The organism is Actinoplanes sp. G11-F43 (genome assembly GCF_050589265.1).
Lineage (GTDB): Bacteria > Actinomycetota > Actinomycetes > Mycobacteriales > Micromonosporaceae > Actinoplanes.
In genome coordinates, this window is record NZ_JBNZCE010000007.1 from 58,776 (window position 1) to 154,904 (window position 96,129).

Annotated in this window: 85 protein-coding genes, 1 tRNA gene and 1 pseudogene (1 of these 87 cut by a window edge); 56 read left to right on the forward strand and 31 right to left on the reverse strand. The window is 70.9% G+C overall.

Annotated elements, in window-relative coordinates:
* Both mycP and eccCa read right to left on the reverse strand, forming a co-directional pair.
* A protein-coding gene (gene mycP, locus ACQ0O7_RS08630; RefSeq protein ID WP_430781280.1) for a type VII secretion-associated serine protease mycosin crosses the window boundary here: on the reverse strand, positions 1-86 show its 5' end (the start). The gene continues 1,255 nt to the left of window position 1, outside the view; only the first 86 of its 1,341 coding nucleotides appear in the window; its start codon is at positions 84-86; its stop codon lies beyond the left edge, outside the window.
* Positions 87-285: 199 nt separating this feature from the next.
* On the reverse strand, positions 286-4,233 hold the full coding sequence (gene eccCa / locus ACQ0O7_RS08635; protein WP_430781281.1) for a type VII secretion protein EccCa: 3,948 nt from the start codon (positions 4,231-4,233) through the stop codon (positions 286-288).
* A gap of 153 nt (positions 4,234-4,386) precedes the next feature.
* Here eccCa and eccD point away from each other — a divergent pair, with 153 nt between their 5' ends.
* Positions 4,387-5,814 carry a type VII secretion integral membrane protein EccD gene (eccD, locus tag ACQ0O7_RS08640; RefSeq protein WP_430781282.1) on the forward strand — a complete coding sequence of 476 codons (1,428 nt, stop codon included), beginning with the start codon at positions 4,387-4,389 and terminating at the stop codon, positions 5,812-5,814.
* A gap of 99 nt (positions 5,815-5,913) precedes the next feature.
* Here the strand turns inward: eccD and ACQ0O7_RS08645 are convergent, their stop codons facing one another.
* Together ACQ0O7_RS08645 and ACQ0O7_RS08650 are read right to left on the reverse strand one after the other, a co-directional pair.
* Positions 5,914-6,417: an inorganic diphosphatase gene (locus ACQ0O7_RS08645; protein ID WP_430781283.1), complete on the reverse strand. Its 504-nt coding sequence runs from the start codon at positions 6,415-6,417 to the stop codon at positions 5,914-5,916.
* 1,797 nt (positions 6,418-8,214) lie between these two features.
* Positions 8,215-8,505, reverse strand: coding sequence for a hypothetical protein (locus ACQ0O7_RS08650; protein WP_430781284.1), 291 nt, complete (start codon positions 8,503-8,505; stop codon positions 8,215-8,217).
* A gap of 1,210 nt (positions 8,506-9,715) precedes the next feature.
* Here ACQ0O7_RS08650 and dacB point away from each other — a divergent pair.
* The 6 genes from dacB to folE all read left to right on the forward strand — a co-directional run bounded on the left by dacB (position 9,716) and on the right by folE (position 16,792).
* The gene (gene dacB / locus ACQ0O7_RS08655; protein WP_430781285.1) at positions 9,716-11,137 is read left to right on the forward strand and encodes a D-alanyl-D-alanine carboxypeptidase/D-alanyl-D-alanine endopeptidase; all 1,422 of its coding nucleotides are present in this window, start codon (positions 9,716-9,718) and stop codon (positions 11,135-11,137) included.
* Between the two features lie 60 nt (positions 11,138-11,197).
* A complete protein-coding gene (locus ACQ0O7_RS08660; RefSeq protein ID WP_430781286.1) occupies positions 11,198-12,238 on the forward strand; it encodes a zinc-dependent metalloprotease in 1,041 nt (346 codons plus the stop codon).
* Positions 12,239-12,240: 2 nt separating this feature from the next.
* On the forward strand, positions 12,241-13,215 hold the full coding sequence (gene tilS / locus ACQ0O7_RS08665) for a tRNA lysidine(34) synthetase TilS (protein ID WP_430781287.1): 975 nt from the start codon (positions 12,241-12,243) through the stop codon (positions 13,213-13,215).
* A 64-nt stretch (positions 13,216-13,279) separates the two neighbouring features.
* Entirely contained in the window at positions 13,280-13,855 is a 576-nt protein-coding gene (hpt, locus tag ACQ0O7_RS08670) for a hypoxanthine phosphoribosyltransferase (protein ID WP_430781288.1), read from the forward strand.
* 283 nt (positions 13,856-14,138) lie between these two features.
* Entirely contained in the window at positions 14,139-16,148 is a 2,010-nt protein-coding gene (ftsH, locus tag ACQ0O7_RS08675) for an ATP-dependent zinc metalloprotease FtsH (RefSeq protein WP_430781289.1), read from the forward strand.
* 5 nt (positions 16,149-16,153) lie between these two features.
* Positions 16,154-16,792, forward strand: coding sequence for a GTP cyclohydrolase I FolE (gene folE / locus ACQ0O7_RS08680; RefSeq protein WP_430781290.1), 639 nt, complete (start codon positions 16,154-16,156; stop codon positions 16,790-16,792).
* Positions 16,793-16,841: 49 nt separating this feature from the next.
* Here the strand turns inward: folE and ACQ0O7_RS08685 are convergent, their stop codons facing one another.
* Genes ACQ0O7_RS08685 through ACQ0O7_RS08695 form a run of 3 tightly spaced genes read right to left on the reverse strand, consistent with a single transcriptional unit; the run spans position 16,842 to position 20,406 of the window.
* A complete protein-coding gene (locus tag ACQ0O7_RS08685) occupies positions 16,842-17,102 on the reverse strand; it encodes a hypothetical protein (protein WP_430781291.1) in 261 nt (86 codons plus the stop codon).
* 11 nt (positions 17,103-17,113) lie between these two features.
* On the reverse strand, positions 17,114-17,797 hold the full coding sequence (locus ACQ0O7_RS08690; protein WP_430781292.1) for a hypothetical protein: 684 nt from the start codon (positions 17,795-17,797) through the stop codon (positions 17,114-17,116).
* The gene (locus tag ACQ0O7_RS08695) at positions 17,794-20,406 is read right to left on the reverse strand and encodes an FtsK/SpoIIIE domain-containing protein (protein ID WP_430781293.1); all 2,613 of its coding nucleotides are present in this window, start codon (positions 20,404-20,406) and stop codon (positions 17,794-17,796) included. Before ACQ0O7_RS08695 ends, ACQ0O7_RS08690 begins: the two co-directional genes overlap by 4 nt.
* Positions 20,407-20,619: 213 nt before the next feature.
* On the opposite strand from ACQ0O7_RS08695, the gene ACQ0O7_RS08700 reads away from it, so the two are divergent.
* The 5 genes from ACQ0O7_RS08700 to ACQ0O7_RS08720 are packed head-to-tail and all read left to right on the forward strand — an operon-like array spanning position 20,620 to position 23,035.
* Positions 20,620-20,907 carry a hypothetical protein gene (locus ACQ0O7_RS08700; protein ID WP_430781294.1) on the forward strand — a complete coding sequence of 96 codons (288 nt, stop codon included), beginning with the start codon at positions 20,620-20,622 and terminating at the stop codon, positions 20,905-20,907.
* Positions 20,904-21,185 (forward strand): hypothetical protein, encoded by a 282-nt coding sequence (locus ACQ0O7_RS08705; RefSeq protein ID WP_430781295.1) that lies wholly within the window; start codon positions 20,904-20,906, stop codon positions 21,183-21,185. Before ACQ0O7_RS08700 ends, ACQ0O7_RS08705 begins: the two co-directional genes overlap by 4 nt.
* Positions 21,182-22,177, forward strand: coding sequence for a hypothetical protein (locus tag ACQ0O7_RS08710; protein WP_430781296.1), 996 nt, complete (start codon positions 21,182-21,184; stop codon positions 22,175-22,177). Before ACQ0O7_RS08705 ends, ACQ0O7_RS08710 begins: the two co-directional genes overlap by 4 nt.
* A gap of 18 nt (positions 22,178-22,195) precedes the next feature.
* Complete coding sequence (locus ACQ0O7_RS08715; RefSeq protein ID WP_430781297.1) at positions 22,196-22,477, forward strand: hypothetical protein; 282 nt, start codon at positions 22,196-22,198, stop codon at positions 22,475-22,477.
* Positions 22,478-22,501: 24 nt separating this feature from the next.
* On the forward strand, positions 22,502-23,035 hold the full coding sequence (locus ACQ0O7_RS08720; RefSeq protein WP_430781299.1) for a hypothetical protein: 534 nt from the start codon (positions 22,502-22,504) through the stop codon (positions 23,033-23,035).
* Between the two features lie 2 nt (positions 23,036-23,037).
* On the opposite strand, the gene ACQ0O7_RS08725 is transcribed toward ACQ0O7_RS08720, so the two are convergent.
* Genes ACQ0O7_RS08725 through ACQ0O7_RS08755 form a run of 7 tightly spaced genes read right to left on the reverse strand, consistent with a single transcriptional unit; the run spans position 23,038 to position 31,384 of the window.
* Positions 23,038-23,625 (reverse strand): hypothetical protein, encoded by a 588-nt coding sequence (locus ACQ0O7_RS08725; RefSeq protein ID WP_430781300.1) that lies wholly within the window; start codon positions 23,623-23,625, stop codon positions 23,038-23,040.
* Positions 23,625-24,743, reverse strand: coding sequence for a M23 family metallopeptidase (locus ACQ0O7_RS08730; protein WP_430781301.1), 1,119 nt, complete (start codon positions 24,741-24,743; stop codon positions 23,625-23,627). The genes ACQ0O7_RS08725 and ACQ0O7_RS08730 overlap by 1 nt, the downstream gene beginning before the upstream one ends.
* Positions 24,740-25,282, reverse strand: coding sequence for a hypothetical protein (locus ACQ0O7_RS08735; protein WP_430781302.1), 543 nt, complete (start codon positions 25,280-25,282; stop codon positions 24,740-24,742). The genes ACQ0O7_RS08730 and ACQ0O7_RS08735 overlap by 4 nt, the downstream gene beginning before the upstream one ends.
* 3 nt (positions 25,283-25,285) lie before the next feature.
* Complete coding sequence (locus tag ACQ0O7_RS08740; RefSeq protein WP_430781303.1) at positions 25,286-27,253, reverse strand: MFS transporter; 1,968 nt, start codon at positions 27,251-27,253, stop codon at positions 25,286-25,288.
* Between the two features lies 1 nt (position 27,254).
* On the reverse strand, positions 27,255-30,719 hold the full coding sequence (locus ACQ0O7_RS08745; protein ID WP_430781304.1) for an ATP-binding protein: 3,465 nt from the start codon (positions 30,717-30,719) through the stop codon (positions 27,255-27,257).
* Between the two features lie 37 nt (positions 30,720-30,756).
* Positions 30,757-31,119 carry a hypothetical protein gene (locus ACQ0O7_RS08750; protein WP_430781305.1) on the reverse strand — a complete coding sequence of 121 codons (363 nt, stop codon included), beginning with the start codon at positions 31,117-31,119 and terminating at the stop codon, positions 30,757-30,759.
* Position 31,120: 1 nt separating this feature from the next.
* Positions 31,121-31,384 carry a hypothetical protein gene (locus tag ACQ0O7_RS08755; protein ID WP_430781306.1) on the reverse strand — a complete coding sequence of 88 codons (264 nt, stop codon included), beginning with the start codon at positions 31,382-31,384 and terminating at the stop codon, positions 31,121-31,123.
* Positions 31,385-31,749: 365 nt separating this feature from the next.
* Here ACQ0O7_RS08755 and folP point away from each other — a divergent pair.
* The 8 genes and pseudogenes from folP to ACQ0O7_RS08795 all read left to right on the forward strand — a co-directional run.
* A pseudogene (gene folP, locus ACQ0O7_RS08760) lies at positions 31,750-32,562 on the forward strand (dihydropteroate synthase); the annotation flags it as partial.
* Between the two features lie 176 nt (positions 32,563-32,738).
* Positions 32,739-33,110 (forward strand): dihydroneopterin aldolase, encoded by a 372-nt coding sequence (folB, locus tag ACQ0O7_RS08765; RefSeq protein WP_430781308.1) that lies wholly within the window; start codon positions 32,739-32,741, stop codon positions 33,108-33,110.
* A complete protein-coding gene (folK, locus tag ACQ0O7_RS08770) occupies positions 33,107-33,631 on the forward strand; it encodes a 2-amino-4-hydroxy-6-hydroxymethyldihydropteridine diphosphokinase (RefSeq protein WP_430781309.1) in 525 nt (174 codons plus the stop codon). The genes folB and folK overlap by 4 nt, the downstream gene beginning before the upstream one ends.
* Entirely contained in the window at positions 33,628-34,146 is a 519-nt protein-coding gene (locus ACQ0O7_RS08775) for a DUF3180 domain-containing protein (protein ID WP_430781310.1), read from the forward strand. Before folK ends, ACQ0O7_RS08775 begins: the two co-directional genes overlap by 4 nt.
* A 142-nt stretch (positions 34,147-34,288) precedes the next feature.
* Complete coding sequence (locus tag ACQ0O7_RS08780) at positions 34,289-35,509, forward strand: ABC transporter permease (RefSeq protein ID WP_430781312.1); 1,221 nt, start codon at positions 34,289-34,291, stop codon at positions 35,507-35,509.
* A 14-nt stretch (positions 35,510-35,523) separates the two neighbouring features.
* A complete protein-coding gene (locus tag ACQ0O7_RS08785) occupies positions 35,524-35,805 on the forward strand; it encodes a hypothetical protein (protein ID WP_430781313.1) in 282 nt (93 codons plus the stop codon).
* 59 nt (positions 35,806-35,864) lie between these two features.
* The gene (locus tag ACQ0O7_RS08790; RefSeq protein WP_430781314.1) at positions 35,865-36,356 is read left to right on the forward strand and encodes a hypothetical protein; all 492 of its coding nucleotides are present in this window, start codon (positions 35,865-35,867) and stop codon (positions 36,354-36,356) included.
* Between the two features lie 303 nt (positions 36,357-36,659).
* The gene (locus tag ACQ0O7_RS08795; RefSeq protein ID WP_430781315.1) at positions 36,660-38,627 is read left to right on the forward strand and encodes a hypothetical protein; all 1,968 of its coding nucleotides are present in this window, start codon (positions 36,660-36,662) and stop codon (positions 38,625-38,627) included.
* A gap of 4 nt (positions 38,628-38,631) precedes the next feature.
* Here ACQ0O7_RS08795 and ACQ0O7_RS08800 read toward each other — a convergent pair whose 3' ends face one another.
* Both ACQ0O7_RS08800 and ACQ0O7_RS08805 read right to left on the reverse strand, forming a co-directional pair.
* Positions 38,632-39,717: an NADH-quinone oxidoreductase subunit D gene (locus ACQ0O7_RS08800; protein WP_430781384.1), complete on the reverse strand. Its 1,086-nt coding sequence runs from the start codon at positions 39,715-39,717 to the stop codon at positions 38,632-38,634.
* Between the two features lie 56 nt (positions 39,718-39,773).
* Positions 39,774-40,754, reverse strand: a complete 981-nt coding sequence (locus ACQ0O7_RS08805) for an SAM-dependent methyltransferase (protein WP_430781316.1) — start codon at positions 40,752-40,754, stop codon at positions 39,774-39,776.
* Between the two features lie 208 nt (positions 40,755-40,962).
* Between ACQ0O7_RS08805 and ACQ0O7_RS08810 the strand changes: the two genes are divergently transcribed.
* From ACQ0O7_RS08810 to ACQ0O7_RS08860, 11 genes are all read left to right on the forward strand, one after another.
* Positions 40,963-41,823: a Rossmann-like and DUF2520 domain-containing protein gene (locus ACQ0O7_RS08810; protein WP_430781317.1), complete on the forward strand. Its 861-nt coding sequence runs from the start codon at positions 40,963-40,965 to the stop codon at positions 41,821-41,823.
* Complete coding sequence (gene panC / locus ACQ0O7_RS08815) at positions 41,820-42,653, forward strand: pantoate--beta-alanine ligase (protein ID WP_430781318.1); 834 nt, start codon at positions 41,820-41,822, stop codon at positions 42,651-42,653. Before ACQ0O7_RS08810 ends, panC begins: the two co-directional genes overlap by 4 nt.
* Positions 42,653-43,069, forward strand: coding sequence for an aspartate 1-decarboxylase (panD, locus tag ACQ0O7_RS08820; RefSeq protein WP_430781319.1), 417 nt, complete (start codon positions 42,653-42,655; stop codon positions 43,067-43,069). The genes panC and panD overlap by 1 nt, the downstream gene beginning before the upstream one ends.
* Before the next feature lie 138 nt (positions 43,070-43,207).
* Positions 43,208-44,128, forward strand: a complete 921-nt coding sequence (locus tag ACQ0O7_RS08825) for a septum formation family protein (RefSeq protein ID WP_430781320.1) — start codon at positions 43,208-43,210, stop codon at positions 44,126-44,128.
* Between the two features lie 62 nt (positions 44,129-44,190).
* Complete coding sequence (locus ACQ0O7_RS08830) at positions 44,191-45,894, forward strand: L-aspartate oxidase (protein WP_430781322.1); 1,704 nt, start codon at positions 44,191-44,193, stop codon at positions 45,892-45,894.
* Between the two features lie 89 nt (positions 45,895-45,983).
* Positions 45,984-46,841: a carboxylating nicotinate-nucleotide diphosphorylase gene (gene nadC, locus ACQ0O7_RS08835; protein ID WP_430781385.1), complete on the forward strand. Its 858-nt coding sequence runs from the start codon at positions 45,984-45,986 to the stop codon at positions 46,839-46,841.
* A 55-nt stretch (positions 46,842-46,896) separates the two neighbouring features.
* The gene (locus ACQ0O7_RS08840; RefSeq protein WP_430781323.1) at positions 46,897-47,655 is read left to right on the forward strand and encodes a type III pantothenate kinase; all 759 of its coding nucleotides are present in this window, start codon (positions 46,897-46,899) and stop codon (positions 47,653-47,655) included.
* A 51-nt stretch (positions 47,656-47,706) separates the two neighbouring features.
* Positions 47,707-49,212, forward strand: coding sequence for a lysine--tRNA ligase (gene lysS, locus ACQ0O7_RS08845; RefSeq protein ID WP_430781325.1), 1,506 nt, complete (start codon positions 47,707-47,709; stop codon positions 49,210-49,212).
* 121 nt (positions 49,213-49,333) lie between these two features.
* On the forward strand, positions 49,334-49,690 hold the full coding sequence (locus ACQ0O7_RS08850; RefSeq protein ID WP_430781326.1) for a histone-like nucleoid-structuring protein Lsr2: 357 nt from the start codon (positions 49,334-49,336) through the stop codon (positions 49,688-49,690).
* A 392-nt stretch (positions 49,691-50,082) separates the two neighbouring features.
* A complete protein-coding gene (locus ACQ0O7_RS08855) occupies positions 50,083-52,605 on the forward strand; it encodes an ATP-dependent Clp protease ATP-binding subunit (protein WP_203796836.1) in 2,523 nt (840 codons plus the stop codon).
* Positions 52,606-52,716: 111 nt separating this feature from the next.
* Positions 52,717-53,307 (forward strand): DUF4291 domain-containing protein, encoded by a 591-nt coding sequence (locus ACQ0O7_RS08860; protein ID WP_430781327.1) that lies wholly within the window; start codon positions 52,717-52,719, stop codon positions 53,305-53,307.
* Positions 53,308-53,673: 366 nt separating this feature from the next.
* Here the strand turns inward: ACQ0O7_RS08860 and ACQ0O7_RS08865 are convergent, their stop codons facing one another.
* Positions 53,674-54,570 carry an A/G-specific adenine glycosylase gene (locus ACQ0O7_RS08865; RefSeq protein WP_430781329.1) on the reverse strand — a complete coding sequence of 299 codons (897 nt, stop codon included), beginning with the start codon at positions 54,568-54,570 and terminating at the stop codon, positions 53,674-53,676.
* A 20-nt stretch (positions 54,571-54,590) separates the two neighbouring features.
* Between ACQ0O7_RS08865 and ACQ0O7_RS08870 the strand changes: the two genes are divergently transcribed.
* The 3 genes from ACQ0O7_RS08870 (at position 54,591) to ACQ0O7_RS08880 (ending at position 56,501) form a co-directional block, all read left to right on the forward strand.
* Positions 54,591-55,106 (forward strand): glycine cleavage system protein R, encoded by a 516-nt coding sequence (locus ACQ0O7_RS08870; RefSeq protein WP_430781330.1) that lies wholly within the window; start codon positions 54,591-54,593, stop codon positions 55,104-55,106.
* 128 nt (positions 55,107-55,234) lie between these two features.
* Positions 55,235-55,987, forward strand: coding sequence for an adhesin (locus ACQ0O7_RS08875; RefSeq protein ID WP_430781331.1), 753 nt, complete (start codon positions 55,235-55,237; stop codon positions 55,985-55,987).
* 4 nt (positions 55,988-55,991) lie between these two features.
* Positions 55,992-56,501, forward strand: a complete 510-nt coding sequence (locus tag ACQ0O7_RS08880; RefSeq protein ID WP_430781333.1) for a 2'-5' RNA ligase family protein — start codon at positions 55,992-55,994, stop codon at positions 56,499-56,501.
* Between the two features lie 93 nt (positions 56,502-56,594).
* Here the strand turns inward: ACQ0O7_RS08880 and ACQ0O7_RS08885 are convergent, their stop codons facing one another.
* Positions 56,595-57,146, reverse strand: coding sequence for a helix-turn-helix domain-containing protein (locus ACQ0O7_RS08885; protein ID WP_430781334.1), 552 nt, complete (start codon positions 57,144-57,146; stop codon positions 56,595-56,597).
* Positions 57,147-57,211: 65 nt separating this feature from the next.
* Between ACQ0O7_RS08885 and ACQ0O7_RS08890 the strand changes: the two genes are divergently transcribed.
* Both ACQ0O7_RS08890 and ACQ0O7_RS08895 read left to right on the forward strand, forming a co-directional pair.
* On the forward strand, positions 57,212-57,829 hold the full coding sequence (locus ACQ0O7_RS08890; protein ID WP_430781335.1) for a class I SAM-dependent methyltransferase: 618 nt from the start codon (positions 57,212-57,214) through the stop codon (positions 57,827-57,829).
* A complete protein-coding gene (locus tag ACQ0O7_RS08895) occupies positions 57,826-58,314 on the forward strand; it encodes a DinB family protein (RefSeq protein ID WP_430781336.1) in 489 nt (162 codons plus the stop codon). Before ACQ0O7_RS08890 ends, ACQ0O7_RS08895 begins: the two co-directional genes overlap by 4 nt.
* Here ACQ0O7_RS08895 and disA read toward each other — a convergent pair.
* From disA to ACQ0O7_RS08915, 4 genes are all read right to left on the reverse strand, one after another.
* A complete protein-coding gene (gene disA / locus ACQ0O7_RS08900; protein WP_430781337.1) occupies positions 58,311-59,495 on the reverse strand; it encodes a DNA integrity scanning diadenylate cyclase DisA in 1,185 nt (394 codons plus the stop codon). The two genes, ACQ0O7_RS08895 and disA, sit on opposite strands and share 4 nt — an antisense overlap.
* An 87-nt stretch (positions 59,496-59,582) precedes the next feature.
* Complete coding sequence (radA, locus tag ACQ0O7_RS08905; RefSeq protein WP_430781338.1) at positions 59,583-61,001, reverse strand: DNA repair protein RadA; 1,419 nt, start codon at positions 60,999-61,001, stop codon at positions 59,583-59,585.
* A 35-nt stretch (positions 61,002-61,036) separates the two neighbouring features.
* Positions 61,037-61,696: a hypothetical protein gene (locus ACQ0O7_RS08910; RefSeq protein ID WP_430781339.1), complete on the reverse strand. Its 660-nt coding sequence runs from the start codon at positions 61,694-61,696 to the stop codon at positions 61,037-61,039.
* 92 nt (positions 61,697-61,788) lie between these two features.
* Positions 61,789-62,616 carry a UbiA family prenyltransferase gene (locus ACQ0O7_RS08915; RefSeq protein WP_430781340.1) on the reverse strand — a complete coding sequence of 276 codons (828 nt, stop codon included), beginning with the start codon at positions 62,614-62,616 and terminating at the stop codon, positions 61,789-61,791.
* Between the two features lie 48 nt (positions 62,617-62,664).
* On the opposite strand from ACQ0O7_RS08915, the gene ACQ0O7_RS08920 reads away from it, so the two are divergent.
* The 4 genes from ACQ0O7_RS08920 to ACQ0O7_RS08935 are packed head-to-tail and all read left to right on the forward strand — an operon-like array spanning position 62,665 to position 66,026.
* Positions 62,665-63,372, forward strand: coding sequence for a methyltransferase domain-containing protein (locus ACQ0O7_RS08920; protein ID WP_430781342.1), 708 nt, complete (start codon positions 62,665-62,667; stop codon positions 63,370-63,372).
* Positions 63,362-64,516 (forward strand): acyl-CoA dehydrogenase family protein, encoded by a 1,155-nt coding sequence (locus ACQ0O7_RS08925; protein ID WP_430781343.1) that lies wholly within the window; start codon positions 63,362-63,364, stop codon positions 64,514-64,516. Before ACQ0O7_RS08920 ends, ACQ0O7_RS08925 begins: the two co-directional genes overlap by 11 nt.
* A 35-nt stretch (positions 64,517-64,551) precedes the next feature.
* Entirely contained in the window at positions 64,552-65,577 is a 1,026-nt protein-coding gene (locus ACQ0O7_RS08930; RefSeq protein ID WP_430781386.1) for a type III polyketide synthase, read from the forward strand.
* Complete coding sequence (locus ACQ0O7_RS08935; RefSeq protein ID WP_430781344.1) at positions 65,574-66,026, forward strand: DUF6023 family protein; 453 nt, start codon at positions 65,574-65,576, stop codon at positions 66,024-66,026. The genes ACQ0O7_RS08930 and ACQ0O7_RS08935 overlap by 4 nt, the downstream gene beginning before the upstream one ends.
* A gap of 952 nt (positions 66,027-66,978) precedes the next feature.
* On the opposite strand, the gene ACQ0O7_RS08940 is transcribed toward ACQ0O7_RS08935, so the two are convergent.
* Entirely contained in the window at positions 66,979-67,767 is a 789-nt protein-coding gene (locus tag ACQ0O7_RS08940; RefSeq protein WP_430781346.1) for a hypothetical protein, read from the reverse strand.
* Positions 67,768-68,117: 350 nt separating this feature from the next.
* Between ACQ0O7_RS08940 and ACQ0O7_RS08945 the strand changes: the two genes are divergently transcribed.
* From ACQ0O7_RS08945 to ACQ0O7_RS08970, 6 genes are all read left to right on the forward strand, one after another.
* Positions 68,118-68,603: a CarD family transcriptional regulator gene (locus ACQ0O7_RS08945; RefSeq protein WP_014447856.1), complete on the forward strand. Its 486-nt coding sequence runs from the start codon at positions 68,118-68,120 to the stop codon at positions 68,601-68,603.
* A 404-nt stretch (positions 68,604-69,007) separates the two neighbouring features.
* Positions 69,008-69,703: a 2-C-methyl-D-erythritol 4-phosphate cytidylyltransferase gene (gene ispD / locus ACQ0O7_RS08950; RefSeq protein WP_430781348.1), complete on the forward strand. Its 696-nt coding sequence runs from the start codon at positions 69,008-69,010 to the stop codon at positions 69,701-69,703.
* 412 nt (positions 69,704-70,115) lie between these two features.
* On the forward strand, positions 70,116-70,604 hold the full coding sequence (gene ispF / locus ACQ0O7_RS08955) for a 2-C-methyl-D-erythritol 2,4-cyclodiphosphate synthase (protein ID WP_430781349.1): 489 nt from the start codon (positions 70,116-70,118) through the stop codon (positions 70,602-70,604).
* Positions 70,605-70,622: 18 nt separating this feature from the next.
* Positions 70,623-71,978 carry a hypothetical protein gene (locus ACQ0O7_RS08960; RefSeq protein WP_430781350.1) on the forward strand — a complete coding sequence of 452 codons (1,356 nt, stop codon included), beginning with the start codon at positions 70,623-70,625 and terminating at the stop codon, positions 71,976-71,978.
* A 98-nt stretch (positions 71,979-72,076) separates the two neighbouring features.
* Positions 72,077-72,919, forward strand: a complete 843-nt coding sequence (locus tag ACQ0O7_RS08965; RefSeq protein ID WP_430781351.1) for a hypothetical protein — start codon at positions 72,077-72,079, stop codon at positions 72,917-72,919.
* Positions 72,920-73,076: 157 nt separating this feature from the next.
* Positions 73,077-74,483 (forward strand): PQQ-binding-like beta-propeller repeat protein, encoded by a 1,407-nt coding sequence (locus tag ACQ0O7_RS08970; RefSeq protein ID WP_430781352.1) that lies wholly within the window; start codon positions 73,077-73,079, stop codon positions 74,481-74,483.
* Positions 74,484-74,725: 242 nt separating this feature from the next.
* Here the strand turns inward: ACQ0O7_RS08970 and ACQ0O7_RS08975 are convergent, their stop codons facing one another.
* Positions 74,726-76,426 carry an ROK family protein gene (locus ACQ0O7_RS08975; protein WP_430781353.1) on the reverse strand — a complete coding sequence of 567 codons (1,701 nt, stop codon included), beginning with the start codon at positions 76,424-76,426 and terminating at the stop codon, positions 74,726-74,728.
* A gap of 48 nt (positions 76,427-76,474) precedes the next feature.
* Between ACQ0O7_RS08975 and ACQ0O7_RS08980 the strand changes: the two genes are divergently transcribed.
* On the forward strand, positions 76,475-77,692 hold the full coding sequence (locus ACQ0O7_RS08980) for an MFS transporter (RefSeq protein ID WP_430781354.1): 1,218 nt from the start codon (positions 76,475-76,477) through the stop codon (positions 77,690-77,692).
* A gap of 180 nt (positions 77,693-77,872) precedes the next feature.
* Here the strand turns inward: ACQ0O7_RS08980 and hisC are convergent, their stop codons facing one another.
* Positions 77,873-78,952 (reverse strand): histidinol-phosphate transaminase, encoded by a 1,080-nt coding sequence (gene hisC / locus ACQ0O7_RS08985; protein ID WP_430781355.1) that lies wholly within the window; start codon positions 78,950-78,952, stop codon positions 77,873-77,875.
* A complete protein-coding gene (locus ACQ0O7_RS08990) occupies positions 78,952-79,917 on the reverse strand; it encodes an RDD family protein (RefSeq protein WP_430781356.1) in 966 nt (321 codons plus the stop codon). Before ACQ0O7_RS08990 ends, hisC begins: the two co-directional genes overlap by 1 nt.
* Before the next feature lie 181 nt (positions 79,918-80,098).
* Between ACQ0O7_RS08990 and ACQ0O7_RS08995 the strand changes: the two genes are divergently transcribed.
* From ACQ0O7_RS08995 to ACQ0O7_RS09005, 3 genes are all read left to right on the forward strand, one after another.
* Positions 80,099-80,584: an Lrp/AsnC family transcriptional regulator gene (locus ACQ0O7_RS08995; protein ID WP_430781358.1), complete on the forward strand. Its 486-nt coding sequence runs from the start codon at positions 80,099-80,101 to the stop codon at positions 80,582-80,584.
* A gap of 62 nt (positions 80,585-80,646) precedes the next feature.
* Positions 80,647-81,948, forward strand: coding sequence for a hypothetical protein (locus tag ACQ0O7_RS09000; RefSeq protein WP_430781359.1), 1,302 nt, complete (start codon positions 80,647-80,649; stop codon positions 81,946-81,948).
* Positions 81,949-82,001: 53 nt separating this feature from the next.
* Positions 82,002-83,666: a fumarate hydratase gene (locus ACQ0O7_RS09005; protein ID WP_430781361.1), complete on the forward strand. Its 1,665-nt coding sequence runs from the start codon at positions 82,002-82,004 to the stop codon at positions 83,664-83,666.
* Here ACQ0O7_RS09005 and ACQ0O7_RS09010 read toward each other — a convergent pair.
* The gene (locus ACQ0O7_RS09010) at positions 83,663-84,223 is read right to left on the reverse strand and encodes a hypothetical protein (RefSeq protein ID WP_430781362.1); all 561 of its coding nucleotides are present in this window, start codon (positions 84,221-84,223) and stop codon (positions 83,663-83,665) included. The genes ACQ0O7_RS09005 and ACQ0O7_RS09010 overlap by 4 nt on opposite strands.
* Positions 84,224-84,351: 128 nt before the next feature.
* On the opposite strand from ACQ0O7_RS09010, the gene ACQ0O7_RS09015 reads away from it, so the two are divergent.
* Genes ACQ0O7_RS09015 through rlmB form a run of 3 tightly spaced genes read left to right on the forward strand, consistent with a single transcriptional unit; the run spans position 84,352 to position 88,306 of the window.
* Positions 84,352-85,737 (forward strand): class II fumarate hydratase, encoded by a 1,386-nt coding sequence (locus tag ACQ0O7_RS09015; protein ID WP_430781363.1) that lies wholly within the window; start codon positions 84,352-84,354, stop codon positions 85,735-85,737.
* Positions 85,738-85,760: 23 nt separating this feature from the next.
* Positions 85,761-87,176 carry a cysteine--tRNA ligase gene (gene cysS / locus ACQ0O7_RS09020; protein WP_430781364.1) on the forward strand — a complete coding sequence of 472 codons (1,416 nt, stop codon included), beginning with the start codon at positions 85,761-85,763 and terminating at the stop codon, positions 87,174-87,176.
* Positions 87,176-88,306 (forward strand): 23S rRNA (guanosine(2251)-2'-O)-methyltransferase RlmB, encoded by a 1,131-nt coding sequence (gene rlmB / locus ACQ0O7_RS09025; RefSeq protein WP_430781365.1) that lies wholly within the window; start codon positions 87,176-87,178, stop codon positions 88,304-88,306. The genes cysS and rlmB overlap by 1 nt, the downstream gene beginning before the upstream one ends.
* Before the next feature lie 6 nt (positions 88,307-88,312).
* Here the strand turns inward: rlmB and ACQ0O7_RS09030 are convergent, their stop codons facing one another.
* Both ACQ0O7_RS09030 and ACQ0O7_RS09035 read right to left on the reverse strand, forming a co-directional pair.
* A complete protein-coding gene (locus ACQ0O7_RS09030; RefSeq protein ID WP_430781366.1) occupies positions 88,313-89,443 on the reverse strand; it encodes a PQQ-binding-like beta-propeller repeat protein in 1,131 nt (376 codons plus the stop codon).
* Between the two features lie 14 nt (positions 89,444-89,457).
* Positions 89,458-89,534: transfer RNA gene (locus ACQ0O7_RS09035), tRNA-Thr, on the reverse strand.
* A 138-nt stretch (positions 89,535-89,672) separates the two neighbouring features.
* On the opposite strand from ACQ0O7_RS09035, the gene ACQ0O7_RS09040 reads away from it, so the two are divergent.
* Positions 89,673-90,761, forward strand: coding sequence for an ABC transporter ATP-binding protein (locus ACQ0O7_RS09040; protein ID WP_430781368.1), 1,089 nt, complete (start codon positions 89,673-89,675; stop codon positions 90,759-90,761).
* A gap of 60 nt (positions 90,762-90,821) precedes the next feature.
* Here the strand turns inward: ACQ0O7_RS09040 and ACQ0O7_RS09045 are convergent, their stop codons facing one another.
* Entirely contained in the window at positions 90,822-92,363 is a 1,542-nt protein-coding gene (locus tag ACQ0O7_RS09045; protein ID WP_430781369.1) for a PQQ-binding-like beta-propeller repeat protein, read from the reverse strand.
* Between the two features lie 76 nt (positions 92,364-92,439).
* Here ACQ0O7_RS09045 and ACQ0O7_RS09050 point away from each other — a divergent pair, with 76 nt between their 5' ends.
* Positions 92,440-92,865, forward strand: coding sequence for a GNAT family N-acetyltransferase (locus tag ACQ0O7_RS09050; RefSeq protein WP_430781370.1), 426 nt, complete (start codon positions 92,440-92,442; stop codon positions 92,863-92,865).
* Between the two features lie 366 nt (positions 92,866-93,231).
* Here ACQ0O7_RS09050 and ACQ0O7_RS09055 read toward each other — a convergent pair whose 3' ends face one another.
* Positions 93,232-94,212: a hypothetical protein gene (locus tag ACQ0O7_RS09055; RefSeq protein WP_430781371.1), complete on the reverse strand. Its 981-nt coding sequence runs from the start codon at positions 94,210-94,212 to the stop codon at positions 93,232-93,234.
* A 154-nt stretch (positions 94,213-94,366) separates the two neighbouring features.
* Between ACQ0O7_RS09055 and ACQ0O7_RS09060 the strand changes: the two genes are divergently transcribed.
* Positions 94,367-96,118, forward strand: a complete 1,752-nt coding sequence (locus ACQ0O7_RS09060; RefSeq protein ID WP_430781372.1) for an NAD-binding protein — start codon at positions 94,367-94,369, stop codon at positions 96,116-96,118.
* Positions 96,119-96,129 lie beyond the last annotated feature (11 nt).

The window sequence follows — 96,129 nt, forward strand, 5'->3', positions numbered from 1 at the left end:
ACCGCGAGGCGCCTGCCCCGGTGGACCGGTGACGGGCTCCGGACATCGCGCCTCAGCACCGGACACCGCCGACGGGCTGCACCCATCGCGGCCGGTCCGGCCGGGCCTCGCTGCTCACACTGCTCACGGGTCGGCGTCGCCCATTCTGAGACGGTCGGCCGATCGAGACGGTTCGTCGATCGGAGTCGAGTCGGTCAATCGAGCGGTCTGTCGATGGAGGGAGATTACTCTCCCACGGCACTGTGTGGCTGCGATCCTTTGCGCCCAATCGCACCGGGTGTCTGTTCATTTTCCGGAATCCTGGAACGGCGGCTGGTGTGCGAGCTGGATCAGCCGGGTCCCCTCACGGCGGGTGATGAGACGGCCACGGCCCGGTGGTAGTGGCAGCGGTTTCACGTTGCCGATGAGCGCGCCCTCCTCGGGGGAACCGGACATCACCAGGCCGGGCATGGACAGCTCCCGGAGTTTCTGGATGACCGGCTCGTAGAGGGAGCGGCCGGCGCCACCGGATCGCCGGGTGAGCACCAGGTGCAGCCCGATGTCCCGGGCCTGGGCCAGATAGTTGACCAGTGGGGTGAGCGGGTTGGTCGGCCCGGAGACGACCAGGTCGTAGTCGTCGACCAGCACGAACAGTTCCGGCCCGGTCCACCAGGAGCGGTCGCGCAGCTGACGGGCGGTGACGTCTTCGCCGGGCAGGCGGCGCTCCATGTAGGCGGCCGCCGACTGGATCAGCTGGAGGGTCGGCTCGGCCTGCATCCCGTACCCGATGCGGTGTTCGGTCTGTGGGATGTCGATCAGGCTGCGCCGGTAGTCGACCAGGATGATCCGGCACTCCTCCGGCCGGAACCGGTTGGTCAGTGTGGTGGCCAGCGACCGCAGGAACGACGACTTGCCGGCCTCGGCGTCGCCGAAGAGCAGGAAGTGTGGATCGGTGGCGAAGTCGATCTCGACCGGCTGGAGGTTCGCCTCGGCGATGCCGATCGGGATGCGCAGCCCACTGCCGCGTTCGGCGTTGAGCGCGCTGTACGGCACCGACGGCGGCAGCAGCCGCACCCGCGGGGCCGGTGCGCCCTCCCAGGCCGCCGCGATCGCCTTGACCAGGCCCGCGGTGTCGCCGATCGAGGCGACCTCGGGCCGGACGGTCAGCAGGTGCAGGCCCTTGGCCCGGTTGGTCGGGTGCACGATCATGCCCCGGCCCGGGGTGTCCTCGGGCACGTCCTTCGCCGCCCGGTGGTTGATCACCGAGTCGGTCGGGTCGCCGAGCCGCAGTTCGAGCCGGGAGCCGAAGAGGTCCCGGACGCCGGCCCGGAAGTCCATCCAGCGAGAGGATGCGGCCACCAGGTGAATCCCGTACGACAGGCCGCGGGTGGCCAGGTCGGTCAGCACCGGCTCCAGCTCGTCGAACTCCTTGCGGATCGTGCTCCACCCGTCGATCACCAGGAACACGTCACCGAACGGGTCGTTGCCCCCCGCGCGACGGCTCCGGTACGACGCCATCGAGTCCACCCCGAGCTCGGCGAACCGTTTCTCCCGCTCGGCCAGCAGGGTGATCATCTCGCCGGCGGTCCGCCGGATGCCCTCGGTGTCCAGCCGGGAGAACACCCCACCCACGTGCGGCAGATCGCGTAGCGTGCCGAGCGAGCCACCACCGAAGTCCATGCAGTAGATCTGCACCTCGGCCGGGGTGTGGGTGAGCGCCAGCCCGCAGATCAGCGTCCGCAGCGCTGTCGACTTGCCACTGAGCGTGCCACCGACCACCGCCAGGTGCCCGGCCGCGCCGGCCAGCTGCAGCCACATCACATCCCGCAGCTGCTCACGCGGTTTGTCGACGATCGCGATCGGCACCTGGAGCCGGTTGTGCACCGACGGGTTGGTGAAGGTCAGGCCCCGGCCGGGCATCACCCCGACCGGCCCGAGCAGCTCGTCGAGCGTCGACGACTCCTCCAGCGGCGGCAGCCACACCTGGTGGGCCGGCGGTCCCTGCCCGACGATCCGGTCCACCACCATGTCGGCGAGTATCGGCCCCTCCTCCTGCTGGGCCGACGGTTTCGGCTCGGGCGCCGTGACCGGCGCCGCCACGAACTGGGTGGACCAGGGCAGCACCCGCGGGCCGTGGTGCGGCACCCGGCCGCCGGAGCGCCCGGACCGGCGGACCGGCCCGCTCACATACGCCGCCTTGAACCGGGTCATCGGCTCGGTGCCGAACTTCAGATAGCCGTTGCCCGGGGCCTTGGGCAGCTCATACGCGTCGGGCACGCCGAGCACCGCCCGCGACTCCAGGGCGGAGAAGGTGCGCAGGCCGATCCGGTATGACAGATGGGTGTCCAGCCCGCGCAGCCGCCCGTCCTCCAGGCGCTGGCTGGCCAGCAGCAGGTGCACGCCGAGGGACCGGCCGAGCCGCCCGATCTGCAGGAAGATCTCGATGAAGTCCTGCTTCTTCTGCAGCATCTCGGTGAACTCGTCACAGACGATGAACAGCGTCGGCAGCGGTGCCAGCGGGGCGCCACCGGCACGGGCACGCTCGTAGTCGAACAGGCTGGCGTAGTTGCCGGCCTTGGAGAGCACCTCCTGGCGCCGGGCCATCTCGCCCTCCAGCGCGTCGAACATCCGGTCCACCAGGGGCAGCGCGTGCTCCAGGTTGGTGACCACGGCGGCGGTGTGCGGCAGCCGGTCCATCGCGGAGAACGCCGCGCCACCCTTGAAGTCGATCAGGATGAAGTTGAGCACCTCCGACGAGTGGGTCGCCGCGAGCGCCAGCACCAGCGTCTTGAGCAGCTCCGACTTGCCGGAACCGGTGGCGCCGATGAGCAGGCCGTGCGGGCCCATGCCGTCCTGCGCGGACTCTTTGATGTCCAGCTCGACCGGCATCCCGTCGGCGCTGACCCCGATCGGCACCCGCAGCATGTCCCGTGCGGCCCGGGCCGGCCAGCCGTTGGCGACACTGAAATTCTCCGGATCGGCGACCCCGAGCAGATCGGGCAGGCCGGTCTCGACGGCCGTCGCCGACCCGCCGGGATCGGCCGCGACGGCCAGCCGCAGCGGGGCCAGCCGCCGGGCCACCGCCTCGGCCTCGGCGACGGTCAGCCCGTCGGCCCGGCCCACCTCGCTCTCCTGGTCCATCGTCCAGGTGCCGAGCACCCCGTCGGTGCGCACCTCCAGCACCAGCGCCGACCGGTCCAGCAGCCGGGGCGGCGCGGTGTCCAGGTCCAGCACGGTCAAACCGTCCAGGGCGTCGTCCAGCCGGGTGGTGGCCGGCTCCGCGCCGTCGATCACGACCAGCACGTGCGGTGTGCTGCCGGCGCTCTCCCCGGGATGGAACCGGGGCCGGTTGCCCAGCACGTCCTCCAGCATCTCGGCCAGCTCCGGCTCGGCCCCCGCGACCAGCCGGATCGGGCCCAGCGCGTCGTTGCGGCCGGGATGCCCGGCGTGCGGCAGCCACTTCACCCACTCCCAGTGCGAGCGGGCACCCTGCCCGGCGCAGACCGCGATCACCAGATCGTCCGGCGCGTGGAACACCGCCAGCTGGGTCAGCACCGCCCGGACCAGCGCTCGCGGGCCCTCCGCGCCGGGCGCGTCACCGCGCACGTAGATCCGGGAGAAGCCGCGCAGCGACATCGCCACCGGCAGGTCCGGCACCACCGAATAGGCGTCCAGGAAGCGGCGCAGCGCACCGGCGGTCATCGGCTCCAGCTCGTCCAGCGGCCGGGTCACCGGCGGCACCAGCGGGGTGGCCAGCGTCTGCGGCCCGACACCCACCCGCACCACGCCGAAGTCCGGGTCACCGGCCCGGCGCTCCCACACCCGGTGGCTGCCGACCGTCGACCACAGCCGCTCCGGATCGGGATGGCGGTAGAGCAGACCGACCCGCTGCAGGCGCGCCGTCTCCCGGACCCGCTTGCGCAGCGAGGCGAGATGCCGCAGGTACTCCCGGCGGGCCGACATCATCTCGGCCTTGCGGGGTGCGCCGGACGCCCCGAACGAGGTCATCATCATGGCCAGCGAGGACACCCCGAAGAGGCCACCGATGACATACGAGTAAGCGCCGCCCCGCCCCTGGCCCATCATCATCGCCATGGCCAGCGTGCCGCCCAGCATCGGTAGCGCCATCAGCCACTGCTGCCAGCGGGCCGCCACCGCCTCCGGAATCTCCGGTGGCGGCTCGACCACCAACTGCTCGCCCGGGATCTCGGGCGCCGGCCGCCGGGCCGCCCGCTTGACCACCACGGTGCCCATGACGCCTCCTGAATTCCGGTCCGTCGGCCCCGAATGTCTCGGGCCCTCACGACCGGCTCATGCTAGGTAAAGTTCCGTCGATCCCGCAGCCTCGGGCCCGGTGCTGTGGATAAACCCGCTTTCGCGGCTGTGGACAACCGGAAGGATTACCTGGTGAGCGTCGGTCTGGCCCGGGTGACGATCAGTGCGCCGCAACGTCGGGTCGACGTGGCCCTCCCCGAGCAGGTCCCGCTGGCCGAGTTGCTGCCGGAGGTGCTGCGCTACGCCGGTGAAGGGCTCGCCGACGAGGGCGAACGGCACGGCGGCTGGGTGCTGCGCCGAGGCGACGGCGAGGTCCTCGCCGCCGGGCAGGGCCTGCATCCCCAGGGTGTGCGCGACGGCGAGGTCCTGCACCTGGTCCCGGCCGGGGAGTCGTGGCCGGAGCTGGAGTACGACGATGTGGTCGAGGCGATCGCCGAGGGCGCGCGCCGCCGGGGCGGGGTCTGGACGGCCGACTCCAGCCGGACCGCGACTCTGGTGGCCGCCGCCGTGCCGTTGGCGCTGGGCCTGCCCGCCCTGCTCGCGACCACCGGCCAGGGCCGCTGGCCGGGGATCGCCGGGCTGGCGGTGGCGGTGCTGCTGGCCCTGGTGGCGACGGTGGCGTCCCGGGCGTTCGGGGACGGCCGGGCCGGCGTGGCCCTGGGTGCCTACGCCCTGCCGTACGCGTTCGCCGGTGGCGCCGCCCTGATCACCTCGTACGACCGCGGCGGGGTGTTCTCCCCGGTCTCCTGGCTGGGCGGCCCGGAGTTGCTGGCCGGCTCGATCTCGGTGCTGCTGATCTCCGCGCTGGCCGGGGCGGGGGTGGCGGCCGGCGCCCGGTTCTTCACCGCCGGTGTGACGGCCGGCCTGCTCGGCGCGCTCACCGCCACCACCGGGCTGTTCACCGACGCGGCCGGTGGCGCCGCCGTGCTGATCTCGGTGCTGGTCTGCGGGATCGGGGTGTTGCCGCTGCTCGCGGTCCGGTTCGGGCGCACCCCGCTGCCGCCGGTCAGCCTGCCGGCCGGCACCGACGCGCCGTCGACCGTCGAGGACCCGTTCCGTCAGGGCCTGAGCGACTCGGTGCGCCGCCTGCCGGAGCGGGGTGCGGTGTTCGCCGCGGTCACCCGTACCGACGAACTGCTGGCCGGCATGCTCCTGGGGCACGCGGTCCTGGCGGTCGGCGCTTTCGCGGTGCTCGCCACCGACGGCGGCTGGGCAGCCCGGGTCCTGATCGGGGTCGCCGGGGTCGCGCTGTTGCTGCGCTCGCGCCTGTTCGTGTCCCGGCGGCACCGGGTCCCGGTGCTCGCCGCGGGTCTGGCCGGTGGTGCGGCGCTCGGTGTCGACGTGCTCGCCGACGCCGGTGGGATGTTGCCCGCGGTGCTCGCCGGGGCGGTGCTGATCGCGCTGATCACGGTCGCGGCCGGCGCGCGGTACGCCGACCAGCCCCCGTCGCCCTACCTGGGGCGGGCCGCCGACATCGTGGACGCCCTGGTGGTCGTCTCGGTCATCCCGGTGGCCTGCGCGGTGCTCGGCCTCTATTCGGCGGTCTCCGGCATCGGCTGAGCCCGGTGTGACATATGTCTCTTGCGCAATACGACCGCACCTGCGAGGCCGATAGGGCCCCGCAGGTGCGGTCGTCAGCGGTTTCGCGGGAGCGTGCGGTCAGTGCTCTCCCTCTTCGGCCTCGGCCACCTCGGCGCGCTTGAACGAGGCGCGGATCTCGTTCTCCGCCTCGATCCGGCCGACCCAGGTCGCGCCCTCGACCGACTTGCCCGGCTCCAGGTCCTTGTAGACCGTGAAGAAGTGCTGGATCTCCATCCGGTCGAACTCGCCCAGGTGGTGGATGTCGCGCAGGTGCTCCTGACGCGGGTCCTCGAAGGGGACGCAGAGAACCTTGTCGTCGCGGCCCTTCTCGTCGGTCATCCGGTACATCCCGATGGCGCGCGCCCGGACCAGGCAACCGGGGAACGTCGGCTCCTGGATCAGCACCAGCGCGTCCAGCGGGTCGCCGTCCTGGCCCAGGGTGCCCTCGATGTAGCCGTAGTCCGCGGGATACTGTGTCGCGGTGAAGAGGGTCCGGTCCAGCCGGATACGACCGGTCTTGTGGTCCACCTCGTACTTGTTGCGCTGCCCCTTGGGGATCTCAACCAAGACGTCGAAATCCATTATTCGCTCCCCTTTTGCTTGCCCGCTTGAATAGTCCGGTCCGCCGGGCGGGAGCGGGGCGTGGAAGCAGGGCCCGCAGGATCCGCGCGCAACGGTGTGCCGGATGTCGCTAGTCTCCCCTAAGTCTGACGCCACGGGCGAGGAGGGGCGTGTGACGAGGCAAGATTCACATGACGGTCCGGAAAATCACGGCGTGTCGGGTTCGCAACCCGGCCCCGGAGGAGGTAAGGCGGTTACCGGCTCGACGCCGGGATCTCCTACCTATCCCGACAATTCGGACAATATGCAGCCGTCCGGGTCGAACGCCGACCCATCGGCCGATCCAGCCGCGGTTTCCCCACCATCGGGTGAGGGACGCCGCCCGTTCCCCTGGCAAGAAGAAGATCAAGGACCGCTTGCCGGTACGCCCGGGAGCAGCCCCGCCCCGCACCCCACCACTCAGCCACCGTCCGCGGCTCCCGGACAGGCCGCCGTTCCACCCGGACTGGCGCACTCCCTGTCCGCGCAGTCCTCGGGCCAGGCGGCTATCCCGCCGGAGCTGGCCCGATCGCTGGGCGCCGCCGCGGGCCAGACATCGGCGCCGCCCGCCCCCGCCGGCCAACCACCGGCAGCCGTCACATCCCCGGGTCAGACATCCCAGGAGCAGGCACCTTCGGGACAGGCATCCACCGGTCAGGTGCAGGCAGGCCAAACACCGGCAGGACACGCGTCGACGGCGCCTCCCGCATCCGCTGGGCAGCAGTCCTCGGCCGCCGGGACGCCCGATCGAGTATCCGCATCCGCATCCGCATCCGCCACCTCCACCGGCCAGCCGTCCGCGCCTCCGGCATCGGCCGGTCAGGTTCCTCCGGTTCCTCAAGCGCCGGCGGGACCCCAGCCGTCACCGGCCACGAAAAGCCCGTCGTCACCCGCCACCGGAGATCCGCAGCCGCAGGCCACCGGAAACCCGCAGCCGCAGGCCACGGGAAACCCGTTGTCACAGGCTGCGGGATCTCCGGCTGCTGGACGGCCGGCGGGCGACGGCGCCCCGACGAGTTCGGCTGCTTCGGCCCCGGGACCGATGACGGCGCCTACCTCGCCGTCCGGCGGCGTGAGCGTCCCTGGAACCGCTGCTCAGCCCGCTCCCTCCAGCCAGGATCCCGGGCAGCCGGGAGTGCCGTCCTCCGGGAGCGGCCCGGCATCCGCGTCAGATCTTCCGTCTGCCGGTGGTCGGCCGTCATCGGCGTCGGGTTTCCCGTCCGCGGGTGTCCGGCCGTCGGCTGACCCGGGCTTTCCCTCGGTGGGAGGCCGCCCCGCCGGGTCGGACCTTCCGGCGGCGGGAGGCCCGTTCTCCGGTCCGCACGGTCCGGCCAGCGTGCAGTTCTCCGCGTCGCCGAGCGTTGCCGAATCGCCAGGCGCGTCTGCTTCACCGGCTACGTCCGTTCCACCGTCGGTTCCGGGTGCACCGCCCGCGTCCGTTGCACCGTCCGCGTCCGCGCCGGGCTCGCCGTCCGCATCCACTTCGGCGTGGGCGGCCTCGGCGCAGGCCGCCGCTCCGCCAGCCGGCTCCACCGCGTCGTCCGGTGCGGCAGATGCTTCTCCTGCTGTTCCGCAGTCGTCGGTGCCCACGGCGCCGGGGCAGGCCGGCGGCCCGAGCGTCAGCCCTTGGGCGGCGTCTCCGGTGCGGCCCGGTCAGGTTCCGAATTCGGGGCCGGCCGAGGTTCCGGAGGCGGGCCGGGGCGCCGGGTCGACGGCGGCCGTTCCGGAACCCGGCACGATGGCGTATCCGCAGGTCCCGGGTCAGGGGCGACCGGCCAGTCAGGCGGACCGGGCCGGTCGGGAGCCGTCCGTTCCGCAGCAGGGGACACCGCAGCAGGGGACACCGGGGCAGGGGTACGCCGCGGCTACTCCGCCGTCGCCTGCCGCATCGGCATCGTCGGCGGCATCGGCATCGGCATCGCCTGTCGCACCGGCGTCGGTTCCTGCCACACCGACCTCCGGCACTTCTACTTCTGCCACGCCGCCCTCCGGCACGTCGACGTCCGCTACGCCGACCTCCGCCACGTCGACGTCCACTACGCCGATCTCCGGCATGCCGACCTCCGCCATGCCGGGCTCTGCCACGCCGGCGTCGCCCGCTGCGGGTGGTTCGGAGGCCGCGGGTTCGGTGGCCGGTGGGTGGAACCCGTTCGTCAGTGACCAGCAGCCGGGGCGGGCGAGTGTCCCGCAGAGCCCGGCACCCGGTCGGGCCACCGGTTCGCCGGTGGACGCCCAGCGCTCCGGGCCGGTCAGCTCGTTCGGGCTGGGTGGTCGGCCGGGAGCGGGGACTGGTGGCGAGCCTGCCGGCCGTTCCCCGGGTGCCGACTATCCGCCGAGCGGTCCGGGGCCGAGCGGGAACTGGCCGGGAACACAGCCCGGCCAGGCCACCGTGCGTGGCGCCTGGGCGTCGGGCCCGGCGGACACCGTCGCCGGTGATCCCGGTGGCCGGGCCTGGGCCTCGGAGCGGGCTCAGCCCGCCGATCCGGACCGGACCACGGCGTTCGGCCGGTTCAGCGGCCCGGGTGGGGCTTCCGGCTTCGGCCCGGCGGTGGATCCGGGACGGACCTCGACCTATGGCCGGAGCGCCGAGGCCGGGCGCACCCCCGGTTCCGGGCCGGATCTCGATTCCGGGCGGACCGCGAGTTTCGGGCAGAGCGCGGATTCCGGGCGTTCTACTACATATGGGCAGAGCGCTGAATCCGGTCGTTCCGCTACCTACGGACAGAGTGCCGACACCGGGTGGGCCGGGGGATTCGGGGCGGGTGCTGATCCTGAGCGGACCGCGAGTCTCGGGCACGATCCCGGGCGGACCGCGAACTTCGGGCTGGGGATGGACCCGGACCGGACCGCCAACCTCGGGCTGACCGGTGGTTCACGGCCCGGTGGGGCGACGCCCGGTGGCACGAATCCCGCGGGTTCGGGAAGTGCGAATGCCGGTGGCCCGGGTTCCGGAGACACCGGACCGGGCGGCACCGTCCCGGGAACTTCCAGCGCCGGGCCGAGCAACAGCGGGACGTCCGGGGCCGGGGCGGCCAACGGCGGGACCGCCGGCGCCGGGACCGGCCACGGAGGGGCGAACAGCGGCGGGACCAGCTACGGAGGGGCGAACAGCGGCGGAACCTATGGGCGGCCCGCGATCGCGTCGGGGGCCGCTCGGGCGGCGGTTCCGCCGGCGTCTCCACCGCATTCGCCCGGAACCGGCGCTACGGCCGGGACCAGCGACGGCGCGGGCTCGGTGGAGACGGGGGCGCGGCGTAAACCCCGTACCAAATCGGTGTTGGTGTTGATCGTCCTGGTTCTGGCCGCGGCGGGCGGGATCGTCGTGACGCGGCCGGGACCGGTCGGCGGGTGGGTCGACGCGCTCACCGGGAAGCCGGGTGGGACGCCCTCGCCGACCGTGACCACGCCGGAGCCCACGCCGACGCCGGTGCTGGTGGCCGCCGCGGCTGGTGGGTCCGCGCCCGATCCGGCGACCGTCAAGGAGGCGCTGGATCCGCTGGTCGAGGCGGGTGCGCTCGGTTCGACGGTGCACATCCAGGTGGTGGACGTGTCGACGAAGACGCTGCTCTACGAGCGGAACGCCGACGCGAAGACCACCCCGGCCTCGACCACGAAGGTGCTGACCGCGGCGACCGTGCTGGCCGCGCGCGGGGCGGCGCACCGGCTGGAGACGCGGGTGGTGGCCGGGGACGCGCCGGGCGAAGTGGTGATCATCGGTGGCGGTGACGCGACGCTGGCGGTGGCGGAGGACGACAAGGACCTGTTCCCCGGCGCGGCGCTGCTGGATGATCTGGCCGCCCAGGTCAAGAAGGCTCTCGGCGGTACCAAGCCGACCCGGGTGCTGGTGGACACGACGCTGTTCGAGGGGCCGGAGACGGCTGCCGGATGGAGTAGTTCGGATATCTCGCCGGGCGGTCAGGTGGCCCGGATCCAGTCGCTGATGACCAACGCGGGCCGGATCGAGCCGGTGCACAACGAGTTCGGCGGGGATCCGCGCTACGCGGATCCGGCGCTGTCGGTGGGCCGGCTGTTCGCCGAGATGATCGGTGCCCCGACGTCGTCGGTGAAGCGCGGGGAGGCCCCGGAGGAGGGTGGCGGCACGCCGGCCTCGGCCGGACCGGTCCTGGCCCCGGGCACCGAGATGGGCAAGGTCGAGTCGCCGCCGCTGGTGCAGATCGTCGACTGGATGCTGCAGCAGAGTGACAACGTGCTGGCCGAGGTGCTCGGGCGGCAGGTGGCGCTGGCGGCCGGCGAGGAGGCCAGTTTCGCGGGTACGGCCCGGGCGATGGGCGCCAAGCTGACCGAGCTGGGCCTGCCCGCCGAGCAGGCCAGCCTGAAGGACGCCAGTGGGCTCTCCAACCGCAACGGCATCACCCCGGACCTGCTGGTCCAGACGTTGCAGCTGGCCGCCGCGGGCACCCGGCCGGAGTTGAGCAACATCTTCAACGGGCTGCCGGTGGCGGGCTGGTCGGGGACGTTGGAGACCCGGTTCGCGACGCCGAGCGACAACGCCACCGCGCAGGGCATCGTCCGGGCGAAGACCGGGTCGCTGAGCGGGGTGAGCACCCTGGCCGGGGTGCTGGTCACCAGGGAGCGGCAGATCCTGGCGTTCGCGATCATGGCGAAGGGTGGGGCGAACGCGATCACCGCCCGGCAGGCGATCGACAAGATCGCCGCGCGGCTGGTCGATTGCGGCTGCTGAGCGAGGTTTCGGGGGTTTCACCTGAGTGCGGTCTGGAACCGCGCGGGTACGGTGGGCTGCATGGCGCAGTTCGTTGACTGGGATCTGGCGGCCGCCACCGCGGGCGCCCTGGCCAAGACCGGGCCCGCGGTCTCCTACGAGGAGGCTACTCAGGTGGTGTCCGAGCTGCGGGCACTCACCGATGAGGCGGCCGGGCACGTCGCGGCTTATACGGGTTTGACCTTGCAGGTCGAGGTGCCACCGGTGCGGGTGGTGGACCGGCGGGACTGGGCGAAGGTGAATGTCGCCGGGTTGCAGCGGGTGATCGGCCCGCTGGTGGCCCGGATGTCGGACGGCAAGGAGCCGGGCCCGCTGGCCGACGCGATCGGGTCACGGGTGACCGGTGTGCAGGCCGGCACGGTGCTGGCCTATCTGTCCGGCCGTGTGCTCGGGCAGTATGAGGTGTTCTCCGGCGAGCCCGGTCAGCTGCTGCTGAACGCGCCGAACATCGTCGAGGTGGAACGCAAGATCGACGCGGATCCCCGTGACTTCCGTCTCTGGGTGTGCCTGCACGAGGTCACCCACCGCACCCAGTTCACCGCCGTCCCGTGGATGCGGGGCTACTTCCTCGGTGAGGTGCAGGCGTTCGTCGACGCCTCGCAGGGTGGCGAGCACATGCTGGAGCGGATGCGGCGTGGCGTCGCGACGCTCTCCGACGCGCTGAGCAACCCGGACAGCCGGGCCTCGGTGCTCGACGTCGTGCAGACCCCCGGTCAGCGGGCCGTGCTGGACCGGCTGACCGCCCTGATGACGCTGCTGGAGGGGCACGCCGAGTTCGTGATGGACGGGGTGGGCCCCGAGGTGATCCCGTCGGTCGACTCGATCCGCGCCAAGTTCAACAGGCGCCGCGAGAGCGGCAACCCGCTGGAGAAGGCGATGCGCCGGGTGCTCGGCATCGAGGTCAAGATGCGGCAGTACGCGGAGGGGCGCAAGTTCGTCCACGGCGTGCACGAGCGGGTCGGGATGGACGGCTTCAACAAGATCTTCGAGTCCCCGCTGACCCTGCCCCGGATCGAGGAGCTGGGCGACCCCGACGCCTGGGTGACGCGGGTGCATCACTAACCATGGCCAGGATCCCGCCGCCGGTGGCGGCAGTGCGCATGGCGGTGCGCCGGGGTCTGGCCGATCTTCCCGGGGACGCCCTGATCCTGGTGGCGTGTTCGGGTGGAGCCGATTCTCTGGCACTCGCCTCGGCGGCCCGGTTCGCCGGCCGCCGGACCGGCCTGGTCACCGTCGACCACGGCCTTCAGGAGGGCTCCGACCGGCGGGCCCGGTCGGTGGCCGCGTGGGCGCGTGACTCCGGGTTCGACCCGGTCCGCATCGAGACCGTCTCGGTCGCCGGGCTCGCCGGTGGCCCGGAGGCGGCCGCCCGCACCGCGCGATACGAGGCTCTGACCTCGGCCGCCGGCGAGCTGGGCGCGGCCGCCGTGCTGCTCGGGCACACCCGCGACGACCAGGCCGAGACGGTGTTGCTGGCGCTGGCCCGGGGGGCCGGGCCGCGCGGGCTGTCCGGGATGCCGGGCCGGCGCGGGCTGTTCCGCCGGCCGCTGCTGGACGTGGCCCGGGCCGACACCCGCAAGGCCTGTGCCGCGCTGGGCCTGGCACCCTGGGAGGACCCGCACAACACCGATCCGGCGTACGCCCGGTCCCGGGTCCGCGCTTCCGTCCTGCCCGCGCTGGTCGACGCGCTCGGCCCGGGTGTGCTGGGCAACCTGGCCCGGACCGCGGCCCTGGTGGCCGCGGACAACGCGGCGCTGGACGAGTTGTCCGCGGCGGCGCTGGAGTCGGCGCGGTCGGCGGGTGGCCTGTCGGTGCCGGATCTGGCCGCGATGTCACCGGCGATCCGGGGCCGGGTGCTGCACCGGTGGGCCCGGGAGCTGGGTGCGGCCGGGGGCGCCCTGGCGTTCGGTCATGTCACCGCGATGGACGCTCTGGTGACCGATTGGCATGGTCAGGGACCGGTGCATCTGCCCGCCGGAATCGGGGTGGCACGCCGTTCGGATGACCTCGTTCGGGTGGTTCCGGCTCATAGCAGTTGAGGGATCCGGTTCGGAATCCGGCCCCGTTCGCCGATCGGTAACCTCCATGCGGCAGGCTAGGGCCATGGCTGATGGCACTTGGTACGACGCCGACATCGACCACGTGATCATCTCGGAGCAACAGATCCGGGACAAGATCGACGAGCTCGCTAAGCAGGTCTCGGTGGACCACACCGACGCCGACGGTGGCATCCTGCTGGTCTGTGTGCTGAAGGGTGCGGTCATGTTCATGGCCGATTTCGCCCGCTCGCTGGCCAAGCACGGTCCGTCGACCGAGATGGAGTTCATGGCCGTCTCGTCGTACGGGCAGGGCACCACCTCCTCGGGTGTGGTGCGCATCCTCAAGGACCTGGACCGCGACATCGCCGGCCGGCACGTGCTCGTGGTCGAGGACATCGTGGATTCCGGTCTGACCCTCTCCTGGCTGATGAAGTACCTGGAGTCGCGGCAGCCGGCCAGCGTCGAGGTGGTGGCCCTGTTCCGCAAGCCGGACGCGGTCAAGGTGCAGGTCCCGGTGCGTTACGTGGGCTTCGACATCCCGAACGAGTTCGTGGTCGGCTACGGCCTGGACTTCGCCGAGCGGTATCGGGAGCTGCCCTACGTCGGCGTTCTCAAGCCCGAGGTGTACGCCCGTAGCTGAACCGCTTTCTCAGCGTGTTCTCAGTAATGGTTCATTATGGGCGTTTTTGCACGTATACCGCCCTGATTTCACGAGCCGTACACGTAGTTCGCCCTGCGGGCTCACGGGTTCGCAAACGGCACCTACGGTGTACCGTCGAGTGACCGATGGCGTGGTGTCACGAGCGCTGGAGGAGCTAGGGACCGGCAGCCGCCGGTCCTTGGCAGCCGCCGGTGAGCGGCTGTCGTTGAGGTGACCAGGACGCCGATCAGGAGGGTCCGGGCGCTTGGCGCCCGACAACAGTATGGAACGTACGCGTTTCTTCCGCCGCCCGGTGGTCTGGATCATTCTGGTGATCATCGGCGTAGTGGCGTTGAGCTCTGTTTTCACCAGTGGTCCGAGCTACCAGCGGGTGGACACTTCGGTCGCTCTCGACCGTCTGAACCAGCCGGGCATCAAGAAGGTCGTCCAGAAGGACAAAGAGCAGACGCTCGAGATCGATCTTGAGAAGTCCGAGGAGTTCGCGGGCAAGCAGACCGACAAGATCGAGACTCAGTATCCGTATGAGCTGACCGACGAGATCTGGAACCAGGTCCTCCAGGCGAAGGCGCAGAACCGGATCTCCGGCAACGTCAACGCCACGGTCTCCGGCGACAACATCCTGCTGAGCATTCTGATCAACCTGCTGCCGATCGCGATCCTCGTGGTCCTGCTGCTGCTGTTCATGTCGCAGATGCAGGGCGGCGGCTCGCGGGTGCTCAACTTCGGCAAGTCCAAGGCGAAGATGATCACCAAGGACACGCCGAAGACGACGTTCGCCGACGTGGCGGGCTCGGACGAGGCGGTCGAGGAGCTCCAGGAGATCAAGGACTTCCTGCAGAACCCGACGAAGTACCAGGCACTCGGCGCGAAGATCCCGAAGGGCGTGCTGCTCTTCGGCTCCCCGGGTACCGGTAAGACGCTGCTCGCCCGCGCCGTCGCCGGCGAGGCCGGAGTGCCGTTCTACTCGATCTCCGGCTCGGACTTCGTCGAGATGTTCGTCGGTGTCGGCGCCAGCCGGGTCCGCGACCTGTTCGAGCAGGCCAAGTCGAACGCCCCGGCGATCGTCTTCGTCGACGAGATCGACGCCGTCGGCCGGCACCGCGGCGCCGGCATGGGCGGCGGTCACGACGAGCGCGAGCAGACGCTCAACCAGCTGCTCGTCGAGATGGACGGCTTCGACACCAAGGGCGGCGTGATCCTGATCGCGGCCACCAACCGGCCCGACATCCTGGACCCGGCCCTGCTGCGTCCCGGCCGGTTCGACAGGCAGATCCCGGTCGACAACCCGGACATGGAGGGCCGCAAGGCGATCCTGCGGGTGCACGCCAAGGGCAAGCCGTTCACGCCCGACGTCGACCTCGACTCGGTGGCCCGCCGCACCCCCGGCTTCTCCGGCGCCGACCTGGCCAACGTGATCAACGAGGCCGCGCTGCTGACCGCCCGGCACGAGAAGCGGGCGATCTCCAACGAGTACCTCGAGGAGGCGATCGACCGGGTCATCGCCGGCCCCGAGCGCCGCACCCGGGCGATGAGCGACAAGGAAAAGAAGATCACCGCGTACCACGAGGGTGGACACGCGCTGGTCGCCTACGCTCTGCCGCACTCCGCCCCGGTGCACAAGGTGACGATCCTGCCGCGTGGCCGCTCGCTCGGTCACACGCTGGTCCTGCCGACCGAGGACAAGTACACCCAGACCCGCGCCGAGATGATCGACACCCTGGCGTACGCGCTGGGTGGCCGGGCCGCCGAGGAACTCGTCTTCCACGAGCCCACCACCGGCGCCGGCAACGACATCGAGAAGGCCACCAACCTGGCCAAGGCGATGGTCACCCAGTACGGCATGAGCTCCAAGCTGGGCGCCGTGAAGTACGGCACCACCGGCGACGAGCCGTTCATGGGCCGCAGCATGGGGCACGAGAAGGCGTACTCGGACGCGGTCGCCGCCGACATCGACGGCGAGGTCCGGGCACTGATCGAACTGGCCCACGACGAGGCCTGGGAGATCCTGGTCGAGTACCGCGACGTCCTCGACAACATGGTCCTCGAGCTGATGGAGAAGGAGACCATCACGCAGGAGGACATGAACCGGATCTGTGCCCGGGTGGCGAAGCGCCCGCCGATGTCGCCGTTCAACGGCTTCGGCAAGCGCCTGCCCTCCGAGGCGCCCCCGGTGCTCACCCCCTCCGAGCGCGACAAGCTCAAGGCGCAGGCCGAGGCGGACGGGCAGATCGCGGTCGGCAACCACCCGAACGGCTCCGAGAGCAGCAACTGATCAACTTGCCCGACGAACTGGATTACCTCGCCGCCCGTCTGGTCGACGGCAAGCTCACCGGAACCCCGGTCGAGCAGGCCGTCGACCTCGGGCGGATCGAGAAAGCGGTCCGGGAGATCCTCATCGCCGTCGGTGAGGACCCGGACCGTGACGGTCTCCAGCGGACCCCGGCCCGGGTGGCCCGCGCCTACGCCGAACTCTTCGCCGGCCTGCGCGTCGACCCGGCCAGCGTGCTCACCACCACGTTCGAGGCCGACCACGAGGAACTCGTCCTGGTCCGCGACATCGAACTGCACAGCATGTGCGAGCACCACCTGCTGCCGTTCAAAGGCGTAGCGCACATCGGCTACATCCCCGGCACCGACGGGCGCATCACCGGCCTGTCCAAGCTGGCCCGCCTGGTCGAGGTCTTCGCCCGCCGGCCCCAGGTGCAGGAACGCCTCACCTCACAGATCGCCGACCTGCTGATGAAACAGCTCGGCGCGCGCGGCGTCATCGTCGTCCTGGAGTGCGAGCACCTGTGCATGGAGATGCGGGGCATCCGCAAGGCCGGGGCACGCACCGTCACCTCCGCGGTTCGCGGCGGCTTCCAGACCGACGGCAAGGTCCGCGCCGAGGTCATGGCGTTGATAAACGCCCGCTGATCGTCTGCATGAGGACGGTACGCGTCGCGGGCCGCCCTGATGCACAGCGTCAGATCATGCTGCGGAACTGGTTGGCCGAGTCCACCGCCGCGTGGGTGAGCTGAACCGCCTCGTCCAACCGGGTCCGCGCCTGCTCCAGATGTGCGATCGCGGCCGCCGCCGCCGGATGGAACGACCCCACCGCGGCCAGCCGCAGCCGGGTCAGCGCCTCGTCCAGCTCCGCCGACACCGCCTGGGTGCCGGCCACCGCGCGCTGGGCCACATCCACCGACGCGGCCACACTCAGTTTGACCTCTTCGACGTTCGCCACCAGAACCCCCGTCAGTTGAAAAGCGCCTGCAGGCCGGTCCCCGCGCAGGTCAACAGGACCGGGGTCAGACACGCGACAACACCCAGCACCGGGGTACGGTCCACCTTCGCCCCGTCGCCGCCATAGACGAAACCGATCGTCGCCCAGCCCAGCCCGAACGCCAGCAGCGGCATGCTCAACCCGCACAGCAACATGTACGTCGAGGGTGAGCCGGGCGGCGCCACCAGGAACAACAACACCTGCACCAGCAGCACCACGGCGGCGAACGGCCCGTACACCACCAGGTTGCGCGTCCACGGCCGGCCGTCCCCGATCGGGCCCGGCCCGACGAACGCGGCGTCCGCGGCGTCCGCGGTGGCCCTGGCCTCCCGCAACGTCGCCAGCACCGCCGGCGGCCCACCGGCCACCCGCTCCATCGCGGCCGCCTGCTCCGACGGCTGCGGCGACAGATCGACCTCCGGCACCCGGAAGTCGCGGGCCAGCCGCGCCTTCTGCGGAGACAGCCGGGCCCGGACCGAGATCAGCTCCTGACGGGCGGCCGCCACCGTCGCCGCGTGCTCACCCGCCTCCATGCTCGCCGCCCGGCGGATCGCGTCCAGCTCCCGGGCCGCGGCCAGATAGTCCTCCCACGGGCTCGGCTCCGCACGCCCCGGCTGCACCGGGATCAACCCGTGCTGTTCCGCCTGATCGGTCACGGCTCGTCACCCTCCGCCGGGTCCACGAAGGGAACCACGGTCACCGTACGGTCGGCGTGCCGGTCGTGCAGCAGCGCCCGGTTCGCCCGCGGCTGCCAGTCCACCGGCCGGCCCAGCATCAGTGACACATCGGACTGCGGCACGTTCAGGAACATCAGGCCGGCCACATCCTCCCGGCCCATGCTGCCGCCGGTCTCCTCACCGAACCGGCGCATCCCCCGCCACCACGACAACAGATGCGCGTTACGGCTCGGGCCCTCGCGCAGCAGCTGCCGTAGCCCGCTCAGGCTGCCCGGAGGCGCCGCGTCCATGCCGAACACCACCCGATAGCCGGAGCGGTCCGGATCGAGCGCAGCGGCCAGCTCAGCGGCCCCGAGGACCTCCACGTCCTGCCGGTGCCCGATCTCAGCGGCCAGCGCGGCCGCCGGGGCGTCACCCTCGGCCACCAGCGACACGATCACGAACCGGGCCGTCCGCGGCGGATGACAGGCCGCCAGGCTGCGGGCCGCCGCGTCCAGCACCGCCGCGCCGGCGGTCTGCGACCCCAGGATCGCCAGATGCCGGCCCGGCGACGAATCCAGCGGGAACGCCGCCGTCGACAGTGCCACGTCGATCACCCGGCCCAGCATCGCCGCCGGGCGGGCCACCCGGCCGGCCAGCGCCGCACGGTAGGTCGGGTCGTCGGCCAGGTGCTGCTCGGCGTACCCGGCGAAGATCTTCGGGGGTTGCGACTCCGGATCGCGGGCACCCCACAACCGGTGCCGCAGATCGCTCAACAGCCGCTGATCGGCGTGCGGGTCGGGGAAACGCACCACCCGCTCGTGCCCCCGGGTCGCGCCGCGCGGGCCACCCAGGCCACCCGCCGTGTTCACCACCGCACTGCCCATCGGCAGGCCGGCCGCCGAATCGTTCGTCGGCTCCAGCACGTCACCGCCACCCGGCAGCGCGATCCGCACCGGGAACTGGCCGAAGATCGAATCGCGTTTGGCGTACAACGCCTCGACCCCGAGCACCGTCTGACTGGCCAGAACCAGATGGATGCCGTACGACCGGCCCTTGCGCGCCAGTGACTCCAGCAGCGCCACCGCCTCGGCCGCCATCGGGTCGTTCCCGGCCAGCAGCACCTGAAACTCGTCGATCACACACAGCACGCGAGGCAGCGGCCGGCCCCGGCCCTCCTCCGCGGCGATCGCCCGCAGATCCGCGAAACGCGACACCCCGGCCCTTTTGTACGCCAGCGAGCGCCGCCCCATCTCGGCGTCCAGCTCGCGCAGGACGGCCAGGCCGTACTCCCGATCGGACTCCACGCCGACCGCCCGCGCGTGCGGCAGCCACGTCCGGTCCCGCTGCGTCGGGACGAACTCGGCGAACGACACGCCCTCCTTGAAATCCAGCAGGTAGAGCGCAAGCTCGTCGGGGCTGTACCGGGCGCCGAGCGAGTAGAGCACGTTGATCAGGAACGCGGTCTTGCCGCCACCGGACCGGCCACCCACCATCCAGTGCGGGGTCAGATCGTTGAACCGCAGCACCAGCGGCACGTCACCGTGATGCCCGACCACCGTCTCCACCCCGGCCGCCGCGTCCTGCGACCACAACTCCTCAGCCGGCTCCGGCAGCAGATCGGCAAGCGTCACCCGGGACGCCTCCACCGAATCGGCGGCCAGATCACGGCAGACCGCGTCGATCAGGCGCGGCGGCGGATCCTCGTCCAGGAACACCGGCGCGTTCAGCCACGACGTCGCCGGACTCGACCCGAACGTGGCGCCCGGCGGATCACCGACGATCGCATACGGATTGCGGACCGACAGGGCCGTGGTCCGGGGCAGCGGCGCCTGCGTGGTCTCCGCGGTCAGCGGCGGTGGCGGCCAGCCCGCCACGATCAGATGCAGCCCGGAATCCGGGCCCTGCTGGGCCAGCGCCGCGATCCGCCGCAACTCCTCGCCCTCGGTCATCTCCGGCAGGCTCGCGATCACCACCAGCAGGCTGCGATCCCGCTGCGCCCGCCGCGTCACCTTCGCCGGGGAACCCGTGCGCGCCGGGCGCAACCACTTCTCCGCCTCCGACAACACGTCCCGCAGACCCTGCCGGTCGGTGGCCGGCGGAGCCATCAGACCCGCGTCCGACAACTCCTCGAACGGGGCGAACACCGCGCCCCCACCGAGCCCGTCCACCGCGCGGACCAGCAGCGAACCCGGCGGCGACGCCGCCAGCAGCCGCAACAGCAGCGAACGCAGCAACCCGAACACCCGCGGGTCGGTGGCCGCCGCGTCGACCGTCAGATGACCGGTGCCCAGTAACGGCACCACCGCCGGGAACCGCACGTCATCGGTCGGCTGCGCCAGCCCCACCCGGACGAACCGCGGAATCTCCGCCCCGCCCAGCGGCGCGACCGGGGACAACGCGTCAAGCGTCGCACCCAGCCAGCCCGGAACCAGCCGCTCCGCCGCCGCCCTCAACCGCTCGGCGAGACGATGCTGCTCACGCGGGTCGGCGCCGGCCGGGGCGAACGCCTCCAGCGCGACCGCGGCGGCATCCGCCGCGGCCACCGCCTGCCGGTGCAGAGCAGCGGCCTGCCGGACCCGCAGAGTCGAATCAGCCACTGCCGTCACCTCCTGTCCGCGCCTAAAACTTATCCCAGACCCGTCCGGTAGCCGCGTTGCGTCCCCGGTGCGACTTTCGTGCCGGACCCGGTCGCATCAGTCCAATCTCGACCCACCCCCGATCCGATTCCGGCCGTCGGCGAAACGGATCGTGCCCGATTGAACTCGGAGCGTGTAACAGCGGTATTCGATCGCACAGGAACCGTGCGAGAGGAGACCGGGATGGGCGTCACCCAGGAGACGGACATCGCCTCGGCCGGCGAAGGCGCCGACGGGCTCGTCCGGATCGAACTCGACAGCGCCGGACAGCTCTGGGACGTCGTCCTCCACCCCGACGTCACCCAACTCACCGTCGACGAACTCCGCACCGCCCTGTTCGACGCGATCACCCAAGCGCAGGCCGGCCTGCCCGGGCTCGACGAGACCATCGCCGACGCCACCAGCGTGGCCGACCGGCGGTTCGCGGAGATCTCCGAGGCGCTGCACGCCATATCCCGGAGGCGGCGATGAGCGTACGACTCAGCATCGACCCCGACTCGCTGGCCGGCTCCGGCCGCACCCTGGCCGCGGTGGCCCAGCGGATGGCCGACGACCTGGCCCTCCTCGAAACCACGGTGCACCGGCCCGCCCTCCCCGGCGACAGCCTGTTCGGCGTCGCCTACCAGGCGGTACTCGGGCACGCGCTCCAGACACTCGGAACGTACGTCCAGGAGATGGGCGAAGCGGCGATCACGCTCACCGAGACCGCCCGCGCCGTCGTCGCCAACGACACCCTGGACCCGTCATGACCATCGAACTGCCCGGCGCCCTCACCGAACCCCTCGAATGGATCGGCTTCACCTGGCCGGAAGCCGACGAGGACCAGCTGTACGCCGACGGCCAGGCCTGGATCGAACACGGCACCCGCCTCCGCCGGCACCTGGCCGAAGCCGACGCCGCCGCCCGCCGCGTCTGGCTGGAAAACGAAGGCGCCACCGTCGAGGCCTTCGAACAGTGGTGGACCGGCGCCGACGGCCCCGGCCGCCACCTCGACGACGCGGCCACCGCCGTCGAACTCATCGGCGCCGGCCTCATCGCGATGGCCGCGGTCACCGTCACCGTCAAAACCGCCTACATCGCCCAGCTCACGCTGTTGGCCTTCCAGGTCGGCCAGGCCGTCGCCACCTCGGTCGCCACCGCCGGCGCCACCCTCGGCGAAATCCCGATCTTCATCGCCGCCAGCCGGATCGCCTGCCGCCAGATCCTGCACCGCGCCCTGCAGTCGGTCGAGGGCGAGATCGCCCAGATGTTCACCCAGGCCGCCGGGTTGCTCCGCACCGCCGGCACCAGGGCGGCCGCCCAGCAGGCCGGCCAGCTGGCCCGCCACTTCGGCCAGAACTCCGAATTCCACCGCCTGATGCGAGAAGTCGAAAAAGCCGACGTCCGAAGCCCCACCAACGGAGCCAACTTCTACTCCGGTAAGGACGCCACCGGCACGCCCATGCGTGTCTACGCCGAGAAACACACCGACGGCCTCACCCGGGTGACCCTGGAACAGACACCCGGCGGCTCCCGCTTCGACGACCTGCTCCTCTTCGAGGACGGCTCACCGATCCGCCGCGGCCAGGCGGTGGACATCTGGGCGCGGCTCTCCGAACGGTACGCCGAGGGCGCACAGGGAGCGGTGACGGCGTGGTCGCACAATCCGCGTACCGACGGGATCTGGAACACGGTGGAGAAGCCGGCCTTGGAGCGCAACCCATCAGTGACGAAGATAGATGTGATCGACCCCGAGGCGTGATATCGGATGGAGAGCGGGATGGGCGTTCACGAGCTGGGCAGCCAGTCGGCGCGGACCGACACCGGAGTGGTGGTGCGGAGCGTCGACCGGGAAACCCTGCGCACTGAATATCGTGGGCGCAGCATGCCCCTCCCCGTCGATCAAGGGCTCGGAAGCCTCGGTGTCTACCTGCCGCGGACACCACTCTGGGACGACGGGCAGCCAGTCGCCGCGGAGGATCTCGTGGTGGTGCGTGAGGCGGTCACCGAGGTGCTGCGGCATTGGGGATTCGACACCGAGTTCCTCGAGCTGGGCCGGTGAGCGGATGGGATTACTGTCGTACACATGCGACCCAGTGAGCCCGCTGCCGGGAACGAGGGCGATCCCGTGACGCCGGTCGGAGCGCCTCCGCAGAAGCGGCGCGGACGCCTGCAAAACCGCCGTGTCCGCCTTGTCCTGGCCTTGGCCGGGGGCATGATGGCCTTGTTCTGCCTGGGAGGCGTGGGCTTGTTCGTGGCCCTCTACGACGAGGCCACCAAGATCGAGCGCGTCGAGCCGGACGCTGTGGTTGACAATTTTCTTGCCGCCTATTTGGTCGAGCGGGACGATTCGAAGGCCGCTCTGTACTCCTGCGAGAGTGGCGCGGACCTGATCGAGATCGCGGCGTACCGGACCGACATCGTCGAGCGTGAAGCCAAGTACTCGATCGATATTCGGGTCTCTTGGGAAGGATTAGTAGTCGCCACCGCAGGTGACCAGGGCACAGTCCAGGTTGATCTGACCCGCGCGATTATCGGCAGCGAACAGCTCACCGATAGCTGGACGATCCGAATCGCGGATCAGGACGGATGGCGCGTCTGCGGTGCTACAAGGATTTAGGACTACTCGACCCAGACGAGGTGTGCTGATACCTCGAGGGTGCGGGGCAGTTTGCCGGACCAGCCCCACCGGTACCAGTCGAGTTCCTGCGCGACCCGCACGGTCACGGTGCCGTCTTCGCTGACATGGGACTCGGTGACGGCGCGCAGATCGCGCTGTTCCTCGCCGTCGTCCAGGATCTGGGTGACCCGGCGTCCGGTCAGCGAATCGGCGTCCACCGCCGACACCGGTGGCCGCCGGGGCGGTTCGTCGAGCGATACCAGTCGATTCACTTTGGCGCCGGGATTGCTGGTACCGGCGAAACCAAGCTCCTCGACCCAGACGCGCTCCACCGGAACGAGCGCGGCGAACACCTCTGTCCGTTCGGCCTCGGCTCGGTACCACTCGGCCTCCGGCATCACCGGGACGTACGTCCGGCTGCCCTGCACCACTTTCTCATCGGCCCGGAGATCGCCACGCCAGCCATAGCCGGGCAGGCCGACCAGAACCCGACGGCCACGCAGATCACCGGCCATCATCGCGGGCGTCGGCACAATCGGGCGGGGTGACTCCAGTGCGCTCTCCCGGCCGCCGCTGAACGGGTCCGGCATCATCCCTCGTTGCCCAACGGTGCACCCTGCTGTTGCATGAACCGCACCGGGTCGACCGCGCCGGCGCTGGACCGGTCGTTGTTCATGTGCACCTCGAAGTGCAGGTGCGGGCCGGAGGAGTTGCCGCTGCTGCCGACTCGGCCGAGGACTTCACCTGCGGTGACCTGCTGGTTCTCTCGCACGAAGGGCCGTTGCACCAGGTGACAGTAACGCGTCATCACATCGCCCGCATGGATGATCTCCACCATCCACCCACAGCCGCCCTTACCGGGGTAGCCGTCCACATTGCAGGTCTTGCGTCCGCGGAAGTCCTCGTCGCACTTGACCAGCGAGACCACCCCGCTGGCCACCGCGAGGATCGGCCGGTACTTCTCCACACTCAGATCCACACCCTGGTGGGTGGGCCGGTGCGGGGTCCGGAACCCGGATCCGACCGGTGCCTTCAACGGGATCGTCCAGCCGGACGCCGCGACCTGCCCGGCAGCCGCGCACTCCAGGTTCACCGAGTCGCCGACCGCCTGAGCGGCACCGTCCGCCAGGCTGTTCACGATCTCGGTGGCCAGCGGCTCGTGCTTGGCATAGGCGTCCGGATAGGCGCTGATCTGCACCGACTGTGCGGCCCGGGTCAGCGGCATCTTCTCCCAGCCGTCGATCGTCTTGAGCTTCTGGTAGAACTTCTTGGCCGCGTACACCGGGTCCCGTACCTGCCGCGGGGTGCCCCAGCCGGTGCTCGGTCGCTGCTGGAACAGTCCCAGTGAGTCATGGTCGTTGCGCGAACCGAGGTGCCCCAGGTTGCTCAGCCGTGACTCCTGCATCGCGGTGGCCACCGCGATCACCCAGGCACGAGGTGGGAGTTTCAACTCCGCGCCGACGTCGATGATGATCGCCGCGTTGCGGATCTGCTCCGCACCATAGGGGCGGATCCGCGGCAGTTTGGAGTCCGGGTCCACGATGCCGCCCTTCCCGCAACCGTAAGAGGCGTTGAGGAGCTGGTTGTCATCGCTGCTGTTGAGGCCGCTGAGCAGCAACGCTGTGACGGATCCGCCACAGCACAGCACCGTGAGCGTGACGACGAGAGCGACCAGCAGGACGACTTTGCGAGGGCGTCGTAACGTCACGCCGGCTCCCAGTCGATGCCGTCGACCAGCCAGGCGCCGTCCGGCGATACGAGCCGGAGACCGAGCTTGCCGGTGTCCATCGTGACGGTTGCGTTGACCATGGTCTCGGTGACCGCGATCAGGCTGGGCCTCCCGATCACCCGGTCGGCGGGGACCCCGGCCGGATCCACGTCGCGCAGTTGATCAGCGAGATTCTTGGTGGAGTTCGGTTGTAGGCGGTTGAGCCACTTGTTCGCGGTGACGTCCTGATGCGCTACCCAGGCCGACGCGAACGCGTAGGCCACCGCCTCCGGCTGTGCCCGGCCCGGGCTGGTCCTCGGCGTGGGCGGTGGCTCGGGGGAGACCACGCTGTCGTCGTCCAGGGGGTCGATGCTGATCGCCGGTGCCGGGCTGTGGTTTCCGAACGAGGAGGACTGCTGACCATCGGAGAAGAGCCGTCCGACGCCTACGACCGCCAGGATGATGGCGGCGAGAACGATGGCGACACCCCAACGGGACCGGAAGATCCCGTTGAGGCCGCGTTCGATCAGTCGGGGCATCCGTCACCTCGCCTCGGAACGCACCCGTGGACTGGCCGCCGGCTCCTCGGTGGTCGCCCGGGTCTCCGGGCGGTAGATCGCATACGAGGAGGGCCGCTCCGAGACGTCGGGCTCGGTCCAGTCCGCAGTGGTTGATGACCGTCGCAGACCACGCCGTGCCGGAGTCTTCTTCGACGGTGCAGCAGCGGCCGGCTCGTCCTCGGCCCGGACGGTCGTCTCCCGGCCGTCGGGTCTGGTCGGTGCGCCCGTGGTCACAACATCGGTGCGTTCGCCCCGCGATCCCGGAGCGTGCGCGGGGTCCTCCAGACGTGCCTCCGGCCGGAGGTTGCGCTGCTCGAAGGGGCCCTTGCCGATGGCGTCTCGGCCGTTGCGGCCGTCTCTTCCATCGCTACCCTCAGCCGCGTCGATCTTGGCAGCTTCGCGAGCGTCCCGGAAGAACCGGCGCTGCCACGAGCCGCCGGTAGCGATGTCCCTGGCCCCGTCTTTGCCGCCGAGTTGGGTGATCCGGCGATAAGGCCGCAGAAGCAGCCAGCCTGCAACGCCACATAGTCCGACTAGGACCACCTGGAGCCAACCTGGCAGGCCTGACGTGTTCATGATCAGATCCACGGCGAACAGGTAGATCGCGGCGCCGGTACCGAAGATGGCGATATTGAAGACTGCGGCGACTACGGCGTTACCGAGGCGTCGAATGCCGCCACTCGCCGGCCGCAGCAAGCCGACGGTTCCTAGGAGCGGCGCAGCGATGACGGCCCAGCGGAAGATCAGGAAGCCGAGAAGTACCAGGATCGAGGCAGTGATATCGAACAGCGCGTACATGAATGCGGCCAGCATGGCGATGAAGCCGGCCCCGATGCGGTCTATTCCGTTGACACCCTGGAGGTACTGATATGCCTCCGGGTCCTCGATTTTGATCTGTGCGGCGACCTTGTGCCACTGGTTGTTCTTTCGCTGAATCTCGGCGTCGCGAGTATTCGGGTTGGCGCGGAACTTTTCCGCCTCGCTCCAGGACAGGGCGCGGGCATTGTAGAGCGCCAAACCGTACTTCTGAGCGGTTACGCTGTCCGCCGAGCCGAGAATGCCGCGGATCCAGTTACGGTATAGGATGGTTTCGGTACCCGTGTCACTGGCTCGAACAGCTGGCGAACGTTGGTCTTTACAAGCTTCCGGATCGCCGAGTCTGCATTCGGTCGGCACATCGTTTCGCGGACGTGGTCCTACTGTGTCATGAACCGCGCTGAGTCCGGTCACCAGTGTCTGATCAGCGATACTCGCCGACTTCACCGGCCATGCGACGATTGCGGTAACAGCGACCATCACCAGAAGGGCCCATCCGACCGTGGTGGTGGCGGCGCCCATCTCAGCTTGCCGGGAACGCCAGATCAAATAGATTCCGATAACGGCGAGAGTGATGGTTCCGAAGACGGTGAAGACCTTCTCGTAAATTGCCTTCGTGGTCTGCTCCACGAGGGGGTCGGCCCAGCTCCACATCGACTGCGGATCCCAAGCCCTTTCGCGGAGAGCATTCGAGGCTCCGATGATTGCGGAAGCAATCATGAACTCGCCGTTGGCAATGGTGGTCTCGACCTTGAAGTCGGGATCCACCAGGGTGGACGCACAACCACTGTCCAAATCGTATGTGGTGTAGCTGTACCCTGCGTATCCGTATGTGCTGTAAAAGCCCTGCGGCCCGTTTCGTGCTGATGTCGGCGGGCGCTCGGCGAACCAGCCGGCGAATCCGGAGTCCGGTGCGTTCGGAGACGGTGCCTTCAGGCAGTTCGCGACGGAGTCGGCTACATCAGGCAGGGCTTTGACGCATCCGAGCATGTCCTTCTGCCACTCCTCGACGGAGCAGAGTTGGCCGGGGGGTGGGGCCGCGGAGGCTGGGGTCGGTGTTGCGACGGCCCAGGCTATCGATGCGACGACCAGGACGAACAACGTTGTGAGAAACGCCAACCCCCGCCGCACCATGTCACACCTCCAGGTCGGACGGCAGTGGCACTACCTGCGGCGGCGCCACGCCCGGTGTCGTATCCAGGTGTTCGAGCAGACCGTCGACGTACGACACGTCGACGCGCACTTTCTGGACCCGTCCGTCCACGTCCCGCATCACGAACTCGCGGAAGCCGAGTCGGTGCTGGGACGCCGAGTCGACCTGGGACAGGGATGCCAGGGTCGCCTCGTAGCCGTCGTGAACGGGCACTCGGAGCAGGCGCAGCGCCTCGGAGGCGATCTCCTGGTCCTCGGCGATCCGGCCGACGAAGACGGTGGAGACCAGGTTCTGGACGTCCAGGCCGAGGATGTCGCGCGGGTTCTGGGAGGCGACCAGCGCCGCCAGGTTCCACTTGCGGGAGTCGCGGGCGAGGCGGACCAGGAAGGAGCGGCCGGACCGCCAGCCTTCCATGAAGTGGGCTTCGTCCAGGCCGACCATTTTGCGGGACGACATCGAGCCGCCGTAGCAGCGGCGGACGGCGAGCCGGTGGGCGGTGTGCAGCATCGGCAGGGCGAGGGATTCCTCAGCCGACCAGTACTCCCGTTCGATCTTCAGGTCGGGTAGCCGCAGACCGGCCATGGTGATCACGGTGAGGGCGGAGTCGGCGCCGAGCAGGTGCGCGGGTGGGTGGCCGAAGAAGAGCATCGCGAGTGGCATCTCGGCGGTGTCGAGAAGCAGGTTGGCGAGTTCCTGGCCGTCGGCGTCGAGGCCCTGCAGGGTACGGACCACGTCGTCGAGTGTCGACGTCTCCTCGGCGGGCACCTGCCGGACGGCGTGCCGGAGCAGGGTGGCGGTGGACGCCTCCTTGGCGACCTGGGGTGGCACCAGCATGGAGCAGATGTCCTGCACGAGCATGCGGCGTTCGGCCCGGGCGTTGGAGACGGCGATCTCGTACTCCCGGTCGCCGGCCGGCCCGGTGGTGAACTCGGAGCGCACCGGGGTCGGGATCAGCGAGTACGGCGCCAGCGTGCCCTGTTCGGAACCGGTCAGGTTGAGCACCCGCGAGTACGGCCGCAGCTCGGGCATCTGGCACAGCCGGGCGAGCGGCCCGGACGGGTCGAGCAGGGTCACCTGCACACCGCGGCGGGCGTTGAGGTAGCCGAGCGCGCCCATCAGGGTCGACTTGCCACCGCCGGGTTCGGCCACGAACACGCCGAGGCCGGAGCGTTCCCGGACTTCCATCGGGAAGTGCAGGTCGAGGAAGACCGGGCGACGGCAGGTTCCCGCGGTACGCCCGATCAGGTCGCCACGCCGGTCACCGACGGTGGAGGCGGCCTGTGGCAGGGCGGCGGCGAGCAGTTTGACGGGCATCCGGCGGACGTACCCGGTGTTGGCGATCGGCTCGCCGGGGATGAATTCGCGGGCCAGCTGGTCCTGGTTCTTCGGGTGCTGGAGGGAGATCCGCAGTTCGCGGGAGTAGAGCTGGATGAGCCGCCGGGCCCGTTCCAGGCACTCTTCCCGGGTGGCGCCGCCGACCGCGATCCGGTGCCAGCCGTGGGCCCGCGCCGAGTCGGTGGGCAGGCCGGTGGTCATCTCGTCGCCGATCACCAGCGCGCGTTTGGCGAGCCGTTCGAGTTCGGGCGGGGCGTCGATGCCGTGCTCGGCGTAGTCGAGCTGCTGTGACCGGATCATCCGGAGCCGGTGTTCGAGGTTTTTGAACGAGCCGGTGGCGCCGAGGATGTCGATCCGGGAGGAGAGTTCCATCGGCCATGGGAGCCGTTCGTGGAAGTGCATCCACGGCTCGTGTTTCTCCGGGATCTCCAGTGGTTCCATCCGGCCGACGGAGAGCACCGCGACGTGCCGTTCCTCGCCGGTCATCCGGTTGACCAGTTTGACGGTCGAGCCGTACGGCGTCCGGTACCGTTCGACCGCCTCGGTGAGCGCGAGTAGGTCGCCGGTCTCCCAGTGCCCGTTGGAGACCGGGGAGAGCAGTCCGGGTGGGGCCATGCCGAGCGCCACCGACCGGTAGAGCAGCCATTCCAGCTCTTGCGGGGTGACCCGCCGGCCGCGCATGCCGAACGCGTTGAGCACCTCGTCGAACTGTTCGACGGTCCGGCCCAGTTTGCGCCGTTCGCTGTCGGAGGTGCCTTTGCCGAACGTACGCATGATCCGCTCGGAGAGGGTGTCGCCGAGCGAGCGCCGGGCGAAGGTGACGCCCAGGAATGTCTGTCCTTCGGCGTGGTTGACCGAGAGCAGGTGCCGTTGGGCCGAGACCAGGTGGTCGGACCAGGAGGTGGCGCCCTGCACGTCGGGCAGTGGCCGGGCGGTGAACGAGTCGACGGTGCGGGCCCACTCGTCGGCCGGGAACGGGCGGGTGGTCCGGCGCAGGTGCAGCCGGAAACCGGCGAGGCCCGCGTACTGCTCGGAGATGGCGCTGAGCAGCGCCTCCCGCTCGGCGTCCGGGCGGAAGGCCCAGCGCACCTCGGGCAGGTGGTACCAGGCCGTGACGGTGCTCTGGGTGAAGGTCAGGTGCCCGGCGATCTCGCTGATCGCCAGTTCGACGCTCGGGTCCCGGTCGTTGAATTTGAGCTTCTGCGGCCGGAGGGGCTTCGGCTCCTTCTTCGGCTTCCGTTCGGCGGGCGCCTTCTCCCGGCGACGAGCGGGGGCCTTTTCCGGTACGGGTACCGGCAGCGCTGTGGCAGCCGGTGCCGGTGCCGGTGCGGGCGCGGGTGCGGCGGCCAGCGGCGTGGGCCGGTCGTCCCAGAGCGGGGCCGACGTGGTCCGTCCGGCCTGCGGCGGCCAGTCCTCGAAGTCGGTCCAGTCGTCGTCCGGAGGCGGCGCGGGCGGCCCGTCCAGTGGCAGGGCGTGCCCGTTCTCCCGGAAGAAGTCCGGCTCGGGCCCGGCCGGCGCGCGCGAGAGATCAGCGGCGGGGGCCGCCGGCGAGAAGTCGGCGGGTGGCGCGGAGACCGGCCGGCTGACGGCGGGAGGTGGGTAGGCCGACGGTGGCGCGGAGACCGGCTGGGCGGTGACGGGAGGTGAATAGGCGGCCGGAGGAGGCGACACCGGCGCGGCCGAGACCGGACGTGGCGGGTCGGGCGGCATGACGACCGGACGCCGGGTCTCGGTGGGTGCCGGGACGACCGGGCGCAATGGATCGACGGGCGGCGGCGCGACCGGAGGTGTGGAGACCGCGGTGCGGGGCACATCCGGGAAAGGATCACTCGTCCGGGTGGTGCGGGGCGGCCGGGCCGGCGGCGCTCCACCGAACAGATCCAGGAACGGCGAGTCGATGTCCAGGTCGGCGTCCATGCCGGAGGGACGCGGCCGCACCGGCTGTGGCGCCTGGAAAACGCCCACTCCACCGTGGCCGGGCGCGGTGACGAGCTCGTCGGCGTCGTCGAGCGAACCGGGCGATGAGTAGTTGTCCGAACGCACACCGTTACTCTGCCTGTCCCGGGACGAGGCGTCCGCCCGGGGATGCCCGTGCGGATGGGGTCCGGTCATGCGTGGACCTCGAGCGCGCGGACGACCTGGAACCTGGTCATACCAACTCCTCCCGAACCCGGATGCGAGTGGCGACAAGTCTCGGATCGCGTTGCTCCACGGCCGGCTCGCGGGTGCGGCGCCAGTCGGTGAGCGCGGTGCGGATGACGACACGGGCCGGACGGTCCGGGTCGACATGGCGGAACACGTACGACGTGGTGACCATGGCCAGGGAGATCTCCCAGGCCGGGAACGGGTCGAAGTCGAGCGTGAGCGCGTAGTGGATCAGCATGAAGAGCGGCACCAGGACCACGAACATCCCGTACTGCGCATAGGGCAGGTGGACGGGCAGGGTGTAGCCGGGCGGGCCGAGGTAGACCAGGCGCGCCCGGTAGATGTCGTCGTCGGTCCGGAGCCGCATCTCAGTTGAAGATCAGGTCGATGATCGACTCGCCGACGAAGAAGAGCGTGGCCGCACCGGCGATGAACGCCAGGCCCACGATCGCGATCGCCGAGCTGGTGAGGACCTTGGAGATCTCGCCGCGGCTGGCGCGGCCGATGAAGATCACGCCGAGGACCGCCAGCAGGATCGGAGCGATGTTGCTCGCGAAGAAGGTGACGATTCCTTCGGTGTTGATGCTGCCTGATGGCTCGGCCGCCAGGATGAAGAGCTCGGTGGCGATCATCGGTAAACCTCCCCGTGTCCGGTATGGGGGGTACGGACACGCTGCAGTTGTGAAGCCGTACGGCAACGCCCATATGGTGCTACCTCTGACTCACCGCGTCGAGTGAGTCGTTCGGGCACTGCCATGCTCGTCTCTGCTCTCTTCGGTCACTTCATGATGCCCAGATCCGAAGAGTACGGCCCGTACTTGCGAGCAACAAGCTTCCGTTTCGTTACCCAAGGTGAAGGAGTGCGTGAATCTGAGTCACGTGGCATCGTACGCGTGTTCGAATCACTGCTGCCCCGTACCCTTCACGTGTGTCCACTTCGCCGACAGAGTCGCAGCTCACAGGGGCTGAACTGCTTCGCCGAGATCACCCGGTAGTGATGGGTGTCCTCAACGTCACGCCGGACTCCTTCTCTGACGGTGGGAGATACACCGACCTCGACGCCGCGGTTCAACATGGCATCGCACTTTTTCGGGAAGGCGCGCACGTCATCGATGTGGGTGGCGAGTCGACACGGCCCGGCGCGGGGCGGGTGGACGCGCGAACCGAGATCGACAGGGTCGTTCCGGTGATCGAGCGCTTGTTCGCCCAGGGCGTACCGGTCAGCATCGACACCACCCGTGCGGCTGTCGCCGAAGCCGCCCTCGGTGCCGGCGCCGTGGTGATCAACGACGTCTCCGGCGGCCTCGCCGACCCGGACATGGCCTCGGTCGCCGCGGCCGCCGGCTGCCCCTGGATCCTGATGCACTGGCGTGGGCACTCCCGCGACATGCAGAAGCTCGCGGTCTACCACGATGTGGTCGCCGAGGTCCGGGACGAACTGCGGGCCCGCGCCGACGAGGCGATCGCCGCCGGTGTCGATCCGTCGATGATCGTGCTCGATCCCGGGCTCGGCTTCGCCAAACTGCCCGAACACAACTGGGCGCTCAGCGCCGGCCTGGGCGCGCTGATCGATCTGGGGTTCCCGGTGCTCTTCGCGGCCAGCCGCAAGACCTACCTGGGCCGGTTGCTGGCCGGTCCGGACGGCACGCCGCGCCCGGTGGACGGCCGGGAGGCGGCCACCCTCGCCACCTCTCTACTGGCGGTCGCCGCCGGCGCCTGGGGCGTCCGGGTCCACGAGGTGCGGGCGACGGCCGACGCGCTCGCGGTCTGGCGGGCCACCGGGTCACCCCGATTGCGCGGTACGCCCGGAGGGCCGGACAAGAGCAGTGCGGCCGGTACGTCCGGAGGGCCGGACAAGAGCAGTGCGGCCGGTACGTCCGGAGGGCCGGACAAGAGCAGTGCGGCCGGTACGTCCGGAGAGCCGGACAAGAGAAGTGCGGCCGGTACGTCCGGAGAGCCGGACAAGAGCAGCGACGGGGAGAACCGATGACCGGACGGATCACGCTGAGCGGACTGCGGGCCCGGGGCAACCACGGTGTCTACGACTTCGAACGCGAGCAGGGCCAGGACTTCATCGTCGACGTGACCCTCGATCTCGACCTGGGCCCGGCCGCCGCCAGTGACGACGTCACCGACACCGTCCACTACGGCGAGCTGGCCACCGCCCTGGTCGGGGTGCTCACCGGCGAACCGGTAAACCTCCTGGAACGGCTCGCCGACCGGCTGCTCGACGTCTGCCTGGCCGATCCCCGGGTGACCGCCGCCGAGGTGACCGTGCACAAGCCGCAGGCCCCGATCCCGCACGAGTTCGCCGACGTCGCGGTCACCCTGCGCCGGAGCGCGGGGGAGAAGAGGTGAGCCGGGCGGTCCTGTCGATCGGCGGCAACCTGGGCGACCGGCCGGCGAACCTGCGGGCCGCGGTCGCCGGACTCGGCCCTGGTGTGATCCGCGTCTCCGGGCTCTACGAGACGCCGCCGTGGGGAGACAGCGCTCAACCCCCGTACCTCAATGCCGTGGTCGTGATCGACGATCCCACCGCGACCGCGCGGGACTGGCTGACCCGCGCCCATGCCCGGGAGACCGCCGCGGGCCGCGTCCGGGACCCGGACCGCCGCTTCGGGCCGCGGACCCTCGACGTGGACGTGATCGCCGTCTGGGCGGACGGACGGCCGGTGATCGACGACGATCCCGAGTTGACCCTGCCGCATCCGCGCGCGCATCTGCGGGCCTTCGTCCTGGTGCCGTGGCACGCCATCGAACCGGACGCCGAACTGCCCGGCCACGGCCCGATCGCGGCCCTGCTGGACACGCCCGAGGTGGCCGCCGACGTCGCCGGGGTGAGCCTCCGGCCGGACCTCTCGATAGAGTCGACGGGGTGAGCGCCAACCCGGACGGCCGGCCCGATCCCTCGCTGCGACCGACCAGTGCGTCGACGCTGGTGGTGGCCGCGCTGGCGGCTGCCGCCACCGCCTGGCTGCTGATCTCCACGAGTGACCTCTTCTACCGGATCTCGCCGCTGCCGTGGACCGGTGCCGGCGTGCTGGCGGTGCTCGCGATCGCCGAGGCCTACCTCGCGCAGAACACCAGCGCCCGGATCCAGCGCCGGCCCGGCTCCCCGCCGGTGCAGCCGCTGGCCGTCGCCCGGTACGCCGCTTTGGCCAAGGCGTCCTCTCTGGTCGGTGCGCTCTCCGCCGGCTTCTCCAGCGGACTGCTGGTCTGGCTGGTGCTGGAGCCGACCGACGAGGCCGCCTCCGGAGTGCCGGTCGCGGCCACCACTCTGGTCACCGCGGTCGCCTTGATCGTGGCCGCGCTGTGGCTGGAGCGCGCCTGCCGGGTGCCGGACCGGCCGGACCACGAGGACGACGACTCGGACCGCCCGACCGGCCGCCGCTGAGACTCTCATCTGTCGACGTTTGTCGAAGAGTTCTAGGCTCTGAACTGAGGACCTCTCGAATCCGTATGCTTTGCGGCGGGCAGGCCACAGCGAAGTAGCGTGCGCCTTCAACCGCTCGTGGAGGCGTTAGGAGGCGCGGACCATGGCGTACGACGACACCACCTTCCGCCGGTCCGGAAGCGACCCGACCGACACCGACCCGGCCGCCTACCGGCGTCGTGTGCAGTACGACGACACCACCGCCAGCACCCTCGACCAGTCCCTGCGCGCCCCGGTCGGCCCGGCCCCCGAGGACGACGGGCGGGACCGGCTCGGCATCCATCTCGGCTGGGAGGTCATGCTCCTGGTCGCCGCCGGGGTGATCGGCTTCCTGCTGTGGCGTGAGGACTCCGCCGCCCTGCAACGCCCGGCCCTGGACACCCTGCTCGTCACCGGCGCCGCGATCGGCGCGCTGACCATCGCCGCCGGCCTCACCCTGCGGGCCGGCGTGCCCAATCTGGCGATCGGCCCGATCGCGCTGGCCTCGGCCCTGCAGTACGCGGAGAACGGCGACGACGGCGTACTCCAGGCTCTCGTCCCGGCCCTGATCATCGCCGCGGCCGGCGGCCTGGCCCTGGCCCTGCTGGTGGTGGTGCTGCACGTGCCCGGCTGGACCGCCTCGCTGGCCGCCGCCCTCGGTGTCATCGTCTTCGTGCAGCTGCGCACCGGCCCGGTCGACGTGCAGGGCGACTGGGACCCGACCGCCCAGGCGTTCGTGCTGTTCGGCGCGTTCGCGCTGCTGGCCGTGCTGGGTGCGGCGATCGGCGCGATCGGCCCGGTGCGCCGGTTCGTCGGCCGGATGCGGCCGGTCGCCGACCCGGCCCGCCGCCGGGGCGCCGCGGCCGCGGTCCCGGCGGTGTTCGCCCTGGTCATCTCGGCGCTGCTGGCGACCGGCGCCGGGGTGCTGATCGCGGCCCAGTCGGCCGGCCCGATCCAGCCGGCCACCGGCCTGGAGTGGACCGGCGTCGGCTTCGGCCTGGCGCTGCTGGCCGGCACCAGCGCCTACGGGCGGCGCGGCGGCATCTTCGGCACACTGTTCGCGGTCACCGCGCTGACCCTCTTCCTGCGGTACGAGGAGCTCCGCGACCTCGACATCGCTCTGTTCGCCATCGCGGCGAGCCTCCTCACCGCCGGTCTGGTGGTGACCCGGTTCGTCGAGTCGTACGGTGCGCCGTACCTCCCCGGCTCCGGTGAGGAGTGGAACGCCGCACCGTCCGGCGGCCCCGCCTGGTCGCCGACCCTGCCAGAGACGTGGAGCACCCCGGCCACCCCGGCGCCGCGCAGCGACCGCTGGGACGACGGCCCGTGGGGTACGAATCGTTGATCTATGCTTTTGATATGACTACGCCCAGCTTCGCCGAACTGGACGCCCTTTCCACCGACGCACTGCGCGAGCAGGCCTTCGCCAAGGCCCGGGAGAAGCGTGACGTGGCGTTCTTCTGGTCGGTGTTCAAGCACCTGCCGGACGCCGCCGACGCCGCCTCACTGGACGGCGCGCCGCACTCGATCGGCCCGACCGTGGACGAGGCGGTCGCCCTGTGGCGCGAGTTCGAGGGCCATGATCTGGGCGAGCAGGAGCCGCTGCTGCGGGCCGCGTTCATCGACTATCTGAGCAGGTAGCCGCCGGGGTAGCGAGGATCATCGTTTGAGAGCCGTACCCGGCTGGGAATTCGCTGGGTATGGCTCTCGGTAACCGTTACAAATCCGCACCCGGTGCGGGCACGCTTGCCGCACTGATACTCGTCCTGGTCTTCGGCAGCCCCTGGTACGCCGAATGGTCCCAAGAGAACACCAACCCGGGCACCGCGGGCGGATGGTGGCTGCGGCTGCTGTCCTGGCCGCGCTGGAGTTTCGACACCAGCGACTCGATCCGGGACGTCATCGTCGGCGACCTCAAGGCGATCCTGGTGGTCGTGCTGACCGCACTCTTCCTCTATCTGCTGCCCGGCTCACAGCTGGCCCGGGCCCGCGGCACGATCAGCCAGTTCCTGGCCGGCTGGGCCGCGTACGTCTTCGCCGGCGCGTTCGCCGCCCTGCTCGCCACGCTCTTCTTCGACAACCCGTCCCTGCTCGGCGCGTTCAACGCGGCCGGTTCCGGCGCCCAGTACGGCTTCTTCGTCGGCTGGATCATCGGCCTGGCCTCGCTGGGCGGCTATCGCGGCACCCGCTGAGCGGCGTCATCGCTGAGCGGCGTCCCTGCTGAGCGGCGTCATCGCTGAGCGGCGTCCCTGCTGAGCGACGCCACCGATCGGAGCGCCGGTTCAAGCTGAACGCCGCCACCGATCTGAGTGCCGCGACCGATCTGAGTGCCGCCTCCGGGCCGCACGCCCGATGAGACGAAGGCCGGTCCGCTGCCCCGGACCGGCCTTCCCGGTCAGGTTTCGCGGACCGCGAAACCGCTTTACCTGGTATGAACGTGCCGTACCACGATCGACGGTTTTGCCGGAGACGCACTCTCGGTAACATCTGCGCCCATGCCGGAACGGGACTCCCAAGCGGGACACAGCGCTCTCCTGCTGCGCGGCCTCGTCTGGGCGGGCGTCGTGCTCGCTCCGATCGCGGCCGCCGTGGCGCTGATCGGTTCCACCGCGTTCGCCGTGGTGCTGGTCGCCGTGAGCGTGGTGCTGATCGGGGCGTCGATGCTGATCCGCGCCGATCCGGTGCTGCTCCGGATGGACGTGGAGGACCGCGTCGCCGAAGAGGTCGAGACGCTGCGCCGTGAGCTGCGCGCCGAGTTCGCGGCCGCCACGCCGGCCGCCGAGCCGGACGCGTCCCGGCCGCCGCTGCCGGTGCGCAATCCGGGCCGGGCCCAGGTCGGCGCGCCCCCGCCGCAGGTGTACGGCGGTGATCCGGCCTTCGCCGAGCAGCCGGACTTCCCGTCCCAGGCGATCCCGCAGCCGGACTTCCCGTCGCAGGCCATCCCGCAGCCGGAGTACCCGCAGCAGCCCAACACCAAGTTCGTCACCCAGCCGGCCCCGCCCGCGCCGGCGGTCTACGGCGGCGGCCAGCCTGATGCCCAGGGGTACGGCGAAGGTTATGACGGCCAGAGCTTCGACGGGCAGGGCTACGACGGCCAGGGCTACGACAACGGCCAGGGCTACGAGGACGCGGTGCCGGGATACGGCTACGTCGACTCCGGTTACGGCTACCAGGACGAGAACAACGGCTACCAGGGCCAGGGCGCCGGTTACCCGGATCAGGCCAGCGGCTACCCGGATCAGGCCAATGGGTACCAGGACCAGGGCAACGGCTACCCGGATCAGAACGGCGGATACCAGGAGCACGGCGACGGATACCAGGACCAGACCGGCGGCGGGTACGACGACCAGGGCGACGGATACGGCGACGGTTTCCAGCCGGACGCTCAGCCCGCCGGTCCCGGTGGCGGCCGTGCCTCGGTGCCCGCGGGCGGAGGACGCGCCTCGGTCCCCGGAATGGCCCACCCGGTCTCCCCGGCCCGCACGGCGAGTGCCGGCGCGGCCCAGGTGAACGGCCCGGGACTGCCGACCGGTCCGGGAATGACGACCGGCCCGGCTTCCGGAACGGCCACTCCCGGTCGTGCGAGCGCCCCGATCCCGGCGGCCGCCGGTTCGGCCGGGGTGGCCCGTGCCTCCGCCGGCACGATGATGCCACCCGGCCCGGTGCCGCGTCCCCGAGCCGCCGCGTCGGTCCCGGGCTCGGTGCCCCCGAGCGGTCCCGGCGGTCCCGGCCCGAACGGTCCCGGCGGAAACGGTCCGGGTCCGAACGGCCCCGGTGTCCGCCCCGGCTCCGGCGGCGCGTCCTCGGGCAACAGGCACGGAGGCCCCAGCGGCCCCGGTCCACACGGTCCCGGTCCCGGCGGCCGCTCCGGCGGCCCCGGCCCCGGTTCTGGCGGCCCCGGTATCGGTAGCGCTGGCACTGGTACCCACGGTCCGAGCGGTCGGTCCGGCAACCACGGTGGCCCCGGCCCGAACGGCCGTCCCGGCGCGAACGGCATGGCACCCGGTCCGAACGGGATGATCGCGCCTCCCGGTGCCCGCGCCGCTGTCCGGCCCGGCCCGCAGTACGGCCGCCCGGATGCCCCGGACGGCGACTTCGGCGCTGTCGACGGCTATGCCGGAGCGAACGAGCCCGTCGACGGCTACGCGGCAGCGAACGAGCCGGCCAACGGCTATGCCGGCAACGACTACGGGGCGAACGAGTACGGCTCGTCCGATTACCCGTCGACCGACTATGCCGCGAACGACTACGAGTCGAAGGACTACGACCAGGGCGACTACGACCAGGGCGACTACGACCAGGGCGACTACGACCAGGGCGACTACGACCAGAAGCGCCCGAGCGAGAGCACCGCCCAGTACAAGGCCCGCCGGCACCGTCCGTCCGCGAACGACACCAACGTCGGCTCGCTGGCCGACTTCGCGAACATGCCGGGCTACGACAGCAGCCAGAACAACTGGTAGGACGCTACTTGTCGATGTCTCCGACGACGAAGAACATCGACCCGAGGATGGCGATCAGATCCGGCACCAGGCAGCCCGGGATGAGGGTGGCCAGGGCCTGCACGTTGGCGTACGACGCGGTCCGCAGTTTGAGTCGCCACGGTGTCTTCTCGCCGCGGGAGACCAGGTAGTACCCGTTGACACCGAGCGGGTTCTCGGTCCAGGCGTAGGTGTGCCCCTCCGGCGCCTTGACCACCTTGGGCAGTCGCACGTTGACCGGCCCGCCGACGCGTTCCACCCGGTCCAGGCACTGGTCGATCAGGTCGAGGGAGACGGTGACCTGTTCCAGCAGGACGGCGAACCGGGCATGGCAGTCGCCGGTGGTCCGGGTCACCACGGGCAGGTCGAGCTGGTCGTAGAACAGGTAGGGCTCGTCCCGGCGTACGTCGAAATCCAGACCGCTCGCCCGGGCCACCGGTCCGGAGGCGCCGTAGGCGGCGGCGTCCTCGGCGCTCAGCACGCCCACCCCGACCGTGCGGGCCATGAAGATGTCGTTGCGGTGGATGATCGCGTCCAGGTCGGGCATCCGCCGCCGGACCGCCGCGACCGCCTGCCGGGCCCGTTTCGTCCACCCGGCCGGGATCTCCTCCTTGAGCCCGCCGACCCGGTTGAACATGTAGTGGATCCGGCCGCCGGAGACCTCCTCCATCACCGCCTGGAGGGTTTCGCGCTCCCGGAACGCGTAGAACATCGGGGTGATCGCGCCGATCTCCAGCGGGTACGAGCCGAGGAACATCAGGTGGTTGAGCACCCGGTTCAGTTCGGCCAGGGCCATCCGCAGCCAGGTGGCGCGCTCCGGCACCTCGATGCCCATCAGCCGTTCGACGGCGAGGACCACGCCGAGTTCGTTGGAGAACGCGGACAGCCAGTCGTGCCGGTTGGCCAGCATGATGATCTGCCGGTAGTCGCGGACCTCGAACAGTTTCTCGGCGCCCCGGTGCATGTAGCCGACGATGGGCTCGCACTCGACGACGCGTTCGCCGTCCAGCTTGAGTTTGAGCCGGAGCACCCCGTGGGTGGACGGGTGCTGCGGCCCGATGTTGAGCACCATGTCGGCCGTGTCCAGGCCGGTTCCGGTGCCGACGGTGATCTCTCGCAGGGCGTCGGTCACCCCAGCATGGTGTCACGGCCGCCGGTGCCGATGTGGTGCCAGAGCCACCAGTGGCCGCCGAGGCCGGCCGGATCGGTGAGTTCGGCGGCGGCGCCGGCGGTGGAGAGCCGGCGCAGATAGCCGGCCGGGTCGGTGCGGGCGAGGTCGAGCGGCGGCCGGGAACCGTCCACTCCGAGCGATCGCAGTGCCTCCCGCTGGCGGATCATCCGATGCGGGATCCCGGTCGCCGCGGCCACCGAGTCCATCGCCACGTGTGCGGTGACGTCGCAGGTGCCGTCCGGCACCGGGTGGACCTGCCGCCCGCCGCGGAATCCGGTCAGGGTGCCGAACGCCGGCCGCCCGGCCCGCACGTGCCCGTAGTCGACGCAGAGCGCGACGCCGTGCCGCACCGAGTCGACGGCGGCGGCCCAGGCCCGGTCGCGGGGCCAGCCGACCTCGATCCGGCCCGCGCCCGGCCACCACCGGCTGGTCCAGAACAGATCAGCCGGATCGGCGGGTTCGCCGAGCGTCTCGGTGCCGGTGGCCGGGTCCACCAGCACTTTTCGCAGCCGTCCCCGCCCGTCGGTCTCCAGCACGTCCAGTGGCACGTTGTCCAGCCATTCGGTGGCCAGCAGCAGCCCGGTGGTCCCGGCCGGCGGTTCCGGCCGCCAGCGCACTGCCGGATCCAGCCCGGCCGGACGTGGCGCGACCTCGACGGCGGTGGCCCGGACCCGCCCGGCCAGGTCGGCCGGCAGGTGCGCCAGCAGGGTGGTGAGCAGTTCGCCGCGCCCGGCCCCGACGTCCACCAGATCGAACACGGCCGGATGCCCCAGCGCCGCGTCGACCCGTTCGGCGAACCGGGCCAGCGCTCCGGCGAACAACGGCGACGCGTGCACGCTCGTCCGGAAATGATCGGCCGGCCCCTCCCTCTCCCGCACGAAGAACCCGTCAGCGCCGTACAGCGCCGTCTGCATGGCCGAACGCCACCCCGAACCCATAACCCCGCATTTTGTACGCCACACGGCCCCACAGGCGCACCGGAGGCGCCCTGTGTCGTCCGCGCGAGGTCCGTCGGCACACCGGACCGTCCGGCGACCGCCGGGCGGATGCGGTGGTGCGGTTCTTCACACGCCGTTGTCACAGGCGTGTTACACCGGCGCATACTGGCGGCCGACCGGTACCCCACTTCGAGGACTGGATCCGAGGATGAGATCTCTGACCGTCGGCGTCATCGGCGCCGGGCGGGTCGGTGCCGTGCTGGGCGCGGCACTGGACCGGGCCGGCCACCGGGTGGTCGCCGCCGCCGCGGTGTCCACCGCCTCCCGCGAGCGCGCGGCCCGGCTGCTTCCGGGCGCCGCCGTGCTCCCCGCCGACGAGGTGGCCCACGCGGCCACCGATCTGCTGCTGCTGGCCGTGCCGGACGACCACCTCGCGGCGGTGGCCGCGGGCCTGGACCGGACCGGGGCGCTGCGTCCCGGCCAGGTGGTCGCGCACACCTCCGGGGCTCATGGACTGGCGGTTCTGGGCGATGTGAACGGCATGGCGCTGCACCCCGCGATGACCTTCACCGGCGCGGACACCGACCTGGACCGGCTGCCCGGCATCGCCTGGGGGGTGACCGCGCCGGACCGGGCCTTCGCCACCCGGCTGGTCGCCGACCTGGGCGGTGTCCCGGAGTGGATCGCCGAGGAGTCCCGGCCGGTCTACCACGCGGCCCTGGCACACGGCGCGAACCACCTGGTCACCCTGGTCAACGAGGCCGCCGACGTGCTGCGGGCGGCGGGTGTCGGGGAGCCCGGCCGGGTGCTGGCCCCGCTGCTTACCGCGGCGCTGGACAACGCGCTGCGGATGGGCGACGCCGCACTGACCGGCCCGGTCTCCCGGGGAGACGCCGGCACCGTCGGCAAGCACCTGGACCGGATGCCCGCTGAAGCGGTGCCGGCCTACCTGGCGATGGCCCGGCGCACCGCGGACCGGGCGATCGCCTCCGGCCGGCTGCGCCCGCGGGACGCCACCGCGCTGCTGGACGTGCTGGCCGCCCGCGCCGAGTCGAGGAGTCACACATGACCACCCTGGTGCACACCCGCGACGATCTGGCGAGCGTGCTGGACGAGGCGGCCGGAGAGATCGCCGTCGTGATGACCATGGGGGCCCTGCACGAGGGGCACCGGCAGCTGATGCGCGTGGCCCGGGAGCGGTCCGCCTTCGTGGTCGTGACGATCTTCGTGAACCCGCTCCAGTTCGGGCCGGGCGAGGACTACGAGAAGTACCCGCGCACCCTCGACGAGGATCTGGCGGCCTGCCGGGCCGAGGGGGTGCCGGTGGTCTTCGCGCCGAGCCGGGACGACGTCTACCCGCACGGCGCGCCGTCGATCACCATGCAGCCGGGGCCGCTCGGCGACATCCTGGAGGGCGCCAGCCGTCCCGGCCACTTCTCCGGGATGCTCACCGTGGTGGAGAAGCTGCTGCTGCTCACCCGCGCCGGCGTGGCCTATTTCGGCGAGAAGGACTACCAGCAGCTGGCCCTGATCCGGCGGATGGCCCGTGATCTGGAGCTGCCGGTGGAGATCCGGGGCGTCCCGACCGTACGGGAACCGGATGGTCTGGCCCTGTCCAGCCGCAACCGGTACCTCTCCGCGGACCAGCGCCGGTCCGCTCTGGCCCTGTCCCGGGCGCTGCGGGAGGGCGCCACCCACACCGACCCGGAATCGGTCCTGGCCACCGCCCACAAGATCCTGGCCGGGGAGCCCGAGGTGCGGGTGGACTACCTGGCGCTGACCGGCGCCGACCTGGCCGCCGCCCCGGTGGAGGGCCCGGCCCGCCTGCTGGTGGCCGCCCGGGTCGGCACCACCCGACTGATCGACAACGTGCCACTGACGCTGCGGAAGGGCGCCTGATGCTCCGGACCATGCTCAAGTCGAAGATCCACCGGGCCACCGTGACGCAGGCCGACCTGCACTACGTCGGCTCGGTCACCGTCGACCTTGATCTGCTGGACGCGGCCGACCTGCTGCCCGGCGAGTTGGTGGCGATCGTCGACGTGACGAACGGCGCCCGCCTGGAGACGTACGTGATCCCCGGGGCGCGGGGCAGCGGCGTGATCGGCATCAACGGCGCCGCCGCCCATCTGGTGCACCCGGGCGACCTGGTCATCCTGATCTCCTACGGGCAGATGGACGACGCCGAGGCCCGCGCCTACCAGCCCCGGATCGTGCACGTGGACGCCGCGAACCGGGTGATCGAACTGGGCGCCGATCCGGCCGAGGCGGTCGACGGAATGGCCGGTGACCCGGTCCGCGCCGCCTTCGCCTGACCCGAGCTCAGCCCGCGTGGTCACTTCCGGTCCGATCCGCGCCGGACGGCGCCACGCTTTGCCGAATCGACCTCCCCAGCAGGCCGTATCCCCATACAGTGGGCGAATCGGATAGGGCTTGCTCGGGAGGCACGGCTCATGGGTTTCCGCCTGCGTGCCCGATGGGCGATGACGGCCGCCACCGCGGCGCTGCTGGCCGTCGCCGGCTGCGGCAACAGCAACGACGTGGACGGCGATCTGACCAACGACTGGGGCGCGATGGCCCCGGCCACCGGCTTCGTACCGGTCGCGGAGACCTGCCACCTCTCCAACTTCGCCGTCTCCGGGCCGCGCGCCACCTACGAGGAGGTGGACTGCGCCGTCGCGCACCGTACCGAGACGGTCTTCGTCGGCGAGCACACCGCACCGGCCGCGGAGGCCGCCGAACCGCCCACCGGCGCAGCCGCCGGAGCCCGAGCCGCCTACCGGATCTGCGACGAGCGGACCACCCAGTTCGTCGGCGGTCCGTGGCGTGACGCCCGGCTCTGGATCGGCGTCACCCACCCGTCACCGGCGGCGTGGACCGGCGGCGCCCGCTGGTTCCGCTGCGAGGTGGTGGAACTGGACTCGATCGAGGACGACGGCGCCCTGCTCCAGCGGGCCGGCAGCCTGCGCGGCGCGCTGCTGGCCGCCGGGAACCCGCTCGCGCTCGGCTGTTACGCCATCACCCTGGACAGCGCCGGGGCGATCGCCACGATGCCGCCGGCCGACTGCGCCACCAAGCACAACGCCGAGTACGCCGGGGTGTGGGAGGCACCGGCCAAGGCGGCCTACCCGAAGGGCGACGTGGCCTGGGAGAGGTTCCACGCCGGCTGCCGGGAACGGGTCGCCGGGTTCGCCGGGGTGCCGAACGACGCCGACCTGCAGTACCGCACCGGCGTGGTGTCGCTGCCCGGCAACGCCGACGTCTGGGCGCAGGGCGACCACAGCGTCCGCTGCTATCTGTGGCTGGACAAGGCCGAGTTGACCGGCTCGCTGAAAGGCAAGGGGACGAAAGCCCTTCCCGTCCAGTACAAGTAATGATGAACACTGACCGCGCCCCCGCTGTGACGGGGGCGCGGGCGCGGAGTGTACTGAAACACATGTCACCTCTCGCGGATCTCCCGGCGCTGCCCCGCCGGCTCGCCGCCGCCGAGCCGGGCTGGACCGAGACCACCGACGTCGTCGTGGTGGGTTCCGGCATCGCGGGCCTGACCGCCGCCCTCTACCTGCGCGAGCAGGGCCTGCACGTCACCGTCGTCACCAAGGTCAACATCGATGACGGGTCGACCCGCTGGGCCCAGGGTGGCATCGCCGCGGTGCTCGATCCGCTGGACACCCCGCAGGCCCACGCGTACGACACGGAGATCGCCGGGGTCGGCCTCTGCGACCCGGCGGCGGTGCGGGTGCTGGTCGAGGAGGGCCCGGCCCGGATCCGGGAGCTGATCCGCCGGGGCGCCGAGTTCGACCGCAACCCGGACGGCTCGCTGATGCTGACCCGCGAGGGCGGGCACCGCGCCGACCGGATCGTGCACGCCGGCGGCGACGCGACCGGCGCCGAGGTGCAGCGCGCCCTGCACGAGGCGGTCCGCCGTGACCCGTGGATCCGTCTGGTCGAGCACGCGCTGGTGCTGGACCTGCTGCGCGCCGCCGACGGCCGGGCCTGCGGCATCACCCTGCACGTGCTCGGCGAGGGCTCGGCGGACGGGGTGGGCGCGGTGCTGGCCCGGGCGGTGGTGCTGGCCACCGGCGGGATGGGCCAGATCTTCTCGTCCACCACCAACCCGTCGGTCTCCACCGGCGACGGTGTGGCGCTGGCGCTGCGGGCCGGCGCCGAGGTGACCGACGTCGAGTTCGTCCAGTTCCACCCCACCTCGTTCGTCACGTCCAGGGCGGACCGAGGCGGCACGGGAGCGCTCTTCTCCCGTGCCGCCTCGGATTCTTCTCCGGTGGATCCCGTGCAGCGGCCGCTGATCTCCGAGGCGCTGCGGGGCGAGGGCGCGCACCTGGTCGACGAGGCGGGCAAGCGGTTCATGGTCGGGCAGCACGAGCTGGCCGAGCTGGCGCCCCGCGACGTGGTCGCCAAGGGCATCTACCGGGTGCTGCGCGCCACCGGCGCCGACCACGTCTACCTGGACGCGCGGCACCTCGGCCGGGAGTTCCTGGAGGCCCGCTTCCCGACCATCATGGCCTCCACCCGGTCCGCCGGGGTCGACCCGGCCACCGACCTGATCCCGGTCGCGCCGGCCGCCCACTACGCCTCCGGCGGTGTCCGCACCGACCTGCGCGGGCGCACCAGCATCGACGGGCTGTACGCCTGCGGTGAGGTCGCCTGCACCGGTGTGCACGGCGCCAACCGGCTGGCCAGCAACTCGCTGCTGGAGGGCCTGGTCTTCGCCCGCCGGATCGCCGACGACATCGCCCGTGAGCTGCCCCCGCAGGCCGAGCCGGCCCGGACCCCGGCGGTCCAGGCCTGGGTGGCCGACCCGGCGATCCGCGCCGACCTGCAGCGCGCCATGACCCGGGGTGCCGGGGTGCTGCGCACCGCCGACTCGCTCGCCACCGCCGCCAAGGAGCTGACCCGGCTGGCCGAGCAGCGGTCCACGCCGGACAACGCCGCCTGGGAGGTCACCAATCTGCTCACCGTCGCGACCACTCTGGTGGCGTCGGCGAGCAGTCGCCGGGAGACTCGGGGGTGCCACTGGCGCGAGGACCACCCGACAGCGGCCGACGAGTGGCGCGGCCACCTGCTGAACGCCCTCGCCCCGAACGGCGCCCACACCCAGGACTTCCAGGAGATGTCATGACCGCTCCCGAAGGCGTCACCCCGGCCGGCACCATCCCGGACGGCGGCACCCTCTCACCGGCCGAGGATCTGCCCGAGCCCGAGATCGAGGTGACCGAGATCGGGCTGGACCTCGCGGTGGTCCAGCGGATCGTGCTGACCGCGCTCGGCGAGGACCTGGGCGATCCGCCGCGCGACGTGACCAGCGAGTCCACCATCCCGGCCGCCCAGACCGACACCGCCGAGCTGGTGGCCCGTGCCGACGGCGTGGTGGCCGGCCTGCTGGTGGCGGCCGAGGTCTTCGCGGTCACCTCAGGCGGGCACGCCACGTTCCAGGCGGTGGCCACCGACGGCGACCGGGTGCGCCGCGGCGACGTGCTCGCGGTGATCACCGGCCCGACCCGGGCGCTGCTCACCGCCGAGCGGACCGCGCTCAACCTGCTCTGCCGGATGTCCGGGGTGGCCACCCACACCCGGAAGTGGGCCGATCAGCTGGAGGGCACCCGCGCGACCGTCCTGGACACCCGTAAGACCACCCCGGGCCTGCGGGTGCTGGAGAAGTACGCGGTGCGGGCCGGCGGCGGCACCAACAAGCGCATGGGGCTCTACGACGTCGCCATGATCAAGGACAACCACAAGCTGGCCGCGGGCAGCATCACCGCGGCGTACCAGCTGGTCCGGTCCACCTTCCCGGACGTGACCGTGCAGGTCGAGGTGACCACGCTCGCCGAGGCCGAGGAGGCCGTCGCGGCCGGCGCCGACTTCCTGCTCTGCGACAACATGACGCCGGAGCTGCTGACCGAGGTGGTGCGCGCGGTCGGCGGGCGGGTGGAGCTGGAGGCCACCGGCAACCTCACCCTGGAGACGGCCGCCGCCTACGCCGCCACCGGTGTGGACTACCTGTCGGTGGGTGGGCTGACACACTCGTCGCCGATTCTGGACATCGCGCTGGACCTGCGTCCCCGGTGAGCCTCTCCGTGCGTACACAATGAGGGTCTTGATTTCCGGTTTTTAGGGGCCTGGCGTGCTGCTCTGCATTGACATCGGTAACACCAACACCGTGCTGGCGACCTTCGAGGGCGACAAGCTGGTGCACAACTGGCGGATCAAGACCGATGCCGCGTCCACCGCCGACGAGCTGGGCCTGAAGATCCGGGGCCTGCTCGCCGGCGACGCCGTGGAGATCACCGGGGTGGCGGCCTGTTCGACGGTGCCGGCCGCGCTGCGCAACCTGCGGACCATGCTGAAGCGCTACTACGACGACGTGCCCAGCGTGATCGTCGAGCCGGGGGTGAAGACCGGTGTGCAGCTCGCCATCGACAACCCCAAGGAGGTGGGCGCCGACCGGGTGGTCAACACGCTGGCCGCGCACGCCCTCTACGGCGGCCCGTCGATCGTCGTCGACTTCGGCACCACCACCAACTTCGACCTGATCAGCGCGAAGGGCGAGTTTCTCGGCGGGGCGTTCGCGCCGGGCATCGAGATCTCCTTCGACGCGCTGGCCGCCCGGGCCGCCCAGCTGCGCAAGGTGGAGCCGACCAAGCCGCGTTCGGTGATCGGCAAGAACACCGTGGAGTGTCTGCAGGCCGGGCTCTACTTCGGCTTCGCCGGCCAGGTCGACCGGATCGTCGAGCGGATGGTCGAGGAGATCGGCCCGGTCCGCGCGGTGATCGCCACCGGCGGCCTGTCCTGGCTGGTGAAGGACGAGTGCCGGACCCTCACCGCGCACGAGCCGATGATCACGCTGATCGGCCTGCGGATGGTATATGAGCGGAACGTCTGAACTCGGCTGAGTAGGCTTTCCAGGTCCCAGCACCGAGAAGGAAGTCTTGCCGTGACCGAGCAGAACACGCCAGTCGACCCCGCCGAGGACCTCCCCGAGCAGATGCGGGTCCGCCGGTCGAAGCGGGACCGGCTGCTCGCCGAGGGTCTCCCGCCCTATCCGGTCGAGGTCCCGCGGACCGACGAGATCGCCGCGATCCGCGAGCGCTACGCGGATCTGGCCACCGACACCGCCTCCGGCGACACGGTGTCGATCACCGGCCGGGTGATCTTCGTCCGCAACGGTGGCAAGCTCTGCTTCACCACGCTGCGGGCCGGTGACGGCAGCGAGATCCAGGCGATGTTCTCGCTCGACAAGGTCGGGGAGAAATCCCTGTCCGAGTGGAAGACTCTGGCCGACCTCGGCGACCTGATCTCGGTGACCGGTGAGGTGATCACCAGCCGGCGTGGCGAGCTGTCCGTTCTCGCCGATTCCTGGGCGATGAGCGCCAAGGCTCTGCGTCCCCTTCCGGTGGCGCACAAGCCGCTTTCCGAGGAGACCCGGGTCCGGCAGCGTTATGTGGATCTGATCGTCCGCCCACAGGCGCGTGACGTGGTTCGCACCCGGGCGACCGTGGTGCGCAGCCTGCGCGAGTCGCTGTTCGGCCGGAATTATCTCGAGGTGGAAACACCGATGTTGCAGTTGCTGCACGGCGGCGCCGCGGCCCGGCCGTTTGTGACGCACAGCAACGCACTCGATATGGATCTTTATCTGCGGATCGCTCCGGAACTGTTTTTGAAGCGCGCCGTGGTCGGTGGCATCGATCGGGTCTTCGAGATCAACCGCAACTTCAGGAATGAGGGCATGGACTCCACGCACTCTCCGGAGTTCGCCATGCTCGAGGCGTATCAGGCGTATGCCGACTACAACGTGATGCAGGCGCAGGTGCGGGAGTGGATTCAGGAGGCCGCGTTCGCGGTCGCCGGATCGCATGTGGTCACCCACCACGACGGCACCGAGGTGGACCTGGGCGGCGAGTGGGCCGAGATCACCCTCTTCGGTGCGATCTCCGAGGCGCTCGGCGAGGAGGTGACCATCGACACCGACATCACCCAGCTCCAGGCGTACGCGGAGAAGGTGCAGCTCTCGGTCGACCCCAAGTGGAGTGCCGGCAAGCTGGCCGAGGAGATCTTCGAGCACCTGGTGACCGACGGCCTCACCGCGCCGACCTTCGTCCGGGACTTCCCGGAGGAGACCGCGCCGCTCACCGCGCCGCACCGGACCACCCCCGGACTCACCGAGAAGTGGGACCTGTACGTCGGCGGATTCGAACTCGCCACCGCATATTCCGAGTTGGTCGACCCGGTGATCCAGCGCGAGCGGTTCCACGCCCAGTCCCTGCTCGCAGCGGGTGGCGACCCCGAGGCGATGCAGCTGGACGAGGATTTCCTGCGGGCCATGGAGTATGGAATGCCGCCCTCGGGTGGTATGGGAATGGGAATCGACCGGCTGCTGATGGCGCTCACCGGCCTGGGCATTCGGGAAACGATCCTCTTCCCCTTGGTCCGCCCGGAGTAACAGCTGCCGGAAGTAACGGCTCCGCAATTATCCACCCCCGCCATTGACGGGTGATGCGCCCCTGGCGTTATTGTCTTCCCATTGCTGGGGAGAGAACCTGTGTTCGGGAGGATAACGGCGCGTGGCCAAGCAGATCATTCACAAGCTGGTCGATGACATCGATGGTGTCGACGCCGACGAGACCGTGAAGTTTGCGCTCGACGGCATTCAGTACGAGATCGACCTCTCGGAGAAGAACGCCGCGAAATTGCGGGAGGTCTTCGAGCCCTACCTGAGCGCCGGCACCAAGGTGGCCCGGGGCGGTGTGGTCGTCGGTGGCCGCGCGGCGCGGGGCCGTGGCGGCGCGACCGCCGACCGCGAGCAGAACAAGGCGATCCGCGAGTGGGCTAAGAAGGCGGGTAAGGACATCTCCGACCGGGGCCGGATCCCGCAGGAGATCGTGGACGAGTTCCACTCGAAGGGCCCCGGCCGGGCCTGACATCCCGGCGCGACTCCACGGAGAGGGCGTGCCGACCGAGTCGGCTGCGAACGAGCAGCCGTCCTGGTCGGTGCGCCCTCTCCGCGTTTGGCCACCCGGTGCGCCCTGCGCTCACTACGGTTATCCACAGGAGTGGACCGCGTTGTCCACAGGCTGTGGATCGGCAGGATTTCGCTGTACGCGTACACGTTCGGGTGGGGGAACAGCCGCTGAGCGTGCGAAGTTGGCTAAATCAACGTTGCGGATCGTTTCGAGGGGCAGCGACGGGCCCAGCGGAGACCGTCAGCGGCGATAGAGTTACAGCGCGGGTATCACCGATGCCCGTGCGCTGGCCCCGCCAGCTGTTGAGACAAGCTCAGCATTGGCGCACGGCACGTGAGGAGCACGAGGGCATGTTCGAGCGGTTCACCGACCGAGCGCGACGGGTTGTCGTCCTGGCCCAAGAAGAGGCCCGGATGCTCAACCACAACTACATCGGGACAGAGCACATCCTGCTCGGCCTGATCCACGAGGGCGAGGGTGTCGCCGCGAAGGCTCTGGAGAGCCTGGGCATCTCTCTCGAAGGGGTCCGCCAGCAGGTCGAGGAAATCATCGGCCAGGGCCAGCAGGCGCCGAGCGGGCACATCCCGTTCACGCCGCGCGCCAAGAAGGTTCTGGAGCTCTCGCTGCGCGAGGCGCTCCAGCTCGGCCACAACTACATCGGCACCGAGCACATCCTGCTCGGCCTGATCCGTGAGGGTGAGGGCGTCGCCGCCCAGGTGCTGGTCAAGCTCGGCGCCGACCTCAACCGGGTCCGCCAGCAGGTGATCCAGCTGCTCTCCGGCTACCAGGGCAAGGAGCCGGCCGCCGCGGGCACCGCGACCGGCGAGGCCGCACCGTCCACGTCGCTCGTGCTGGACCAGTTCGGACGCAACCTGACCCAGGCCGCCCGCGAGGGCAAGCTCGACCCGGTCATCGGCCGGGAGAAGGAAATCGAGCGGGTCATGCAGGTGCTGTCCCGCCGCACCAAGAACAACCCGGTGCTGATCGGCGAGCCCGGTGTCGGCAAGACCGCCGTGGTCGAGGGCCTGTCCCAGTCCATCGTCAAGGGTGAGGTGCCCGAGACGCTGAAGGACAAGCAGCTCTACACGCTGGACCTGGGCGCCCTGGTCGCCGGCTCGCGCTACCGCGGTGACTTCGAGGAGCGCCTGAAGAAGGTGCTCAAGGAGATCCGCACCCGCGGCGACATCATCCTGTTCATCGACGAGATCCACACCCTGGTCGGTGCGGGTGCCGCCGAGGGCGCGATCGACGCCGCGAGCATCCTCAAGCCGATGCTGGCCCGTGGCGAGCTGCAGACCATCGGCGCGACCACTCTCGACGAGTACCGCAAGCACCTGGAGAAGGACGCCGCTCTCGAGCGCCGCTTCCAGCCCATCCAGGTCGGCGAGCCGTCCCTGGCGCACACCATCGAGATCCTCAAGGGTCTCCGCGACCGCTACGAGGCGCACCACCGGATCAGCATCACCGACGCGGCGCTCGTCGCGGCGGCCACGCTGGCCGACCGGTACATCTCGGACCGCTTCCTGCCGGACAAGGCGATCGACCTGATCGACGAGGCCGGGGCACGGATGCGCATCCGCCGGATGACCGCGCCGCCGGACCTCCGCGACTTCGACGAGCGCATCGCCCAGGTGCGCCGCGACAAGGAGTCCGCGATCGACGCGCAGGACTTCGAGCGCGCCGCCCAGCTGCGTGACAAGGAGAAGACCCTCCTCGGTCAGAAGGCGCAGCGGGAGAAGGAGTGGAAGGCCGGCGACCTGGACGTGGTGTCCGAGGTCGACGACGAGCAGATCGCCGAGGTGCTGGGCAACTGGACCGGCATCCCGGTCTACAAGCTCACCGAGGAGGAGACCTCCCGCCTGCTGCGCATGGAGGACGAGCTGCACAAGCGCGTCATCGGCCAGGAGGACGCGGTGCAGGCCGTCTCCAAGGCGATCCGCCGGACCCGTGCCGGTCTGAAGGACCCGAAGCGCCCGAGCGGCTCGTTCATCTTCGCCGGCCCGTCCGGTGTCGGTAAGACCGAGCTGTCCAAGGCCCTCGCCGAGTTCCTGTTCGGCTCCGAGGACGCGCTGATCCAGCTCGACATGTCCGAGTTCCACGACCGCTACACGGTGTCCCGGCTCGTCGGTGCCCCTCCCGGTTACGTCGGCTACGACGAGGGCGGCCAGCTGACCGAGAAGGTGCGCCGCAAGCCGTTCAGCGTGGTCCTGTTCGACGAGATCGAGAAGGCCCACCCGGACGTCTTCAACACGCTCCTGCAGATCCTGGAGGACGGTCGCCTGACCGACGGCCAGGGCCGGATCGTCGACTTCAAGAACACCGTCATCATCCTGACCACCAACCTCGGCACGAGGGACGTGGCCAAGGCGGTGTCGCTGGGCTTCCAGGCCTCCGAGGCCGAGGAGTCGTCGTACGAGCGGATGAAGATCAAGGTCAACGACGAGCTGAAGCAGCACTTCCGCCCCGAGTTCCTGAACCGTATCGACGACACGATCGTCTTCCACCAGCTGCGTGAGAAGGAGATCCTCCAGATCGTCGACATCTTCACCGCCCGCATCGAGGGGCAGCTGAAGAACAAGGACATGGGCCTGGAGCTGACCGACAACGCCAAGAAGTACCTGGCGGCCAAGGGCTTCGACCCGGTGCTCGGCGCCCGGCCGCTGCGCCGGACCATCCAGCGCGAGCTGGAGGACACCCTGTCCGAGCAGATCCTCTTCAACGAGCTGCGGCCCGGCCAGATCGTGGTGGTGGACTGCGAAGGCGACCCGGCCAAGGTGGAGAAGGCCAAGCTGGTCTTCAACGGCTCCGAGAAGGGCGCCGAGGTGCCCGACGCGGTGCCCGCCGACCTCGCGGTGCCGACCACCGAGGAGTAGGCAGAGCCTGACGGGCGGCCCGGTTGCGATGTTCGCAGCCGGGCCGTTCCGCGTCCGGGGCTGGTGGAAACCCGGTCGCGGCGGGCGGGGCGCCGGGCCGATCATGTGGGCATGCAACGTCAGATCAGGGCCGTGTTCGACGACGAGACGGTCACCGTCTACCAGGCCTACTCACCGGCCATCGCGGAGTCGGCGGTGCGGGCCGGGCGGTTCGTGCCACCGTTCCGGACCACCCGGATGACCTGGATCAAGCCGTCGTTCCTGTGGATGATGTACCGCTGCGGCTGGGCGTCGAAAGAGGGCCAGGAACGGGTGCTCGCGGTGTCGATCACCCGGGCCGGCTTCGAGTGGGCGCTGGCGAACTCGGCACTCAGCCACTATGTGCGCGGCGTCCACCCGGACCGGGCCACCTGGCAGCGGCTGCTCAAGCGCTCGCCGGCGCGGGTGCAATGGGATCCGGAGCGGGATCTGCGGCTGCGGGAGCTGCCCTACCGGTCGCTGCAGCTCGGCCTCGGTGGGGAGGCGGTGCCCCGCTACGTCGACGAGTGGACCACCGGGATCACCGATGTGACCGGGCTGGTCCGGGAGATCCGGGGACTTCTCGACGACGGCGACGAGGTGGCCGCGAGCGCGTTGCTGCCGTCCGAACGGCCGTACCCGCTGTCCCCGGCCCTCGCCGACCACCTGGGCGCCACCGACTGACGTGCCGCACCCACCGTTCCGCGGCACGCGGTAGTCGCCCGCAGCCAGCGTGGTGCCTTCTGGTTGGGATTGCGCCGGAGTGCGGCACGCGGTGGTTGCCCGCAGTCAGCGTGGTGCTTTCCGGTTGGGATTGCGCCGGAGTGCGGCACGCGGTGGTTGCGTGCAGTCAGCGTGGTGCCTTCTGGTTGGGATTGCGCCGGAGTGCGGCACGCGGTGGTTGCGGGGCTGGACGTGGCACGGGAGGAGGGAGCCGGGACCTGGGCCGTCGCATCGGCCCGGCGGTCGCCGGGCGGTCCGGTGGGACGCCCGGCGTCGCGCGGATGCCACGGGACGGCCCGATCGGTGTGGGGCCGTGGAACGTACCGGCTAAAGGGTTTGAACTTCGCCTTTCGGGGCGTCGCCGGCCAGCACGAAATCGTCGGTGCCCAGGGACTCCACCAGGCCGTCCTCGACCAGGCCGGACAGGGCGCGGGCCCGCTGCACCTCGTCCTGCCAGACCAGGTCGAGGCGCTGGCGGGGGACCGGGCCGGTGGCGTGCCGCAGCACCTCCAGGAGCAGGCCGCGGACCTGCCGGTCGGTGCCGGCGTACCGCTGCGGCTTGCGGCTCGGCCCCTCCGGCAGAGGCTGCCCGGTGAGCCGCCACGCGCACACGTCGTGGAACGGGCAGTCCACGCATCGGGGGGAGCGGGCCGTGCAGACGATCGCGCCCAGCTCCATGAAGGCGATGCTGGCGCGGGCGGCGGTCGGCGCGTCCGGGGGCAGCAGGGCCTCCATCGCGACCAGGTCGGCGGTGGTGGTGGCCGGCCCGGCGTCGGGTTTGCCTTCGACGGCCCGGCAGACCACCCGGCGCACGTTGGTGTCGACGACCGGATGCCGCTGGCCGTAGGCGAAGGTGGCCACCGCCCGCCCGGTGTAGGTGCCCACACCCGGCAGTGCGAGCAGCTGGTCCAGATCGTCGGGGACGTGGCCGCCGTGCCGTTCGACGATGGCGACCGCGCAGGCGTGCAGGCGCATCGCCCGGCGCGGGTAGCCGAGCCGGCCCCACATCCGGATCGCCTCGGACGGCGGGTCGGCGGCCATCGCGGCGGGGGTGGGCCAGCGGGTCATCCAGGAGCGCCAGGCGGGTTCGACCCGGACGACCGGGGTCTGTTGCAGCATCACCTCACTGACCAGTACCCCCCAGGGGGTGGTGTCCGGCTGCCGCCAGGGCAGATCGCGGGCATTTGCGGCATACCACGTGATGGCTTCGTCGGCGAGAGTCATATCCCGTTTACTGTAAGCGGGTGCACGAGCTCGCCATCACCGTCATCGGCCCGGACCGCACCGGCATCGTGGCCGACGTCGCCGAGGCTCTGGCCGCGGTCGGCGCGAACCTGACCGACTCGACGATGACGCGTCTGCGCGGCCACTTCACGATGACCCTGATCTGCGACGGGCTCACCGAGCGGGACGCCGAGCGGGCCCTGGAGCCGCTGGCGGCCGCTGGTCTGCTGGCCACCGTGCGCCGGGTGGAGCCGAAGGCGGCCGGCGAGCCCTACCTGATCAGCGAGCCCTATCTGGTCAGCGTGCACGGCGCCGACCGGCTCGGCATCGTGGCCGCGGTGACCCGGGTGATCGCGGCGTGCGGCGGCGACATCACCGAGCTGACCACCCGGCTGAGTGGCCCGCTCGATCTGCTGGTGGCCGAAGTGGATCTGCCGGCCGGGGCGGGTGACGAGCTGGCCGAGCGGCTGGCGGTGGCGGCCGCCGAGCTGGATGTGGACGTGTCACTGCGGCGGTCGGACACGGAGATCCTGTGAGGAGACCGGCCGGACACACCGTGCGCCGGCGGAAGATCCATCTTTAACGACCGGTGCGCGAGTTGGTGTCGCGGAATCGGCGTGCCGTGCACATGGCGATGGGCGTGCGGGTCTAACGTAAGCGCATCATGCGTGCGACGGTTGGTCCCCTCCCACCCGCGGTCTACTGGCGGCGGCGTCTGGTCGTGCTGGGCGCGGTGCTGCTCGGCGTCATCGTGCTGTTCGTGTCCTGCTTAGGTGGAGACAAACCGGATCCGAAGAACACCGCGGGTCAGGCCACGCAGTTCCCGACTCCCGATCCGAAGGATCCGACGGCCGCGTCGCCGGGGCCGTCGTTCGAGTCGGCCGGCCCGGGTGTCGGTCCGGCGCTGCCCGATCCGGCGGATCTGCTGTCGCAGCAGCCCGACGACGACGAGCTGCCGCCGCCGGCGAACGCCTCGGCACCGGCCGGGGGCACCGGGACCGACGCGGGGACGGGCACCGGGAGCACGTGTGCCGACACCGAGATCCAGCTCAAGCCGGTTCCGGCGGACACGTCGCCGAAGCGGGGCACTCCCCTCGACATCGAGCTCAAGATCAAGAACGTCGGCTCTCGGACCTGTCAGCGGGACCTGGGCGCCAGCGCGCAGGAGCTCTACATCGAGCAGGGCGCGCAGAAGTTCTGGTCGTCCGACCTGTGCACCACCAGCGCCGGCAACGAGGTGGTCAGTCTGGGCGCCGGGGTGGAGAAGACGTTCAAGGTGACCTGGAACGGCCGCTCGTCCACCCAGTGCGCCGAGAACGCGCCCGGTGGGCCGTACCTCCAGCCCGGCCCCTATGCGCTGCGCGGCCGGCTGGACACCAAGCTCAGCGACCCGGTCGTGCTGACCGTCGTCGACTGACCCGTTGGTCGCCGCACTCGAGCTCTACCTGGACGTCGACAGCACACGACGGGTCCGCACCCTGTGGCGGGCCCTGGACGCCGACGGCATCCCCTCGCTGGGCTCACTGAACCAGAAGCATCGCCCGCATCTCTCGCTGGCCGCCGCGCACCGCATCGACCCGGAGGCGGTGGCCGCCGCCCTGGACGGATTCCCGGTGGGCCGTGGACTGTCGGTGAGTTTCGACTTCGTCGGGCAGTTCGTCGGCCGGGTGCTGTGGCTGGGCGTGACGATGACCCCGGAGCTGATGGATCATCACCGCGAGGTGCACGAGCGCCTCACCGCGGGCGGTGTCGAGGTCTGGGAGCACTACCGCCCCGGCCGCTGGGTGCCGCACTGCACCATCTCCCTGCGGGTGCCCAACCCGGTGATGGCGCCGGCGGTCCGCCGCTGTCTGGAATACCTGCCGATGCGCGCCACGATCGTCGGAGCCGCGGTGGCCGACCACGTCAACGACATCAATCAACCCCTTTGATTCGGTACGGCCGTCGAAAGCCCCGCATCGTCCCCGCGAAGCAGGCGGAACACCGGACCGTCCGGCGACCGCCGGGCGAATGCGGTGGCCTTTTCAGAGGTGCACGCGTTCACCCTGCGGGCCGAACAGGGTGAGCAACTCGGCCGGCTGACTGTCGGCGCTGCCGATCCAGTGCGGCAGCCGGGTGTCGAACTCGGCGGCCTCACCTGGCCCCAGCTCGAACTCCCGGTCCGCGAGCACGAACCGCACCCGCCCGTTGAGCACGTAGAACCACTCGTACCCGTCATGGGTCCGCAGCTCCTGGGCGGGTGTCCGGCCGGCCGGCGGGTACACCACCTTGTACGCCTGCACCCCACCCGGCCGCCTGGTCAACGGCACCACGGTCAGCCCGTGCCGCCGGACCGGCCGCAGATGGATGCGCGGATCACCGGTGGGTGGCGCGGCGACCAGGTCGTCGAGCGGCACCCCGTGCGCCCGGGCCAGCGGCAGCAGCTGCTCCAGGGTGGGGCGGAGCTTGCCGTTCTCCAGACGGGACAGGGTGCTGGTGGTCAGACTCGTCTCGCCGGCCAGCTCGGCCAGGGTGAGGCCGCGGGCCTGCCGCAGCGCTTTCAGCCGGGGCCCGACACCGGTGAGTACGTCCTCCATCCCGTCATTGTGCGGATCCGCAATATTTCTTGCAAGACGGCCACGGGCCCGGTGATGCTGGCGTCATGAGCACCGAGACCTTCTGGAACGACCTCTACCGCACCCGCCGCACCTGGGGTGAACGCCCCAACCCGCTGCTCGCCGAGATCGCCGGCCCGCTGACCCCCGGCACCGCCCTGGACCTGGGCTGTGGTGGCGGCGGCGACACGGTCTGGCTGGCCGGGCGAGGCTGGCAGGTCACCGCGGTCGACGTCTCCGGCACCGCCGTCGACGGCGTCCGGGCCCACGTGACCGAGATCGGCCTAGGCGACCGGGTGACCGTCGAACGGCACGACCTCAGCGAGAGCCTCCCGGCCGGAACCTTCGACCTGATCTCCGCGCAGTACCTGCACACCCCGCTCGAACTGGACCGGGCCCGGGTGCTGCGGGACGCCGCCCGGTCCCTGCGCCCCGGCGGCCTGCTGCTGATCGTGGACCACGGCTCGATCGCCCCCTGGTCGTGGAACCAGGACCCGGACACCCACTTCCCGACACCCACCGAGGTGGCCGCCGAGATCGGCCTCGACCCGGGCGCCTGGCCGGTGCTGCGCGCCGACATGCCCCGCCGGCAGGCCACCGGACCCGGCGGGCAGACCGCCACGGTCACCGACAACGTGCTGCTGATCCGGCGGGCCGACCGGTGAGCCGCCGTCGCACCAAAGACCTCGGGCCACCCTGGACCGGCGCCGGAGAGAAGGAGACCCTGACCGGCATGCTGGACTACCTGCGCGCGTCGATCGCCGGCAAGGTCGACGGCGTGCCCGAACCGCAGGTGCGTACGGCCGGGGTGGACTCCGGGACGAACCTGCTCGGGCTGATCAAGCACCTGACATACGTCGAACGGTTCTACTTCCTCGGCGAGCCGATCGAGAACCTGCGCCGCACCTTCCGGCCCACCGGGAGCGAGACCGTCGACGGGCTGCTGGAGTCCTACCGGCAGACCAATGCGGCGGTGAACGCGGTCATCGAGGCCTGCACCGACCTGGCCGATCCGGCGCCCCGGGTGCCCGGCCGTGGGCTCGGACCGTCGATGCGCTGGGCGCTGGTGCACATGATCGAGGAGACCGGCCGGCACGCGGGCCACGCCGACATCCTGCGCGAACAGATCGACGGATCGGTCGGCCGCTAGACGTACCGCTCCAGGATCGACGCCTCGGCCAGCCGGGACAGGCCCTCCCGGACCCCACGGGCCCGCGCGTCGCCGACCCCCTCCACCGCCTGCAGATCCTCCACCGTGGCGCCGAGCAGCCGCTGCAGGCTGCCGAAGTGGCCGACCAGCCGGTCGACGATCTGCGCGGGCAGCCGCGGCACCTTGGCCAGCAGCCGGAACCCGCGCGGGGAGACCGCCGAATCCAGCGAGTCGGACGCCCCCGGATAGCCGATCGCCTTGGCCACCGCCACCAGATCGATCATCTCGGTGGCGGTGAGCAGGTCCAGCTCGACGAGCGCCTCGTCCAGGGTGCGCGCCTTGCGGCCGGTCGGCAGATAGTCACGGATCACCAGCGTGCGGTCGGCGTCGACCCCGGCCATCAGCTCGTCCAGCTGCAGGGCCAGCAGGCGGCCGTCGGTGCCCAGCTCCACCACGTATCCGGAGATCTCGTCGGCGATCCGACGCACCATCTCCAGCCGCTGCACCACGGCCACCGCGTCCCGGACCGTCACCAGATCCTCGATCTCCAGGGCGGAGAGGGTGCCGGAGACCTCGTCGAGACGCAGCTTGTAGCGCTCCAGGGTGGCGAGCGCCTGGTTGGCCCGGGACAGGATGGCGGCCGAGTCGTCCAGCACGTGCCGCTGCCCGTTCACATAGAGCCCGATGATGTGCATCGACTGGCTCACCGAGATCACCGGGAAGCCGGACTGCTTGGCCACCCGCTCGGCGGTCCGGTGCCGGGTGCCGGACTCCTCGGACGGGATCGACGGGTCCGGCATCAGGTGCACGGCGGCCCGCACTATCCGGGTGCCGTCGCTGGACAGCACCACCGCGCCGTCCATCTTGCACAGCTCGCGCAGCCGGGTCGCGGAGAACTCCACATCGAGCGGGAACCCGCTGCCCGTGCAGATGGTCTCCACCACGGCGTCGTAGCCGAGCACGATCAGCGCTCCGGTGCGGCCCCGCAGAATGCGCTCCAGACCGTCCCGCAGCGCCGTGCCGGGGGCCATCAGCGCCAGGTTGGCGCGCAGCGGATCACTGGCCCCACCGGTCAGGCCTGCCCCGACGGCCGGTGTCATCGCGCGATGGCCCGCGCCGTTGACGCCGGAACGCGGCGTTGAACTGGCGGCGGGCTTGGAACCATCGCGGTCGAGCGGCACCCGGACATTCTACGGACTGTCATCCACGCCAACGAGGTACGGCTCAATGAATGCTCCGTAGCGTGATGAATCGTGACTCAGCGTCTATCAACGTGAGGTGTGCTCGGCCGACGCGCGAGCCGCGCTCTGCAGCGCCGACTGCAGGTTGTTCACCTCGACGACCTGCATGCCCTTCAACGCGCCGTCCGAACTCTCCGGCCCGCAGCCGGTCGGCACCAGCGCCACCCGGAACCCGAGCCGGGCCGCCTCGGCCAGCCGCCGGCCCACCGCGCCCACCCGCCGGATCTCCCCGGTCAGGCCGACCTCACCGATCGCCACCAGAGTCGGCGCCATCGCCAGATCGAGGCCACCGGAGGCGACCGCCAGGGCCATCGCCAGGTCGGCCGACGGCTCGGTCAGCCGGATGCCGCCCACAGTGGCCGCGAACACCTCACGGTTGTAGAGCTTCAACTGTTTGGTACGCCGCTCCAGCACCGCCAGCACCATCGCCAGCCGGGCATGGTCGAGACCGGACACCGTGCGCCGGGGCGAACCCTGCACCTCGGCCCCGATCAGCGCCTGCACCTCGGTGACCAGCGCCCGCCGGCCCTCCATCGCCACCGTGACGCAGGTGCCCGGCACCGGCTCCTGATAGCGGGTCAGGAACAGCCCCGACGGGTCGGGCAGGCTGGTGATGCCGCCCTCGCCCATCTCGAAGCAGCCCACCTCGTCGGCGGCGCCGAACCGGTTCTTCACCCCGCGGACCAGGCGCAGCGACGAGTGCTTGTCACCCTCGAAGTGCAGCACCACGTCGACCAGGTGCTCCAGGACGCGGGGACCCGCCACCGAACCGTCCTTGGTGACGTGACCGACCAGGACGGTGGCGATGCCCCGCTCCTTGGCGATCGCGACCAGCGCCGCGGTCACCGCCCGGACCTGGGTGACCCCGCCCGGCACACCCTCGGTGCCGGGCGCCGAGACGGTCTGCACCGAGTCGAGCACCAGCAGACCGGGCCGGACCGCGTCCAGATGCCCGATCACCGTGCCCAGGTCGTTCTCCGAGGCTAGGTAGAGCTTCTCGTGCAGGGCGCCGAGCCGCTCGGCCCGCAGCCGCACCTGGCTCACCGACTCCTCGCCGCTGACCACCAGCGACGGTGTGCCGGCGCCGGACGCCCACTGCTGGGCCACGTCGAGCAGCAGGGTGGACTTGCCCACCCCGGGCTCACCGGCGAGCAGCACCACCGCGCCGGGCACCAGGCCACCGCCGAGCACCCGGTCCAGCTCGCTGACACCGGTCGCCACCGCCCGGGCCGGGGCCGCGCTGATCTGCGCGATCGGCCGGGCCGGCTCGGACGGCATGCGGGAGCTGACCACCCGGCCGGACACCGGAACGGTCACCGTGGACTCGATGATCGAGCCCCACTCGCCACACTCCGGACAGCGGCCCAGCCACTTGGGTGGCTGGTGACCACAGGCGTCGCAGACGTACGCGGCCTTGGGCGCCTTCGCGGCGGAACGGGATGTCACTCCGACAAGCTAGCTCGCCGGTACGACAGAACCCGTCAGTGGCCGCCCTCGCCCTCGGCGATCTCCGCCGAACCACGCGGCGCCGGGGTCAGCGGGGACGCGACCGGGGCCTCCAGGTTGAGCGGGGCCTGACCGTTGCTGAACTCGAAGGTCAGCGCCACCGACATGCCCGGCTTCAGCTCCTCGGTCAGCCCGATGATCTGCAGCTGGCTGGCGTCGCTCGGGCGGAACAGCGCCGAACCCTGCGCGGGCAGGTTGATGGTGGCCGGCTTGGCCGCCGTCGCCGGGCCGGCACTCGCGCTCGGCCCCGCGCTCGGAGCCGAGGCGCTCACCTGGCCGGGCGTGGTGACCGTCGCGGTGCTGACCAGACCGACCTGCCGGCCGGCGACCACCTGCGGGCGGTCCACCGCCTGCGGGCTGATCGTGACGGTGACCGGGTCGTTGGTCTCGTTGTAGAGGCTGACCTCGAGCGGAGCACTCTCCTGCGCGTGGTAGCCGTCGACCCCGTTGTACTCCACCTGCAGATTGCGGATGAGCACGCTGCCGTTCTCGGACTGAGCGTTCACGCCGGCGATCGGCGTGTCCAGGATGGCGGTCTCGGCGACCTGACCGGCAGAGCAACCGCCCAGTGCCAGTGCAGCGACCGTGGCGGCACCCGCGACCAGACCGGCGCTACGGGTTCCCAGCGAGCGCATCACGATCCTCCAAATAGAGACACCAGGTGTTAGATCAGCGTAGTGGGCGCCGATCGGCCGTGTGCGGGGACCCATCCATCAGGCCCGGGAGATCAGGTCACCCGGCCGGTGACGACGAGCAGCAGCACGTCCAGCAGGGCCACCACGATCACCGCGCGGAACAGTGCCACCGGCCGCCCCTCGGCCCGCCGGGCGGCCCACCAGCCCAGTGGGAGCACCACCACGGCGACCGCGCCGGCCGCCCACCCGGCCCACGTCGGCGGGCCGGGCGGGCCGAGCACCAGCACCGCCGTCGCGCCCAGCAGGAACACCGCGGCGGCCAGCTGGGAGCCGGCCGATCCGATCCGGTGCGGCAGGCCGCGGACCCCGGTGGCCGCGTCATCGGCCAGATCGGGCAGCACGTTGGCGAAGTGGGCGCCGCCGCCGAGCAGCCCGCCGGCCGCCACCAGCCAGGCCGGCGGGGCCGGTGCGCCGGGCAGGGCGAGCACCACGAAAGCGGGTAGAAGACCGAAACTGATCAGGTACGGAACCACCGAGAACGCGGTGCTCTTCAACGGCCGGTCATAGAGCAGGGCGGAGACCAGCGCCACCGTGATCACCACGGTCGCCGGGGGACCGAGCGGCAGAGCGAGCAGCGGTACGGCCAGCGCGGCGATCAGCCCGGCCAGCCCGACCGTACGCCCGGAGATCGCCCCCGCCGGAATCGGCTTGTCGGTGCGCCCGCTGACCCGGTCCCGTTCCGCGTCCACCAGGTCGTTCACCCAGCCGACCGCCAGCTGGGTGGCCGCCACCGTGGCCACCACCGCCGCGAGCCGCCAGCCACGATGCCCGGCCCCGGCTGCCAGCAGGGCCATCGCCAGGGTGACCGCGCCGCCCGGCTCCGGATGGGACGATCTGAGCAGCGCCATCGCACGGGACATGCCTCGTGAGTGTGGTCGACTCGGCGATCCCGTGCCAGTCTCGATCGCATGCGATCGATGCCGCGCAACGATCCACGCCAGTACGACGACCTCGCCGCCGAGTGGTGGCGCCCCGACGGGCCCTTCGCACTCCTGCACTGGCTGGCCGCCGCCCGGGCCGCCCTGATCCCACCCGCCCACTCACCCGGCCGGATCCTGCTCGACGCCGGATGCGGCGGTGGCCTGCTCGCCCCGCACGTCCACGGCAAGGGCTACCGGCACATCGGCGTCGACCTGCGCCCGGCCGGCCTGCGACAGGCCTCGCCCCGTGGTGTGACAGCGGTCAACGGCGACGTCACCGCCCTGCCGCTGGCCGCCCGCAGCGCCGACGTGGTGGTGGCCGGCGAGATCCTGGAGCACGTCACCGACCTGCCCGCGACCGTCGCCGAATTGTGCCGGGTGCTGCGCCCGGGCGGCCTCGTGGTGCTCGACACGGTCAACGACACCCGGCTCAGCCGCCTGCTCACGGTCACCCTGGGGGAGCGGCTCGGGATCGCCCCGCCCGGCCTGCACGATCCGGCGCTGTTCGTGCCGCCCCGGCGGCTGATCGCGGAGTTCGCCCGGCACCGGGTCCGGCTGACCGTGCGCGGGGTGCGCCCCAGCCTGCCGGGGCTGTTCCGGTGGCTGGTGCTGCGGCAGGCGGTGGACGGCAGGCGGATCCTGCCCACATTCTCGACTGCGGTGCTCTACCAGGGGACCGGGCGTCATGCTGGCTGAGGCTCGGCGGCTGGCGCCCCGATTCGCGGCCCGCGCGGCCGATGCCGACCGGGACGGCTCCTTCCCGGTGGACGACTTCGCCGAGCTGCGGTCCGCCGGATTCTTCGGCCTGATGGTCCCGGCCCGGCTGGGCGGCGCGGGCGCGGGCTTCAGCGAGTACGCCGAGGTCGCCTACGAGCTGGCCCGCGGCAACGGCGCCACCGCCCTGATCTTCAACATGCACGCCTCGGTGACCGGGGCGCTCGGCGGGGTCAGCGACGAACTCGCCGAGGCGCTCGGCCTGCCCGCGGAGGCGCTCGCCGCCCGGGACGGCTTCCTGAAAGCGGCGGCCGGCGGCTCCTGGTACGCGGTGGCGATGAGCGAACGCGGCGCCGGCTCCCGGCTGTCCCGGATGGCCACCACCTATCAGCCGGCCGACGGCGGCTACCGGATCACCGGGGCCAAGACGTTCTGCTCCGGGGCGGGGCACGCCGACGCCTATCTGATCGCCGCCCGCAGCGCCGACGACCCGGGGCGGGTGTCGCAGTTCCTGGTTCCGGCCGGGGACGGGCTGCGGGTCGAACCGACCTGGGACGCGCTCGGCATGCGCGCCACCGGGTCACACGACCTGCACGTCGATGTCACGGTCCCGGCGTCGGCGCTGCTCGGCGGGATGGAAGGGCTGGCCCTGGTGGCCGCCCAGCTCGCCCCGCACTGGATGGTGGCCAGCTACGCCGCCGTCTACGTCGGGGTGGCCCGGTCCGCCGTGGACGCCGCGATCGAGCACGTCAACACCCGCGGTCTGGCCGGGCTGCCGGCGGTGCGGGCCCGGATCGGCCGGGCCGACGCCGCGGTGTCCGCCGCCCACCTGACCGTCCGGGAGGCGGCCCGCCGGGTCGACGAGGCGCCCGGCGAGGCCGAGACGAACCGCTGGGTGTGGCGGGCCAAACTGCTCGCCGGAACCACCGCCGCCGAGGTGGCCGCCTCGATGCTGGAGGCGGCCGGCACCTCGGCGATGCGCCGCGGGCATCCGCTGGAACGCCTCTACCGGGACGCCCGCGCCGGCTCCCTGCAACCCGCCACCAGCGATGTCTGCGCCGACTGGCTCGGGGTGGACGCGCTCGGTGGCGATCCGGACGCCGACGGTGTGGCACCCCGGTGGTGAGCGCCGGCCCGTTCATCTCCGGCGTCGGGGTGGCGATGCCTCCGCCGATCCGGCAGGACGAGCTGTGGACCGGGTTCTTCAGCCGGCACTGGTCCGGTCCACGCCAGGCGCTCGCCGAGCGGATCTTCGCCAACTCCGGGGTGCACACCCGGCAGACCGTGGTCAGCCCGCTGCTGGACGACGTGGCCGGCTGGTCCACCGAGCAGCGGATGCGCCGCTACCAGGCCGAGGCGATCCCACTCGGCAAGGCGGCGGTCGGCCGGGCGCTGGCCGACGCCGGACTCACCGCGGGCGATCTGGGCTTTTTCGCGGTCTGCTCCTGTACCGGCTACGCCACCCCCGGACTCGACATCCTCCTCGCCCGGGACCTCGGCATGTCACCGAGCGTGCAACGACTCTTCATCGGCCACATGGGTTGTTACGCGGCGTTACCGGGATTGGGGGCGGTCGGCGACTACGTGACCGCCCGGGGCCGGCCGGGGCTGCTGCTCTGCGCCGAACTCACCAGCCTTCATCTGCAACCGCCCGCGGCGCGGACGGACATCCAGCAGATCGTCTCGCACGCGCTCTTCTCGGACGCCGCAGCCGCCGTCGTGGTCACCCCGCAAACCGATCGTGGGTACGCCGTACGCGAGGTCGCCGCGATCACCGACACCTCCACAGCTGATCACATGACCTGGGAGATCACTGATCTCGGGTTTCGGATGGGCCTGTCCCCGAAGGTGCCGACGGTGCTCGCCAGACACGTCCGGGAGCTGGTCCTGGCCGTGCTGGGGCGGCACGGCCTGGGCATCGCCGATGTCGGCGGCTGGGCCGTCCACCCCGGCGGGCCCAAGATCCTCGACGTGGTTCAGGAGCGGCTCGGACTCGACGAGGCGGCGATGGCGCCGTCCCGTGGGGTACTCGCCGCGTACGGGAACTGCTCCTCACCCACCGTGCTGCTCGTTCTCGACGAACTACGCCGCCGGCCGGTCCCGCCGACGTCGATCGTGATGCTCGCGTTCGGCCCCGGCCTCACCCTCTATGTCACCCTCCTGACGGGCTCTACTCTCACTGCGTGACCGGCGAACGGGGACGTGGCCTGCTGCTCTACGCACTGGCTACATCGATCATGATGATCGGCTTGGTGTGGTGGTGGCGGGCCGCACCACGCCAGGTCGTCGACGAGCGCATGCTGGGCTGGCGCCGGACCGCCGAGCAGCTGCTCCCCGACATCGGCGACCAGGAGCGGGTCAACACGGTCGCGCTGTCCGCGGAGTCCCCGCACGAGGAGTCGGTCGAGGTCGCCCGGGGCGAGTTCCTGGTCTCGGTGGTGTGCGCCGGCGACAGCGGCAGCCGCATCCGGGTCAGCTTCGGGGTCAGCGACTCCGGGCGGGGCGTGCGCTGCTCCGGCTCCCGGACGCCCGAGGTCTTCCGGGTCGGCCTGGCCCGCGAACTCCACCTCGCCGTCACCGTCGAATCCTCCGGCCCGGTGATCTTCCGGTACGCGTTGCAGCGCTCGAACGGGTGAATCCACCCACCGACTTCCCGTCGCCGGCCGTCGACATCGGCGTCTTCACTCTCCGTGCCGGCGGCTTTCGTCGCTGCCTCGGCACCCGGGGTCCGGTCCGCTCGGGTTAACGCCCGCATGCGAACCCGTCACGCCGGTCACGCCCGCCTTGCTCTCCACGCCTGCCATGCACGTTTGTGCCCGCCACGCACGTCGTGCCCGCATGATCGTCACGCCTGCCTTGCCCGTCACGCCTGCCTTGCCCGCCAGGCCAGCCTTGCCCGCCATGCCCTATTCCGTCACGCTGGCCGCACCCATCAGATCCGTCTCGCCGCGGGGCAGCCTGACGCATCGCTTCCGGCCTATCAGCCTGCCCGCCTGCGCCCATCACACTTTTTCTGCCAGGGCTCGTCGCGTCGGGTTCCTTTTGCGTTACCCGCCGAAGGCCGCCAGCGTCGGTGGACCCTCGCGTTCGGCGTTTATACCCGAGGGCCTACGCATCGGATCCTCTTGCCCGCGCTCCTCTCCGTCAGCCTCCGTGCCAGGGGCCACTGAATCAGCCACTGCTGGCTGGCGAACCGCTCGACCAGCCGTTCCCCCTCGGCAAGCCGCCAGATCGGCCTCTTCACGATGGCTGTTCAAGATCGTGAGTTGCCGGATGGGTCTCCCGTGACGGTGAGCTGCCGGATCGGCCTCCCGTGACGGCGAGCTGTGGTATCGGTCTCCCGTGATGGCAGGCGCCGGATCGGCCTCCCGCGACGGTGAGCTGCGGGATCGGCCTCCCGTGACGGTAGGCGCTGGATCGGCCTCGTCATATCGCGAGGAACCGGCGGGTCAGCCTTTCATTCCGGTGACCCGGCGCATCAGCCCGGCGGTCGGGCGGATACCTGGAGCCGCGCGGACATCGCGTGATGCCACGGGAGTGGTGGATCCGCTCGGCCCTTGGTCCGTACCGGAAAATGGTGTTGCTCTTTTAAAGGCGGGCCAGGTCGGGGCGGATCGTCTCGATGGAGGCGGTGCGGGGGTTGATCCGGACGATTTTTCCGGCTTTGTCGATCAGGATGACCGCTGCTGTCCCGTCCGGGGCGGAGAGGCCCAGGCCGTCGCGGAGTTCGTCGGTCGGGTCGTGCAGAGGGAGAACGGTCTTTCCACTCGCCTGGGGCGTGCGGGCGGTGGGCAGCACGCCCGCGGCGGCCGACGGGCTCGGTGCGGAGGAGGCCGTAGTGATCACCATGACCGTGACGTCGGGGTCGACGGCGGCCACCGTGTCGTCGAGCAGCTTCGCGCAGTCGCAACCGTCGGTGAGCAGCAGCACCGCGGGATGCCGGCCGCGGAGCGCGATGTTCCGCCCGTCGGCGCCGATCAGGTCGAGTGCGGGCAGCTCGCTGGGGCGCGCCTCGGTGGTGCCGCCGGTGCGCTGGGTGGCCGGCTGCCGGGCCGGGCCGGGCCACGCCGAGGCGAAGAGGCTCGCGATGGTGACCAGAACCGCCACCGAGATGATCAACGCGGGCGTGCGGACCAGCAGCGCGCCGAACCGGCGCACCCGGCGGATCGCCGGCCGCCGGGCGAAGAGCTGCCAGCGGGTCAGCGGCGGGCCGGTGCGCAGCTCGGCGCGGACCGCCTCGACCTCCTCGGAGAGCTCGGAGAGGTCGTCGGGGATGACGATGACGCCCCACTCCTCGGGGAAGTCCGGGAAGCCGTCGAAGTCGTCGGGGGAACCGCCCCCGGGCGGCCTGCCGCCGTTGTCGCTCGCGCCAGCCATGACTCAACCTCCCCCCTGGCCGACCAGATCTTGCTTCGGTCGGGGAACTTCCGTCCAGCCTCCCCCACGTGAGGCCGCATCGCCAGTGGTGCACCGATGCGGACCTTAGCGATAAGCTTGATCTGACAAAGCCATCAGGTCCGGAATTCCCGACTTGGTTCGCACGGGTTGGCCGGTAAAGCCGGTGACAGGGTTGTCACTTTGCGTAACTTAGGCAGCTTCTCGCTTTGCTGTCAAGCGGTAGAAAGCCCCGTCACATGGCCTCTGAGCTGCACTAACAGTGACCGTCAGGGCGAGACAGCGGCGGCTGAGCGTGTTACCCTAGACACAGCGAAAGGGGTTTCGAACCTATGGTTTTCAGTGTCGGCGAGACCGTTGTTTACCCCCACCACGGGGCCGCACTCATCGAGGCAATCGAGACTAGGGTCATCAAGGGCGTTGAAAGGCAGTACCTCGTTCTGCGTGTCGCCCAGGGCGATCTGACTGTTCGAGTGCCCGCTGAGAACGCCGAGGAAGTCGGCGTGCGCGAAGTGGTTGGCGAGGAAGGCCTGGGTAAGGTCTTCGACGTCCTCCGCGCTCCGCACACCGAGGAGCCGACCAACTGGTCGCGGCGCTACAAGGCCAACCTGGAGAAGCTCGCTTCCGGCAACCCGCTCAAGGTCGCGGAAGTTGTTCGTGACCTTTGGCGTCGTGAGCGTGAGCGTGGTCTTTCGGCGGGTGAGAAGCGGATGCTTGCCAAGGCCCGTGACATTCTGGTCGGCGAGGTTGCCCTCGCTGAGAAGAGCACCAAGGATGAGGCCGAGGTCCTGCTCGACAAGGTCCTCACCGAGGCCTGATCCATCGACGCCATCCCTCTTCACTGTGTCTGACTCACTACGTGTGTCCGGCGACAACGACGGCGACGTGACTGCGAAGCTCCATGCTCGCGGTGACGTCGCCGTCGTCGTTTCCGTTGTTCCCATCATTGCCGTTGCCGTTGCCGCTGCTGCTGCCGCCGTTGCCGCCGCTTCCGCTTCCGCTGCTTCTGCCTCCACTGCCGCCGCTTCTGCTTTCGCTGCTTCCGTTAGGGACTTGGGCGTTGATTCCGCTATGTCGCTTGAAGCGGGCGATGGTGCCGAGATTCTTGTTTCTCCTCGTGCTCGTGCCGCTTCTCGGGAGATCTGCGCTTTAGCTGAGTTCCGCTCTCCTGCCGGGGCGGCCCGCCCGCATTCCGTGATTCGTTCTTCTTCCGAGGTCTGTCGTGTCGCTTGATGCCCGTGGTGATGTCGCCGTCGTCATTCCGGCCGCGGGGGCCGGGGTCCGGCTCGGGCCCGGCGCACCCAAGGCGCTGCGCCTGCTCGACGGCGAACCACTGCTGGTGCACGCCGTCCGGCGGGCGGCCGCCGCCACGTCGGTCCGGATGATCGTGGTCGCAGCCCCGCCGGCTGACGTCGATGCCGTGCGCACCCTGCTCACCCCGGTCGCACCGGTCACCGTGGTGCCCGGCGGCGCCGAACGGCAGGATTCGGTGTCTGCCGCCCTGGCCGCGGTACCTGACGACATCGGCATCGTGCTGGTCCACGACGCGGCCCGTTGCCTCGCTCCCTCCGACCTGTTCGAACGGGTGGCCGCTACGGTCCGTGACGGTGCCGGGGCGGTCATCCCGACACTCCCGGTCGTCGACACGATCAAGGAGGTCGATGCGGGTGAGCGGGTCCTGGGCACCGTCGACCGGTCGGTACTGCGCGCCGTGCAGACCCCGCAGGGCTTCGACGCCGCGTTGCTGCGAGCCGCCCATGCCGCAGCCGCCGACTCACACACCGACGACGCCGGTGCGGTCGAGAAGATCGGCCATCATGTCATCTGCGTTCCCGGTTCGGACCTGGCCCTGAAGATCACCCGCCCCATCGATCTGGCCGTCGCCACCCACCTGCTGACCCTGGCGTCGCCCGGCTAGAGCAGCCGGGATCCGGGATCGAGTGCCGACTCCCGGTCCGAATCGGGCCGCAGATCGCCACACGATCTGACCTTTGCCGCGGACGTTGTCCTGCTGCCATGCGCCCGCTGTCCGGGGTTTGTGCGCCCGTTGCCCTGGGATGTTGTTTGCCTACGGCATCAGGCCCTCGGGGCTTGGGCCGGTTCTACCGCCGGGTGCCCGTTCCGGGCTGTTTCTACCGTGGGGTGCCCGTTGCGGGTCGTTTCTACCGTGGGGTGCCCGTTGCGGGTCGTTTCTACCGTGGGGTGCCCATTGCGGGTCGTTTCTTCCGTCGGGTGCCCGTTGCGCGTCGATTCTTTCGTCGGGTGCCCGTTGCGGGTCGATTCTTCTCCGCCTTGCTGTGGTGGGCGGGGGTGAAATTAGGGTGGTGGGCGTGATCACTCCGCGGGTTGGCATCGGCACCGACGTTCACGCCTTCGATCCGGAGCGGCCCTGCTGGGTCGCCGGGCTGCACTGGCCGGATGAGCCGGGACTGGCCGGGCACTCGGACGCCGACGTGGCCGCGCACGCCGCCTGTGACGCGCTTCTCTCCGCCGCCGGGCTCGGGGATCTGGGCAGCAATTACGGCACCAGCCGTCCCGAGTGGGCAGGCGCCTCCGGTGTCACCCTGCTCACCGAGACGGCCCGGCGGGTGCGGGCGGCCGGCTACGAGATCGGCAACGTCTCCGTCCAGGTGATCGGCAACCGTCCGAAGATCGGCAAGCGCCGGGCCGAAGCGGAGAAGACCCTCTCCGAAGCGGTCGGTGCCCCGGTGACAGTGGCCGGCACCACCACCGATGGGCTCGGTCTCACCGGCCGTGGGGAGGGTTTGGCCGGTACCGCGGTCGCCTTGGTGTACGCCACTCAATCGTTTTCCAGCTAGACCGCCTACGCTCGCATCGTGCCCGCCCCCTTGGAGCCCGACACCACCCCGGAAGAGCACCGCCAGCGCGCCCTGCTCTTCGCCGACCTCGGCCGTTACGACGAGGCCGCCGACGAGATCGCGGCCGGACTGACCACCGCGCCGCGGGAGGCAGCACTGCTGTCGACGCTGGCGCGCATCCACCTGGCCGCCGCCCAGCCGGCTGAGGCGCTGGCCGCCGCCGAGCGCGCCGCGGCTGCCGAGCCACAGGCTCTGCCGGTGCTCGTGGTGCATGCCATGGCGCTCATCGACAGCAGGCGTTATGTCGACGCCGCCCGGATCGCCGCGGTGATCCTGCGGACCTGGCCCGACGACGCCTACGCACAACGGACCGGCGCCGCCCTGCTCAGCGAGTCGCGCAACGGCCAGGAGGCGCTGAACGCGGCCTGGAACGGTGTCCGTGTCGCGCCCAAGGACGCCGAGGCCCACCTGGTCCTCGCGGTGGTGGCGGCCCGGTTGCGGTTGTTCGACCTGGCCCAGCGGGCGTACGGGGAGGCACTCGACCTCGACTCCGCGATCGGTGATGCGGGTCGTGACGTCGGCATCGTCCGTTTGGAGCGCCGGCGCTGGGCGCGGGCCATCGAGGGCCTGGCTGAGGAGGCCTCGCTCGGTACGGCCAGCCCGGCCAACCCCGGCGACCCGACCGCCGCCCCCGGCCGGCCCGGCTCCGCTGGGGCCGCTGACCGCACCGACTCCACTGGGGCCTCCGATCGGACCGACCCGGCTGGAGCCTTTGACCGGACCGACTCCGCCGGGGCAATCGACCGCACCGGCTCCGCTGGGGCCTCCTCCGACCGGCCTGACCCGTCCGGGGTGTCCGATCGGTCCGGCTCTTCCGCCGAGTCCGATCCGTTCGCTCGGCCCGCTGACGGGACTACCGGCCGGTCCTCCGTTCCGGCTGGCCCGGCCGCCTTCCCGGAGATTCCGGTCACCCTGCCGTCTCGTCCGGTGCTGGACATCTCCGAGGACTCGGCGACGGCTGTCCAGGAGAGCGCCCGCTACGCGGCCGGCGGCACCCTGGTCGCCGGGGTGCTGGCCGCCGCGATGACCGCGATCAGCCCCGGCATCTCCCGGGTGTGGGCCGGCCTGATGGCGGTGCTGATCTTCGGTGCGGTGCTGTTCTGGTTCCGTAGCCGGCTGCCCGAGCCGGTCTCCGTCGTCCTGCCCCGGCTCCGCTCCGCGGACCGTGGACTGGCGGCAGCCGTCTATCTGACTTTCGCGGCGCCACTGTTCCTGCTGGCGTACGCGGTGATCGGCGGTCTGGTCCCACTGGTCGCCGGAATGGTCGTCGCAGTGGTCGCTGAACTGCTGGTTCTCATGTCGCGCCGAGGCTGAGACCACGCTCGCGACAGCCGCTACCGAAGCGCGTCCTCGGAAAAGTGACATTCCGGACGTGGTTGTCCGTTTCTCGCGGAGTCCATTAGGTTCGGATCGTGTCGACGATGGTGCCTCCGCTCTACGCCGGGCTGGTCGATGACGCCTCCCTGCTCCCGCCCAGCCCGGTCGGCCTGGCCGACGCCGTCGCGAAACACCATGAGCACGCCACGGCGTGGTATCGCGGACTGCTCGGCTCCCTTCTCATCCCCGCCTCGGTCGTCGGCACCGAGGCGGTCCCCCGGCTGTCGGCCGGTCTGATCGGCGACGTGCCGGCCGCTTCCCTGCCCGCGACGGTGGAGAAGCTGCGCGCCTCGGGCGTCGTCGTCCAGCACATCGAGGCAGCGGTCGCCCGCCGCGGCGAGGACCCGCAGCCCGGACTCGCCTCGCTGTGCTCCTTCGCCGCCACGCAGGCGGGCCTGCCGTTGTACGCCGAGATCCCCCTCAGCTGGGGTCTCCTCTCCGCCCTCGACGGCGTTGCCGAGGCCCGGTCCGGTGGGTTGCCGATCGCCCCGAAGTTCCGGGTCGGAGGCCTCGCCGCGGAACTCTTCCCCACCCCCGTCGAACTGGCCGCAGTGATCTGCGCCTGCCGTGACCGGGAACTGCCGTTCAAGCTGGCCGCCGGTCTGCGGCACGCCACCCGTCATACCGACCCGGAGACCGGTTTCACCCATCACGGCTTCCTGAACGTCCTGGTCGCGACCGTGATCGCGGCTGGCGGTGGCGAGGTGGCCGAGGTAGCCGAAGTGTTGGCGGCCACCCATCCGGTCCCGCTGGTGGAACCGGCGCGCGCCCACCGGAACGGCCCCCGCCCACTGTTCGTCGGTTTCGGCGCGGCCAATGTGGTGGAGCCGTTGACCGAGCTGGTCCGTCTGGGGCTGATCAACGGCGGTTACGAGTAGACGCTGGTGCCGGGTGAGTCGACGCGCGAGGATGCGGTCCAGGGGCCTGTCCGGCCGAGTCACTGTGTAGTTGTCAAAGGGTAGCCGTAGGCGTGACCTGGGGCACGAAACCGACCGGTGCCGGGGCGTCGCGCGCTGATTTGGAATAATTCAGACCGTGACCCGGGTGCTGCTGCGAATCCTGGCGGCCGCACTACTGCTGGTGGTGAGCGGCCTGATCGGCTGGCGTGTGCTGGCGCCGACCGAGCTTTCGGCGCCGGCGACCGAGCCGTACCCTCCTGCCCCCGCACCGACGTCGGGCGTCTCGAGCCGTCTCAGCGTGGCGCCGCTGATCGTCGACGGCCGGGTCCGCGTCTACGCCGCGAAGAACCAGGTCCGCGCCGACGGGCCGGTCACCGCGGAGCAGGTCTACACCGCGCTCTGGTCGTATCGCCGCTGGCCCGAGCAGCTCAGCGCGGTGGTCGCGAGCGGTACCACGGTGGTCAGCCGGTGGTCCGACGGCAAGATCGTGGCCGTTGACGCCCGCACCGGTGAGGTCGTCTGGCGTGCCGACGGCCCGGCCGCGCCCGGTTACTCTGGGCACCGGACCGGCGCCGCCACGGTCTGGGACCCGCCGGGTCTGCGCCTCGCCGGCGGTGTCGTCGTGGTCACCCAGGATCAAGACCTGGTGGGGTACGACCTGAGCACCGGCTCAGTGCTCTGGAAGACCGCCGTCCCGGCCGAGTGCGCGGACGGCTTCACCACCACCGGCGGCGCGTATCTGTGTGCGACCGGCGCCTACGACGTCTTGTCGGGCACTCCGGTCGGCGGCTGGCCTGCCGCTCCCTACAGCCCGGTCGGCTGCGTCACCTCCGGCTGTGCCGGTTTCCGGGACGGCTCCGGTCAGGGCTGGCTCGCCACCGCGGCTCAGCCTCGCCGTGCTCCGGCTCTCGACGACCCCGGCGCCACCATCGCCGCAGGTGTCGTCATCTCCACTGTCTCCAGCGCGGAGCTGCCGTCAGCTCCCTCATCAGTTCCTTCATCTGCTCCGTCGCCTGATTCCTCGTTCGCGTCGGCTTCTTCTGCGCCGATTCCCTCTGCGCCGACCTCTCCTGCACCGGCTTCATCTGCACCGGCCTTCTCCGCGTCGGCCTCTCCCACACCAGGCTCTGCTGCGTCGGCCTCTTCTCTGTCTGGCTCTCCAGGGCCGGTTGTTTCGTCTGGTCCCTCCGGGGTGAGCCCATCCTCCTCCGTTTCGGAAGCGGTCGTCGGGCGGACTGTGGATGGAGCGGCATTGTGGATAACTCCTGGGCCGGCCCGTGTTCTGGGAGAATCATCGGGAACGGTGTTGCTGCTGAGCCCGGAGAATCGGCTGACCGGGGTGGATGCGCGGACGGGCACGGTTCGGTTCGCGTTCCCGCTGGCGATGCTCAAGGACAGCACTGACTGGAAGGCGGGGAGGTATCACGTGACCGATGGCTTCCTGGGGATCGAGCGGCTCAACGAGGACGGGCCCGACGATCCGGAGTCGCCGCTGTACTACCACACCGTCGACACGGTTCTGGTCGCCGCGCTGCCCCGCTGACCAGCACCGATGGCCGGCCCCGTGGCCGCGGGGGTCGGTCCTTGGCTGCGGAGAGTGCGTGGGTTGCGGTAAGTAGAGGCAGCGGGCATGACGAGGTGGTTGTGGCTGTGGTGGCAGCGCGGGCATGACGAGGTGGTTGGGGCCCGCGGTGGTGGCAGTGAGTGGCGGCGGGCGATGGCTTTTGGGGTGGTTGTGATGATCCCGTCGGCCCGGCAACAGCTCAGGGATGAGCTGCGGCTCGGTCAGGCCAAGTGGGGGAAGAGGGCGGCCCATGCCTCCTCGGCGGCGCCGACGATGGGGCCCTCGTCGTCGGGTAGGGCGGCGGGGAGTACCGGGGGTGGCGCGTCCCGGTGGATGGTCATCAGGCCGTCGCGGTAGGCGGTGTTGATCGCTTCGGGGACTGTGGCCAATAGATCGGGGCCCAGGCCGCCCAGCGTTACCAGGTCTACGTCCAGGGCGTTGACCAGGCCGGCTATGCCTCTGCCCAGGGCGGTGCCGACGGTTTCGACGGCTCTGAGGGCGGCTTCGGGGGCGATGTCGGGTCCGGCTTCGCCCGAGCTGTAGGAGCTTCCGGAGGGGCGCAAGGGCCCGCCGGAGAGGCGGAAGGGTCCGTCGGTGGGGTGCACGGAGCTACTGGACGGGTGTGAAGACCTGTCGGCGAGGTACGAGGAACTGCTGATCAGGTGCGACGGCCCGTCGGTGGGGTGCGCGGAGCTGCTGCTAGGCGGGTGCGATGGCCCGTCGGAGCGGTGAGGGGTACTGCTGGACGGATGCGATGGCCCGTCGGAATGGTGGGAGGAACTGTTGGAGGAGTGAGAAGGACTGGTGGACTCTGGGCTTCGGGTGCTGGGGGTGGGGCTTTCGGCGACGGCGGGTGGGGGCAGGCCGGCCAAGTCCTGGCGGGCGCGCTGGGATGACAGGGCGCGGGCTGCGGTGGCTATCACCCGGCGGGCGTAGGACACCGGGTCCCGGGGTGGAGGTTCGCCCAGGAGGCGGGCCATGGCGGTGCCGTCGATGGCCGTACCCCAGCAGCCGTTGGCGCCGCAGGCGCATTTGATCTCGGGGTTGCCGAACGGCATGTGGCCGAACTCGCCGGCCGCGTTGCGGGCTCCGATGACCGGGCGGCCGTTGTCGATCACCGCGCCGCCGAGGCCGGATTCGATGCGCAGGTGCAGGGCCACCGAGGCTCCCGCCGCGGCGCCGTGCAGATGTTCGGCGGTGGCGGCGAGAGTGGCGTCGTTGCCCGCGATCAGAACCGCGGAACCGGCGGTCGGCACATCCGTCGGCTGGGACGCTGCGAACGGTGGCGGCTCGGGCAGGGATGCCGCGAGTGGGGGAGATGCCGACTCGGGCGTCGCGTGGGAGGACGCCGCGGGCGGGGGCGTGGTGGGACCTGGAGTCGTGACGGGTGCGGTGGGCTGGGGGACGTCCGAGGGTTCCACGTGTGGGGCGGGCCACAACTCAGTCAGGTCGATGCCGTGCCAGTCGGATTGGAAGGCGTTCAAGTGGAGAGTTCGGGAGACGGGGCCGGGGACTGAGATGCCGACGGCGCGGATTCGGGGACCGTACCGGGCATGTTGTTCCTTGACGGCGGCCGCGACCGCCTCGCGGACCTCGGCCCACGGCGCGTGCCGGTGTCGTTCGGAGACGGAGGTGACGGTGGCGCCGCCCAACTCGACCACGTCCAGCCGCCACGCCTCGTGGGTGATCGCCACCGCCAGCACCAACGGACCGTCGGGGTGGGGCAGCAGCACCGTGGTGGGCCGGCCGCGCGTGCCACTCGGAGCCGCGGGCGCCTGGGTGAGGAGGGCGGCCCGGCTGAGTTTGGTGACGAGTTCGGTGGCGGCGCCGGTCCCGATGCCGAGGAGGCGTGCGGCGTCGGCGCGGGTGACACCGGGATTGCGGTGTACGGCCCGGAGAAGCTCGGTGGAGCGCGTCGTCACAGAGGTACTCCCTTTTTATGCTCTTCCGAAGAGCTTATTGTGCGAGGTGTGAGACTCAACCGCCCGGCGCTCGTCGTCCTCGGCACCTCCACCTTCTGCTACGTCACCGCGGAGACCCTGCCCGTCGGTCTCCTCCCGCAGATCTCGGCCGGCCTCGACGTCACCGAGGCGCAGGTCGGGCTGCTGCTCACCAGCTATGCCGTGGTCGCCGCGGTGAGCACCATCCCGCTCACCGCGCTCACCATGCGGCTGCCCCGGCACACACTGCTCGCCGCAACCGTAGCGATCTTCGTCGTCTCACAGGCAGCCGCCGCCCTGGCACCCAGTTTCCTCGTGCTGGTGCTGTCCCGGCTGGTCTGCGCGCTCGCGCACGGTGTCTTCTGGTCGGTGATCGGGCCGATCACCGCGCGGCTCGCCCCGCCGGGGCAGGTCGGCCGGGCCACCTCGCTGGTCTTCATCGGGAACTCGCTGGCCATCGTGCTGGGTGTGCCGCTGGGCACGGCTCTCGGCCAGTGGCTGGGCTGGCGGCTGTCGATCGGCCTGATGGCGGTCGCCGGGGCGATCTGCCTGGCCGCGCTGCTGATGTTGCTGCCACCGATGCAGCCGCTGCCCCGGGATCGGGCGGCGTCACTGGGCCGGCAGCTGCGGGACGCGGTGCTGATCCTGCGCAACGGCCGGGTCGCCGGGCTGTGCGTGATCACCGTGGTGCTGGTGGTGGGGCACTTCACGACTTATACGTACATCGCTCCGCTGGTCCGCCGGGACGCCGGCCTGGACGGGGCGGCGCTGAGCGCGCTGCTGCTCGGGTACGGCGCGGTCGGGCTGGCCGCCAACTACATCGTGGGCCGGTTCGTGGACCGGCGGCCGGGACCGTTCGTGATCGGGCTGAGCGCGGCCGCCGCGGTGTCGATGGTGGCACTGGCGCCGGTGCTCGGGCCGGTCGGGACGATCGCCGCGGTGCTGGTCTGGGGTGGCGCCTTCAACGCGCTTCCGGTCTTCCTGGGGTCGGCGCCACTGCGGGTGGCGCCGACCGCACGGGACGCGGCGTCGGCCGTCTACGTGGTGGCGTTCCAGATCGGGATCGGTGGGGGCGCGTTCATCGGGGAACGGTTCGTCACCGCCGGGCATCTGGGGTCGTTGCCGCTGCTGGGCGGCGGGCTGGTGGTGATCGGATGCCTGGTGGTGGTGCTGTGGCGCGGCGTCTTCCCGAACCGGATCAGCCCCGAGGAACACCGGCGGACCGAGGAGGAGGCCGCCGCCCACTGAGAAACCGCGTGGCCCGTTGCGGTGCGGATCGGACCGCTGCGCGGCACGCGGGTGGTGGTGTGGGCGGGTGTGGCCGGTTGCGGTGCGGATCGGACCGCTGCGCGGCACGCGGGTGGTGGTGTGGGCGTGTGGCCGGTTGCGGTGCGGATCGGACCGCAACGCGGCACGCGGGTGGGACCGCTACTGCAGGGCGGCCTCGGCGGTGGTCAGGAACAGGTCGTTCTCGTCGGGGGTGCCGATGGTGACCCGGACGCCCTCCGGGTGGAAACCGCGGACGATGACACCCCGGCTCTCGCAGGCCGCGGTGAACGCCGCGGTCCGCTCCCCGAGCGGCAGCCACACGAAGTTGGCCTGGCTGTCCGGCACGTCGAGGGCGAGTTTGCGCAACGCCTCGGTGACCCGGTCGCGTTCGGCCACGACCAGGGCGCAGCGCCGCCGCACCTCCTCCTCGGCGTCCAGGGCGGCCAGCGCCGCGGCCTGGGCGAGCAGGTTGGTGGAGAACGGGGTGACGACCTTGCGGACGGCGGCCGCCACCTCGGGCTGGGCGACCAGGTAGCCCATTCGCATGCCGGCCAGGCCCCAGGCTTTGCTCATGGTGCGCAGCACGACCACGTTGGCCCGGTCGCCGTAGACGTCGACGCCGTCCGGCACGCCCGGGTCGGTGACGAACTCCCGGTACGCCTCGTCGAGCACCACCAGCACGTCGGAGGGCACGCCGGCGAGGAACCGGTCGATTTCGGCCTTGCGCAGGAAGGTGCCGGTCGGGTTGTTCGGGTTGCAGACGAAGACCAGCCGGGTCCGGTCGGTGATCGCTTCGGCGAGGGCGGTCAGGTCGTGCCCGTGTGCCGCGGTGTTGGGCACCCGGACGCTGGTGGCGCCCACTCCGGCGGCGGTGATCGGGTACGCCTCGAAGGACCGCCACGAGTAGACCACCTCGTCGCCGGGCAGGCAGGTGGCTTTGACCAGGATCTCGGCGAGCGCCACCGATCCGCAGCCGGTGACCACCCGGGCCGGGTCGACGCCGAGCCACGAGCCGATCCGGTCGCGCAGTGCGACGACGCCCATGTCCGGGTACCGGTGGGAGGTGCGGGCCGCCTCGGTGACGGCTTCGACGACGCCGGGGAGCGGGCCGTACGGCACCTCGTTGCTGGCGAGTTTGACCGCTTCGGCGATGCCGAGTTCGCGGGCCAGGTCGGCGACGTTGCGACCGGGCACGTAGTCGGGCAGCGCGTCCAGGTCGGCACGGGTGAGCCGGGTCATCAGCGTCCTCCGGGTTGGTCGTCGCGGGTGGCGGCGTCGGTGATCGGGATGCCGCCGGCCGGCACGGCCACCACGACGGTGCCGGCGGCCTTGTCATGCCAGCCCTGCCGCAGCCGGGGGTCGAAGACGGGGGAGAGCGAGATCAGGAACTGGACGATCATGCCGATGAAGCACCACCAGAACATCGTCCACATGCCGAGGCGCGCCCAGCGGGTGAAGGCCCGGCCGAAGCCGATCTGCCCGGTCTTCTCGACCGCGACGACCTGGATCCGCATCAGCCGTTTGCCGAGGGTCTGCCCGCTGCTGCTGATCGACGGCGCTTCGTAGACCAGCCAGAGCAGCGTCGCGATCATGATGATGGCCACCGAGAGGGTGGACATCCGCGGGGTGGCCTCCTGGATGACCGGGTTGGTGGCGCCGGACATCACCTGGTCGTAGTAGTCCCGGAAGATCGGCGTGAAGTCTTGCAGGTAGAGGTACACGAAGTAGCCGTTGACCAGCACATTCAGCAGGAACACGGCGATGATGTCGATGAGCCGGGCGACCAGCCGCTGTCCGAGCCCGGCGAGCGCCAGCCCGTGCGGCAGGGCTTCGGGCATGGGGTAGGCGTACCCGTGCATGGGTTGTGCGCCGGGTTGCGGCTGCCAGCCGGGCGGCGGCTGCATCCCGGGTGGGGGCTGCCAGCCGGGCGGGGGCGGTGGTTGCGGCACCCATCCGGGCGGCGGGCCGGGCGGCACTCCGGGTTGACCCGCTTGCTGGTACGGGTAAGGAGCGGCGGGCGTGACCGGCGCCTCGACGGCGGGGGTCTGCACGGCGGGCGGTTCCGGCTCCTCCGGCGGGGGCGGCCCGTCCGGTGGGACGGCGTCGGCCGGGATGGCCTTACCCACCCAGCCGTCACCATCCCAGTAACGCTGGGTGCTGGGGTCGGCCGGGTCCTTGTACCAACCCGCGGAAACGGAACTCATGCGCAAACCTTTACCACGACAGCCTGACACTTCCCTGCGGCCTGCCACCTCGGCCGTCAGGGTGTGATCACAGTGTCACAGGGCCGCCTCATGTGGGTGACAGTGGTGCACCTGTTGGGATCGGGCAACCGTGTCGGCCGAGGCTGGTCAACCTGTGCAATCGGTGCGATAGGTTCGCCGGATGGGTGAGCAGACTGTCCAACTGGATCCGCTCGACGCGCGTCTGATCGCGATGTTGGCGGCCGAGCCGAGGATCGGTGTGCTGGAACTCTCCCGGCGGTTGTCGGTGGCCCGGGGCACCGTGCAGGCGCGGCTGGACAAGCTGATCGCGCGGGGTGCGATCAAGGGGTTCGGGCCGGAGGTGGCGCCGGACGCGATCGGGTTCGGGGTGATGAGCTTCGTGACTCTGGAGATCAGTCAGCGGTACGGGCACGACGCGGTGGCCGGGCACCTGGCTGAGATCCCCGAGGTGCTGGAGGCGCACACGATCACCGGCAGTGGTGACATCCTGTGCCGGATCGTGGCCCGGTCGAACGCCGATCTGCAGCGGGTGATCGATCAGATCGTCGGTTACGAGGGCATCGTGCGGGCGCACACGATCATCGCGCTGGCCGAGTTGATCCCGTACCGGACCGTGCCCCTGGTTCGGGCGGCAAGCCACGCATAACCGTACGACACGGACTTTCCGCGCTGGGTGCTTCCCGGATCGAAGGTCATTACCCTGCCCGAATGGCCTCCGGCGGCACTTCGTGGAAGGGACTCTCGGTGGTCGCCGCCGCCACGGTCGCGATCACCGTGCTGGCCGTGACCAACGTGTGGAACCCCTTTCCCCAGCTGTGGTCCTGGATCAGCGCCAGCGGCCCGATCGCGGCCGGAACCCGCTGGCAGCAGACCCTGAGCGGCTCGCCGCAGAGCGTGGCGGTGGCCGGGGACGCGGTGATCGTCGAATACCGGACGTCGGTCGAGGCGTACGGCCTGACCGCCGCGGTGAAACTCTGGTCCTCGGACGCCGACTGGGCCGAGGTGGCCGGCAAGGGCGCCAACGCGGTGGTGGTCACCGGACGCCTGCTGACCAAGGGCTACCAGGTGCTGGACCCGTCCACCGGCACCGTCCGGCGGGCCGACACCACGGCGTCGGCGGTCTGGGCGTACCAGGACGCGATCGTGGACCTGGGCTGCTCCGGCGGTGACGACTGCCGGCTCACCGCCTGGGACCCGCGGACGAATCAGCAGCTCTGGACGGTCGGCGCGGGCAGCATCGGCTTCGTCCTGGACGCCGCCAACCCCGACCTGCCGGACACCAGGCGGCTGATCTCCGGCGACGTGGACGACGACGTGACCGGCCCGCCGATGCTGCCCGGACTGCTCGGCCTGCCGCACGACAACGAGGTCCGGGTGATCGACACCGCCAGCGGCCGGCTGGTGCAGACCGTGGAGCCGCCCCGGGACCAGCGGGTCGCGGTGGTCGGCGGCCGGATCCTGACGATCACCGGCGCCGCCCGGGACGGCACCTGCTACTACGGCGTGGTCGCGACCAGCCCGCAGGCGGGCGGCAAGGTGGTGTGGCAGCGCGACGGGCTCAACCTGCGGACCGCCGGCAACGGCTCGCACTGCACCCAGGACCGCGATCCGGCCGGCGGGTACAACGTGGTGCTGGGGGTGGACCCGTACGGCCGGGAGGTTCTGATCAACGGCTACGACGGGCGCAACCTTTGGTACGGCGACAAACAGTCGAAGGTGCTGACCGTGAACGACACCTACGCGGTCATCCACAAGGGCGACACGGTACGGGGCTTCTCGTTCACCAAGGACAAGGTGGTGTGGCGGCTGGACGGCCGGGGCGACGACGTGGGCGCGGCGCTCACCCCGCACGCGGTGATCGTGACCTCGAAGGGCCGGGCCACCGCACTCTCGCTGGCCGGTGGGGCGGTGCGGGCCGACGTGCGTACCGAAGCGAAGGTCTTCGCCACCCACGCCAACGGCATGATCATCGTCTCCGGGCGGGAGATGGCGTACGTCCCGTTCGCCTGACGCGTGGGGACGGGTTCGCATCGCGCCACCCGGCTGACATAGGCTGACCGTTCATGAGCAGAGGCGCCGATTTCAGCTACTCGCCGCTCCTCCCCACCGGCGCGGACCAGACCGAGTACCGCCTGGTCACGGACGAGGGTGTGGACGTCGTCGAGGGTCCGGGCGGGCGACGATTCCTGACCGTGGAGCCGGCCGCCCTCACTCAGCTCACCGCGGAGGCGATGCACGACATCGCCCACTACCTGCGCCCGGCCCACCTGGCGCAGCTGCGCGGCATCATCGACGATCCGAAGGCGTCGCCGAACGACCGGTTCGTCGCGATGGACCTGCTGCGCAACGCGAACATCGCGGCCGGTGGCGTGCTGCCGATGTGCCAGGACACCGGCACCGCGATCGTGATGGGCAAGCGCGGCCGGCACGTGCTCACCGACGGCACCGACGAGGCGGCCATCGCCCTCGGCGTCTACCAGGCGTACACCCGGCTCAACCTGCGCTACTCGCAGCTCGCCCCGCTGACCATGTGGGACGAGAAGAACACCGGCAGCAACCTGCCGGCCCAGATCGAGCTGTACGCGGAGGACCCGGGCGGCCAGCCGGACGCGTACAAGTTCCTGTTCATGGCCAAGGGTGGCGGCTCGGCCAACAAGTCGTACCTCTACCAGGAGACCAAGGCGCTGCTGAACCCGCAGCGGATGATGCAGTTCCTGGACGAGAAGCTGCGCCTGATCGGCACCAGCGCCTGCCCGCCGTACCACCTGGCCGTCGTCATCGGCGGCACCAGCGCCGAGCACGCGCTGAAGACCGCGAAGCTGGCCTCCGCGAAATACCTGGACAACCTGCCCACCGCGGGCAGCATGCAGGCGCACGGCTTCCGCGACCTGGAGCTGGAGGCCGCGGTGCTGGAGCTGACCCGTGACTTCGGGATCGGCGCCCAGTTCGGCGGGCGGTACTTCTGCCACGACGTGCGGGTGGTCCGGCTGCCCCGGCACGGCGCGTCCTGCCCGGTGGCGATCGCCGTCTCCTGCTCGGCCGACCGGCAGGCGGTCGCCAAGATCACCCCGTCCGGTGTCTGGCTGGAGCGGCTGGAGACCGACCCGGCCCGCTACCTGCCGGAGGTCGACCTGGAGGAGTCACCGGTCGTCAACATCGACCTGAACCGGCCGATGTCCGAGATCCGGGCCGAGCTGAGCAAATACCCGGTGAAGACCCGGCTGTCGCTGACCGGCCCGCTGGTGGTGGCCCGGGACATCGCGCACGCCAAGATCGCCGAGCGGCTGGACGCCGGGCAGCCGATGCCGCAGTACATGCGGGACCACGCGGTCTACTACGCCGGCCCGGCCAAGACCCCCGAGGGGTACGCGTCCGGCTCCTTCGGCCCGACCACGGCCGGGCGGATGGACTCGTACGTCGAACGGTTCCAGGCCGAGGGCGGCTCGATGGTGATGCTGGCCAAGGGCAACCGGTCGAAGCAGGTCACCGACTCCTGCCAGGCGCACGGCGGGTTCTACCTCGGCTCGATCGGCGGCCCGGCGGCCCGGCTGGCCCAGGACTGCATCCGGCACGTCGAGGTGCTGGAGTTCCCGGAGCTGGGCATGGAGGCGGTCTGGAAGATCGAGGTCGAGGACTTCCCCGCCTTCATCGTGGTGGACGACAAAGGCGAGGACTTCTTCGCCGAGGTGACCCGACCGAATCCCGTCTTTTCGATCGGCCGCCGTTAGGAGGACGGACTCGAAGACGGGAGCGGGCCGCCGGTGCAGTAACCGGGGACCGGGTCGAGCCATTCGGCGATCTGGTCGGTCAGCGAGTCGTCCAGATCCTTGGTCGACTTCAGCTTCTTGATGTAGTCCCGGCTCTTCGCGGCGGCCTCGATCCGCTTCGCCGAGGTCTCCCCGGCCTCCTGGAGACCGGGGTCCTCGGCGGCCTTGGTCTCCTTCCGGATCCGGGTGCCGATCGCCTTCAGCTCGGTGGCGGCCGCCGTCTCCGCCTTCTTCGCGGCCTCGGTCTCCTTGGCCTCCTTGTTGGCGATCATCCGGCCCAGCTCGACGCCGAACTCGGCGAACGCGGCATTGCGGAATCCGGCGATCCGCCCGCACACCTCGGCGGTGTCGGCCGAGTAGTCGGGGGCGAGCGAGACTGAGGGGGACGGCGACGGCGCGGTGGCCGACGGCTCGACGATGGTCGGGGCGGCGGCCCCGCCGGAGTCTCCACCACTGTCGCAGGCGGCGCCGGTCAGTAGCGTGCCGCCGGCGATCACGGCGAGGATGGCGCGTCGCATCAGAGGGTCCTCATCGTCGGGGGTCATCCAAACCCCGCCGACGGTACGGAACGATGTCGAGCCCGTCCAACCGCTGTTTGTGAGGCAACCGACTGGGGACTGTCCTCTCATCGAGAGAGGATGGACCGGTGACTGAGTTCCGGATCGAACGCGACACGATGGGCGAGGTCCAGGTGCCCGCCGACGCGCTGTGGCGCGCGCAGACCCAGCGAGCGGTGGAGAACTTCCCGATCTCCGGCCGTGGGCTGGAGCCGTCGCACATCCGGGCGCTGGCCCGGATCAAGGGCGCCGCGGCCCGGGCCAACGCCGAGCTGGGCGTGCTGGAGCAGGATCTGGCCGACGCGATCGCGACCGCCGCCGCGCACGTCGCCGACGGGGGCTATGACGACCAGTTCCCGGTCGACGTCTTCCAGACCGGCTCCGGCACCTCCTCCAACATGAACGCGAACGAGGTCATCGCCACCCTCGCCAGCCGTGAGCTGGGCCGCCCGGTCCACCCGAACGATCATGTCAACGCCTCGCAGTCCAGCAACGACGTCTTCCCGTCGTCGATCCACCTGGCCGCGACCGAGGCGGTCAGTCAGGACCTGATCCCGGCGCTGGAGCACCTGTCCGGCGTACTCAAGAGCAAGGCGGTCGACTTCGAAACGGTCGTGAAGAGCGGCCGCACCCATCTGATGGACGCCACGCCGGTCACCCTGGGGCAGGAGTTCTCCGGTTACACCCGCCAGGTCACCAACGGTGTCGAGCGGCTGACCGCGACCCTGCCCCGGCTGGGTGAGCTGCCGCTCGGCGGCACCGCGGTCGGCACCGGGGTGAACACCCCGCCCGGGTTCGCCGCCGCCGCGATCCGGCTGCTGGCCGAGCAGACCGGTCTGCCGCTGACCGAGGCCCGCGACCACTTCGAGGCGCAGGGCGCCCGGGACGCGCTGGTCGAGGTGTCCGGCCAGCTGCGGGTGGTGGCGGCCGGCCTCTACAAGATCGCCAACGACATCCGGTGGATGGGTTCCGGGCCCCGGGCCGGCCTGCGCGAGCTGCGGCTGCCCGACCTCCAGCCCGGCTCGTCGATCATGCCGGGCAAGGTGAACCCGGTGGTCCCCGAGGCGGTTCGCCAGGTCGCCGCCCAAGTCATCGGCAACGACGCCACGGTGGCCTTCGCCGGCACCCAGGGCGACTTCGAGCTGAACGTGATGCTCCCGGTGATGGCCCGCAACGTGCTGGAGTCGATCCGGCTGCTGGCCGCGGTGTCCCGGCTGTTCGCCGACCGGTGCGTGGCCGGTCTGGAGGCGGACGAGGAGATCACCCGGGGGTACGCGGAGGGTTCGCCGTCGATCGTCACCCCGCTCAACCGGTTCCTGGGTTATGACGAGGCGGCCGCGATCGCGAAGCGGGCGCTGGCCACCAACCGGACCATCCGCGAGGTGGTGATCGAGCGCGGCCATGTCGCGAACGGCACGCTCACCGAGGCTCAGCTGGACGAGGCGCTCGACGTCCTCCGGATGACGCGTCCCTGAGACCGGACCGCTACCCTTTAACGGTGACTCTGCGCTTGTATGACACCGCGACCCGATCGGTCCGGGACTTCGTCCCGTCGACGCCCGGTCTGGCGGGGATCTACCTGTGTGGGGTCACCGTGCAGTCCTCCCCACATATCGGCCATCTCCGCTCCGCCGTCAACTACGACGTGCTGCGCCGCTGGCTGATGCACGAGGGGCTGGAGGTGACGTTCGTCCGCAACGTCACCGACGTGGACGACAAGATCCTGGAGAAGTCGGTCGAGCAGAAGCGGCCGTATTGGGCGATCGCCTACGAGAACCGGCGCCTCCTGGACCGGGACTACTCGGCGCTCAACGTGCTGCCGCCCACCTACGAGCCGCTGGCCACCGGGCACATCACCGAGATGCACGAGCTGATCCAGGAGCTGATCGACCGCGGCCACGCCTACCCGGCCGGCGGCGACTGCACCGACGTCTATTTCGACGTGCTCTCCTACCGGGAGTACGGCGCGCTGTCCGGCCAGCGCCCGGAGGACATGCGCGACCCCGGCGACGCCTCGCCGCGTGACAAGCGCGACCACCGTGACTTCGCCCTGTGGAAGGGCGTGAAGGCGGACGAGCCGCGGGACGCGTACTGGCCGTCCCCCTGGGGTCAGGGCCGTCCGGGCTGGCACATCGAGTGCTCGGCGATGGCCCGCCGCTATCTGGGCGACGAGTTCGACATCCACGGTGGCGGGCTGGACCTGACCTTCCCGCACCACGAGAACGAGGTGGCCCAGTCCAAGGCGGCCGGTCTCGGCTTCGCCCGGTTCTGGGTGCACCACGCGCTGCTCAACCTGGGTGAGTCCAAGATGAGCAAGTCGCTGGGCAACGTGATCGACCTGGAGTCGGTGGTCGAAGCCGGGGTCCGCCCGGTCGAGCTGCGCTACTACCTGGGCAGCCCGCACTACCGGTCGCGCATCGACTACTCCGACGAGGCGCTGCGGGAGGCCGCTGTCGCCTACCGGCGGATCGAGGGCTTCGTGCAGCGCGCGGTCGAGGTGGTCGGCAAGGGCCGGCCCAAGGCGGTGCCGCCGGCGTTCGCCGAGGCGATGAACGACGATCTGAACACCTCGGCCGCGCTGGCGATCGTGCACGACACCGTGCGGGAGGGCAACAGCGCCCTGACCGCCGGGGACGAGCCGGCCATCCGTGGCGCGCTGACCGCGGTCCGGGCCATGCTCGGGGTGCTCGGCATCGACCCGCTGGACGACGCCTGGGGTGGCGGCGACGGCGGCAACGACCTGAAGCCGGTGGTCGACTCCCTGGTCGCCCTGGCGCTGGAGCAGCGGGCGCAGGCCCGTGCACGTAAGGACTGGGCGGCCGCCGATTCGGTGCGGGACCAGCTCAAGAACGCGGGTATTCAGGTGGAGGACACTCCGACCGGGCCGCGCTGGACGGTAGGAGAGCAGCACTGATGGCCGGAAACTCGTTCAACGCGAGTAAGCGCACCACCTCGAAGAAGGGTGCCGTGGGCGGCTCGGGCGGGAAGAACCGCTCCGGGCTCAAGGGCCGGGGCAAGACCCTGCCCGCCGACGAGCGCCCCTGGCACAAGGGCTACTCGGGCACCGAGAAACTGCCCGAGAAGACCGCTCGTAAGCAGGACAAGGAGCGCCGGGCCGCGGCTGCCGAGGGCCGGGCGCCCAAGGTCGGCCAGCCGGGCACCAAGGACACCACCTGGGGCCGCGGCGGTGGCCGGGCGCCGGGCATCACCCGCACCCAGACCGCCCGGGGCGCCGGGGTCCGCGGTGGCGGTCCGCGTGGCCCGCGGGTCGCGCCGGGCCGCCGGTCCAACCCCACCAAGGAGGGCCCCGAGCTGCTGCTCGGCCGCAACCCGGTGGTGGAGGCGCTGCGCGCGCTGGTGCCGGCCACCGCGCTCTACGTGGCGCAGGGCATCGACATCGACGACCGGGTCACCGAGATCGTCCGGACCGCCGGTGACCGGGGCATCCCGATCCTGGAGATCAGCCGCAACGAGCTGGACCGGATGACCGGTGGCGTGCTGCACCAGGGCATCGGCCTGCAGGTCCCGCCGTTCGCCTACGAGGACTTCGACGACCTGGTCAACGCGGCTCTGGAGCAGACCGCGCCGCTGCTGGTCGCGCTGGACGGCATCACCGACCCGCGGAACGTGGGGGCGGTGATCCGGTCGGTGGCCGCGTTCGGCGGGCACGGCGTGTTCATGACCGAGCGCCGGGCCGCCGGGATCACCGCGACCGCCTGGCGCACCAGCGCCGGTGCGGCCGCCCGGGTCCCGGTGTCGCAGGTGGTCAACCTGACCCGGGCGATCAAGGCCGCGCAGAAGGCCGGTTTCACCGCGATCGGCCTGGACGCCGACGGCGAGACCGGGCTGTACGAGCTGGAGGCCGCGGTCGGCCCGCTGATCGTGGTGGTCGGCTCCGAGGGCCGTGGTCTGTCCCGGCTCGTCGGCGAGACCTGTGACCTGCGGGTCAGCATCCCGATGGCGTCCGACGTGGAGTCGCTGAACGCGAGTGTCGCGGCAGCGGTCACGCTCGCCGAGGTGAGCCGCCGCCGCGTCCAGGGCTGAGCGGTTTCAGAAGTACGCCCGCAGGCGGTTGCCGTCGGTCAGGAAGAGCTTTCCGCCGGCCACCGTCGGCGGGTGGTTCTCGCTGCTCGGCATGCCGCCGCGCCGGGGTTTGCCGGTGACCGCGTCGACGATCGACAGTGGCGCGCCGAGACCGGCCGGGCTGTAGAGCAGCGCACCGGCCCGGACCGGTTGTCCGGCCCCGTCCGGCAGATGCACCGACCACAGTTTCCGGCCGGTCCGCGCGTCCAGTGACAGGACGCTGCGGTGCCGGGGCAGGTAGACACGGTCCCCGTCGGCGGTGACCGACGGGGCCGGCCAGGTGGACTCCCACACCAGGTTGCCGTTGGCCGCGTCGATGGCGCTCAGCCCGGCGCCGCGGCCGCCGATGTAGAACCGGCCGCCGCCGGGGGAGCTGCCCACCGCGTACCAGTCGCCGGGGGTTCGCCACAGGGTCTCGCCGGTGCTGACCGAGACCACCCGGGAGCCCTGCCCCTGGGTGCGCAGCAGGATCCGGCCGTTGGCCGAGAGCAGCCCGTCGCCGCGGGTGCCGAACAGCTTCCACAGCCGCGCGCCGGTGCTCAGCCGGTGCGCCACGGTCGACGCCTCGTAGTCGGGCCGGGTGTCCACCACGACCACACCCCGGTCGACGATCATGTCCTGGGAGGGCGCGCTCAACGCGATCTCCCAGAGCGAGGACCCGCTGCCGGCCCGGAACGCGCTCAGGAAGCTGCGCTGGCCGTCGCAGGCATAGCTCAGGGTGACCAGGATGCCGTCGGACAGGGCCATCCGGGTGACGCCGCGGCGGCGGAGCTCCACGTGCCAGCGCCGGTCACCGGTGGCCGGGTCGTAGGCGCCGACCCCGCCGGGATCGCTGGTGTAGACGTTGCCGTAGCCGGCGAGGGGTTCCCGCCCGACCTCACACTCCGGCGCGCCGTGGGTGGGGATCTCCCAGCGCCGGGTGATGTCGTCCACGGTCGCGGCGGTCAACCGGCGTTCGTCCGGGTTGTAGAAGGTCAGGCCGGGTCCGTACCCGGTCTGGGTCCACTCCGAGACCGGGACGGCGGAGACCGGGATCGGGACGGCAGGGGTGGGCACGCCGAGGACCGCGGCGACCGCGGTTGTCAGGAAGGAGTTCACGCAAGATCAACGAGTGGAGCCCCCGGTCGGGATCGAACCGACGACCTCCCGTTTACAAGACGGGTGCTCTGGCCATCTGAGCTACAGGGGCGAACGGCCCCCAGCATAACGTCCCGTTATCCGATCGCCATCTTGGCAGGTCAGAGAAAAAGAAATACGGTGGCGGGGCTGTTCCTTCTACTCGGATCGTCCGGCACGTTCCTGCCGGTGGAAAGGAAGTCGTTTCACCATGGCTACCGTCACTTATGACAAGGCATCCCGGATCTACCCGGGCTCCGAGCGCCCCGCGGTCAACGAGCTGAACCTCGAGATCGGCGACGGAGAGTTCCTGGTCCTGGTCGGCCCCTCCGGTTGTGGCAAGTCCACCAGCCTGCGCATGCTCGCCGGCCTGGAGGACGTGGACCGCGGCCGCATCCTCATCAACGACAAGGACGTCACGCACCTCCCGCCGAAGTCCCGTGACATCGCGATGGTGTTCCAGAACTACGCGCTGTACCCGCACATGACGGTGTACGAGAACATGGCGTTCGCCCTGAAGCTGCGCAAGACGCCGAAGGCCGACATCGACAAGGCCGTCAAGGAAGCCGCCTCGCTGCTGCAGCTGGAGGAGTACCTCTCCCGCAAGCCGAAGGCGCTCTCCGGTGGTCAGCGGCAGCGTGTCGCGATGGGCCGCGCGATCGTCCGCCAGCCGCAGGTGTTCCTCATGGACGAGCCGCTGTCGAACCTCGACGCCAAGCTCCGTGTGCAGACCCGTTCGCAGATCGCCACGCTGCAGGCCAAGCTCGGCGTCACCACCGTCTACGTGACCCACGACCAGGTCGAGGCCATGACCATGGGCCACCGGGTTGCGGTCATGCTGGACGGCGTGCTCCAGCAGGTGGACACCCCGCGGGCGCTCTACGACACCCCCGGCAACGTGTTCGTCGCCGGCTTCATGGGCTCCCCGGCCATGAACATCAAGACCGTTCCTCTGAACGACACCGGCGCCCACTTCGGTTCGCTGACCATCCCGCTCACCCGTGAGCAGGTGGCCGCGGCCAAGGAGGGTGGCGACGGCAAGGTGACCGTCGGTTTCCGCCCGGAGGCCGCCGACGTGGTCAGCGAGTCCCCCGACGCGCTGCCGATCGTCGTCGACCTGGTCGAGGACCTCGGTTCGGACGCCAACGTCTACGGCCACGCCGACCTGCCGGGCGGTTCGGAGCGGTTCACGGTCCGCACCGAGCGTCGCAGCATGCCGCACATGGGTGAGACGGTCTACATCAAGCCGCAGGTCAGCGCGCTGCACGTGTTCAACGCCGGCACCGGCAACCGCATCTGACGCCGAGTCTCGACGAGAACGGCCCCCGAGTGATCGGGGGCCGTTTCCGTCGCACGAGAACTAGGCGAACGAGTGGACGACGTAGTCCTCGGCCGCGGCACACGCGATGATCTCGGTGTTCCAGGCGCAACTGTCCGACCGTACGTCCCGGATCTCGCCCAACTCCCGGATCTCGCCGGCCTTGTCGCCCAGGTGGAAGCCGGACAGCACCCGGTTGCCCACCGAGATGGTCGGCTCCTCGGAGAAGCGCAGCACGTTCGTCGCGTCCAGCCGGGCCGCCACCCCGCCGTCCAGGGTCCAGACCGCCTTCCGGTCCACGACCAGTGTGGTGCCCCGGTCGCCGATCGCCAGCAGACCGGTCGGCCCGGCCGGCACCAGGATCTCGGTCTCCGGCACGGCCAGCGTCCAGCCGGTGTCGCCGACCGCGACGATCTCGCTGGTGGCCCGGTCGTAGCCGGTGGTACGCAGCAGACAGAGCTGCTCCCCGCACGGCGACAGCCCGTCGATGTTCTCCGCCGAACCCACCGTGTACCGGGTTTTCGGCTCGGCGGCGAGGTTGGCCAGGTCGTACTCGAAGACGCGTTTCGGGGTGCCCGGCTCCAGCACGAACAGCCGGCCGTCGTAGGCGACCACGTCACTGCTGGTGGCGGCCACGTTCTCCCGGGTCTGCCGGGCCTCGCCGGTGTCCAGGTCGCGGACGGTGACGGTACGGTCCGCGTCGATCTGGACGAAGGTGGAGAACTCCGGCGCGAAGGTCCGCCCGGTGGTGCTGGCCGGCCCGTTCAGGTCCGCCGGCGACTGCACCGGGTGGAGGGTGGTGGCGTCCTCGTCCGGCTCCGACCAGCGCTCCACCCCATCGGCCAGCCCGAACCCGGTCAGCCGCAGCCCCTCCCGATCCGACCAGAGCACGGTCTCCGCGCCGACGTGGACATCGTCGTTGTAGCCGATCCGCTTCTCCCAGAGCAGCCGCCCGTCCGCGGCGTCCAGCGCCACCACCCGGCTGGTGCTGGTGGCCGAGTCCAGACCGGAGAACAGCACCACGGCGGTCGGCGTCACCCGCATCGCCGTCCACGACGGGGCCCGCCCGGCGGCGGTGGTCTCCCAGCGGAGCCGGTCGTCGGCGGCGAGCACCCGCAGGTCGCCGTTGGTGTCGACCCCGGCGAAGTAGCTCCGGTCGCCGAGCACCTCGACATCGGTGAAGCCGGAGGTGAACGGGACCTGCGGGGCGAACCGGGCGACCTGCTCGACCCGGTGGAAGTCGAGCGCCGGATAGTCCGGCCAGAGCAGCACCGTCGCGGCGGCCACCCCGGCGGCCAGGACGGCGGCGATCCCACCGATCAGCAGCCCGCGACGGCGCGGCCGCGGACGTTCCCGCTCGGTGGCCGGCCAGCTTCCACCGGAACCCGCCGGCGGCGTCTGATAGCTGGGCTGTCCACCGGCGGCGATCGACGCGGCCTCACCCGCGGCCCATGGGTCGACCGGATCGGCGTACGCGATGGCGGTCTGGGTCGGCTCGTCGGCCGCCGGGTCGGGCACCGTCGGCTCCGGCTTCGTCCCGCCGTCGCCCGGCTCCGCCATGTCCTCGCCCTTTGCCGCTGTCACGGCAGGTCATGCTACCTACTGAACCTTCGATGGCCAGTCCGGCGATCGGCCCCGCCCGGCTGGCTATCGTGGCGTCATGCGCATCGAACGAATCACCACCGAGGCCGAGGTCCATCGCGCCGCGGACCTGTTCGACGCCGCGCCGCTGGAGTCCGCGACCCGGCGTTTCCTCACCGACCCGACACACCATCTGCTGCTGGCCTACGACGACGCCGGCCGTCCGGTCGGCATGATCACCGGGATCGAGACGACCCATCCGGACAAGGGCACCGAGATGCTGGTCTACGAGCTGGGGGTGGCGCCGGTGGCCCGCCTGCAGGGCATCGGGACGGCGCTGGTGGACGCGCTGGCCGCGATCGCCCGGGAGAACGGCTGTTACGGCATGTGGGTCTCCACCGAGACCGACAACAAGGCGGCTCTGGCCACCTACCGCCGGGCGGGGGCGATGGAGGAGATGACCTTCACGTTGTTGTCGTGGGACCTCAATCAAGATCAAATTTGATCGTACGGTCCACCAGACGGTCCCGTCTCGTCCCCGCGAGGTGGGCGGCACACCGGACCGTCCGGCGACCGCCGGGCCGGATGCGGTGGCCGGGGTTCGACCGGAACCCTTCGACGCTCCGACGCTCCGACGCTTCGACGCTCCGACATTCTGACGATCTGACGTTCCGACGCGAGAGCGCGCACCGCGTGGACGTCGCCGGTGCGCGCTCCCGCCGGGGAATGACGGTTGCTTCTACCTCGTGCCGGTCACCGCTGCAGCCGGGTCGATTCTTCCGCCCAGGCCGCGTCTTCCGGCGGTCGCTACTTCGCGCTGTCGCTACTTCGCGCTGTCGCTACTTCGCGCTGTCGCTACTTCGCGCTGTCGCTACTTCGCGCGGTTCACGAAGCCGTCCACCGGCTCCTCGGCCAGGCGCGGGTCGTCGACGGCCGGGTCGCCCGGGACCTGCTCGCCGGCCGACGCCGGAGCCGACGCTGACGCTGACGCCGACGCCGGAGCCGAGACCGGAGCCGAGACCGACGCGGACATCGCCGGAGCAGGCGCGTCGGTGCCGGTCACGGGCGCACTCGCGGCGGGCGAGGCGCTGGTGGATCCGGCGGGGGCCGGCGCGTCCGTGGCGAGACCGGTCGTGGGGTCGGTGGCCGGGCTGGCGGAGGGGTCCGTGGCGGGATCCGTCGCGGGGTCGGTGCCGGCCGGAGCGGAGACCGACGGGCTGACGCTGGCGGCGGCCTTCGGCGCCGGGTCGACGACCGTGCCGTCGTCCGGCGTGCCCTCCGCGGAACGGCTCAGCCGCACCGGCGAACCACCGAACGGCAGACCGTAGTAACCGGACCGCATGCCGTAGAACCCGGACGGCGGCCCGGAGACATCGGACTGGTAATCGACCACCTGGGAGAGCACCGGCAGCCCGCCACCGAGACCGCCGAGCAGCCCGTGGTCGTCAAAGCTCCGCATCTGCTCCAGCTGCGGCGAGACCGCCCGCTCCAGCCGCGTCGAGACCGGCCGCTCGTCCGGCGCCGGGACACGAGTGGTCTTCGCGGCCTTGCTGGAGCCGGCCAGGCCGATCCCGCCGGGCGCCCCGGAGGTGCCTGCCGGGCCGAGCCCGCTGAGCCGGCCGAAGATGCCGTCCACCGGCAGGTTGGCGACGCGGACGTCCTGTCCGGCCACCGGCACGCCCCGGACCGGCAGCACGCCGAGAGTGCCGGAACGGGACCGGCCGGCCACGCCGGGCGTACCCCCGGGCGCGGTGCGGACCACGTCGGCGGCCGGTTTCGCACCCGGCGAGCCTTCTTCCGAGGCCGGTTCGGCCCAGGCGGGCGCCGCCCCGAAGAACAGCATTCCACTCACGACAGCTCCGGCACACCACAACTTGCGCACTGATCTTCTCCTGGCCACATCGGACGATGGGGTTGGGTCGATACCCATCAAGTCGGACATAAGGTGTCAGGTGGGGCAACGAGCGCCCCCACGGGCAGGTTCCGGCTGACTACGATTCGTGAACGTGAGTGCCGCACCCGCTGAAAAGATCCACAACCGTTCCGAGTCCGACGAGGACACCCGGCCTCACCTGGTGTTGTGCGGTGCCGATGCGCTGGTCTTCACGCTCGCCGAGGAGCTCGCCAACTCACGCGATCGGATTCGCATCACGGTGATCACTCCGCACCGGATCCGGCCGGACGTCCCGGACATCGCGTCCCTCGCCGACCGGGGTGTGATGTGGCGCAAGGCCGACCGGCTGGACGAGCGGACCTTCCGGGAGGCCGGGCTGGACGGCGCCGCCGCGCTCGCCCTGGTGATGCCGGACGACGTGGTCAACCTGCACGCCGCGCTCTGCGCCCGCGAGGTGGAGGCGGAGCTGCGGGTGGTGGTGCGGATGTTCAATCCCGGACTCGGCAAGAGTGTGGTCCGGCTCTTCCCGGACTGCGCGGTGCTGTCCGACGCGGAGATGGCGGCACCCGCCTTCGTGGCATCGGCCCTGGGCGAGGTGGCACCCACACACTTCCGCCGCTCCGGCCGTACCCTCTATGTCGCCCACCGGGAGGACGTCCTGCCGCGACATGTCGTCCTCACCCTGACCGCCGCCGGTGCCGACGGCGAGGCGACGGTCCTGCCGGCCGAACCGGATCGGGCGACCGCGCGACCGTCCGATCTGGTGCTGGCCGAGGCGGTCGGCCGGCCGGCCGGGGAGGACGTGACCCGGCGCCTGCTCAGCCGGGCGGGCCGGCGACGGCGGCCGTTCCACGCCTTCGGCCGGGCGCTGCGTGCCGCCCTGAGCCGCAAACTCGGCATCGCCGTGCTGATCACGCTGGCCACCACGCTGATCGCCGGGCTGGTGCTGGCGAAGTACGACGGCGCGGGCCACGGCCTGTGGGAGTCGATCTACATGACTCTGCTGACCGCGGTCGGCTCCTCCGATGTGGAGGTGGACCGGGATCCGGTCGGCCAGGCCGCCCAGCTGGTGCTGACCATCGCCGGGCTGGCCATCATCCCGCTGATCACCGCCGCCGTGGTGGACGGCATGGTGAACGCGCGGCTCGCCCTCAGCCAGGGCCGGATCGCCGGGGCGATGCGGGACCACATCGTGCTGGTCGGGCTCGGCAACGTCGGCACCCAGGTGCTGCGTCAGCTCACCGACCTGGGGGTCCGGGTGGTCGCGATCGATCAGAGCGCGGACGCCCGAGGGGTGAAGAGCGCCCGGAAACGCGGCGTTCCGGTGATCATCGGGGACGCCTCGGCCCAGGAGACCCTGCAGGCCGCCTCGATCGACACCTGCCGGGCGCTGGTGGTGCTCTCCACCGACGACCGGGTCAACCTGCAGGCCGGGTTGCAGTCCCGGGCCACCCACGAGGACCTGCGGGTGGTGTTGCGGCTGTTCGACGACGACTTCGCGCAGCGGGTCGAGTCGGCGTTCCAGATCAACACCTCGCGCAGCGTCTCCCGGATCTGCGCCCCGGTGTTCGCCGCCGCCCTGCTGGACCGGGACGTGCACGCCACCATCCCGGTCGACAGGCACTCGGTGCTGGTGGCCACGGTGACCGTGTCGGCGCTGTCCCCGCTGGACGGCGCCCCGCTGGACCTGGCCGAGCAGCCGGGCCAGGCGCGGGTGCTCGGCCTGTCGGTGGCCGGCGAGGAGTGGGTGGACTGGGGCCCGGACCCGCGCCGGGTGCTGGCCGAGGGCGACCGGATCATCGTGGTCGCCCGCCGTCACGGCCTGCGGACCCTCGCCGAGCGGTCCAGCCCACCGGTCGGCTAGAGAGCGGTCGG

What these genes read in the sequence shown, in the direction of transcription:
- ACQ0O7_RS08720 (WP_430781299.1), top strand. Translation starts at nt 22,502, where the DNA reads ATGCGACCCAGTGAGCCCGCTGCCGGGAACGAGGGCGATCCCGTGACG.
- ACQ0O7_RS08945 (WP_014447856.1), top strand. Translation starts at nt 68,118, where the DNA reads ATGGTTTTCAGTGTCGGCGAGACCGTTGTTTACCCCCACCACGGGGCC.
- ACQ0O7_RS08740 (WP_430781303.1), bottom strand. Translation starts at nt 27,253, where the DNA reads ATGGTGCGGCGGGGGTTGGCGTTTCTCACAACGTTGTTCGTCCTGGTC.
- ACQ0O7_RS08750 (WP_430781305.1), bottom strand. Translation starts at nt 31,119, where the DNA reads ATGCGGCTCCGGACCGACGACGACATCTACCGGGCGCGCCTGGTCTAC.
- ACQ0O7_RS08910 (WP_430781339.1), bottom strand. Translation starts at nt 61,696, where the DNA reads ATGCGCTCGCTGGGAACCCGTAGCGCCGGTCTGGTCGCGGGTGCCGCC.
- ACQ0O7_RS08645 (WP_430781283.1), bottom strand. Translation starts at nt 6,417, where the DNA reads ATGGATTTCGACGTCTTGGTTGAGATCCCCAAGGGGCAGCGCAACAAG.
- ACQ0O7_RS08990 (WP_430781356.1), bottom strand. Translation starts at nt 79,917, where the DNA reads ATGAGTTCCGTTTCCGCGGGTTGGTACAAGGACCCGGCCGACCCCAGC.
- ACQ0O7_RS08800 (WP_430781384.1), bottom strand. Translation starts at nt 39,717, where the DNA reads ATGGTGCTCAACATCGGGCCGCAGCACCCGTCCACCCACGGGGTGCTC.
- eccCa (WP_430781281.1), bottom strand. Translation starts at nt 4,233, where the DNA reads ATGGGCACCGTGGTGGTCAAGCGGGCGGCCCGGCGGCCGGCGCCCGAG.
- ACQ0O7_RS08830 (WP_430781322.1), top strand. Translation starts at nt 44,191, where the DNA reads ATGTCACCTCTCGCGGATCTCCCGGCGCTGCCCCGCCGGCTCGCCGCC.
- ACQ0O7_RS08865 (WP_430781329.1), bottom strand. Translation starts at nt 54,570, where the DNA reads ATGACTCTCGCCGACGAAGCCATCACGTGGTATGCCGCAAATGCCCGC.
- ACQ0O7_RS08875 (WP_430781331.1), top strand. Translation starts at nt 55,235, where the DNA reads ATGCGTGCGACGGTTGGTCCCCTCCCACCCGCGGTCTACTGGCGGCGG.
- ACQ0O7_RS08930 (WP_430781386.1), top strand. Translation starts at nt 64,552, where the DNA reads ATGCCTCCGCCGATCCGGCAGGACGAGCTGTGGACCGGGTTCTTCAGC.
- ACQ0O7_RS09050 (WP_430781370.1), top strand. Translation starts at nt 92,440, where the DNA reads ATGCGCATCGAACGAATCACCACCGAGGCCGAGGTCCATCGCGCCGCG.
- ACQ0O7_RS08705 (WP_430781295.1), top strand. Translation starts at nt 20,904, where the DNA reads ATGAGCGTACGACTCAGCATCGACCCCGACTCGCTGGCCGGCTCCGGC.
- ACQ0O7_RS08805 (WP_430781316.1), bottom strand. Translation starts at nt 40,754, where the DNA reads ATGGGTTCGGGGTGGCGTTCGGCCATGCAGACGGCGCTGTACGGCGCT.
- ACQ0O7_RS08650 (WP_430781284.1), bottom strand. Translation starts at nt 8,505, where the DNA reads ATGGCGGAGGTCGGCATGCCGGAGATCGGCGTAGTGGACGTCGACGTG.
- ACQ0O7_RS08790 (WP_430781314.1), top strand. Translation starts at nt 35,865, where the DNA reads ATGGCTCTCGGTAACCGTTACAAATCCGCACCCGGTGCGGGCACGCTT.
- ACQ0O7_RS09010 (WP_430781362.1), bottom strand. Translation starts at nt 84,223, where the DNA reads ATGCGACGCGCCATCCTCGCCGTGATCGCCGGCGGCACGCTACTGACC.
- folB (WP_430781308.1), top strand. Translation starts at nt 32,739, where the DNA reads ATGACCGGACGGATCACGCTGAGCGGACTGCGGGCCCGGGGCAACCAC.
- rlmB (WP_430781365.1), top strand. Translation starts at nt 87,176, where the DNA reads ATGGCCGGAAACTCGTTCAACGCGAGTAAGCGCACCACCTCGAAGAAG.
- ACQ0O7_RS08700 (WP_430781294.1), top strand. Translation starts at nt 20,620, where the DNA reads ATGGGCGTCACCCAGGAGACGGACATCGCCTCGGCCGGCGAAGGCGCC.
- panD (WP_430781319.1), top strand. Translation starts at nt 42,653, where the DNA reads ATGCTCCGGACCATGCTCAAGTCGAAGATCCACCGGGCCACCGTGACG.
- ACQ0O7_RS08925 (WP_430781343.1), top strand. Translation starts at nt 63,362, where the DNA reads ATGCTGGCTGAGGCTCGGCGGCTGGCGCCCCGATTCGCGGCCCGCGCG.
- ACQ0O7_RS08715 (WP_430781297.1), top strand. Translation starts at nt 22,196, where the DNA reads ATGGGCGTTCACGAGCTGGGCAGCCAGTCGGCGCGGACCGACACCGGA.
- ACQ0O7_RS09040 (WP_430781368.1), top strand. Translation starts at nt 89,673, where the DNA reads ATGGCTACCGTCACTTATGACAAGGCATCCCGGATCTACCCGGGCTCC.
- hpt (WP_430781288.1), top strand. Translation starts at nt 13,280, where the DNA reads ATGGCTGATGGCACTTGGTACGACGCCGACATCGACCACGTGATCATC.
- ACQ0O7_RS09005 (WP_430781361.1), top strand. Translation starts at nt 82,002, where the DNA reads ATGAGCAGAGGCGCCGATTTCAGCTACTCGCCGCTCCTCCCCACCGGC.
- ACQ0O7_RS08855 (WP_203796836.1), top strand. Translation starts at nt 50,083, where the DNA reads ATGTTCGAGCGGTTCACCGACCGAGCGCGACGGGTTGTCGTCCTGGCC.
- ACQ0O7_RS08710 (WP_430781296.1), top strand. Translation starts at nt 21,182, where the DNA reads ATGACCATCGAACTGCCCGGCGCCCTCACCGAACCCCTCGAATGGATC.
- ACQ0O7_RS08755 (WP_430781306.1), bottom strand. Translation starts at nt 31,384, where the DNA reads ATGATCGCCACCGAGCTCTTCATCCTGGCGGCCGAGCCATCAGGCAGC.
- ACQ0O7_RS08785 (WP_430781313.1), top strand. Translation starts at nt 35,524, where the DNA reads ATGACTACGCCCAGCTTCGCCGAACTGGACGCCCTTTCCACCGACGCA.
- ACQ0O7_RS08735 (WP_430781302.1), bottom strand. Translation starts at nt 25,282, where the DNA reads ATGCCCCGACTGATCGAACGCGGCCTCAACGGGATCTTCCGGTCCCGT.
- ACQ0O7_RS08745 (WP_430781304.1), bottom strand. Translation starts at nt 30,719, where the DNA reads ATGACCGGACCCCATCCGCACGGGCATCCCCGGGCGGACGCCTCGTCC.
- ACQ0O7_RS08915 (WP_430781340.1), bottom strand. Translation starts at nt 62,616, where the DNA reads ATGTCCCGTGCGATGGCGCTGCTCAGATCGTCCCATCCGGAGCCGGGC.
- tilS (WP_430781287.1), top strand. Translation starts at nt 12,241, where the DNA reads ATGGCCAGGATCCCGCCGCCGGTGGCGGCAGTGCGCATGGCGGTGCGC.
- ACQ0O7_RS08795 (WP_430781315.1), top strand. Translation starts at nt 36,660, where the DNA reads ATGCCGGAACGGGACTCCCAAGCGGGACACAGCGCTCTCCTGCTGCGC.
- ACQ0O7_RS08940 (WP_430781346.1), bottom strand. Translation starts at nt 67,767, where the DNA reads ATGGCTGGCGCGAGCGACAACGGCGGCAGGCCGCCCGGGGGCGGTTCC.
- ftsH (WP_430781289.1), top strand. Translation starts at nt 14,139, where the DNA reads ATGGAACGTACGCGTTTCTTCCGCCGCCCGGTGGTCTGGATCATTCTG.
- panC (WP_430781318.1), top strand. Translation starts at nt 41,820, where the DNA reads ATGACCACCCTGGTGCACACCCGCGACGATCTGGCGAGCGTGCTGGAC.
- ACQ0O7_RS08810 (WP_430781317.1), top strand. Translation starts at nt 40,963, where the DNA reads ATGAGATCTCTGACCGTCGGCGTCATCGGCGCCGGGCGGGTCGGTGCC.
- ACQ0O7_RS08825 (WP_430781320.1), top strand. Translation starts at nt 43,208, where the DNA reads ATGGGTTTCCGCCTGCGTGCCCGATGGGCGATGACGGCCGCCACCGCG.
- ACQ0O7_RS08995 (WP_430781358.1), top strand. Translation starts at nt 80,099, where the DNA reads ATGGGTGAGCAGACTGTCCAACTGGATCCGCTCGACGCGCGTCTGATC.
- ACQ0O7_RS08860 (WP_430781327.1), top strand. Translation starts at nt 52,717, where the DNA reads ATGCAACGTCAGATCAGGGCCGTGTTCGACGACGAGACGGTCACCGTC.
- hisC (WP_430781355.1), bottom strand. Translation starts at nt 78,952, where the DNA reads ATGACCCGGCTCACCCGTGCCGACCTGGACGCGCTGCCCGACTACGTG.
- ACQ0O7_RS09000 (WP_430781359.1), top strand. Translation starts at nt 80,647, where the DNA reads ATGGCCTCCGGCGGCACTTCGTGGAAGGGACTCTCGGTGGTCGCCGCC.
- ACQ0O7_RS08780 (WP_430781312.1), top strand. Translation starts at nt 34,289, where the DNA reads ATGGCGTACGACGACACCACCTTCCGCCGGTCCGGAAGCGACCCGACC.
- ACQ0O7_RS08885 (WP_430781334.1), bottom strand. Translation starts at nt 57,146, where the DNA reads ATGGAGGACGTACTCACCGGTGTCGGGCCCCGGCTGAAAGCGCTGCGG.
- ACQ0O7_RS08920 (WP_430781342.1), top strand. Translation starts at nt 62,665, where the DNA reads ATGCGATCGATGCCGCGCAACGATCCACGCCAGTACGACGACCTCGCC.
- ACQ0O7_RS08725 (WP_430781300.1), bottom strand. Translation starts at nt 23,625, where the DNA reads ATGCCGGACCCGTTCAGCGGCGGCCGGGAGAGCGCACTGGAGTCACCC.
- ACQ0O7_RS08890 (WP_430781335.1), top strand. Translation starts at nt 57,212, where the DNA reads ATGAGCACCGAGACCTTCTGGAACGACCTCTACCGCACCCGCCGCACC.
- ACQ0O7_RS08660 (WP_430781286.1), top strand. Translation starts at nt 11,198, where the DNA reads ATGGCGCAGTTCGTTGACTGGGATCTGGCGGCCGCCACCGCGGGCGCC.